Source organism: Nocardioides xinjiangensis, assembly GCF_017916385.1.
Classification (GTDB): Bacteria; Actinomycetota; Actinomycetes; order Propionibacteriales; family Nocardioidaceae; genus Nocardioides; species Nocardioides xinjiangensis.
In genome coordinates, this window is sequence record NZ_JAFMSW010000001.1 from 1,269,428 (window position 1) to 1,381,998 (window position 112,571).

Below are 112,571 nucleotides of genomic sequence, written 5' to 3' on the forward strand. Positions count from 1 at the left end.
ACCAGCTCGACGTGGTGAGGTCTGCGATCCACGACTCGGGATGCACGAGGATCCGGCTGGCCGGGCACTGCGACGACCCCTACGAGGTGCTGGCGGAGGCTTCGGTGCTCCTGATGACGTCATGGATGGAAGGTCTGCCGATGTCCATCCTCGAAGCGGCTGTCATGGGGGTCCCCGCGATCGCGTTCGACTGCTCTCCTGGCGTCCGTTCGCTCGTCGGTGAGGACCGTGGCTACCTCGTCCCGCCGGGCGATGAGGGGGAGTTCACGCGCGTGCTCCATTCCGCCCTGCAGTCGCCCGACGAGCTCGCACGACGAGGCGAGGCCGCGCGAGCGCGAGCCGGCGAGTTCCTTCCCGGGCCGGTGCTCGAAGCCTGGGGACGGGCCTTGACGTCGTGCTACGAGCTGCGCGATGAGCGGTGCGACTGAGCCGGGGCGAGGCGGTCGATCGCGCGACGAGCAGTCGCTCGCGACGCGACGCGGAGGCGGTTCCACGGGTCGGTCGCGGGAGCATGCGCTTGATAGTGGCTCAGCACGACACTCTCTCGGATCATCGACCCGGAACCGGGAGCGAGTATCTGGTCGAACGCCGCCTCCAAGCCGGCGCGTGACTGCGCGACGTTGTAGTGATCGGCGACGAAGCGCGCGGCTGCGCTCGTGCGCTCGTCGAACTGCGCTCGGTCGTCGCTGAACCACCGCATGGCCTCGAGGGTCCGTGCCGCGGCCTGGACACAGTCGGACTCGGGAACCGGAGACGAGTGCTCCTCGAGCATGTACTCCTTCGCGCCGTCCCCGGTGAACCCGACCACGTAGCATCCAGCTGCCATGGCCTCCGCACCGGGCAGCCCGAAACCCTCCCTCTCGCCGCCGAACAGGAAGATCGCAGCGGTCCCCAACGCACGCGCCACCTCGGCCTGTGACATCTTGTCGATCAGCACGATCTCCCAGCCGTCGAGGCGGCCCGAGCGCCGCAGCAGGTGCACCGTGGCCAGCAGGTCCTCCCGGCGGCGCCTCGGCATGAGGGCGATCTGCGGTCGCTTCTCGCGCGGGACGAAGTAGTCCTCGATCTCCAGCGGCACGTGGTGGATCGGGAAGTCGGCGGGACAGGCAGCCCTCAAGAAGGCGTCGATCGACGTCGACGTCGCGATCGCCGCGGTGGCATCGGGCCACCCCGGATAGTCACCGCGCTCGTCGACGAGGAAGTCCGACGAAGCGAAGATGAAGTCGACCCCCTGGCACAGGACGACGAACGGGTTGCCCTCGGCGAGGAAGTTCCAACGACCGACCTCAGACATCACCAGGACGTCACCGGGATCGAACCGCAGGCGCAGACCGGTGTCGACGGGAGCATCCGAGCGCCACGAGTCGAAGGAGAAGCCGGGAGCTCCGTGCCACACACGAGCGTCGTGACCCAACGCCCGGAGGTTCTCGACGAAGCGGTAGATCACCTTGATCCCACCGCTGGGGGCGGCCAGGTCGGGCGCCATGACACGAACAACCACACGCCGACCCTAGTAGGTGCGCGCGATCGGGGAACCGCGGTCCGGGCTGCACCTAGCATGTAGCCATGAGCGAGCCGGTACCCCCACACGCGGTCTACACCGACGAGGAGGTGGTGGCCTTCTACTCACGCTTCGAGGAGCAGCGGCCCGCGGAGCTGGCGTGGGTCCAGGAGAACCGGGAGCTCCTGGGCGAGTCCAGAGTCCTCGACCTGGGTGTGGGGGCCGGCCGTACGACGCCCCTGCTCATGCCGTTGAGCAGGACCTACGTGGGTGTCGACTACTCACCCCCGCTCGTCCACGCCGCTCGCGAACGCTTCCCGGATGCCGACCTGCGCGTCGGCGACGCGCGGTCCATGCCGTGGATCGAACCGGCGTCGATCGACGTGGTGGTCTTCTCCTTCAACGGCATCGACACCATGGGGAGCGACGACCGCGCCCTGGTCCTCGCGGAGGTCTTCCGCGTGCTGCGTCCGGGGGGATGGTTCCTGTTCTCGTCGCACAACCAGGACGCACACGGCTACCGGCGGCTCGCCCGCTTCGAGCGACCGCGCCTGAGCCGCGTGTGGTTGAAGCGCACGGCCCGCCGCCTCAGCGCCCTGGCCCGACACGCGCGCATGCGACGCGACGAGGTGTTTGGGGATGGCTGGTCGATCATCAACGACGAGGCGCACGACTACCGGCTGATGCACTTCTACGCCACCAAGGAGTACCAGGAGCAAGCCCTGGCCGGGGCCGGCTTCGAGCTGGCGCAGGTGTACCGCCAAGATGGTCGTCACTGGACCGGGCCCGACACGGAGTCCCTCGACCTGCACTACTGGTGCTGGAAGCGGGGCTGAGTCCGCTGAGCGACGGTGCTTCGCAGACCGTGTCGACCAGCGCGGGATCAGTCCACCTGGTGCGCCGAGCCCTCGCCCTCTTCGACGCAAGCACCACGCGTCGGTTCTTCCTCGCGATAGCCGGATCAGTGGTCGTCGCGCTGGGCGAGGTGCTTGCGCTCCTCCTGGTCCTGCCCCTCATGCAGCTCATCACCGGCGACACCGCCGCCGGGGCCCTGCCGCGCCTCCGGGAGCTCCTCGGCAGCCCCGACGACAGCCGCCTCGCGATCTACCTCTCCAGCGCCGTCATCGGGGGGTTCATCGCGAAGAGCCTGGTGGCTCTGGCGATCAGGTGGTGGACCAGCGGGTTCGTGCTGCGCCGAGGCGCTGTGGCCTCCAGCGCGTTGATGCGCTACTACCTCAACGCCCCGTACTCGCTGCATGTCCAGCGCGGCGCCGCCGACCTCCTGCGTCGCATGTCCGACGCCATGGCGCAGGTGTTCGACCGCGTCCTCAACCCGGCCATCTCCTTGGCGACCGAGCTGGTGACGATCGCCGCGATGGCGACAACCCTCCTCGTCGTGGCCCCCGTCCCCACGCTCGCCGTCACCATCTACTTCGGCCTGGCCGCCTACCTGCTGCAGCGCCTCGTCCGCGAACGCATGAGGCGCTCGGGGCAGGAGCTGATGACGGCCAACCTGGAGATCCTCCGCTACGCGCTGCAGGCCCTGTCCGGGATCAAGGAGATCCAGCTGCGCAACGACCAGGAGGTCTTCGTCCAGCGCTACGAGGGCGCCAGGCTCAGGGCCGCCATGGAGCATCGCACCATGGGCTTCATCAGTGAGCTGCCCAAGTACGCGATGGAGATCCTCTTCATCGGCGCCATCGGCATCATGACGGCGTTGTCCTTCGCGCTCGAGTCCCGCACCCAGGCCCTCGGCGTGCTGGCCCTGTTCGCGGTAGCCGGCTTCCGCGTCCTGCCCAGCTGCGTCCGCTCCATCGCCTCCCTCAGCCTGCTGCGTTCCGGCGAGGAGGCTCTCGACCTGGTGGAGGAGGACAGCAGAGCGGCTCACCGGACCTTGGTCGAGGTCACCGGCGCACACCCTGCGGCTCTGCCGTTGAACGACGCGCTCACGGTCCGCGACCTGACGTTCCAGTACCCGGATGCCGACGCACCCGTCCTCGTCGACGTCAACCTCACGATCCCTGCTGGCTCGTCCCTGGCCCTGGTCGGCAGGAGCGGATCGGGCAAGTCGACCCTGGTGGACCTCATCCTCGGCCTCCAGCGACCCACAGCCGGCGTCATCCTTGCCGACTCCGTCGACATCGGGGGTGCCTTGAAGGCCTGGCAGGCCGGCCTCTCGATGGTGCCGCAGGACGTCTACCTGCTCGAGGGGTCGATCAGGGACAACGTGTACTTCACCCCAGGGGTGGACGACCCCGGTGACGCGCGCCTGCACGCGGCGATCGAGCAGGCCTCGCTCGCCGACCTCATCAGCGAGCTCCCCGACGGCGTGGAGACCGAGGTCGGGGACCGCGGCACCAGGCTCTCCGGCGGCCAGAGGCAACGCGTCGGCCTGGCGCGCGCCCTCTTCCGGTCGCCCCACCTGCTCGTGCTGGACGAGGCCACCTCCGCTCTCGACAACGAGACCGAGCACGAGGTCAGCCGCACCATCCGCGAGCTGCACGGTCGCATCACCACCATCTTGGTGGCGCACCGGCTCTCCACGGTCAAGCACTGTGACCAGGTGGCGTTCCTGGAGGGTGGACGGGTCAGCGCCATCGGGACGTTCGACGAGCTGAAGGAGAAGAGCCCGGCCTTCGCTCGCCTCGTCGCGCTCGGGTCGCTCGACTCGGGCCTCGACGCGACGTCCCCGGGGACCGCCAGGTGACACGCGTCCTGCTCGTCGCGCCCGCCTTCCACGGCTACGGCGACTCGATCGCGAGCGCGCTGAGTCGGGCCGGGCACGAGGTGCGCGTCCACTCCTACGACCTCAACGCGTCCCTCGGCGCCAAGCTCCGGACGAAGCTCGTCCATGAGCTCCCCAGCCGCCTCGGATCGCCCGCCGGGGACCGCGCCCGGCGACGGCTGCTCACCGCGCGGGCGGTCGATGTCGTACGGGCCGAGCGGCCGGACGTCGTCGTCACGGTCAGGGGCGACGTCCTCGGCCCCGCCTACTGGGAAGCTGTCGACGCCTCGGGGGCCCGTCAGCTGCTCTGGCTCTACGACGAGCTCGCGCGCATGCGCTTCGACGACGAGGTCCTCTCCTCCCGCCCCTCCGTCGTCTCGTACTCGCCCGACGACGTGTCGCACCTCCGCTCCCGCGGCCTCCGGGCACATCACGTGCTCGACGCGTTCGACCACACCGTGCCGTTCACGCCGGCTCCCAGCGACGAGGTCGTCTTCATCGGCGCTCGCTACCCCGACCGCACCCACCTCCTCGAGGGCCTGCACGAGCGAGGCGTGCCCGTGCGGGCCTACGGCCGGGACTGGTCGCACCACCCGTTCGACCGGGTCCGCACCTGGCAGGTGCGGCGTCCCGGTGTCCCGTCGGCGCGCGAGGTGGACCGCGCGACGGCCTACGGGCTGACGGCCGGGGCTGTCGCGGCCCTGAACTCCCACACCGACCAGGACGGCTTCACGATGCGCACCTTCGAGCTGCCCGGCACGGGCTCGCTGCAGCTCATCGACCGCCCCGACGTCGACCGGCTCTACGAGCCCGGCACGGAGGTGCTGGTCTTCTCCGGGCTCGACGAGCTGGCCGACCAGTGCCGGCGTGCCGTGGTCGACCGCACGTGGGCCCGCACGATCGCCGAGCGCGGGAGGGCCCGCACGCTCGCCGAGCACACCTTCGACCACCGGGTGCCCGTGCTGGAGGCCGCATGGGGCTGAACCACCCCCGGGACCTCGCGGCCTGGCGGGACTGGCAGCAGTCCCGGCACCGCCTGCGCCGGCTGCGTCACGCCGTCCGCCCCGCCGGCGGACCGCAGGTCGAGCGATTCGTGCTGACGACGTACGACACCGAGCCGCGGCTGCTGGTCGCCGTCGACTCCGCGTCTCCCACGAACCACGCCGCCCTGGTCGAGCCGCTGCGCCACCTCGAGCTGCCGGTCGCCGTGCTGTCGCCGGGACCGCCGCCCGAGCTTCCCGGGCGGACACCCCTGTCGAGCGCGGAGGTGGGGACCGACGTGCCCGTCGCGCTCCGCGGCCTCACCGCCGTCCTGTCGCTCGGACACCACCTTCCCCGCGGAGAGGTCGCGCAGCACTGGGCGAGCGTCCTCGGCGTCACCTCGGTGGTGGTGCAGCACGGCGCCCTGACCCCTCACGCCCCGCCGCTGCCGCAGGGCGCGCGGCTGCTGGCCTGGAGCGACGTCGACGCCGACTTCTGGCGCTCGGGTCGCAGCGACGTCGAGCACGAGGCCGTCGGCAGCCAGCTGCTCTGGGGTGCCGCCGGCCGGCGGGCGGACGGAACCGGCCTCAGGCTCACCTACCTGGGGCAGATGCACGCCGCGGAGCTGTCGCGGGGCCGGCTCGTGACCGCAGCCGCCGCCCACTGCCGCTCGCACGACGCCGTCTACCGGCCGCACCCCTCGGAGACGGACCGCCTGTCGCGACTGGTCCACGGCGCCTACCGGCGCTCGGGCATCGAGGTCGACGGATCCACCCCGCTGGCCGGGCTCGACGGCCCCGTCGTCAGCGTCTTCTCCACCGGCGTCCTCGAGGCGGCCGCGCAGGGCCGCGACGCGTGGGTCGACTTCCCGCGTCCTCCGGCGTGGCTCGTGGAGTTCTGGGAACGTTACGGCATGCACCGCCTCGGGACCACCTCCACGCCCGCACCGAGCCGGCCGGCCACCGAGCCGGCGCGGCGGATCGCCGAGATCGTGACGGCGGCCGCGTCGTGAATCCTCTCGACACCCTCTGCGTCATCCCGGCCCGCGGCGGCTCGAAGGGCGTGCCGCGCAAGAACCTCCTCGACGTGGGCGGGAAGCCGCTGATCGTCTGGACGATCGAGCAGGCGCTCGCCGTTCCGGAGCTGGACGTTCTGGTCTCGACCGACGACGAGGAGATCGCGCACGTCGCCCGCGAAGCCGGCGCGCGCGTGCCGTGGCTGCGGCCCGCCCACCTCGGCCAGGACACCACCCCGACCGAGCCGGTCGTCCGGCACGCGATCGAGCAGGTCACCGCGGAGCGCGGTCGTCCCGACGCGGTGATGCTGCTCCAGGCGACGTCGCCGGTGCGGCACGACGACACGCTGGCCCGCGCCCTCGCCGAGTTCGCCGCCACCGGGGTGGACTCGATGGTCGGCGTCGTCGAGCAGCCGCCGTTCGTCTGGCAGGCCGGCGACCCCCCGCAGGCCGCGTACGACGTGGCGGCGCGCCCGCGCCGGCAGGACCTCACCGCCGAGAACCGGCGCTACCGGGAGACCGGCTCCCTCTACCTCACCCGCACCGAGGTCTACGAGCAGCACGACAACCGGCTGGGCGGGCGCATCGGCCTCTTCGTGATGGCCGAGGACGAGGGCGTGGACATCGACACCGATCTCGACGTCGCGCTCGCAGCGAGGTTGCTGGAGCGACGCGACCGATGATGAACACGTTGCGGCGCATCGCCTCGCTGCCCGGGCTTCGCCGGGTGCTGCTGCGACCGCGGGTGCGACGGGCCGTCGCCGCGCTGCTCGCCCTGCGGTTCCTCAGGGCAGCACTGCTGACCACGACCCCGATCCGCTTCGCGGTGGCCGACCTGCTGACCTCACGCGGTCGGGTCCGTTCGTGGACGCTGCGAGACGGTGGCACTGTCACGCTGATGCACCGACGTGACCTCGAGGCCTTCCACGAGCTCATGGCCGCCGGCGAGTACGAGCCCCCCGCCGCGCTCAGGTCACGCCTCGCGCGCCCCGGTCGCATCCTCGACATCGGCGGCAACATCGGGATGTTCGCCCACTGGGCGCACCGCCGCTGGCCCGACGCCCGCATCACCTCGATCGAGCCCGACCCGGACAACCTGGCGGTCTTCCGCGCCGGCCTGACCGACCAGCCGATCGTGCTCGTCGAGGCCGCCGCCATGACGCGGCCCGGCCACGCGGCCCTCTCGTCGGGCTCCGGCGCCGGCCGGCAGGTCGAGTCGAGACCGGACGCCCTCGCGGGATCGGTGCCGGCGGTCGACGTCTACGAGTTCCTCCGAGACGCCGACTTCGTGAAGATGGACATCGAGGGCGGGGAGTGGCCGATCCTGGCCGATCCCCGCCTCGCTGAGCTGGACGACCTCGTCTGGGTGATCGAGTTCCACCGGGCCGGGGCACCGACCCTTCCCGCCCGGGACGCGGCACAGCGGCTGTTCGAGGCGGCCGGCTTCCGGGTCGGTCACGAGAGGCTGAACCACTGGGGGCACGGCACCCTGTGGGCGTGGAAGGACTGATCGGTCCCCACGGGTGTCGCCATCGGGCTACCCGGGCTGCGGCGAGCGGTTAGCGTTGCGCCCGTGATCATCGAGCGTGACCTCACGCCGTACGTCGTCTACTCGGGCGACCCGGTCCTGCGCGCCCTGGAGAAGATCACCGCCAACAAGGCGCGCGTGATCTTCCTCGTCGACGCGCACGGGCACCTCGACGGCGTGCTCTCCGACGGCGACTTCCGCCGCTGGGTCAGCAACGCGGCCAGCCTCACCGTCGACGTCCCGGCCATCGAGGCCGCCAACACCACACCGCGGAGCCTGCCGGTCGGCAGCAGCCCTGCCGAGATCTCCCACGCCTTCGGCTCGGGCATCGACCACGTGGCGCTCGTCGACGAGCGCGGACACCTCGTCGCGATCGCGATCAACCGGGCCGACGAGCTGCGCATCGGCCGCCACGTCGTGGCTCCCGACGCCCCGGCCCTCATGGTCTCCGAGATCGGGATCAACCACCAGGGCGACGTCTCGCTCGCCAGGAAGCTCGTGGACCTGTCGGTCGAGGCCGGTGCGGACGTCGTGAAGTTCCAGCTGCGCGACATGGAGTCGCTCTACCGCCAGGGCAGCTCCGGCTCGGGTGGCGAGGACCTCGGGCCGCAGTACACCCTCGACCTGCTCGCGAAGTACGACCTCGGCGCCGACGGGCTGTTCGAGGTGTTCGACCACTGCCGCGACGTCGGCATCGACGTCATGTGCACGGCCTGGGACCCGGTCAGCGTGGACCGACTCGTCGACTACGGCGTCCCCTCGCTGAAGGTGGCCTCCGCCGACATGACCAACCACGCGCTGCTGCGCCACATGGCGGCGAGCGGCACCCCCATGGTGATCTCGACGGGCATGTCCACCGAGGGCGAGATCCGCGAGACCGTCGACCTCGTCCGCGGCACCGGCGTGGCGCACGCGTTCCTGCACTGCCAGTCGACCTACCCCGCGCCGTTCAAGGACGTCAACCTCGCCTACCTCACCCGGCTCGCGGAGCTCACGCAGGCGCCGGTCGGCTACTCCGGCCACGAGCGCGGCTTCCACGTCGTGCTCGCGGCCGTCGCGCTCGGCGCCCGGATCATCGAGAAGCACGTCACCGTCGACCGCGACCTCGAGGGCAACGACCACAAGGTCAGCCTGCTGCCGGGCGAGTTCGCCGAGATGGTGCAGCGGGTGCGGGAGGTCGAGGAGGCCCTCGGCACCGCGGCCCCGCGCGCGGTCTCCACCGGCGAGATGATGAACCGGGTCAACCTCGCCAAGTCGCTCGTCGCGGCGCGCCGCATCGAGGTCGGCGAGACCCTGACCGACGCCGACATCGACATCAAGAGCCCCGGCCGCGGTCTGCAGCCCAACGCCTACGACAAGCTCGTCGGCCGCACGACCACCCGCGCGCTCGACGCCGGCGACTTCTTCTACGCCACCGACCTCGGTGACGCCGTGCCCCGCGGCCGGGAATACGCGTTCCGGCGCCCGTGGGGGCTCGCCGTGCGATACCACGACATCGACGCGATGACGAAGGACACCACCCCGGACTTCCTGGAGTTCCACTTCTCCTACAAGGACCTCGACCTGCCGGTCGCCGACGTGTTCGCGAAGTACCCAGGCGGGCTGCCGACGGGGTTCACGACCCACTCCCCCGACCTGTTCGCCGGCGACTTCCTGCTCAACCTCGCCTCGCCCGACGACGACCACTGGGAGCGCTCGATCCGCGAGCTCCAGCGGGTCGTCGACACCACCCGCGAGATGCAGCAGCACTTCACCCGCGGTGCGGACGCGCGGGCCGACGCGGAGGGACCGGTGGTCGTGGCCAGCCTCGGCGGCTTCACCAGCGACGCGTTCGTGCGTCCGGAGCAGCGCGCTGCGATGTACGACCGGGTGGCCGCCGGGCTGGCCCGGGTCGACGACTCGGGGGTGCGGCTGTGCGCGCAGACGCTGCCGCCCTACCCCTGGTACATGGGCGGACAGCTCTACTGCAACCTCTTCGTCGACCCCCGCGACACTGCCGAGTTCGCCGAGCGCCACGGTCGTCGCCTGTGCTTCGACGTCTCGCACTCCAAGCTGTCGGCCAACTACCTCGGCATGTCGTTCGCCGAGGCCACCGACCTGCTCGCACCGCACACCGAGCACCTGCACCTCGTGGACGCGACGGGCGTGGACGGCGAGGGGGTGCAGGTCGGCGACGGCGAGATCGACTGGGCCGTGCTGGCCCAGCAGCTCGACGCCATGGCTCCGGGAGTGAGCTTCATCCCCGAGATCTGGCAGGGACACGTCAACGACGGCGAGGGCTTCTGGATCGCCCTCGAGCGGTTGGAGCAATGGTTCTGATCCCACCCACCGCGCTCTGGGTGGTGCCGGTCAGCGACCTGGCGGGAGTGGCGCGGCACGTCCTTGACGTCGCCCGCCACGGCATCCCCGGCTGGCGCCTCGTCGTGCTCACGCCCCCCGGCGCGTTGCCGGCGCGGCTGCGCGAGCTGGGTGCGGCGGTCGTCGAGGCGCCGTTCGGCCCGGACCACGGGACCCGCCCGTCGGTGTCCTCCCTGCACCACGCCGTCCGCACCCTGCGGCCGGCCGTCGTGCACAGCCACCTGTCGTACGCCGACGTGGTCGCCGCGCTGGCCGTCGGCGGCGCCGCCCGGCTGGTGACCACCGAGCACGGGATCGCCCGGGACGACGTCGTCTACCACCGCTCGGCCGCCAAGGCGCGCGTGATGGGAGCCGTCCACACGGCACGGCTGCGGCGCTTCGACGCCGTGATCGCGGTGAGCCAGGCGACGGCCGGCGTCATGCGCGAGAAGTGGCACGCCGGCCGTGCGGTCGAGGTCATCCCCAACGGCGTCGACGTGCCGGCCCGCGTGCCGAGGCGCGAGCCGGGGCTCCGCGTCCTCAGCCTCGCCCGGCTCGCGCCGGAGAAGCGGCTGCCGGCCCTGCTCGATGGCTTCGCCGAGCTGCGTCGGCGGCATCCCGACGCCCGGTTGACCTTGGCCGGCACGGGACCGGAGGAGGCGGCGCTCCGCGCCCGGGTCGAGCGCCTCGACCTGGTGGACGCCGTGTCGCTGCCCGGCTTCCTCGACCCCGAGGACGCGATGGCCGAGCACGACGTCCTGGCGATGCTGTCGGTGTGGGAGAACTGCTCCTACGCGCTGCTCGACGCGGCGGCGCGGCGTCTCGGCGTCGTCGCCAGCGACGTCGGCGGCAACCCGGAGATCCTGCCACCCGCCTCCCTCGTCGACGCCGCGGACGCGTCCGCCGTGGCCACCGCCCTCGCGACCCAGGGACTCGACCCCGCCGCCCGCCCGACGCTGCGCGACTGGCCGACGGTCGACGACATGTGCCAGCGGGTCGCCGCGACGTACGACGCCCTCGGGGTGCCCGCGTGAGGGGGCGGGTCGTCTCACCGTGGGACCTGCCCGACACGTCGGTGCAGCGCGCCGACGACGCGGACCGCCAGGTCCGCGCCACCGACTTCCTGCTCATGGCGATGGTGCCGCTGCGGGTGGTCGAGGTCGCCGGCCTCCCGCTCAACGAGCTGGCCATGGCGGCGCTCGTCGGCCTCTGCCTGCTCCGGCCGGCGCGCGGCGGAGCCCGGCTGCCCGGGACGGTGGTCGTGCCCCTCGGCGGCCTCCTCGCGCTGCTGACCTGGTCGGGCCTCGCCAACGACGTCGACTGGATCCGGCGGGTGGGACACGTCGCGGTCTGCTGCGGGCTCGTCTGGGCCTTCGGCACGGGGCGGATCTCGCTGCGCTCAGCCGGCGCGGGGCTGGCGGCGAGCCTGGTCGCGGTGATCGGGCTGGCCCTCGTCGGCATCGGCGGCGACTCCTACCCGGGTCGCCTCACCGGGTACCTCGGCGACCCCAACGCCGGCGCCTTCTTCATCGCCGTGCTGGGCGTGCTGGCGGTCTTCTTCTGCGACGACCGGTGGCAGGTCCGCCTCGCCGTCGCCGTGCCCGTGGTCGCGGGGCTCGTGCTGACCTACTCACGGACCGGTCTCCTCGCCGGCGCCTTCGCGGTCGTCTGGGTGCTGCTCGGCCGCCGGCTCGGGCCGGCAGGCGGAGCGATCATGGCGGCCGGGCTCGTCTGGATCGTGGACAACGTCCCCCGGAGCCTGACGACCTTCGGGCCGTTCTCGGACCGCTCCGGCAGCGACGCACTCCGCGAGCGGATCGTGGCCCAGGAGAAGGTCGAGCTGGCGGGTGCGCCCTGGTACGGCAACGGGCCCGGCACGGCGAAGGTCGACATCCGCGACCTCGAGTTCTTCTTCCACAACAGCTACCTCGCCGTCCGGCAGGAGGGCGGGTGGCTCGCGCTGCTGCTCGTCCTGGGCCTCATGGTCGTCGCGTTCCTGCGGCTGTCGCGGCGGTCGCGGGCCGGCGACCTGGCCGCGGCCGGGGCACAGGCGGCGATCATCGGCACCGCCGTCATGGCCATCACCCTCGGCGAGGTGCTGCTCGACACCCCGATGGCGATCGCGGTCGGCTCCGCGCTCGGGCACGCGCTCCGCTGCCCGCCGGAGGCGTCCTCCGATGGGTGAGCGGATCCACCTCGCGGCCAACAACCCGGACCTGGGCGGCGGCGAGCAGGTGCTGCTGCGCCACGCCGAGGCGCTGCTCGACCTCGGGCACGCGGTGACGGTCGTCTCGGCGGACCGGCCCACGGAAGTGCTCGACGCGGCCGCGGCGGCCGGCGCCGAGGTGGTGGCGATCCGCGCCGACGACCGGCGCGACTACCTCCGTCGGCTGCGGGCGTGGGACCGGGCGGAGCGCGACGGGGTGGTGTGGTGCCACGGGCTCGTGCCGGCGGTCGCGACCGCCGGCCACCGCAGGCGCATCGTGCACCTGCACCAGGATCCGCGCGGGCGCGGACAGGTCGCGGCCGCCGCGGTCGCACGTCGCGGCGCTCTGGTGACCCTCGTGCCGTCGACCGACATGGCCCGCCGTGTCCCGGGCAGCCGCGCACACGCCAACTGGACGGCCGACCTGCCGCTGCTCGACCGCTCCGCCGTCGGGTCGCGGGACGTCGGCTACCTCGGCCGCCTCTCGACCGACAAGGGTGTCGACGTGCTCGCCGACGCCGTCGGCCGGCTGTCGGGCGTCGGGGACCTCGTGGTCGCCGGCGACGCCCGGTACGTGCCGGAGCCGGACGTGCGGGTCGTCGAGCGGGCGCTGTCCGCCCTCGGGTCGCGCGTCGTACGGTTGGGCCACATCGCGCCGGGCGAGCTGTTCGCCCGTGCCACGGTCGTCGCCTTCCCCAGCGTCTGGGCCGAGCCCTTCGGCCTCGTTGTCGCCGAGGCGATGGCGGCCGGCGTCCCCTTCGTCGTCTCCGACGCCGGGGCGCTGCCCGAGGTGGCGGGGCCCGACCACCCGTGGGTGGCCCGGGCGGGCGACGCCGCGGACCTCGCGCGGGTCGTCGGCGACGCCCTGGCGGCCACCCCGTCCGAGGTGCGTGCCGTGACCGATCGCGCGCGCAGCCGTTGGGCGGAGCACTACTCCCCGCGCGCCGGCCGGCTCCGGGTGCAGCGGCTCCTCGACGACCTGGGGGTGGGATGAGCGCCGGCACGACGTCGCCGCCCGTCGCGATCGCCCACGACTACCTCACCCAGCGCGGCGGCGCCGAGCGGGTCGTGCTGACGATGCTGCGGGCCTTCCCCGGCGCTCCGCTGCACACCACCCTCTACGACCCGGAGGGCACCTACCCGGAGTTCGCCGCGGCCGACCTGCGGACCTCGCCCATCAACCGGGTCAGGGCGCTGCGTCGCGACCACCGGCTGGCGCTCCCGGTGCTCGCACCGGCCGCCTCGCGGATGCGGATCGACGCCGACGTCGTCGTCGCCTCCAGCAGCGGCTGGGCCCACGGCTTCGACACCGACGGTCGCACGGTCGTCTACTGCCACAACCCCGCCCGGTGGCTCTACCAGACCGACGAGTACCTCGGCGGTGCCCCGTGGCGCTCACCGATCGGGCCGCCCCTGATGGCGATGCGGCCGTTCCTCCGGCGGTGGGACCGCACCCGCGCCGACCGCGTCGACGTCTACCTCGCCAACAGCCTCGTCGTGCAGCAGCGGATCCGCGCGACGTACGGACGCGACGCCGAGCTGCTGCCGCCCCCGCACGGCATGGACGCCTCCGCACCCCGCGAGCCCGTGCCCGAGCTCACGGACTGGGACCCCGGCTACGCCCTCGTCGTCTCCCGGCTGCTGCCCTACAAGAACGTCGACGCCGTCATCGAGGCCGTGCGCGGCACCGGCCGCCGGCTGGTGGTCGTCGGTCGTGGACCGGAGGAGGGACGGCTGCGTGCGACGCTGCCCGACAACGTGCGCCTGCTCGGCGGGTTGAGCGACGCACAGCTGCGATCGGTGTACGCCGGCGCGGGAGTGCTCGTCGCTGCCAGCCACGAGGACTTCGGCCTCGCGCCGCTGGAGGCCGCCGCCTTCGGGGTGCCGGCCGTCGCCCTGCGCGGGGGCGGGTTCATCGAGACGGTGCTCGAGGGCGAGACCGGGGTGTTCTTCGACCAGCCGGACCCCGACCAGGTCGCCGCGGCCCTGGCGGTGTCGGATCGCCACGACTGGGACCCTGCAAGACTGCGAGCCCGGGCCGAGGAGTTCGGCGAGGCCCGCTTCATCGCTCGGATCCGACAGATCGCGTCAGAGGAAGGGAGGCGAGCCTGACGTGCGGCCCGAAGGCATCCGCCTCCTCCCGTGGCTCGTCGGCGCCGTCGACCTGCTGATGCTGGCCGTCGCGACCGTGCTCGCCATCCGGTTCCGGCTGACGCTCTCGATCTTCGACACCGCCACCGACCTCCTCGAGAACACCGCCCTCGCCAGCGTGTTCTTCGTCGCCACGTGGCTGGTGCTGCTGGGGTTCTTCGGCACCTACGAGCGCCACGTCTTCGGAGCCGGCACCGAGGAGTTCAAGCTCGTCGTCAACGCCTCGTTCTTCACCGCCGCCCTCGTGGCGACCATGGCCTACCTCATGCAGTACCCGCTCTCCCGCGGCTTCTTCCTCCTCTACTTCCCCATCGGGGTCCTGCTGCTCCTCGTCGGCCGCCTGGCCATGCGGCGCACCCTCCAGCGCCTCCGAAGCGCCGGACACTTCACCGAGCGGGTGCTGCTCGTCGGCACGCCGGGCTACATCGGCGAGATCCACACAGTGCTGGCCCGCGAGGCGTGGCTGGGCTACGAGGTGATGGGGTGCCTGGTGCCGCCCGAGTACGCCGGGCTCGAGGTGACCTCGGCCGGGGTGCCGGTGCTGGGCCTCACGGGCGAGGTGCGGCAGGTCGTCGACGACGTCTCCCCCGACATCGTCTTCTTCACCGCCGGCGCGGTCAGCTCGTCCACCGCCCTGCGCCGCCTCGCGTGGGACCTCGAGGACCACGCCGACGTGCAGATCATCGTCGCCCCCAACGTCACCGACGTGTCGAGCGAGCGGGTGCGCATCCGCCCGGTCGCCGGCCTGCCGCTGATGCACCTCGGCCGGTCGCGGTCGCAGCTGGCCACCAACGACGCCAAGCGCGCCTTCGACGTCGTCGGAGCGCTGCTCGTCCTCGCTGTGGTGTGGCCGCTGCTGCTGGCGCTCATGGTGTGGATCAGGGGGCACGACGGCGGGCCCGCGCTGTTCCGCCAGACGCGCGTGGGCCGCGAGGGAGCCCACTTCACCTGCCTGAAGCTGCGGTCGATGTCGGTCGACGCCGAGGAGCGCATCGCCGAGGTCGAGGCCCGCGACCACGTGCTGCTCAAGAGCACCCGGGACCCCCGCGTCACCCGGCCGGGGCGGTTCATCCGGCGCTACTCCCTCGACGAGCTGCCGCAGCTGTGGAACGTGCTCCGCGGCGAGATGAGCCTGGTCGGGCCGCGTCCCCCGCTGCCGTCGGAGGTCGAGCAGTACGAGGACGACATGCTCCGCCGCCTCAACGTGATGCCGGGCATGACCGGTCTCTGGCAGGTCTCGGGCCGGTCGGACCTGTCCTGGGAGGACACCGTGCGGCTCGACCTCTACTACGTCGACAACTGGTCGATGGTGCAGGACCTGCTGATCCTGGCCCGCACGGTCACCGCCGTGCTCGCCAGCCGCGGCGCGTACTGAACCGCCGCTCGGTCAGGACCGGGCGGCCTTCGCCTCCCTGCGACGGCGCCCCTTGCCCGCGGTGGAGTAGGCCTCGAGCGAGGCGTACTCGGCCTTGTAGCCGCCGTAGCCCCCGTAGCCGTCGTAGCCGCCGCCGTAGGCGATGGCGGAGGCGCCCTTGACCGGCGCCTTGTTGAGCACGACGCCGAGCAGCCGGCTGCCGACCTGGTCGAGGATGCGGCGGCAGTGCTGGCTCTGCTCGATGTGGGTCTTCCCCGCCGCCTGCACGAGCAGCGCGCCGTCGCAGAACGCCGACAGCAGGCCCGCGTCGGTCACCGGGAGCAGCGGCGGGGCGTCGAGGATCACGAGGTGGTCGTGCGAGAGGTCGTCGACGAACTGCTTCATCCGCAGCGAGCCGAGCAGCTCGCTGGGGTTGGGCGGGATGCGGCCGGCGGGCAGCAGGCTCAGGTTGGGCGTCCCGCTCTCGACGATGACGTCGCGGACGTCGACGTCGCCGGCGAGCGCCTGGGTGAGGCCGACGGCGCCGTCGACCTCGAAGGTCGTCGCGATGGTCGGGCGGCGCAGGTCGGCGTCGACGAGCAGCACGGGCGTGCCGGCCTGCGCCACGAGCCGGGCGATGTTGGCCGACACGGTCGACTTGCCCTCCCCGGCCAGCGCCGAGGTGACCACGATGCGCCGCGGCTCGTTGTCGACGTCGACGAAGCGCAGGTTCGTGCGCAGCTGCCGGAACGCCTCGGCCGCCCGGCCCAGGTCGCCGCGCACGCCGCGGTGGGCGCGGCCGAGCGCGTCCTCCTTGGGGATGATGCCCAGCACGGCGGCACCGGTGGCCTCCTCGACGTGCTTGGCCGAGCGGATGCGCCGGTCGACGAGTCGCCGCGCGATGAGGACGGCGTACGCCAGGACGAGCCCGCCGGCGGCGCCCTCCACCGCCGCGCGGCGGTAGTCGGGCGTGAACGGGGCGCCGGGCAGCTGTGCCGGCTGGAGCGGGACGATCCGGGTCAGGGGCTCTCCTCGGGGCGCCTCGCCGGTCTCGATCTCCTGCGCCACGACCACCACGGCGTCCACGACGGCGTTGGCCAGGTCGCGCGCCTCCTCCGGCGTGGTGCCCGTCGCGGTCACGGTGAGCGCGTTGACCGAGGCGTCGACGGACGCGGAGAACCGGCCGGCGATCGCCTCGGGCGGGACCTCGAGGCCGAGGTCGTCGACGACCTGCTCGGCCACGGGCGCCGTGGAGACCAGGAACGCGTAGAGCACGGCCTTGTCCTCGGCGAGCTGGTTGTTGCCCTGCTCCTCGCCCGCGGTCGTGGCCTGCCCGACCCGGACCAGGCCCGACGACGTCGCCGCGTAGAGCACCGGCTCGCGCGTCGTCTTGGCGACCATGAGGAGCGCGCCGAGGACGGTGCAGCCGATCAGCACCCAGACGTAGGCCCGGGTGAGGCGTACGAAGTCCCCGAACGTCATGCGCGCGAGTCTAGGGCGCGCGACCGGGCCGACCACCCGAAACGGCGAGACGCCGGCTGGCACCATGGGGGCATGAGCGATGAGGGCGAGGGCCGGTCGGCGCCCATCGCCGCGCGGGTCCACCTCGCTCACGCCGTCGTGCAGAAGCTCGCCGACGACCGCTCGATCGACCTGCTGCACCTCAAGGGCCCGGCGGTCCTGCCCGGGCTGCGCCCCGAGGGCCGGCAGTCCAGCGACGTCGACGTCCTGGTGCGGCCCAGCCACCTGCCGCGCCTGGTCGCGGCGCTCGAGTCCGTCGGCTTCGAGCAGCGCACCGACTTCTCGACCGGGTCGGTGTTCGCCCACGCCGCCAACTGGTGGCACGACGACTGGGGCTGGGTCGACGTGCACACGAGCTGGCCGGGCGTCATGCTGGACGCCGAGGCCGCCTTCGACGTGCTGGCTCGGACCAGCGTCCAGCGCCAGATCGCGCACTGGGACTGCCCGGTGCCCGATCGCACCGCCCAGCGGCTCATCCTCGTCCTGCACTCCGCCCGCTCCGAGGGCACGACGGACGTCGACCACGCATGGCTGGGCGCCGAGCCGGCCGAGCGGGACGACGTGCGCCGCCTCGCCGCCGAGCTGCGTGCCGAGGTCGCCCTCGCCGCCGGCATCGGCGAGCTCGACCGGCACCGCGGGGCACCGACGTACGCCCTCTGGCGTCACTTCACCGAGGGCGGCAGCCGGTTCGACGAGTGGCGTGCCCGGTTCGCGGCGGCACCGACCGTGCGCGCCAAGGTCGCCCTGCTGACGGCCGCGATGCGGGTCAACCGCGACCACCTCCGGATGGAGCTGGGACGTCCGCCCACGCGCGAGGACGTGCGGGCGCGCCAGCGGCTCCGCGTGAAGAAGGCGGTGGCGGAGCTCTCCGACCGGATCGGGCGGTCGTGACGCGCTACCGGATCGCCGACGACGTCGCGTGGGTGAGCGAGGAGGGCCTCGACGGGGGTGACGCGCCGACGGCGTACCTCACCCGCGTGCCGAAGGGGCCGCCGATCCTGCTGGAGGGGTCCGGGTGCGTGGTGTGGCTCGCCCTCGCGGAGGGAGGCACGATGGAGGACGTGGTCGCGGCGGCCGCCGCGATGGCGGGCGCCGGGGCCGAGGACATCCGCGACGACGTGGAGACCCTGGTCGACCAGCTGGTCGTCATCGGCGTCGTGCGCGAGGACTGACCAGCAGCGCCCCGAGCGCCGCGCCCAGCGTGTTGGCAGCCACGTCCTGCCACGTCCCCTCGCGCGCCAGCCACAGCCCCTGGACGAGCTCGATCGCGGTCGACCCGGCCGCGGCGGCCAGCGCCGCCTGCCACCACGGCCGCCGCGTGAGCAGCAGGAACAGCGCGCCCAACGGCACGAACAGCACCACGTTGAGCAGCACGCCGTAGTGCTCGGGGACCACCCACGCGGGGGCGATCGGCCAGTCGTGGCGGAACCGGACGTAGCACGCGACGGTGAGGCGGTTGAGCGCCCAACCCCACGGGCCCGCGACCAGCACCGCGAGACCGACGAGGTAGACCGCCGCGAGGCCGACCAGGAACCGACGTCCGCGCAGCCAGTCCACGCGGCCACCCTAGAGTGACCCGCGTGAGCCGAGAGGGGACGTCGCCCGAGGTGGTCGTCGAGGCCCTCGGCGTGCCGATCGGCATCCCGGTCACCGGCGCGGCCGCCGACCGGCTGCGGCGGCAGTGGAGCCGCGCCCTCACCGACCGGGATCCGGCCACCGTCGTGGACCTCGAGCACCTCGACGGGCACGACCCGGTCGCCCTCGACTACGCCCTCACCTCACGGGTGACCCTCGCCGCCCTCGACGCCACGGCCGGGTCGCGCGTGAACCTGCACGCCGGCGCCGTCGCCGACGACGAGGGCCGGGCGCTCGCGGTGGTCGGTGCGTCCGGCTCGGGGAAGACGACCGCGGTCCACCACCTCGCTCGCCGCCTGGGCTACCTCTCCGACGAGACCACGTCGGTCGACGAGGGCCTCCTCGTCCACCCGCACCCCAAGCCGCTGTCCGTCATCACCGACGCCGACGCCCCCCGGGTCAAGCAGTCGCTCTCACCCGACGACCTCGGCCTCCTGCGCGCGCCGGCGACGTCGTACCTCCACCGGATCGTGCTGCTGCACCGCGGGGAGGACGACTCCGGCCTGGTGCCCCTCGCGCCGGCCCGGGCGATCGCGGAGATCGTGTCGCAGACGTCGTCGCTGCCGCGGCTCGAGGACCCCGTCCGGCGCCTGGCCGACATGCTCGACGCGTGCGGCGGCGCCTGGGGGCTGCGCTACCGCGAGCTCGAGCACTGGGTCGACGACCTCGTCGGCCTCCTCGACGTCGAGGGGCAGCCGCCGCTCCCCCGACTGCACCACCCCGGGCGCCGGACCGACGACCCCGCCGGCGACGACCCCGCACCCCATGCCTGGGTGCGGGCCTCGTGGCGCGACGCCGTGGAGTACGACGACGAGCTGGTGGTGATGGTCGGCGACCGCGTGCACGTGCTCGCCGGCCTCGGCGTCGTGCTGTGGCTCGCCCTCGAGGTCCCGCGGACCACCGACGACCTCCTCGCCGAGGTGCGCGAGCTCTGGGGCGACCACCCGGACGCCGTCGGGCTCGTCACCGGCGCCCTCGAGCTGCTGGCGCAGGAGGGGCTGCTCCACGCGCCCGACGCGGCCGGCTGAACCGGCCCCCACCCGCGGCGGCGGAGCACGCTCGGGCCCGCGGGTAACGTGCGCGGCATGACCGCCCGCCGCCAGCTGCCCACCGACGAGGCCCGCGACCTGCTCGCCCTCACCCGCGAGATCGCGACCAAGGAGCTCGCCCCCCGCTCGGCCGAGGCGGAGGCCACCGAGACCTTCCCGCGCGACGTCTTCCGGATGCTCGGCCAGGCCGGGCTGCTGTCCCTGCCCTACCCCGAGGAGCACGGCGGGGGCGACCAGCCTTACGAGGTCTACCTCCAGGTGCTGGAGGAGATCGGTGCCGTGTGGTCGTCGGTCGGGGTAGGAGTGTCGGTGCACGCCCTGTCCTGCTTCGGGCTGGCCCACTTCGGCACGGACGAGCAGCGGGCCCAGTGGCTGCCCGACATGCTGGGCGGCGAGCTGCTCGGCGCGTACTGCCTCTCCGAGCCGCACGCCGGCTCCGACCCGGCCGCGATGCGCACCACCGCCCGCCGCGACGGCGACTCCTACGTCCTCAACGGCGCGAAGGCATGGACGACCCACGGCGGTCACGCCGACTTCTACAAGGTGATGGCGCGGACCTCCGACGACCGCAACGGCATCTCCTGCTTCCTCGTGCCCGCCTCCGCGGAGGGCCTGTCGGCCGACCCGCCCGAGCGCAAGATGGGCCTGACCGGCTCGGCCACCGCGACCATGCGCTTCGACGGCGTGCGCGTGCCCGTGGAGCGCAGGCTGGGCGCGGAGGGCGAGGGCCTGCGGATCGCGCTCGCCGGGCTGGACTCGGGCCGGCTCGGCATCGCCGCGGTGGCCGTCGGCCTCGCGCAGGGCGCCCTCGACGCCGCGGTGGCGTACGCCAAGGAGCGCGAGACCTTCGGCACGAGGATCATCGACCACCAGGGGCTGGCCTTCGTCCTGGCCGACATGGAGGCGGCGATCGTCTCGGCGCGCGCGACCATGCTGCACGCCGCCCGCCTGCGCGACGCGGGCCTGCCGTTCTCCCGCGAGGCCTCGATCGCCAAGCTCGTCGCGACCGACAACGCCATGAAGGTCACCACCGACGCCGTGCAGGTCCTCGGCGGCTACGGCTACACCCGCGACTTCCCCGTCGAGCGCTACATGCGCGAGGCGAAGGTCATGCAGATCTTCGAGGGCACGAACCAGATCCAGCGCATGGTGATCTCGCGCTCGCTGGCGAGGGACAACGCCGGCCTGATCGGCTGAGGGCGGGCCGCGGTCGGGCCGCGGTCGACCGCGGCAGGCATGGACCTCACACGTCGGTGACGCGCACCCCCGCGTGCGCCTTGTAGCGCCGGTTGATGGCGATCAGGTTGGCCGTCAGGGCCTCGACCTGGTGGGCGTTGCGGAGGCGACCGCCGTACATCCCTCGCATCCCCGGCACCACGTCGGCCAGCGCCTGGACGAGGTCGGTCGCCTCGCGGTCGTCACCGAGGACGAGGACGTCGGTCTCGACCCGCTCGACGTCGGGGTCCAGCAGCAGGACCGCGCTGACGTTGTGGAACGCGCCCACGACGCGCGACTCCGGGAGGATGGCGGCGGCCTGCTGGGTGGCCGAGCCCTCCTCGACCGGCAGGGCGTACGCACCCTGCTTGTCGAACCCGAGCGGGTTCACGCAGTCCACGACGACCTTGCCGGCCAGCTCGCTGGTGAGCGAGGAGAGCAGCTCGGCGTGGCCCTCCCACGGCACGACGACCAGCACGACGTCGCCCGCCGCAGCGGCCTCGTGGTTGTCCGCGCCGCGCACCCGGCCCACGTCGCCGAGCCCCGTGGCGGCCTCGCGCGCCCGGTCCGCGCTGCGCGAGCCCAGCACGACGTCGAGGCCCGCGGCCGCGAACCGGCGGGCCAGGCCCCGCCCCTGCGGCCCCGTGCCGCCGAGGACGGCGATGGTCAGCGAGGCGAGGTCGTGGTCGGTCATTGCGCCGACGCTAGCGAACGGCCCGACCCGTCCGGTGCCCGCCCGTCCCGTGGGTGCGCAGCGGCCCACCCCTCCGTGGGTTGTCCACCCTCCGGGCGCGAGCGAGCGTGGAGGCATGACCAAGCGCATCGCATTCCTGACCGCTCTCGAAGGTGTCGAGGAGGTCGAGCTCACCAAGCCGTGGCAGGCCGCCGTCGACGCCGGCCACACCGCCGAGCTGCTGTCGCTCGACGAGGGCGAGGTCCAGCTCTTCCAACACCTCGACAAGTCCTCCACCCAGCGCGTCGACCGACGCGTGAGCGACGTGGCCGTCGCCGACTACGACGCCCTCGTCCTGCCCGGTGGCGTCGCGAACCCCGACGCCCTGCGCATGGACGAGGAGGCCGTCGCGTTCGTGCGTGACTTCCTCGACTCCGGCAAGCCCGTCGCCGCGATCTGCCACGCCGCCTGGACCCTCGTCGAGGCCGACCGCGTGCGGGGCAAGCGGGTGGCGAGCTGGCCGAGCCTCCAGACCGACATCCGCAACGGCGGCGGCGACTGGGTCGACGAGGAGGTCGTCGTCGACGGCAACCTCATCACCAGCCGGAACCCCGACGACATCCCCGCCTTCTCGCGGGCGCTGCTCGACGCCCTGTCCTCGCGGTGAGGCCCGGCCGGGGCCGGTGAACGTCCGGCCTCGGCGTCGACTACCCCGGCTGGACCAGCCAGCGGCCCAGCAGCGTCCCGTCCTGCTCGAGCAGCAGGGCGGGACGCAGCCGCACGTCCACCTGCGCACCGGTCGCCATGCGCACGGCGTCCCCGCCGGTCAGGCGCGGCACCACGGTCCAGCACAGCTCGTCGACGACGCCGGCCGCCAGCAGGTCCGCGAACAGCGACGGCCCGCCCTCGCAGAGGATCTCGCTCCACCCCCGGTCGGCCAGCGCCGGCGCGAGGGCGGCGAGGTCGATGTCGTCCTCGCCGAGCACGAGCACGTGCTCGTCCCCGAGCCGCTCCCGGGCGGCGTCGAGGCCCTCCGACGAGGCCACGGTCGCCATCAGCACCCGGCCGCGCGGCGCCTCGCGCAGCGTCGGCGGCACGTCGGCCGACCGGCTCACGACGACCAGGGGCAGCGGTGGGACGTCGTACCCCTCCGCGCGCAGCGTCCCCGCGCCGACCACCAGGCAGTCCGCCCGGCTGCGCAGCATGTCGAAGACGCGCTTGTCGGCGGCGTCATTGATGCTCTTGCTCAGCCCGTCGCCACCCTGGGCGGCGCCGTCGACCGTGCTGACGAAGTTCACCCGCAGCCAGGGCCGACCGTCCGGGGCGTACGCCGCCGCCAGCTCCTCGTCGGACAGGTCGGCCAGTCGTCGCAGCTCGAGGGGGTCGCTCACCCCCCTACTGTTGCACCGTGATCTCGCTCGCCGACCTGGCCGCCCTCCAGAACGCCCACGGCGACGCCTGGGCCGCCCCGGTCGCGCCCGTCGTGCTCGACGGGCCGCGGGGGCCGGTCGTCATCGGCGACGGGCCCATCACGCTGATGGGCTGCATCAACCTCTCGCGCGACTCCACCTACCGCGAGAGCATCGCGACCGGCCCCGCCGACGCCGTGCGGATGGGACGCATCCAGGTGGCGCAGGGCGCCGCGATCGTCGACCTGGGCGCGGAGTCGAGCACCGCCGCGGCCGCCCGGGTCTCCGCCGACGACCAGGTCGCCACCCTGGTGCCGGCCGTCGAGGGGCTCGCCCCGGAGACCGTGGTCTCGGTGGAGACCTACGAGCCCGACGTCGTGCGCGCCTGCCTCGACGCCGGGGCGCGGGTCCTGAACATGACCGGCCGGCAGCACGAGGACGAGATGCTCGCGCTCGCCGCGGAGTACGACGCTGCGGTCGTGATGTGCTTCGGCACGACCACCAACGTCCGCGAGGTCGCCGACGTGCCTCCCGACGACGACCCGGTCCCGGCGCTGCTCGACCACTTCGCGCCGCGGCTCGCTCGCGCCCGCTCGCTCGGGGTGGACAAGGTGGTGATCGACCCGGGCATGGGCTTCTACTACGGCAACCTCGTCGAGCCGATGACCCGTGCCCGCCACCAGGCGCGGGTGCTGGCGCAGACGTTCCGCCTGCGGCCGCTGGGCGTGCCGGTCTGCAACGCGCTCCCGCACACGTACGACATCTTCGGCGACGAGTTCCGCAAGGCGGAGGGGTTCTACGGGACGATCGCCGCGCTCGGCGGTGCGCACCTCCTGCGCATCCACGAGGTGGCCCACCTGCGCGTGGTGCTCCGGGGGCTCATGGAGCTCGAGGTTCGCTGACCGTCACCGTGCAGGCAGCTCGCTCCGACGAGCCGGTGGCCCACGCTCAGGCGGCGAGGGCGTGACGCCCACCTGCCTGCACGGTGCGCCGGACGACGACGTCGGCGATCGCGGCCGCCACGTCGTGGGCCCGAACATCACGTCGGACCAGGAGAACCGGAGCACGACGAGCCCCAGCCGCGCCGCCGAGGTGTAGCGGTCGACGTCGCGCTGCAGGCCGGCCCTGGTCCAGTGGTGTCCTCGAACGACTCCGCCCCGCTGCCGGAGTCATCCACAGGCCGCGGTCGTGCACCAGGACGGCCGTCCGGGCACGCCGGCCGGAGGCGGGCGCGGCCTCAGCCGGCGTACCCCTGGGGGTTCTGCGACTGCCACCGCCACGCGTCGGCCGCCATCTCGTCGACGGTCTTCTTGGTGCTCCAGCCGAGCTCGCGGTTGGCCTTGGTCGGGTCGGCGTAGGACACCGCGACGTCACCGGGCCGGCGCGCGACGACCTCGTAGGGGAGCTCGCGGCCGACCGCCCGCTCGAACGCGTGCAGCAGCTCGAGCACGCTGGTGCCGTGCCCGGAGCCGAGGTTCCACACGTTGACGCCCTCGGCGGTGGTGGCGAGCGCCTCGAGTGCGGCGATGTGCCCGGCGGCGAGGTCCTCGACGTGGATGTAGTCGCGCACGCCGGTGCCGTCGGGGGTGTCGTAGTCGTCACCGAAGACCGACAGCTTGTCGCGCTTGCCCACCGCCACCTGGGCGAGGAAGGGCATGAGGTTGTTGGGTGTGCCGGACGGGTCCTCGCCGATCGTGCCGGACTCGTGCGCCCCGACGGGGTTGAAGTAGCGCAGCAGCGCGAAGCGCATCCGCGGCTCGGCCGCGGCCACGTCGCGGAGGATCTGCTCCTGCATGACCTTGGTCCAGCCGTAGGGGTTGGTGGCGAACGTGCGCCGGTCCTCGGTGGCTCCCGCCTGGTCGGTGCCGTAGACCGTGGCACTGGAGGAGAAGACGAGCTTGTCGACGTCGTGCTTCTGCATCGCGCGGACCAGCGAGAACGTGGAGACGAGGTTGTTCTCGTAGTAGTCGAGCGGCTTGGCGACGCTCTCCCCCACCGCCTTGTAGCCCGCGAAGTGGATGACGGCGTCGAAGTCCTCGGCGGCGAAGAGGTGCTCGGTCTTGTCGTAGTCGCACAGGTCGAAGGAGTGCGTGGGCAGGCTGGTGCCGGTCAGCGACTCCATCCGCGCCAGCACCGTCGGGTGCGCGTTGCTGAAGTTGTCGACGATGACCACGTCGTGTCCGGCGGCGACGAGCTGGATGACGGTGTGCGAGCCGATGTAGCCGGCACCCCCGCTGACGAGGATCTTCATGAGGCCCACCCTAACGAGCAGCGCCCTGACAGACTGTCGGCCATGCCCTCCGCACTCATCACGGGGATCACCGGCCAGGACGGCCTCTACCTCGCCGAGCTGCTGCTCGCCAAGGGGTACGACGTCCACGGGCTGATCCGCGGCCAGAACAACCCGCGCCGCGAGCTGGTCTCCAAGGTCGTCCCCGACGTGCAGCTGCACAACGGCGACCTGACCGACCTCTCCAGCCTCATGCGCGCCATGCGTGACTCCGAGCCCGACGAGGTCTACAACCTCGGCGCCATCTCGTTCGTGGCCTACTCGTGGGAGAACGCGTTCGTCACCAGCGACGTCACCGGCATGGGCGTGCTCAACATGCTCGAGGCCGTGCGCCTCCACGCCGGCGACGACCCGGCCGCGATCCGCTTCTACCAGGCCTCGAGCTCGGAGATGTTCGGCAAGGTGCAGGAGGTCCCGCAGTCGGAGACCACCCTGCTCTGGCCGCGCTCGCCCTACGGCGTGAGCAAGGTCTACGGCCACTACATGACGATCAACTACCGCGAGTCCTACGGCATGCACGCCTCGTCGGGCATCCTGTTCAACCACGAGTCGCCGCGCCGCGGACCCGAGTTCGTCACCCGCAAGATCAGCCAGGCGGTCGCCAGGATCCACCTCGACCAGCAGGACTCCGTGGCGCTGGGCAACCTCGACGCGCAGCGCGACTGGGGCTACGCCGGCGACTACGTCGAGGCGATGTGGCGGATGCTCCAGCAGGACGAGGGCGACGACTACGTCATCGCGACGGGCGAGACCCACTCGATCCGCGACTTCCTCGACCTCGCGTTCGCCCACGTCGGCATCGACGACTGGAGCAAGCACGTCACGCAGGACCCGCGGTTCATGCGGCCCGCCGAGGTCGAGCTGCTGATCGGCGACGCGTCCAAGGCGAGGGACAAGCTCGGCTGGACGCCGACGGTCTCCTTCGCCGAGCTCGTGGCGATGATGGTGGACAGCGACATCGCGGCGGTCAAGGCGGGCTGGTGACCGCTCGCGCGTTCATCACGGGCATCGGCGGGCAGGACGGCACGTACCTCGCCGAGCGCCTGGTCGGTGAGGGCATGGAGGTGCACGCGCTCGTGCTCTCGTCCGACGGGCACCCGGCGCACTGCCCCGACGAGGTCGTGCTCCACGACGGCGACCTCGGGGACGTGGCGGCCACCCGCAGGCTGGTGCTCGACATCGCGCCGCAGGAGGTCTACAACCTCGCCGCCATCAGCTCGGTCGCCCAGTCGTGGGCCGAGCCGGACCGCACCGCCCACGTCAACGGGCAGGCCGCGGTCGCGCTCATGGAGACCGCACGGCAGGCCGGCGGCGTACGCCTCGTGCAGGCCTCCAGCGCGGAGATCTTCGGCGAGGCCGCCGAGTCGCCGCAGGACGAGCAGACGCCGATCGCGCCGGTGAACCCGTACGGCGCGGCGAAGGCCTTCGCCCACCTCGCCGCCCGGGTCTTCCGGCAGCGCGACGTGCACGTGTCGAGCGTGGTCCTCTACAACCACGAGTCGCCGCGCCGCCACCCCCGCTTCGTGACGCGGAAGATCACCTCGACGGTCGCGGCCATCGCTCGCGGCCGCGCCGACGAGCTGGTGCTCGGCAACCTCGACGCCCGCCGCGACTGGGGCTGGGCGCCGGACTACGTCGACGCGATGGTCCGCGCCGCCCGCGCCGAGGCCCCGTCGGACTACGTCGTCGCCACCGGGACGGCCCACTCGGTGCGTGACTTCGTCGCCGCGGCGTTCGCCGCCGCCGGCATCGACGAGTGGGAGCACCTGGTGCGCCAGGACGAGGCGTTCCTCCGGCCGGCCGACCCGACCGAGCTGGTCGGCGACGCCGGACGGGCTCGCGAGGAGCTCGGGTGGGCCCCTACCGTCCACTTCACCGAGATCGTCCGGCGGATGGTCGCCGCGGACCTGGCCGCGGTTGGCTGACCACCCGCCGTCAGTCGAGCGGGATCTCCTCGGAGTTGTCGCGGTCGACGGGCTCGGTGTCCTTCGGTACCTCGACCTCGCCCTCCTGGTCCAGGCTCAGCACCAGCTCGCGCTCGCCGACCTTGGTCCAGCCGATGGTGGTGCGGAAGTCGTCGCGCTCGAGCTGCACCCACGGCTCGGTGGAGTCGAGACCCTCGGCCTTCCGCGTCCAGCCGGCCCCCTCGAGCGCGGTCGCGGCGCGGTCGACCTGCTCGCCCTCCGCGCCGTCGCCGAGCACGACCGCGGTGGCGCGGTAGTCCTCCGCGCGGTAGGTCGACATGCCCTCGCTCTCGACGCGGCCCGTCGCGCGCTCGACGGCGAGGCCCTCCCCGGTCAGCGCCGCCGCCATGTCGCGGAGCTCCGTGTTGACCGCGGACTTCATCGACGCGAGGTCGTCGGCCGCCTGCTCGGGGTCGGGGTCGCCGCACGAGCCGAGGCCCATCGCGAGGGCGAGGGCGAGGAGCAGTCGGAGCGGCAGCAGTCCTGTGCGCATCATGGCCTCATCATCACCGGCGGGCGGTCGTGTCGGAGCGGCCGGGCTGGTCCGCCGTCGGGTCGCGGTCCCACTCCGGGTCGACCGCCGGCCCGTACCACGGGTCGTAGCTCTGCGGGGCCTCGTTGATGTCGCCTCCGTGCCCGTCGACGATGCGCCCGATGTTGTAGAGCGACTCGGTGTCGTTGTCGAGGTAGGAGCTGTGCGCGTCACCGGTGTTGCGGTGCCAGGACCGGTCGACGTCCTCGGCCTCGAAGCGGTGGGCGTCGAAGTCCTCCGAGGAGGGATCCGTGCCCAGGCCGATGCCGAGCTTGCCGATCCAGCCCTCGTCGCCCAGGACCGCGACGAAGTCGCGGCTGTCGCGGCCGACGTAGACGTGGTCGGCTCCCGGCCCGAGGTCGTCGGCGTGGCCGGCCGGACCGGCGCCGGGGCTGCCGATGAGCACCACCTCGTCGACGTCGGAGGCGTCGCCGTGCGTGGCGTACGCCGTGGTGGTCGAGCCGTAGCTGTGGCCGATCGCGGTGAGGTGTGCGGGGTCGTCGGGCCGCGAGGCACGCAGGCCGTCGATCGCGTCGGCGAGGTTGCGTCCGCCCTCCTCGGCCCGCCCCTCGCTCAGCGTCGCCAGGTCCGTGGGGCCGTGCGGGGCGTCGTAGCCGAGCCAGAACATCGTCGCCACGCTCGAGCCGTCGCCGTTGTAGCGCGTCGACTCGTAGAGGTTCATCATCCGGTCGGTGTAGTAGGTGGTGTCGGTCATGTCGGTGTTGATGCCCGGGGTCATGACGGCCACGTCGCTCGCGTGGTCCAGGTCGCCGACCGCCACGGCCACCCGGCCGTCCCCGTCGTAGGCCGCCGGGTCGTAGAGCCAAAGCGTGCCGCCGGGACGGAGCGACGGGTCGAGGGGGTCGGTGTAGGCGTCGGCGTTGACCAGCGCGTCGCGGGCCTGCCCGGCGTTGGCGAGGATGCGGCGCTCCAGCTCGGAGAGGGTGCCGTCGTCGTCCTTGGCGCCCAGCCGGGCGAGGTCGTCGTCGAGCATCACGCGGTTGGCCTGGTCGCGCGCGTCCGCCGGCAGTCCGTCGCCCTGCCCGATCCGCTCGGGGTAGGCAGCGATCACCGCCTCGCGCTCTGCCTCGCTGAGGCCTTCCCACCAGCGCCGGACCTGCTCGGGGCTCGCGCCGCTGCCCGGCGCGCCCGGGCGGTTCATGGCGGACTCCGCGATCGGGGGTACGCCGCCGTCCTCCGACAGCGACTCCGACAGCGTGTCGGCCGCCTCGAAGACCTGCCGCAGGAGCGTCTCGTTCTCACGCACGCGGCGCCGCAGGTCGTCGTCGGCCCTCACCAGATCGCTGTAGCCGGCGCGCAGGTCGACCGACCGCTCCCGGAAGGCGGCGATCTCGTTGTCGGTGGCGTCGGTCGCGGCGTTGATGTCGGCGATGAGCTGGGCTCGCCGGTCGTCGAGGCCGCGCTTGCGCTCGACGAGGTCGTCGTGGTCGGAGACCAGGTCGCGCAGGGTGTCGGCGAAGGCCGTCACCCCGCGGGCGACGCGACGCACCGTGGTCGCCATCGCGGCGTGCTCACCGGAGGCCTTCGCGGAGGCCTCCTTGTAGCCCTGGTAGGCGACACCGGCCCAGCTGCCGAGCTCCTGCAGCTCGCGGGAGCGGTCGGCGAACTCCTCGTAGCGCCCGGCCGCGGTGTAGAGCGTGGTGGCGAGGGCGTCGGCGCCGCCGGCGTCACCCTCGGGCCGCTCGAGCCGGGCGGGGACGGACGCGGGGATCTCGATCGTGACGGTCATCGCCGCGGCCCCAGCCGTCCGTCGAGGTCGCTGAACTGCCGGTCGACGGCGTCGTCGGACGTCGAGTAGTCGTCGGCGGTCGCGTGGAGGGCGCCGACGAACCCCTGCGCGATGGCGGTGCTCTCGTCGGCGTACCCGGCCCAGCGCGACAGGAACGCCGTGGCGGCGCCCTGCACGCTCGGCGGCAGCGCCGACGCCGAGGCGTTGCGGAAGTCGCGTGCGGTGGCGTCCATGAGGGACTCCTGGTCCTCCCACCCGTCGGTGCCGGTCCGCAGGCTCTCGAGCTGCCAGATGAGGTGGCTGCCCATCAGGCACCGCCGTCCAGCGCCTCGCGGACGGCCCGGGGACCGACGACGACCAGGGCCGAGCGGACGCGGACCACGACGCGGGAGCCGCTCGGCACGAGCACCTGGACGTCCTCGCGGCCGAGCCGGGCGGGCCGCCCGGCCAGGACCCGCGGGATCCCGTCGGCCGGTGCCAGGACGTGCCAGCCGTCCTCCTCGACCAACAGGTCCCGTGCCCGCCGCAGGGCGCCGGAGGCGACGACCGGGTCGAGCTCGTCGAAGGTCGCGGTGCCCTGCCACCGCAGGGTGCCGGGCGCACTGCCCGCGAACCAGACGTCGTCGAGGTGGGTCGGCTCCGCGTCGACGCCGAGCGCCGCCCAGAGCGCCGCCATCCGGCCGCGCAGCTGCTCGCGGGCGGTCGCCGGGTCCGTCGTCGGCTCGTCGCCGGCGACCTCGGGCGCGGCGGCCGCCTCAGGAGGGAGTACCACGACGTCGACGTCGGGATGCCGGCGCACGACGGTGAACCAGAACGGGTCCTCGGCGACCTGCCGGGCGGCTGCCGCGCCCGTGACGAGGTCGAGGGTTGACGGGTCCGGCACGGCGCCCTCCTGCGGGTCAGGTCGGGACCGGGGTGGTCCCTGTCCCTGACCCTCCCCCGCCGGTGGCGGGTCGAAACGCGGTCAGCCGTGCTTGAGGAGAGCGACGAGGTACTCGCCGTAGCCGCTCTTGCGCAGCGGCTCGGCGCGCTCGAGCAGCTCGTCGTCGGTGAGGAACCCCATGCGCCAGGCGACCTCCTCCGGCGCGCCGACCTTGAAGCCCTGTCGGCCCTCGATCGTGCGCACGAAGTTGGAGGCGTCGTTGAGCGAGTCGAACGTGCCGGTGTCGAGCCACGCCGTGCCGCGGGGCAGGACCTCGACCTGCAGGCGGCCCTCCTCGAGGTAGCGGCGGTTGAGGTCGGTGATCTCCAGCTCGCCGCGCGCGGACGGGCGGAGGTCGGCGGCGTACTCCACGACGTCGTTGTCGTAGAAGTAGAGCCCCGGGACCGCGAAGTCGCTCTTGGGGTGCTCCGGCTTCTCCTCCAGCGAGAGCGCCCGGCCCTCGGCGTCGAACTCGACCACGCCGTAGGCCCGGGGGTCGGCGACGTGGTAGCCGAAGACCGCGGCGCCGTCGAGGTCCTTGAAGCGCAGGAGCGTCGTGCCGAGGCCCGAGCCGTAGAAGATGTTGTCACCGAGGACCAGGGCGGACGTGTCCCCGCCGATGTGGTCGGCCCCGATGATGAAGGCCTGGGCGAGCCCGTCGGGGCTGGGCTGCACGGCGAAGGTCAGGTTGATGCCGAACTGCGAGCCGTCGCCGAGCAGCCGGTGGAAGCCGTCGGCCTCGTGGGGCGTGGTGATGATGAGGATGTCGCGGATGCCGGCGAGCATCAGCGTGGACAGCGGGTAGTAGATCATCGGCTTGTCGTAGACCGGCACGAGCTGCTTGCTGATCCCCTGGGTGATCGGGTGAAGTCGGGAGCCGGTGCCACCGGCCAGGATGATTCCGCGCATGGGAGCACCCTAGGGCCCACAGTCCGCCCGACGACGCGCAGACGGTTTGGCACCATGTGCGCATGCCGTCCTCCCGTCCCACGTCGAAGCGGCGGCTGGTCCGACCCTCGACGGTCGTCGGCGGCCTCCTGCTGCTGCTGGTCGGCCTGGCCCTGCTCGCCGTCCCGTTCCTCAAGGCGCCCGGTCACGCGCAGGGCGCGAGGACCGACCTCGAGGCGGCGCGCAGCTCGCTGGCGGCGGGCGACGTCGCCTCGGCCGAGGCGAGCGTGCAGAGCGCGCGGCGCCACGCCGACGAGGTGCAGGGCGCGATGCAGGGCATCGGCGGCGACATCTGGAGCCTGGTGCCGGTGCTCGGCGAGCCGGTCGCGGACGTGCGCCACCTCGGCAACGCCCTCGACCACCTGACCTCGGCGGCCGAGGTGGCCGTCGGGACGTGGCCGGCCGTCAACGGCAGGCGGGCCACCCTGTTCGGCAACGGCTCGGTCGACATCCCGACGCTCGACCGGCTCGTGCGGGCAGTCGATGCGGTCAGCACCCACCTCGACACCGCCCAGCTCGAGCTCAGCGAGGTCGGCGACTCCTCCGTCGGTGTCGGCACGCGCCTCGCCGACGCCCGCGACGAAGCGACCCGCGTCGTCAACCCGCTGGCCGCCGCGGCACGCCGTGCCCGTCCGCTCACCGACGTCCTGCCCGAGCTCTTCGGCGCCCAGGGCGAGCGGACCTACCTGCTGGCCCTGCTCAACCCGAGCGAGCAGCGCTTCTCCGGCGGCGCTCCGCTCACGGTGGTGCCGATGAAGGTCTCCGACGGCAGGCTGGCGATGGGCGTGGCACGCGACACCTCCGACCCCGACCTCTTCCGCGTCGGCCGCTGGGACAAGGTCGAGGGCAACCCGTTCCACGACGGCAAGCTGCGCCTGTCGACCTCGACGTACGCGCCCGACTGGTCGGTCTCGGGCGAGGAGCTGCTGCGGGGATGGGAGCGGCGCACCGACTCCGAGGTCGACGGCCTCGTGGCGGTCGACGTCGTCGCACTGGCCGACATGCTGCGGATCACCGGGCCTGTCGAGGCCCCCGGCTACGGGACGCTCGACGCCGTTACGTTCACCGAGAAGCTCGTCGGTGACTACGACACCTTCCCCGACAACGAGGCCCGCAAGGAGCTCAACCGCGCGATCGTCCCCCTGTTCGCCGAACGGCTGCTCCAGCCCGGCGACGGCGTGGCGAAGATCGAGTCGCTCCGGGCGTCGGCCCGGGGCCGCCACTTCGCGCTGTGGATGCGTCACCCCGACCTCCAGGCGGCGGTCGCCGACGTCGGCCTCTCCGGGGAGCTCTCCGACACCCCTCACGACTACGTCGCCGTCTTCAACCAGAACACCAACCGGAGCAAGGCGGACTACTGGCAGCAGCGCGACGTGACCAGCGACGTCCGGCTCGCCGAGGACGGGTCGGCCCGCGTGCGGCTGACCGTCTCGGTCCACAACGACTCCCCGCCCTACGTCCAGCCGTTCCCGGACCCCCGCGCCGGGACCTACGTCACCAAGTGGAACGGCATGACGATCGGCGTGTTCCTCCCCGAGGGGGCCGAGGTCACCCGTGCCGTCGCCGGCGGCACGCCCCAGGGCACCCGCGTGTTCGACTACTACGGCCGCCCCTACAAGCTGCTGCGGCTCACGCTGCCGCCCGGCGCGACCCGGGAGGCGGTGCTGGAGTACGACGTGCCGGCGGCCGCGGTCGCACCCGGCGACGGCACCGTGACCTACCGGCTCGACGCGACTCCCCAGGGGCTGGTTCGTCCGCAGGCGCTGTCGGTGACGGTGCACTGGCCCGAGGGCTACGACGTCGACGAGCTGCCGGAGGGCTGGACGCGCACGGGCCGCGGGGTCGCGTCGTACTCCGACCCCGGCCTGGTGACCCAGCCGGGGTTCAGCGTCACCGGGTCGGTCGCTGCGGCCGCTGCGCCCTAGACTCCCCCGCATGGAACGCCTTCTCGTGACCGGAGGCGCGGGGTTCATCGGGTCGAACTTCGTGCACCACGTCGTGAACCACACAGATCTGCACGTCACGGTGCTCGACAAGCTGACCTACGCGGCCTCGCGCGAGTCGATCGCCGGGCTCCCCGAGGGCCGGGTCGAGCTCGTGGTCGGCGACATCGCCGACGACGACGCCGTGGACCCGCTCGTCGCGGCGCACGACGCCGTGGTCCACTTCGCGGCGGAGTCGCACAACGACAACTCGCTGCACGACCCGAGCCCCTTCATCCGCACGAACATCCTGGGCAGCTACACGATCCTCGAGGCGGTCCGCCGGCACGACAAGCGGCTGCACCACGTGTCGACCGACGAGGTCTACGGCGACCTCGAGCTCGACGACCCGAAGCGCTTCACCGAGGACACGCCCTACAACCCGTCCTCGCCCTACTCGGCGTCGAAGGCCGGCTCCGACCACCTGGTCCGCGCCTGGGTGCGCAGCTTCGGCGTCCGGGCGACGGTCTCGAACTGCTCGAACAACTACGGTCCGTGGCAGCACATCGAGAAGTTCATCCCGCGGCAGATCACCAACGTCATCGACGGCATCCGTCCCAAGCTCTACGGCTCCGGTGAGAACGTCCGCGACTGGATCCACGCCGACGACCACTCCTCGGCCGTCCTGGCGATCCTCGAGCGGGGCCGCATCGGCGAGACGTACCTCATCGGCGCCGACGGCGAGAAGAACAACCTCGAGGTGGTGCGCCTGATCCTCAGGCTGATGGGCCGGTCGGAGGACGACTTCGACCACGTCACCGACCGCGCCGGTCACGACCTGCGCTACGCCATCGAGTCCGGCAAGCTGCGCCAGGAGCTGGGCTGGCAGCCGAGGTTCCAGGACTTCGAGTCGGGCCTCGCCGACACGATCCGCTGGTACCAGGAGCACGAGGACTGGTGGCGCCCCCACAAGGACGCGACCGAGGCCAAGTACGCGGAGAAGGGCCAGTGAGCCTGCCGTCCCTCGAGACCACGCCGATCCCGGGCCTCGTCGTCGTACGCCTCGACCGGCGCGACGACGACCGGGGGTTCTTCAAGGAGAACTGGCAGCGCGAGAAGATGCTCGCGATCGGGCTACCGGACTTCGGTCCGGTGCAGAACAACGTCTCGTTCAACACCGACCGGGGCGTCACCCGGGGCATCCACACCGAGCCGTGGGACAAGTTCGTCTCCCTCGCGACCGGCCGCGTCTTCGCCGCCTGGGTCGACATGCGGGAGAAGGACACGTTCGGGACGACCTTCACCCTCGAGATGGACACCTCGGTCGCGGTCTTCGTGCCGCGCGGCGTCGGCAACAGCTACCAGACGCTGGAGGACGCGACGGCCTACACCTACCTCGTCAACGAGCACTGGCGCCCGGGCATCGCCTACCCGGCCCTCGCGCTCGACGACCCGACGGTCGCGATCGACTGGCCGATCCCGCTGTCGGAGGCCATCGTCAGCGAGAAGGACCGCGGCAACCCCGCACTCGACCCCGCCACCGCCATCGCCCCTAAGCGGACCCTCGTCCTCGGCGCCGGGGGCCAGCTCGGCCGCGCCCTCGCCGCGGCGTTCCCCGGAGCCGACACCCGCACCCGCGCGGAGCTCGACGTGAGCGACGCCGAGGCGGTGGCCGCGTTCCCCTGGCACGAGTACGCCGTCGTGCTCAACGCTGCGGCGTACACCGCCGTCGACGCCGCGGAGACGCCGGAGGGCCGCCGGGCGGCCTGGGCCGCCAACGCCTCGGCGCCGGCGACGCTCGCCGGGCTGTCCCGCCAGCACGCCTTCACGCTCGTGCACTACTCCACGGAGTACGTCTTCGACGGCACGGCGCCGCTCGCACCGGGGCACTCCGAGGACGAGCCGCTGTCCCCGCTCGGGGTCTACGCCCAGTCGAAGGCCGCCGGCGACCTGGCGGTGGGCCTCGCGCCGCGCCACTACGTGCTGCGCACCTCGTGGGTGATCGGCGAGGGCAGGAACTTCGTGCGCACCATGCAGGCGCTCGCGGAGAAGGGCGTCTCGCCCAGCGTGGTCGAGGACCAGGTCGGGCGGCTGACGTTCACCGAGGAGCTGGTCCGCGCCACGCGGCACCTGCTGGAGACCGGCGCCGCGTTCGGCACCTACCACGTCTCCAACGGCGGCCCCGCGATGTCGTGGCGCGAGGTCGCCCAGGCCGTCTTCGCCCGGTCCGGCCGGCGGGCCGAGGACGTCTCCGGCACCACCACGACGGCGTACGCCGAGGGGGTGTTCGCGCAGGGCAACCCGTTCGCGCCGCGCCCGCTCAACTCGGCGATGTCGCTGGACAAGCTCCGCGCCACCGGCTTCGAGCCGGAGGACGCGATGGCCGCCCTCGACCGCTACCTGGGCCGGCCCGGCACCTAGCGGGGCGAGGTCACCTCGCGGAGGGCGGGGCGGACGTCGGCGAGGTAGACGAGCGCCGCGATGGTGAACACCAGGCTGATGATGTTCAGCGGCGACCCCAGCAGGATCAGCTGCGCGGCGAAGCCGAGCCCGGTGATCGCGCACCACGCCTGCTTGGTCAGCTTGCCGGCCGCGTCGTAGGCCTCGGCCGACCACGTCAACGAGCTGACGAACGCGAAGCCCTTGATCGCGAGCAGCACCACGAGCACGACGAGGAAGAACGTGCCCTGGACCTCGTAGATGTTCACCGCACCAGAGTAGGGGAACGCAGGAAGGCCCCCGTCCGCGCGGACGGGGGCCTCCTGCTCCGGAACGACTGCGGGCTGCGCTCGCGACGGCCGGCTCGCGTCAGTCGCCGACCTTCTGGGCGGCGTCGGTGACGGCCTGCGCGGCGCTGGCAGCGGTCTTCCTCGCCGCGGCGGCGGTGTCCTTCGCGCTGCCCCCGGCGGCGCTCGTCTTGCGGGCGGCCGTCCTGCGTGCGGTGGTCGCTGCGGCCTTCTTGGCCGCGGCCTTCCGCGTGGCCTTCTTCGCGGTCGGCTTCGGGGCCGGCGCGACCTTGGTGGCAGCGGTCCTGTCAGCGGCGTCGGCATTCGCCTCGGCGGCCTCCCTGGCCTGCGCGGCGGTGGCCTTGGCTCCGGCGACGGTGGACCGCGCCGAGGAGACGGTGGCGGTGGTCGACTCCTGGCGGCGGATGCGACCCACCAGCGACTCGCCCCGCTTGACCAGGTCGGCGTAGGCGGCGTTGGCGGCCGCGACGTTCTCCCCGAGCAGGCTGGAGACCTGGGTGGTGATCTTGGCCGGGTACGTCCTGGCGCCGGCCCGGAGCTCGGCGACCCGGGCCTCGACGGCGGCGCGCTGCACCCGGGCGTCCAGCCTCTGCACGGCGGCGACCCGCTTCTGCACGTCGCCGACGGCCTCACGGACGGCCTCGACGGCGAGGTCGGTCGCCCCGACCCCGGCCAGGACGGGCTTGAGGGCCTCGGTGACGTCGAGCTTGATGTCGAACCTGCTGGGCATGTGGTGCTCCTTCTGCTGCGGGGCCCGGGCGGATCTCACTCGGGCGGGTCGGTGGGTCGTGCGGTGGTGGCCTCGGGAAGGTCGTTCAGCGCGAGGAACGACGCGTAGACGTCGAGGAGCGAGTTCTTCTGCCGCTCGGTCAGGCCGGTGTCGGCGAGGATCGCGAGCTCCACCGATCCGGCCTGTCCCGGATCGGGGTGGACGATCCCGGCGCGCACGTAGAGCTGCTCGGCCGAGACACGGAGCGCCCGCGCGAGCTGCTGGAGGACCTCGGCCGACGGCTTGCGCAGGCCACGCTCGATCTGGCTCAGGTAGGGGTTGCTCACGCCGACCTGGTCGGCGAGCTGCCGCAATGACAGTTGGGCGGCGAGGCGGTGCTCCTTGAGGTAGTCCCCGAGCGAGCCGATCGAGCCGGCGACGGCCTTGGTGGCCCGGTCGCCCGCCTTCGTGCTCCTGTCCTTGGCCATGCCTCCCAGTGTGCTAACAACGGTTAGCAGCCGCAACCCCGCAGAACGGTGAGCAGCCCCACAAAAGCCATCCCTATCGTGATGGAAGGCGCTAGCTAGAAGGCAGCACGGATCTCGCCGACGGGCTTGCCGCCGCCCATCAGCGGGAGTCGGCCGGTGGCGGCAACGGCGGCGGCGTCGACGCCGTCCTCCTCGAGGACGCCGGACCGGCGCAGCGCCTCGGCCATCAGCACGGGTCGCACCCGCGCCGCGCCGTCGTCTGTCTTGAGGGCCCACGCCCGCCCGTCGGGCACGGCGACGGCGTAGCAGGACTCGGCGCCGGCCTTCCCGATCAGGCCGGGCACCGCGCGGTGCAGCGCCAGCTCGTCGCGGGTGGTGCCGCTAACGAGCTCCGGGTGGCGCCTGATCGCCTCCGCGACCCGGTGTGCCGGGCCGTCGGTCGCCGTGGCGAGGTGGGCGAAGGCGCGGGCGAGCCCGGTGAGCGAGGTGGCCAGCAGCGGGGCGCCGCAGCCGTCGACGGCGACCGCGGCGACGGGCTCCCCGGTCACCCGGGCGAAGGTGTCGTGGATCGCGACCTGCAGCGGATGGGCGGGGTCGAGGTAGGTGGCGGTGTCCCAGCCCCGGGCGACGCAGGTCGCGAGCATCGCGGCGTGCTTGCCGGAGCAGTTCATCAGGATCGGCGCCCTGGCTCCGCCCGCGCGGACCACGGCTTCCCGGGCGGCGTCGTCGAGCGGGTAGTCCGCCGGCGTCTGCAGGGCGGACTCGTCGAGCCCTGCCGAGGCGAGCGTGCGGCGTACCCCCTCGACGTGGAACGGCTCGCCGGAGTGGGACGCGCACGCGAGCGCGAGCAGGTCGTCGGGCAGGTCCAGGCCGAGGTCGACCATCGCGAGCGCCTGGAGCGGCTTGTTGCACGACCGCGGCAGGACCGGTGCCGCGACCTCGCCGACCGACCACTCGACGGTGCCGTCCGCGGCCAGTGCCACCACGGACCCGTAGTGGTGTCCCTCCACGAACCCCGACCGGACGATCTCGGCGACGACGGGCAGACCAGCGGCGGCGGCAGACGACATGGGCGCAGGCTACTTCTCGCCCGGGTGAGAGGATGCGCGGGTGATCCAGCACTGCCCGACGCCGACCGAGCTCGACGACCTCGAGCTCCTCGCCTCCGGCGCCTACGCGCCGCTCCGCCGTTTCAACGAGCCGGGCAGCGTCGTCACCCTCCGGCTCCCCGAGGGCGTCGACGAGGCGGAGCTGGTGGACCCGGAGGGGCTGCCGCTGGCGCGGGTGTCGGCCGACGGGTCGCTGGAGCCGCTGACCCACGCGCAGTACGGCCCCTTCCGCCGGCTCCACCTCACGCCCGCCGAGGTCCGTGCGCAGCACGCCGGCGCCACCTTCGTCCCCGTCGCCGATGCGCTCACCGACGGCGACCTGGCGCAGCTGCGCGAGCTCGGCCGCGTGGTGCTGCTGGCCCTGACCGGCACCGGCACCGCCACCCTCTCCCCCGTCGCCCTGGTCCGGGCGAGCCTCGCGGCGGCCGAGCTGCTCGGCGACGCGACCGTCGTCGCGGTGCCGTTGCCGTCCCACGGCGACGCCGAGGCGGACCACGCCCTCGGCACGCAGGTGGTCGCGACCTACGCCGGGGGCGACCCCGTGCGTGCCCTGGCGGACCACGACGGGGACCTGCCGGCCCCGATCGCCGCCATCGTCGACGAGGACCGGCCCGCGGCTGACGAGCAGGGCCTCGTCCTCTTCTTCACCGGGCTCTCAGGGAGCGGCAAGTCCACCCTCGCCCGCGCCCTGATGGACCTGCTGCTCGAGCGCGGCGGCCGCACGGTCACCAGCCTCGACGGCGACGTCGTACGCCGCCACCTCTCGGCCGGGCTGACCTTCTCGCGGGCCGACCGCGAGACCAACATCCGCCGCATCGGCTGGGTCGCCGCCGAGATCGCCCGCCACGGCGGGGTGGCGGTGTGCTCGCCCATCGCGCCGTTCGCCGAGACGCGCCAGCAGGTGCGCGAGATGGTGGAGGCGGCCGGCGGGGCGTTCTTCCTCGTCCACGTCGCGACGCCGCTCGAGGAGTGCGAGCGTCGCGACCGCAAGGGCCTCTACGCCAAGGCCCGGGCGGGCGAGATCCCCGACTTCACCGGGATCTCCTCGCCCTACGAGGAGCCCGAGGACGCCGCCGTCCGCGTCGACACCACCGGCCGCTCCGTCGAGGACGCGCTCCACGACGTGCTGGTCGCGCTCGACGAGTCCGGCCACCTCCACCTCACGGGCGGCCATGCCTGAGCCGCTCCGGGTGCTCTTCGTGTGCACCGCCAACATCTGCCGCTCGCCCACGATGGAGCTCATCGCCCGCGACCTGGCCGGCGACGCCGACATCGTGTTCGGCAGCTGCGGCACGCACGCCCGCGACGGCCACCCCATGGACGCCGAGGTCGCCCCGACCCTCCCCCCGACCCTCGCGCCGGGGGCGGGCGACGGGTTCCGCAGCCGGCTGCTCACCGCGCAGCTGCTCGAGGAGTCCGACCTGGTCCTCACGGCCGAGTCCGTGCACCGCCAGCACATCCTCGACGACTTCCCGCAGCTGCACCGCAAGGTCTTCACCCTCGGCCAGTTCGAGGCGACCATCGCCGACCTGCCCGGCCTCAGCGGACGCGAGCTCGTCGAGGCCGCCGGCCAGCGGCGTGCCCCGACCTCGCCCGACCACGACGTCGCCGACCCCTACCGGCGGGGCAGGGCGGCCGCCACGACGGCGACCGGCAGAATCACTGCCATGCTGAGCGTCGTCGTACCCCGACTCCTCGGAGACCGTTGATGCTCGAGCTCCTCACCGTCACCTTCTTCTCGATCCTCGCGGCCGGCTTCTTCGTCGGCATCGTGGTGGGGCTCACCGGCATGGGCGGCGGCGCCCTGATGACGCCGGCGCTGATCTTCCTCGGCGTGGGCGAGGCGGCCACCGTGGTGACCGCCGACCTCACGGCCGCCGCCGTCTACAAGTCCGGCGGCGCGCTCGTGCACAAGCGCGAGGGCTCGCCCAACATGAAGCTCGCGATGTGGCTGATGATCGGCTCCATCCCGATGGCCCTGCTGGGTCCGCACCTCGTGTCGTGGGCGGTCGATCCCGAGGACATCGACGAGACGTTGCTGCTGTGCATCGGCTTCGCCCTGCTGCTGGCGGCGGCGACGTACGCCCTCCGGCTCTACCTCAACCTGCTCCGCGTGCGCGGCGGCGAGCACCCCGACGACAACCCCCGACTGCGCCCGGTGCCGACCCTCCTGGTCGGCGCGCTCGGCGGCCTCCTCGTCGGCATCACCAGCGTCGGCTCGGGCTCGGTGATCATGATCGCGCTGCTGATGCTCTACCCGGGGCTGTCCGCGGTGAAGCTCGTCGGCACCGACCTGGTCCAGGCCGTCCCGCTGGTGCTGGCGGCCGCGGTGTCCAACATCGTCCTGCACGGCATCGACTGGGGCATCCTCGTGCCGCTGCTGCTCGGCTCCGTCCCGGGCACGCTCATCGGCTCCGCGCTCGCGCCGCGCGTCCCGCAGTCCTTCATCCGGCGCGGCATCGTCGTCGTGCTGACGATGAGCGGCGTGGCGCTGCTCGACAAGGCCGGCTGGGCGCCGCTCGGCAAGGAGGAGACCCACCCCATGCTCATCGCCGGCGTCGGCATCGCGGTGCTCCTCGTGCTGCCGATCGTGTGGGGCTTCATCCGCAAGCAGCAGGGCCTGCCGATGTTCGGCTCGCCCACCATCGCCCAGCTCGAGGACCCGTCGTACCGTCCGGGGCTGGTCGGCATGAAGAAGGTCGACGGCTCGTAGGTGCCGGCGGGCGTGGCGCCGGCGGGCGCCGGCGGGCGTCATCGAAGCCGTTGCATGACGGTGGCGCCTGGCGCGCACGGACGTCATACGAGGCCGCACCTATAAGCGCCGGTTCGTATGACGCTGGGCCGCCCGCCGTCTGCCGCCCGCCGGCGCGCGGAAGTCAGGACAGCCCGAGCAGCTCCCGGCACTCCGCCGGCGTCATCGGGGTCCGCTGCGCGATCCGGCCCAGGTCGACGGCGCGCGAGACCAGCTGGGCGTTGGACTCCACGGGTACGCCGCGGCTGATGGTGAGCACGTCCTCCATGCCGACGCGGAGGTGGCCGCCCATCGACAGCGAGGCGAGGGCGACCGCGAGGGTGGAGCGACCGATGCCGGTGGCCGACCACGAGGTGACCTCCGTGGGGAGGGCCGCGACGCCGGCGACCAGGGCCGGCGCCGTGCCGGGCATGCCGCCCGGGACGCCCATGACGAAGTCGACGTGGACCTTGCCGCCGGCCGGGACGCCGTACTCCCGGACGAGCCGCCCGAGCGCATGGACCTGCCCGAGGTCGAAGAGCTCGAACTCGGGGGCGACGCCGCGCTCGAGGGCGAGCTGGTAGAGGTCCTTCACGAAGGGCCACGGGTTGAGGAAGACGTCGTCGCCGAAGTTCGTGGTGCCCATGGTGAGGCTGCACGAGTCGGGCTCGGCGTCGAGCACCCTCAGCCGCTCGTCGAGCGGGTCGTGCACCGAGCCGCCGGTGGAGAGCTGCACGACGAGCGAGGAGGACGAGCGCACCGCGGCCACCCACTCGCGCAGCAGACCCTGGTCGAGCGTGGGCTGGTGCGAGGTGTCGCGGACGTGGATGTGGATCATCGCCGCGCCGGCCTCCTCGCACTCGGCCGCGGTGCGCGCGATCTCCTCGGGGGTGGTGGGGAGCTGCGGGCAGTCGGCCTTGGCGGTCTCGGCCCCGGTGGGGGCCACCGTGATCAGCAGTGGGTCAGCCATGGCGGCATCCTTGCACCATGCGCGCCGTCATCCAGCGGGTCCTCTCCGCCACCGTCCGGGTCGACGGGGAGGTCGTGGGCGAGCTCCACCGACCCGGCCTGCTGGTCTACCTCGGGGTCACCCACGACGACGGCACCGCCGCGGTCGCGTGGACGGCCCGCAAGGTGTGGGAGCTGCGCCTGCTGCGCGACGAGCAGAGCGCGAGCGACGTGGGCGCACCCGTGCTCGTGGTCAGCCAGTTCACGCTCTACGGCGACGCGCGCAAGGGCCGCCGACCCACGTGGCAGGCAGCCGCACCGGGCCCGGTGAGCGAGCCGGTGTACGACGCGGTGTGCGCCGAGCTCGTCCGCCTCGGCGCGCACGTGCAGCGCGGCCGCTTCGGGGCCGACATGCGGGTCGAGAGCGTCAACGACGGTCCGATCACCCTCGTCCTCGACAGCCCCTGACCAACAGAAACACCCAAGGTTCCCTCAAGCCCCTGCGCCGCCTCCCGCCACCAGGAAGCATCGTCGCCGTGACCAACCTGCCGCGCCGGTGGTGGCGCAGGACCCGCTGTCGGCTCAAGCACGGGCAGGCCTGCCCGCACATCGCCCGCTACCACCGCTGACCGCCCGCTGGTCGAGCAGCGAGCGACCCCTCTGCTGGTCCAGCAGCGAGCGCAGCGAGCGTATCGAGACCCCTACTCCGGCCCGGTCTCCCACACCCGCGCCCAGTCGACCTTCATCGTCTCGGGCAGCTCGCCGTTGAAGCGGGGCAGCTCGTAGTCCGACGACAGGAGGCTGAGGATGAGGAACTCCTCGCGCCCCGACGTCGGCCCGTCGAGCCGGTGGGTGACCTGGCCGTCGATGCGGAAGACGTACTCCTCGGGCGTCCACTCGACCGAGAAGACGTGGAACTCCTCCGCCCAGTCCTCGCCGTACTCCTCGAGGTCCTCCACCCAGCCGCCGTCGGTCTGCTTCTCGCCGTCCTCGTCGAGGTAGTAGGTGAAGCTGGTGAGCCCGCCGAGCGGGTGGTCGTCGCCGAAGTACTCCATGACGTCGATCTCCGCGCCGCCCTCCTCCGGGCCGCCCGCGCTCTGGCCGCCGGCCGCCTGCAGCCAGAACGCCGAGTGCTGGCCGCGCGCCGCCTGCGTCTTGATGCGCGCCGCGGCGAAGCCGTAGGTGAAGCCGTACACGCCCTCGGTGCCGACGTGGCCGTTGAGGCGGTAGGGGAACTGCTTGCGCCGACCTGGCAGCCGGCACTGCCCAGACGCGTCCTCGTCCTCCAAGACGCTGAGGCGCAGCACGCCGTCGCCGACCTCGGCGGCCGAGGCGTCGGCCCGCGAGCACGTGCGTACGCCGATGTAGCCCTGGTCGCGCGTGAACCAGCTGCCGCCCTCGGCGTCGACGGTGTCGGAGTCGAAGTCGTCGGTGAAGGTGGCCTCGGGAGCGTCGTCGGTCGAGACCTCCGTGCCGATGGCGTCGGCGCCGTCGCCGACCACCACGTGCAGCTCGCCGGACGACCGGCTGGTCAGCGCGACGCGGCCCTCGTCGTCGGTCTCCTCCTCGTCGACCTCGGCCCACCCGTCGTCGGTCCTGGCGACCAGCGCGACGGCGGTGCCGTCCTCGGCGTCCGCGACCGTGACGTCCACGACCCACGCGGCGTCGTCGGCCGCCTCGACCTCCGCACCGGTCGCCGCCAGCTGCGGCAGCACCCGTGCGCGCACCGCGTCGCTCCGCTCGTACGACGGTGCGCCGCCGTCGCCGTCGCCCGACGAGGAGCAGGCTGACAGGAGAACTGCACCGGCGAGCCCGGCGATGAGTGCTGAGCTTGAGAAGCGCATCTCTTCAGTCTCCCCAACGGCCCCGGAGGGCACCAATCGGCCATGGCTGCAATCGGCCACATTCGTGACACAGGAGCCGTTCCGCTCCCCGGCCGCCGACATAGCCCTCCCGTCGGTGACCACCAACCTCATCGCCATGTCCATCGGCTCGGACGACAGCGTGTACGGCTCCAACGCGTTCGGCCTCCCGCTGCGACGCAACCTGGCGGGCTTCACGGGAGCCGATGAGGCCGGCCCGACCCTCGCCGCCGCTGGGCAGGGGATCACTTCGGCACCCGCTCCGCCGAGGGGTTCGTCGCGGTCACCGGCAACATCACGAACAACGTCGGCGAGCTCTGGTTCTCGACCTCGTGGTCGTCGAGCTGGGCGAAGGTCGAAGACATCCGCAACGTCGAAAACTTCACGATGTCCCGCCCGGTGGTCGACCCGATCAACGGCGGCACCGTGCTCGTCGTTGGTGAGTACGCCTCCGGTGGCACTCAGGCCCGCGACCTGTGGCTGTCCCGCGACAGCGGCCAGACGTGGACCGGCGTCAACCCGATGGCGGCCGTGGACACCGCGAGCAACACCCACTGGCACGCCGCCTGGTGCAAGGTCGTCGACGGCGCGTTCCTCATCTACGCCGCGCACGGCGACAAGGCCAACGCCTAATTCGGCTACACCGACGACGACGGAGTCAGCTGGACCGACCTCCCGCCCTCGGGCTGGAGTCGGCCTACGACTACGCACAGCCCCCGTCCTTGCCCCACTCTGGCACCGTGTCGCCAACTGCGGCGACGCGGGCGGGCGGGGCATGGACACCGGCGTGCTGATGACCGACCCGGGCTCCGAGGAAACGTGGCTGGCGCACCACGGCGCGGCAGGCGTGCCGGACTTCTACCAGTGGCGTCGCGGGCCTGGGCGGGCGACGGTGACCTGACCGCCAACATCACCTTCACGCAGGCGACCGGGTTCTACACCAGCGGCTATCACTACATCGCCGCTACTGGAGACGGCGGACGCTCCTGGCACACCGTGTGGACGCATGTGGCGGTCAGCCCCACCGACCGCGATACAACAACGGCATCGTCGGCGCCAGGGCCGCATCTTCATGGCGGTCAAGGAGGCCGCCCTCCGCAAGGTGCTCGTCTCCAACCGGAGTCGTGTGACGGCCCGCCCGCAGCGGGCCGTGCAGGCGGCCTCGACGGGCGGCCATCAAGGACGTGCTGGTCGCCCTCGACTTCCTTCCCGACGCGGGCGAGCCGACCGCTCGACCTGAACCGGGGCTTCATGCTCGCGGGTCCCGGGTCCGGTGTTGACGGCGCGGCAGGCACCGACCACGGCTTCACGCTCTACAGCGACGGCGAGGCCCGCTGGCACATCCGCGTCATGTCAGACGCCGAGGACGGCACCACCAACGTCGGATCATCGCTCGCCATCGCGCCCGTCCGCGACGACGGCACCGTGGACGACCACCTCCCGACCATCTATCGCAACGGCGACACGCGAGTGGGCATGATCGGCGGCGAGGTCGGCTTCTTCGGCGGCACCCCGCCACCGAGTCAGCAGCCGCGACCGCCGCGTTTAGCGCCACGGCCGGCGACACCTACACCACCGCGGAGCGCGACCTGCTCAACAACATGAAGACCCGGCAGGCGCGGATCATCAACCGCCTCCAGTTGCTGGGGCCTATGTGTTAGGCGAGAGCGGCGAGGCCTACCTGCTGAGCCGCTCCCCGCGGGCGACCGGGCGCTCATCATGCGCCCGGTCGGCACGCATCACCGAGCAGTAGGCCAGGCAGATTCCCAATAAGGCCCACAGCCCACGGAAGTTCTCGAGGTTGAGGGTGAACGCCATCGCCAACGCCGACACGATCCCGAGGATGAGCCACGTCGGGGTCGGGTCAGCGGTCCGCTTCGCCAAGCCGGAGAGCCGCACAAAAATCACGACTGGCAGCCCGATCACCAGCATCCAGCCGAGCAAGCCGGTCTCGGCCAGCAGGCTCAGGTGGGTGTTGTGCGGGATGTTTGACAGACCGCCCGGCACGTAGTCCGCCGACGTCGGGATGAACTGTCCGATCCCAATGCCGAGGATCGGGTGGTCGAGCCACATGTTGTACGCCGTCCGCCACAGCAGGAAGCGGATGTCGTTCTCGGCGTTCCCTGAGGCGTCCACGGCGCGGGAGAAGGCGTCCAAGCCGAGCAGGCTCGGGAACCGCCACGCGGCAACGCCGACACCGAGAGTCAACAGCAGCACCCACCGGAAGATCGTCTTGGCGACCAGGCGACCGCGACCGAGCGCGAGGGCCGAGAGCACTCCCAGCGCCAAGGCTGGGATGGCAGCGCGGGAGCCGCTCAGGGCTAGGGCCACGCTCTGAAGCGCGACTAGGCGCACCGGGTACCTGACCACGCCGCGCGCCCCGGCGGCGAAGGTCAGCGAGATGCTGACCAGCAGGTACGACGCGTAGAGGTTCGGATCATCGAACCCGCCCGTTGCGCGGAAGCTCAGCGTGAGCGTGGTCGGGACACCGGCGGCGTACAGTCCCACGCCGGCGATGCCCGCGAGCGCCGCAACACTGGCGACCCGGGCCCAGAGTGCAAGGAGCCGGTCGCCGCCACCCGCAAACAGGCCGCGTCCGTAGTAGGCGAAGACGGCGAGATAAGTCAGGCCGACCCAGATCTTCGCCACCGCCGCGACGCCGTAGCCGAAGCTGATGCCGAGCGGGTCCACGAGCAGGCGCACGGACAGCCCGCCGAGCAGCACGACCGACATCACGCAGATGTAGCTGACCCATTTCGCGAAACCCGCCGAAGTGACGGACGACGCCTTTCGTGAGCTTGCCTTGCTCACGATCGTCAACAGCGCAAACGGCAGGAAGATGTCGGCCGGCGAGATGTTGGCTTCCACCGCCGCTCCGCCGAGCACCCCAGCGACCGGCAACCCGATCACAATCATGTCGACGGCGCGCGGCCGCGTGGCCAGCGCGACGATCAGCAGAGCCGCCGCAGCCACGAGTCCGAGGGTGAGCTGCTCCACCGCGACACCCTAAGTCAGCCTGACGTTGACTGCCCCCTTCGCCTCGAACCGAGGCACCGATGAGGTCCAACAGTCCGACCACGCCCGGCAGTGCGAATTCTTCGTGGCGTGCGTCGTCGCTACGATGAACGCTGCTGTCCCACGAGAGGTCCTTGCCAAGCCATGACCAACACCCACGTCGACTACCAGCTGAGTCAGCTGGACCAGCTCGAGGCGGAGTCGATCCACATCTTCCGTGAGGTCGCCGCCGAGTTCGAGAAGCCGGTCCTGATGTTCTCGGGCGGCAAGGATTCCATCGTCATGCTCCGCCTGGCGGAGAAGGCGTTCTTTCCCGCCAAGCTGCCGTTTCCGCTGCTGCAGGTCGACACGGGCCTCGACTTCGACGAAGTGCTGTCCACCCGCGACTCGTGGGTCGAGCGCCTGGGTGCGCGGATGATCGTCGCCACGATCGACGAGGCGATCGCCGCGGGCCACGTGGTTGACGACGGCAAGACCAGCCGCAACCGCATGCAGATCGGCACGCTGCTCGGCGCGATCGAGGAGAACGGCTTTACCGCCGCCTTCGGTGGCGGTCGCCGCGACGAAGAGAAGGCCCGCGCCAAGGAGCGCGTCTACTCCCACCGCGACGACTTCGGCCAGTGGGACCCGAAGAACCAGCGGCCCGAGCTGTGGAACCTCTACAACGGCCGCATCCACGCCGGTGAGCACATGCGGATCTTCCCGCTGTCGAACTGGACCGAGCTCGACATCTGGAGCTACATCCACCGCGAGCAGATCGAGATCCCCTCGATCTACTTCGCCCACGAGCGCGAGGTCATCGAGCGCGACGGCATGCTGCTGTCGGTCGGACCCGAGATCCAGCCCAAGGCCGGCGAGACGCCGCTGACCAAGACGGTGCGGTTCCGCACCGTCGGCGACCGCACGCAGACCGGGTGCGTGGAGTCCGAGGCCGCCGACACCGCCGCCATCATCGACGAGATCGCCGTGGCGCGGGTCACCGAGCGCGGCGCCACCCGTGGCGACGACCGGTTCTCCGAGGCCGCCATGGAAGACCGCAAGAAGGAGGGCTACTTCTGATGGCCACCGAGGGCAACATCGAGAAGACCACCGCCGGCGAAAAGGCAGCCGCCGTTACCGAGAACGCCGACCTGCTGCGGTTCGCGACCGCGGGCTCGGTGGACGACGGCAAGTCGACCCTGATCGGGCGCCTGCTGCTCGACTCGAAGTCGATCTTCGAGGACCAGCTCGAGGCGGTGGAGTCGACCAGCCAGTCCAAGGGCTACGACTACACCGACCTGGCGCTGCTGACCGACGGCCTGCGCTCCGAGCGCGAGCAGGGCATCACCATCGACGTGGCCTATCGCTACTTCGCGACGCCGAGCCGCAAGTTCATCATCGCCGACACCCCGGGCCACATCCAGTACACCCGCAACATGGTCACCGGCGCCTCGACCGCCGACCTGGGCCTGGTGCTGGTCGACGCCCGCCAGGGCCTGACCGAGCAGTCGCGCCGCCACGCGGTGCTGCTGTCGCTGCTCCGCGTGCCCCACCTGGTGCTTGCGATCAACAAGATGGACCTCGTCGACTGGTCGCAGGAGATCTATGAGGAGATCCACCGCGAGTTCACGCAGTTCGCGACGAAGCTCAACATCCCCGACCTCGAGGTCATCCCGATCTCGGCGCTGCAGGGCGACAACGTCGTCAACCGATCTGAGAACACACCGTGGTATTTTGGGCCGACGCTCATGCACCACCTCGAGCATGTCCACGTCGCCTCCGACCGCGACCTCGTCGACACCCGTTTCCCGGTGCAGTACGTCATCCGCCCCAAGTCGGACGCCTACCACGACTTCCGCGGGTACGCCGGCCAGGTGGCCGGCGGTGTGCTGAAGAAGGGCGACGAGGTCGTCGTGCTGCCGAGCGGCATGACGTCGACCATCTCGAAGGTCGAGCTCTTCGACCAGGAGATCGCCGAGGCCTTCCCGCCCATGTCGGTCACCATCCACCTCGAGGACGACGTCGACGTCTCCCGCGGCGACATGATCGCCCGGCCCAAGAACGCGCCCAAGCCCAGCCAGGACATCGACGCGATGGTCTGCTGGATGACCAACGAGCCGCTCAAGCCGCGGCAGAAGCTGGCCATCAAGCACACCACCCGCACCGGCCGCGCCATGGTCAAGGACATCCAATACCGCCTGGACGTCAACAGCCTGCACCGCGACCAGGACACCAAGGAGCTCGGCCTCAACGAGATCGGCCGCGTGCAGCTCCGCACCACCGTCCCGCTGCTGTGCGACCCCTACGCCAAGAACCGCACCACGGGCTCGTTCATCCTCATCGACGAGGCGACCGGCGTCACGGTTGGTGCCGGGATGATCAACAGCGGCAGCTGACGCTCTTGCTCAAGAGTCGCGCATAGCCGATACGCCGCTTGTGTCGCAAGGCGCGCAGCGGGTGTTGGAAACCACGTCAGGGGCCCTGAGCGTCCGGTCGGGGCCTCTGACGTCTCCCTTCCTGCTGCGCGCGATCGAGATGTATCCGGGACGTTGATAGCAGCGAGCATGGTCGAACGAGCGCGAACTCCGAGTGGGATGTAGCTTGTCTAAGGGCCCACGCCTGAAGTGATCCGGTCCTCGAATCAGACCGCGGTCCGCTACGAACGTGGGTACCGGGTGAGCTGGTTCCACATGGACGTCAAGAAGCCGGGCCGGATCCCCGACGGCGTCGGCTGGCGGGCCCACGGACGCCAGATGGGCGGCACCGCGCAACGCGACGCCAGGCGCCGAGATCTTCGCGAACCGACGGGCCCTCGACCGGCCCGTCAAGGCGACGCCGATCGGCTACGACTACATCGAGCCCCCCTTAGACGACCACTCCAGGCTGGCCTACAGCGAGGTCCTGCCCGACGAGAAGAGACCCACCTGCGCGGGGTCCCTCGAACGCGCCATCGACTACTTCGCCACCCACGGAATCACCCGCATCGAGCCGCTGATGACCGACAACGCTTGGGCCTACCGCTATCGCTGCGCGAGGTTTGCGCGGCCCATTAGGTCCGGCAGGAGTTCATCGGACCCCAATGTCCATGGCAGAACGGCAAGGTCGCGATATAGCGAACGCTGAATTCACCTTGGTCAAGGTCCTAGCTTTTCGAGATCGCGACGACATGCCCCGATCTGCGGATTCCGTAGTGCCTCATAACCTGCGCTACCCACCAGCGCAGGGTGCGACCGATTGTGACTAGCCGTACCTCTCCTTGAGCTCGGCCGTAGCACCACCGCGCTCGCAGTACCTGCCGAGCGTAGCCACGAAAAGGGCTTGTATTACGACTATGCTGCCGATCATGGATCCGATACTTCACCAGCGGCTCAGATAGGATCGCCATCGGGCCATAACCCGACATCCTCAGGAATAACTCGTAGTCCTGCATCCGTAAACTTCGACAGTTATAGCCTCCCAAACGCCGAACGACCGTGCTACGATACATCACAGATGAATGTATGAACACATTTCGGTGGGCTAATAGTTCACGGACATCCTCACCTGAGTAATCCGGCGTCATGCCAACCCGATCGCCACTGGCATCGATGTACCACGCGCGCGATCCGACCATGACACATTGCGGGTTGGAGTTGAGATAGTCGCGCTGCCTCTTGAGACGATCGGGTTCCGCGACGTCATCGTCGTCCAGTCGGGCTATCAATTCTGCCTCGCAGGCCGCGAGCCCCGCATTGAGTGCTTTGGGCGTTCCCAGATGGGCGCGGTTCTCGACACACGTCACCGCAGCGTCCGCCTCCCATACCTGTTGCGGAGGACGTTGCTCACAATCCCACACGACTACGACTTGCACGCGCACGTCTCGTTGCTGCAATAGGGACGCCACCGCCTCATCGAGGTAGTGACTCGCTCTCAGCGCACATACGATGACTGATACGTCCGGCGTCAATGTGACCGATCCTCCCTCGGTAACCGACTTGCGTCCCACCCGTCTACCCGCCTGAGCAGAACGAAGATTGTGGCTAGATATCCTGCAAAGAGAATCACACTGGCCACGATAGTCATCCACATCAGCGACTGGGTAGTCCAGCCGACAAGAAAGGTCGTAGCGAACAGAAGAAGGGTCTTCGCCAATTCCAGATGCAACTGCAATTGCTCGCACCGAATCAACGGGAAGATGACCGTCTGCGGACTTACGGCCAATTGGGCGAACATCCCGAATGAGAGGATGGCAAGCACCATGGCGGCCTCATTCCATCCTGGCCCGAGGACTGCTTCTAGGCCGAACAAGCCAAGCATTAGCATAAGCAGTGATGCGATGAAGGCGATCGGTAAAAGTTCGGCCGTGTGACGGCGCATCTGAGCCTTCAGTTCCGGCACTTCGGATCTGATCGCAGAAGACGTCTTGAGTGCCACGCCTTGGGCGATTCCTTGGCCGACGAGAGTCAGAGGTGCCGACGCCGCCCGTTGAGCGATGGCGACTTGGCCTGCCGCGCCGGCTCCCAGCGTCGCCGCGGTTGCAAGCAGGAGGCCTTGGCTCGACAAGGAGGCAAGAACACCGGCACCCACGTTCCTCGCCGCCGCGGACCCTCCGTAAGGCGGACCTACACTCACGAGACCGGGTGCGGCCGGACTCGGTGTGGCCAAATGCGGGCGCCTTGTCGTTAGGACCGCCAACAGACGGCCCGCGACGACGCCGCCGACCAAGGACCATGCCGTGGGATAGATCGCGCCTACGGCGACTTGGATGACAGCTGCAGAAACTCCGAAACTGGCGTTCCGTCTTGACAGGGCACCTAAGTGCTGGCCCCTGATGAGTATTCCGGAATCGACCGTCTGTATTGCCAACACGGCGGACAGCACCACCACCATGACGGTGGCGCTGGCGATCGCCGTGCTCCAGATCGCAACGAGCAATCCGGATAGAAGTCCCAATGCGCCTAGGAGGACGATGCTCCTAGCCACTCGACGAAGGAGTATGGGTAGCTCCGCCTCTGTAACGGAAGGAACGATAGTGTCAATTCGCTGAGACGCGCACATGGAAACGCCGACCGCCAGGACCATCGCGATTTGGTAGATTCCGATATCTTCTGGCGCGTATTGCCGCGTTAGCACAGGCGTCACGGCGATGAGGGATGCCTGTCCGAGCAAATGACCAGCCACTAGTCGTCTCATCACATCCCAACTGGCCTGTCCGCTATTGCGTGCTTCAGGACACCTTGGACGACGTCCCGAGGACGGAAGTCGGTGACAGCTCTACGTCGCGCCTCCATGCCCAACGCTCGAACGCGGGCCCTATCGTCGGACAGTGAGCACAGCGCTTCCGCTAACGCCTTCGGATCCTGCACTGGGACGACAAGACCGGTTACTTGGTCAATCACGCTATCGATGCATCCGGTGGCGTCGCTGACCACGCTGGGGATGCCCATGGCCGCGGCCTCGAGGACTACATTGGGGAAGCCCTCTCGCAGCGATGGCAGCACCAATACATCCATATTTCTGAGTGCTGGACGGACATCGTCCATTGGCGGCCGAACGTGCACGACGAAGCTTTGCGAGCGCATCAGACCGAGAAAGGCTGCCGAGTCTGGCTCATCCTGTGGACCGACTACGTGCAACTCGAACTCGGCACCGCGCTCAGCCAACAGGACGCACGCCTCCAGCAGCGTGGGAATCCCCTTGTCCCGGGTAAGTCGTCCCACAAACCCAATTTGCAGCGGTCCATCAGTTCGCTGAGCCTGGGTAGCGGGGAAGAAGTACTCAGTGTCGACTCCATGGCTGGAGCCCTCCATGACGGTGCGCAATTTGGGTTCGACAGCGAGTCGTGATGCCCTGTAGGCCGCAGCGAGGGAGCGGGAGTTCGCCACGACGTCATTGGCCGCGACGCAGGTCACCTTTTCCATGAGCCAAAGCACGAGCCGCTGAGCACCTTCCGACCCTTCGAGGCGTAACCCCCCGGTTGCATACAGTCGGTATGGGGTCCGCGCTAGGAACGAGGCGACCATGACAAGCAGGCTCGCCTTTGGCGTCATTGCGATGGATGCGTACGGCCGGCGCATCCGAATCAGCCTCATCACACGCATCAGAGAACCGAAATCAGCAAGGACCGCAATCCCCCTGCGCATGGGCACCTCATGGAATGTGACGCCCGGGTATGTGACTCGTAGGCGGACTAGTTCAGGCCCCGGAGAGGTCAGCACGTCCACGCGGCAGCCCACCTCAAGCAACTGTGACAGGTACTCGCGGAAAAAGCGGTCGACCGTGAAGGGGATGGTCGCTGCTATGAGCACGCGACGAGGACACGGTGATGTCATTTCGCGGGCACACCTTTAACGACGGTCCCCGACGCCACGTTCTTAACGACACATGCGCTACCGCCGACGACCGCGCCAGCACCCAGTCTAAGTCGGTTCAGCACTACCGCACCGACACCTACGAGAGAGCCCGTTTCGATGACGCAGTCACCTGATACAGATGAGGCGGGGTTCATGCTGACGAAGTCTTCCAATGTGGTGTCGTGGCCGATCGTGGCGTTGGGATTGAGGTGCACGTGTCGACCAAGCTGGACGTTGGTCGTCACCCGAACGCCGGCACAAACCACGGATCCATCTCCGATGGTCACCTCGGAGCCCAGGGTCGCCTGCGGGTGGACGAGCGTCGCCGCCGGGAAACCCGCCGCGTCGAGGCGGCCGGCCACGCGGCGCCGCGCGGCAGGAGAACCGATGCCGACGACGTAGTGCGGGCGCTGGTCACCCGAGATGAGCTCGTCGGCCGATCCCAGGTGCCGCAGCCCTCGACGGACCAGACGTTCCTCGTTGTCCGCAGACAGCGCGTCGTCGACTAGCCCGAGCAGACGCCAGACCGGCTGGGCGGCGGCCGCATTGATCGCCTCGACAATGTCGGCGGTCTCCCTGCCGAACCCTCCTGCGCCGACGATCACCAGATCCTTAGGCACGAGCCGACCCCTTGAATTCCGGCATGGTGACGTCGCCATCCGCCGAGATGCCGTCACGGCGGACGACCTGCGCCAAGGTTCGCCAGATGATCGTGAGGTCGAGTGCCAGACCGCGGGTGTCGACGTACTCCACGTCCTTCGCGAACTTTTCGTCCCATGTGATCGCATTGCGTCCGCTCACTTGGGCCAGCCCGGTCACGCCGGGGCGCACCTCGTGGCGGCGGGCATGCTCGGATGTGTAGCGGTCGAGATAGTCCACGAGCAGCGGACGGGGTCCGACCAGGCTCATGTCGCCCTTCACCACGTTCCATAGCGACGGCAGCTCGTCGAGGCTGGTGGAGCGGAGGAACGATCCGAAGGCTGTCATCCGCTGCTCGTCTGTGACGAGCCCTCGGGACTCGTCGGGCTCCAGCATCGTGCGAAACTTGGCCAGCTCGAAGATCTCGCCGTCCTTGCCCGGACGCGGCTGGCGGAAGAGGACGGGCGAGCCCAGCTTCCGGCGCACGATCAGTGCCAGTACACCCTGCAGGGGGGCGGAGAGAATCAGTGCGACTGATCCAACCACGACGTCGATGCCGCGCTTGACAAGGTCGTAGGGCTTCACGCGACCGTCACCTCCAGGATCGCGTGTTCGATCCGCTCGAACTCGCTGTCCGTCAGCACGGAGCCGGCCGGGAGGGTCAGTCCATGAGCGAAGAGGCGCTCGGACGTTCCGTCGAGCGTTCCGCGAAGTCCCTCCGAAACCGGCTGTAGGTGCATCGGCTTCCAGACCGGCCGCGTCTCGACGTTCGCCCGGTCGAAAGCGGCACCGAGATCGGCGGCCGTCCACGCGGAGACGTCGGGATCGACGACGACCGCCGTGAGCCAGCAGTTGTCGCAGGCGTCATCCGCCCCGCCGAGGATCGACACGCCCGGCTGATCGGCGAAGAGGGCGCGGTAGCGCTCGCGCCACTCGCGGCGCCGCTTGAGCATGTCGTCGAGGCGCACGAGCTGGGCGCGGCCCAAGGCAGCGAGGATGTTGGAGAGTCGGTAGTTGTAGCCGATCTCGGTGTGCTCGTAGTGCGCCACCGGCTCGCGGGCCTGGGTCGACAGCTTGCGGACGTGCGCGGCCAGCTCGCGGTCGTCGGTCAGCAGCATTCCGCCGCCCGAGGTCGTCATGATCTTGTTGCCGTTGAAGGAGATCACCGAGGCGTCACCGAAGGAACCGGCGGGCTTGCCCCGGTAGGTGGCTCCGAAGGACTCGGCGGCGTCGCAGAGGAGTCGGGCACCTGCATCGACGGCGATCTCGCCGATGGTGGCGTAGTCGACGCACTTGCCGAGCATGTCGACCGGCACGATGACCGGGACGTCTCGCCCCTCGGCGCGCAGCTGGTCGACGGCCCGCTCGAGCAGCACCGGACTCATGTTGCCCGACTCGTCGCAGTCGACGAAGAAGGGCTCGGCGCCGACGTAGCGGATGGCGTTGACGGTTGCGGCGAAAGTGAAGGTCGAGACCGGCACCACGTCGCCCGGTCCAACGCCCCACGACACGAGTGCGAGGTGGAGGGCGGCCGTGCCCGACGCGAGGCCGACGGCGTGGGACACGCCGACACGCTCCGCGACCTCCGCCTCGAAGGCGTCGAGGTCGGGACCGGCGGGAGCCACCCAGCCGGAGCGCATGGCGCGCATGACGTACTCCTGCTCGAGCTCGCCCACGTCAGGCGGGGAGAGGAGGATCCGAGACTCACTCACAGACGAATCCTTCACGAGACTGCCACAGGCTCGTCAATTCGCGCATCGACGACGGGCGCGTCCACCCGTGACGGGTCGGGCAGGTGCACCCAGTCCTCGAAGGCCTGCAGCATGCCGAGGTGGGTGCCGCGGAGGTCGTGCGCGCGCACCACGTCGACACTGAGCGGCGCGACGTTGGCGCGCGACACCATCGGGTGACGGGACCGCTCGTCATCCTCAGCGCCGCCGAAGAGCTGCTCGTGCAGCTTCTCGCCCTCGCGCAGGCCGGTGAAGACGACCTCGATGTCCTTGCCGGACTGGGCGATCAGCTGGTGGGCGACGTCGAGGATCTTCACGGGCTCGCCCATGTCGAGGATCATCACCTCGCCGTCCTCGCCGATGGCGCCGGCCTGGATGACCAGCTGCACGGCCTCCTCGACGGTCATGAAGTAGCGGGTGACGTCGGGGTGCACCACCGTGACCGGACCGCCCGCAGCGATCTGGGCAGTGAAGGTGTGCAGCACCGAGCCCCGACTGCCGAGGACGTTGCCGAAGCGGACGCTGAGGTAGGAGCCCTCTGCCCTCTCGGCCATCGAGGCAGTCAGCCGCTCGGCGATGCGCTTGGAGTAGCCGAGCACGCTCTTGGGGTCGGCCGCCTTGTCGGTGGAGATGTTGACGAAGGTTTCCACGCCGACCTCGCACGACACTTCGAGGACGTTGGCCGTGCCGAGCACGTTGGTCTTCATCGCCTCGTAGGGGTACTGCTCCAGCATCGGCAGGTGCTTGAGCGCCGCGGCGTGGAACACCACCTCCGGCCGACGCTCCTGGAAGATGCGGCGCAGTGCCTCGATGTCCCGGATGTCGTTGAGCACGACCTCGTCACTGTCGAGCAGGGCCTGGCCGCGGATCGACAGCTGCACCGCGTGCAGCGCCGACTCGTCCCGGTCGAGCATCATCAACTCTGCGGGGCCGAAGTGGTCAAGCTGGCGGCACAGCTCCGAGCCGATCGAGCCGCCGGCGCCGGTGACCAGCACCCGCTTGCCGGTGACGTAACCGGCGATCGACGCGACGTCGGTCTCCAAAGCGGCACGACCGAGGATGTCGTGGAGGTTGACGTCGCGCACGTCGCGCACGTCCGCCTTCGAGGCGAAGCTCTCGGCGAAGCTCGGCAGCACCTTGAGCTCCACTCCAGCGAGCCGCGCCTGCTCGGCCAGTGGTCGCAGGAGGTCCTTGTCCGCCGACGGGATCGCGACCACGACGGTGTCGGCGTCGGTGCGGGCCACCACCTCGGGCAGCTGCTCCAGCGTGCCCAGCACCGAGATGCCGTAGTGGCTGCGACGTCGCTTCCACTGGTCGTCGTCGACGAAGGCGACCGGCCGGAAGCCGGTCTCCGGACGGCTCAGCATCGACCGCACCAGCCGGGTGCCGCTGTAGCCCGCTCCTACGACGACGGTGCGCTTGCCTTGGCTGGGAGTCAGCACGAAGACGTGGTCGGCACGGTAGCGCCACACCGCGCGAGCGACCAGCATGAGGAGCAGCGCCAGCGCCGTGCCGGTCAGCGGGACGCTGCGCGGCAGCCAGAACGGATCGGTGAGCATGTTGAGCACCGTGAAGGCGATGCCTATCGATCCCGTCACTCCCCCGAGCAGCAGGGTCTCCTCGATGGAGGCGACCGCCACCCGACCCCGGTAGAGGTAGGTGACGAGCCCCAGCACGAGCTGAAGCAGCAGGGCGACGACCGCCGTGGTGGCAGCGTGTCCGAGGTAGCCCTCGGGACCCGCGGTACGCACGAACACCGCAACGACGTATCCCGCTACCAGGGCGACGGCGTCGAACGTCATCAGCACAGCCGGGCGTCGGCCGCGCACGGCAGAGTGAATCGTGGTGCTCATCAGATCAACATGTCCCCACAGCATGCGAACGGCCGCCCCCACGACGGCCTCGAACCCCGCCGCAAACCCACCGGCAGGCAATACCCACCCTACGTCAGATCGCCCTTGACATCCGGAACTTGACGATTAAACGAGACGTTCTTTGCGGTGGGTGCGCTCACTGTTCATCGACCCGGCACGGTGCAGGCACGAACTGCTCGGCTCCTCCGTGGTGCACACCGGGCGTGCTGATGAACTCGACGCCGCCCGAGTGACCGGGCCCGGACGTCGCCCGCCAGGTCAAGGTGACCACGTCGCCGGGAGTGAGCAGGATCGGCACCGACACCACCGGGCGTCCCCGGAAGGTCCGGTTGGTCCCCCGCGACTTCACGCCGTTGACGGTCACGTCGGTGATCTCGCCGCCGGTGGGCGCCACCAAGTCGAAGACGTTGAGGTGGTCGCCTCGGGCCACGCCGTAGCTGCCCGGACCCGTGACCGTCGGCGGCAGCGACGCGGCATCCGCGGGAGCCCTGGACTGGATTCGGAGCGTGCCGTTGAAGCCGATCACGTCCGCGGCGCACGACACGCTGCTGATGCGGGCGTCGTAGTCGAGGAAGTAACCCATCTTCGAGCCGGTGGCGTCGTTGACGTAGGCCGCGGCCTGCGCGGGTCCCTCGCTGCCGTGCGGGAACTCGCCCGCGATGCGCGTGCCGGCGAATGCCTCCTGGTCGGCGGGGTCGGAGGAGCGCACGAGCAGCCGACCCTCCTCGGCACCTCGCGACAGAGCGCTGACCAGGGCGGACGGGTCGGTGCCGGCACCCAGGATGCGATCGAAGAGGGTGGTCAGCACGCCGGAGAAGAAGGCGTCCTCCGCGGCCGGGTCGTCCTGGTAGCGGAGGTAGGGCTGGTGCAGCATCTCATCGACGAAGTTGTCGCTCGTCAGCTCGCGGCCGTCGATCGCGATCGGCCCGGTCGCCTCGAGCAGGTAGGACATCGCCACCGGGTCGACGGACAGGACGCCGTCGACGGACGCCCCGGTCTCGAGCTCCCAGCGCGCGGCCATGAGCTGGGCGGCTCGCTCGAAGTCCGGGATGAAGACGGCGTCCTGAAACCACGTCCCGGGCTGGTCGTGCCAGATCCGCTGCTCCTCCTCGGTCAGGGGCAGAACCGGCTCGTCCAGCTCACCGAACGTGCTGGTCGCGACGGTGTCACCTAGCGTGACCGCGCCCATGTCCGCCCGCAGCGGCGCCATGAGTCCCGGCATGCCGCCCAGCGAGCGCGGCTCGGCGTTGTTCTGGAAGACCAGGAGGTAGTCCCGGGCGCTGTCGGCCCCGAGCATGGTCGGCAGCACCTCGGCCGCGCGGGTGGCGCCGTCGAGCGTCCGAACGCCGTCGTCCACCTGTTCGATGAGGGTCTCGAAGTCCGGGCGGAGCTCCCGCGCCAGTCGGTCCACCTCGATGGGCTCGAGCTCGGCGCGCGCCGCCTCGAAGCCCCGCCGGGCTGCGGCCAGCGGTTGCGCGGCGTCCGCGATCCTTCCGACGGGCAGCCGTCCGTTGCGCGGGGCGAAGGTCTTCGCGCTCAGGCCGCTGGCCACCAGCGGGTCGACGGCCTCGCGGGCCAGGACGTCGACGGCCCGAGCCGCGTGCGCGGCAGCCCCGAAGTCGTCACCGACCACCGGGACGGCGCTCAGCACGCGCCAGGTGGCGCCGGAAGTGCGCTTCTCCGCAGCGGAGGCGTGCTGCTGGAGGTCATCGGCCAGCCGGGCGGGCTCGCCGCCGCCCCGCGTGAGCGCCGCGGGCAGACCGACAGCGGCCGTACGTGCAGCGCTGATGTCGCGCTGCGCCTGCCAGACCGTCCAGCCTGCCCACGCCGCCGCGAGGCCCAGCACCACGGCGACGCCGAGCGCGGGCCAGCGCCAACGACGCCGGACGGCTCGTTCGTTACGCTCCCGAGAGGTCACGGACACACCAACACACTCCCTGAACGAGACTGCTGCCCACTGGCGACGCCAGTGGGCAGCAGGCCGACTTGATGCTGAAGGCCGCGATCAGAAGCGGTTGCGCACCTTGATCTTGGCGGTCGAGGCGGAGCAGTTGCGGAAGACCGAGGTGCTCTTCGCGGCGGTGTCGAACTCGACGTAGTAGTTGCCTTTGCGCTCGAACGAGAAGTTCTTCGTCTGGGCCTTGTTGGCCGCGCCGCTCCAGAAGGAACCGGTCTCGACCACGCCGGTGCGGACCCGCCTCACGACGTACTCCACACGACCCTTGGGCGTGATGTTGCCGTCGGCGGTCCACTTGAACTTGATCTTGACCGTGTCGCCGGGGCCGACCGTGGTGTCGGCGGCGACAGCAACGCACTCGGTGTCGATGGAGCGCGGGTAGGGGTCCGCCTGCGCCGCGGGCGCGACGACGAGCGAACCGAGAGCGGCAATGGTGGTGGTCGCAGCAGCGACGGCCATCTTCTTCATGCGGAAGACCCTTCCATAGGTCTGAGAGTGGAACCGCCCCCTGCGTGTTCGGCCCCAGACGACTGCGCCCGATCTCCTTGACGAGTCAACGAGGCACACCGTAACCGAGACGTCCACGGGACGGGCAATGACCGTCAACATTCGGCCAAGTTGCCCTGCGCGCCCGCCGTGGCTGAGACTGGCCGCTGCTCGTCGACCGCTGGGGGATGGAGAATCGTGGAGCTGGCCGACTACCTGCGCATCCTGCGGCGCCGTTGGCGCCTTGTGATGGCAACGGTCCTCCTGGTCGTCGTCGCGGCAGCGCTGGTCACTTGGCGGACCACCCCGCAGTATCAGTCCACCACCCAGCTCTTCATCTCGACGAGCGCCTCGTCGTCGGCCGAGGCCTACCAGGGCAACCTGTTCAGCAGCCAGCGACTGGCGTCGTACGCCGACCTGGCCACCGGCACCGAGCTTGCCACGCGCGTGGTGTCCGCGACCGGCAGCTCGCTGTCGCCCAAGGAGCTGGCCGCCAAGGTCACCGCTCAGGCCTCGCCGGACACCGTCCTGCTGAGCATCTCGGTCACCGACCCCGATCCGAAGGTCGCCCAGCAGCTCACCCAGACCTACGGGGAGGAGCTGGTCGCCCTCGTGGCCGAGCTGGAGACCCCTCCCGGTCAGAGCAGACCGGTCCTTAAGGGCACGATCGTCGACGCGGCCTCGCTGCCCGGTGGACCGATCTCCCCCAACCCCGTGCGCAACCTCGGCCTGGCGCTGGTGCTCGGACTTCTGCTCGGCGTCGGGCTAGCCGTGGTGCGCGAGCTGCTCGACACGAGCACGAAGTCGGCCGACGACCTCACCAACGCACTCGACGCGCCGATCCTCGGGACGATCGCCTTCGACCCCGAGGTGGCCAAGCGCCCGCTGGTCACGCAGCTCACTTCGCACGAGCCGCGCGCCGAGGCCTTCCGGGTGCTGCGGACCAACCTGTCGTTCGTCGACATCGACGCGACGTCCAAGGCGATCGTCTTCACCAGCGCCCTGCCCGGGGAGGGCAAGTCCACGACGGCGGTCAACATCGCCCTGGCCTTGCACCAGGCCGGCGAGCGCGTGCTTCTCGTCGACAGCGACCTGCGCCGGCCACAGGCCGCGGCCCTGCTGAACCTCGACGGCACGATAGGCCTCACGACGGCCCTGGTGGGCAAGGTGGCGGTCTCGGACGTCGTGCTGGCCCACAGCTCCGGGCTGCACGTCCTGCCCTCAGGAGCGGTACCACCCAACCCGGCCGAGCTGCTGCAGTCGCGGGCGATGGCCGTCGTGCTCGGGGAGCTGCGCGCGGCGTACGACGTCATCGTCATCGACGCGCCGCCCCTGCTCCCCGTCACCGACGCGGCGTTGATCGCGTCGCAGGTGGACGGAGCCGTCGTGGTGGTCCGGCACGGCAAGACCACCCGGGAGCAGCTCGCCGCCGCCCGCGAGCGCTTGACAGCCGTGGGCGCCCATACGCTCGGCGCGGTGTTCAACATGGTGCCGAAGAAGGGTCGCGGCGACTACGGCTCGGGATACGGGTACGGCTACGGGTACGGCTACGCACCCGAGGCGGCGCTCGAGGAGCGTCCCAGCGGCGAGTCCGCCGGGCGCCGACGCAAGTGAGTTGCTGCGGCTGACCAGTTGCGCGAGATCTTGCCCGAAATCGACACCGTCGTGGCAAGACGTGCACCACAATGTCCGGATGGACTCGCGTCACGCCGAGCTGCTGGAGCACACCGACCGGGAGGCACTGGGCCGTCGCCTGCGCGCGGCACGCCTCGCTCGCGGACTCACGCAGGGCGAGGTCGCCCGGACGATCATGTCGGTCGCCTACCTCTCCCGGATCGAGGCGGGGCACCGCGGGCCGACGTACCCGCTGCTGGTCGCGCTGGCCGAACGGCTCGACGTCACGGTCGAGTCGCTGCTCGGCGAGCCCGACCGCCACGCGGTCGACGAGATCCGGCTCGCGCTCAACTACGCCGAGCTGTCCCTGGAGTCCGGCCAGCCGGAGGACGCCGAGAGGCACCTCACGTCCGCCCTCGAGCAGCTGCAGACCTCGCGGGTCGAGGGCATGCGCGATCGCGCGCGGCTCCTGCACGCGCGCGCTCTCGAGGCGACCAACCGCGAGGACGACGCGATCGTCGAGCTCGAGTCGCTGGTCGACGACGGGGAGGCCGACGGGCTCACGCGGATCCGCGCCGGCATCGCCCTCAGCCGCATCTACCGCGAGACAGGCGACCTGGGCCGCGCGATCGAGTGCGGCCAGCGGGTGATGGCCTACGTCGAGGAGGCCGGGCTCGACGCGTGCGACGAGGCCGTGCAGCTCGCCGTCACCATGGCCGCGGCCCACTTCGAGCGCGGCGACACCGGCCACGCCGTCCGCATGTGCCGCAAGGCCATCACCCGCGCGGAGTCGCTCGGGTCGGCCCAGGCGCGCGCCTCGGCCTACTGGAACGCGAGCGCCATGCAGGCCAGGCGCGGCGACGTCACCGCCGCGGTCCCCCTCGCCGAGCGCGCGTTGGCGCTGCTGAGCGAGGGCCGCGACGCCCGCAACCTCGCCCGCCTGCGCACCGAGGTGGGCCGGCTGCAGCTCGAGCTCGACCCGCCCGCGCTCGACGAGGCGCGCACGAACCTCGAGCAGGCGGCCGCCGAGCTCGAGTGGAGCAGCGGCACGCCGGTGGACCGCGCGTGGACGCTGCTCGGCCTGGCCCGCGTGGCGTTCCTCGCCGGCAACCCGTCGACCTGTCGCGAGCTGATCGCGCAGGTGCACGCCACCGCCGACGGGCACGCGCCCCTGGCCGAGGCCGAGGCGCTGGTCCTCGAGGGCAGGACCCTGGCAGCGGAGGGCGAGGCAGACCTCGCCGCGCAGGCCTACCAGCGGGCGGTGCACCGGCTGTCGGCGATCGGCGCCGACCAGAGCGCCGCCCAGCTGTGGTTCGACCTCGCCGACCTGCTCTCGAGCGTCGGCATGGCCGAGGCCGCCATGGACGCCTACCGGCGCGCGGCGGTCTCCACCGGGCTGCGGGCGCGCGTGGCGTCCAGCACGCTCGCCCGCAGCTGAGTCGGCGTCAGCCGGACGCGAGGGCCGGCCGAGGGCTCAGAGGGTCAGCAGCACCACACGGTGCGGGTCGTCGTACGGACCTGCGCCGCCTCGGCGGGCGCGGCGAGGCCGGCCACGCTGACGAGGGCGACGGCGGCGACGAAGAGGCGGGTGGCGCGGTTCATGGTGTCTCCAGGGGTGAGTGCTGAGTGGGGTTGGCGGGCGTCCCGAGCCGGTCCAGCAGAAATCTTGTCAAACCAGATGCCGAGTGTCGCCGCCTTTGGCAAACTTGGGCAAGCCCCCTGGCAAATGGCCTCGGCGTCGGGTGGGCGACCTCGCAGGCTCCCCCCTTGCGAGACCTGCACCGGACCCCACCCGGTTGCCGCTCGGACCCCCCGCCCGCGGCGGGGGGTCCCAGCACGTCCGCGGGACGACGGGCAGCCCTCGGACCGGCGGGTCAGTCGTGGCCGCCGGGCAGGAGCACGCGGACGCAGGTGCCGGCCCCGGGGGCGCTCTCGAAGCGCACCTCGCCGCCATGGGCCTCGATGATCGTCCGCACGTTGTGCAGGCCCAGGCCCGCCCCGGGGACCCGGAGCCGGCGGGCGTTGCGGCCGCGGAAGAAGCGCTCGAAGACCTCGCCGACCTCGTCGTCGTCCATCCCCGGACCGTGGTCGGCGACCGTCACCACGGCGTGCGCCCCGTCCCGGACGAGGTCGACCGCCACGGTCCCGCCAGGCGGGCTGTAGGCGATCGCGTTGGCGAGCAGGTTGTCGAGGACCTGGCGCAGCCGCATGCCGTCCGCGACGAGGGCCAGCGACGCCGGGCGGCGGCAGGTGATGCGTACGCCCCGGTGCGCCGCGTCGAGCTGTGCTGCGTCGACGGCCTGGTCGAGCACCGACGCGAGGTCGACGGGGTAGCGGTCGACGAGCGCGGACCCGGCCGAGGCGCGCGTGCTGTAGAGCAGGTCCGCGACCAGGTGGGACAGCCGGAGCACGTTGCGGCGCACGGCGTTGACCTGCTGCTGGTCCTCCCGGCTGACGTCGCTGGACTCGTCGAGCAGCTCGAGGTAGGCCAGGGCGGACGTCAACGGCGTCCGCAGCTCGTGCGACACGGTGGCCACGAACTCGTCCTTGACGTTGAGTGCGCGGACGAGATCGGTGACGTCGTGGTAGGCCAGCACGGCACCCGAGGCCGTCCCGGCGCGGTCGACCACGGCCCGTGAGGAGACGGAGAGGGCGCGGCGCGCGGCCGGGTCCTTGCCGACCCACACGCGCAGGTCGTCGAACTCCTCGCCCCGGGCGGCGCGCGCCGAGGGCATGTCGCGCGGCGCCAGGACGTGCTGCTGGTCGGCGCTGTAGGTGAAGCCCGCCTGGCCGGCGAGGCCGCGGTGTCCCGACGGGAAGGCCAGGGCGAGGAAGTCTCGGAGCCGGTCGTTGCAGGCGAGGTAGCGACCGCGGGTGTCGACCTGCAGGAGCCCGACCGACACGCCCTCGAAGATGGCGTGCGCCTTGCGCCGCTCGGTCTCGACGGCGCTCTCAGCGGCGTCCAGCCGCTCCACGAAGGCCTGACGCTCGGTGAGGTCGGCGACCTGGGAGACGAAGTGGACCGGCGCACCGCCGGCGTCGCGGAGCAGGGCGACGGAGAGGTCGCCGACGACGATGCGCCCGTCGGAGCGGACGTAGCGCTTGGTGATCCGGTAGGAGCCGATCTCGCCCGCGAGCGTCCGGTCGACCAGCCGCAGGTCGTCGGCCAGGTCGTCGGGGTGGGTGATGTCGGACAGGGTGAGCGTCACCAGCTCGTCGGGCTCGTAGCCCAGCATGTCGCAGAGCGCGCCGTTGGCGGTGACGACGCCGCCGGCCAGGGAGACGATGGCCATTCCCACCGGCGAGTGCTCCATGGTGAGCCGCCAGAGGTCGTCGGCGAGGGAGACCCGACTGTCGGGCACGACCACCGCAGCCCCTTCCGACGAGATGCGAACCTCCACCGTAGGGGTGGGTCCATGCCGCCGTCGCGCCTGTGGCCGATCAGTGGTGAAAATGAGGAGATCACCCCGGACTCGGGCGTCCGGGGTGATCTCGGGTGTCCAGACCAGTGCTGCTCGGCCGGCGGCTAGGCGGTGACGAGCACCTGCACCTCGGCCACCGACCCGGTCGCGGCGACGACCCGGGTGTCGACCGGCTGCGCCTTGGGAGCGAGGGTCCGCAGGGTCCACTCCCCGTCGCCGGCGAAGAAGCGGAAGTGCCCCGTCGCCGAGGTCGGGACCTCGGCGGTGAATTCACCGCTGCGGTCGAGGAGCCGGACGTACGCGTTGGGGACGGGCTCGCCCCCGGCCGCGCCGCCGCGCAGGACCTGGCCCTGGATGACGGCCTCCTTGGCGACGTTCACCCCGTCGAGCGACAGGCCGCCCTCGGTCGCGCCGCACATCAGGCTTCACCCGGCTCGTCGCCGAGGGCGACCGGGACGCCGACCAGCGAGCCGTACTCGGTCCACGAGCCGTCGTAGTTCTTCACGTTCTCGTGACCGAGGAGCTCCTTGAGCACGAACCAGGTGTGCGAGGAGCGCTCGCCGATGCGGCACAGGGCGATGGTCTCCTTCGTGTCGTCGAGGCCGGCGTCGGCGTAGATCTGGCGCAGCTCCTCGTCGGACTTGAACGTCCCGTCGTCGTTGGCCGCCTTGCTCCACGGCACGTTGATCGAGGTCGGCACGTGGCCGGCGCGCTGCGCCTGCTCCTGCGGGAGGTGCGCCGGGGCCAGCAGCCGGCCGGCGTACTCGTCGGGGCTGCGGACGTCGACCAGGTTCTTCACGCCGATGGCGGCGACGGCCTCGTCGCGGAACGCGCGGATGGAGTGGTCCTGCTCGGTCGCGGTGTACGACGTCTTCTCGCGGGTCGGCACCTCGGCCGTCAGCTCGCGGGAGTCGAGCTCCCACTTCTTGCGGCCGCCGTCGAGGAGCTTGACGTCCTGGTGGCCGTAGAGCTTGAAGTACCAGTAGGCGTAGGCGGCGAACCAGTTGTTGTTGCCGCCGTAGAGGACGACCGTGTCGTCGTTGGAGACCCCGCGCTCGGACAGCAGCGCCTCGAACTGCTCCTTGTTGACGAAGTCGCGGCGGACCTGGTCCTGGAGGTCGGTGGTCCAGTCGAGCTTGATCGCTCCCCGGATGTGGCCCTTGTCGTAGGCGGTGGTGTCCTCGTCGACCTCGATGAGGACGACGCCGTCGGTGTCGAGGTTGTCCTCGACCCACTGGGCGGTGACGAGCGAGTTCTCGCGGCTCATGGTTGGTGTGCTCCTTGCTGGTGGTGAACAGTCGGGGTGCGGTGCGGTGGACGGTGCTGGGTCGGACGTGACGTGCTGTCAGGAGGCGATGCGTCGGGCCGTGGCCCGGCGGATCAGGAGGTAGGCCTCGCAGCCCAGGCAGAGCCCGAAGGCGGCGTTGAGCAGAGCGGCCACCAGCGCGAGGCCGACCGCGACCTGGCCGACCACGGTGGCACCGGCCAGGAGCGCGAGCAGGCCCACGAGGGCGAACCCGAGGCCGACCGCCTGCGCGAAGCGGGGCGGCTCCGGCGCCTCCCACTCGCTGGGCGAGGCCAGTCGCGGGCGGACGAGCGTGCGGAAGAGCCACGCGTGCGGCGTGGCCTGCACGCCGCGCACGGCGCCGGAGGCGAAGGCCGCTGCCTGCGCGGCGAGCAGCACCACGTCGTACGGCGACGGGAGCAGGAGCACGGCGAGCAGGACGACCGAGGTCAGGGCCGCGGCGAGCTGGGGTCCGCGGGGGTCGATGCCCGCGTCCGTGCGCGAGGCGCCCGCTGCGGAGCGCGGTGTGGCGGTGGTGGTCATGTCTCTCCTGGGATGTCGGCGCCGCACGAGGCCGGGCGCACAGGGGCGCAGGCCAGGGCGGGTCCCACCGACGAGCACGGTCCCGTGGCGGGAGGACGTCGGGCTCAGGCGAGCGGTGGGACCGCTACGACATTCGACACAGCGCCGAGCGCACGCGGCAGTGGTCCACTGCGCGGCGCCGGGTGAGCATGGTCGAGGACATGACCACGACAGTAGGCGGTCCTGCGAGCCGCTCGCGCCGTGGTCTCACGATGTGGTCGTCGCATCCGGATCTTGAGACGGCACGCGGGCTAGAGCTGTCAGGACCTGGTCGCGGGCGGGTGCGCCGGTCGCGCGGGTCACCTCGGCGCCCGACCCGTCGAGGACGAGGGTCGTCGGCGTGCGCAGGATGCCGAAGGCCCGCGTGGCGTCGAGGTGCTGCTCGGCGTCGACCTCGACGTGGGTGACCCCGGGGACGAGCCGCGAGACGTCCTCCAGCACGCGCCGGGTGGCGCGGCACGGCGCGCAGAAGGCGCTCGAGAACTGCAGCAGGGTGGCCCGCTCGCCCAGCTGCCGACCGACGACGGCGGCGATGTCCGCGCCGGGCGGCACGTCGGCGGGCGGAGGCGCCGCCACGTCATCCGGGTCCTTCCCGTGCTCCCCGTCCCGCAGGTGGGCCGGTGCCGGCGAGTCCCCCGCCCCGGGCGCGGCTGCAGCACCCACGGCGCGGCGCGCGCGGAAGCGGCCGTCCGTCGCGTTGCGCCACAGGCCGAGGCCGACCGCCAGCACGACGGCGGCGACGGCGATCCAGGCTCCTGTGGTCACACCCGACGAACGTCGTGGGTGCGGCAGTTGTTCCGCACGACTGCGTCCCGGTTCGGAGCAGGCTCCGGGACTCCCGACGCGGCGGCGCCTCCTGCCGCTCGGCGGGGACGCTCGCTCAGCCGCCCGCGAAGGGAGGCAGCAGCTCCACCACCGTCCCCGGCGGGACGACGACCGCACCTGGGTCGCGCGACCCCACCGGCTGTTCGCCGAGGAGCACCGAGCAGACGGCGACGGTGCGTGCCATGCGGTCGCCGGGGTGACGCTCGAGGACCAGGTCGACCACGTCGGCCAGGGTCAGCTCGGTCCCGGCGACGTCGAACACGTCCTCCGCGGTCCCGGCCGCAGCCCGGGCACCCGCCCAGTAGCGCACGGTGATCGCTGTCTCACGCCTCCGGTCGCGGTCCGTGGGGTCGCTCATGCGGACTATCCTTCACCATTCCCGGCTGGTCACCGGTCGGCCCGGCGAACGAGGAGGGTCCGCATGAGCGCACTGCTGCTGCTCACCAGCGCGCTCCAGCCCTCGGCCGAGGTGCTGCCGGGCCTCGCCCTGCTGGCCCACACCGTGAAGATCGTCCCGGCCCAGGGCAGCGCGCTGCTCGACGCCCCGGAGTCCGACCTCGTCCTCGTCGACGGTCGCCAGGACCTCGCTGCCGCGCGCGACCTCTGCCGCCTGATCCGCACCACCGGTGCGGACGCGCCGGTCCTCCTGGTGGTCACCGAGGGCGGCCTCGCCGTCGTGGCCCACGACTGGGGCATGGACGACGTGGTGCTGCACACGTGCGGTCCCGCCGAGCTCGACGCCCGGATCCGCCTCGCGATCGGCCGGGCGAGCGCCGCCGCGCCCGACGACCCGTCGGCCCACGTCATCCACCGCGGCGAGGTGGTCGTCGACGACGCGACCTACACGGCGCGGATCGGCGGCCGCGCGCTCGACCTCACCTACAAGGAGTTCGAGCTCCTCAAGTACCTCGCGCAGCACCCGGGCCGGGTCTTCAGCCGTGAGCAGCTGCTGCAGGAGGTGTGGGGATACGACTACTTCGGCGGCACCCGCACCGTCGACGTCCACGTGCGCCGCCTGCGCGCCAAGCTCGGCACCGAGCACGAGCACCACATCGGCACGGTCCGCAACGTCGGCTACCGCTTCGTCGTGCCCACGCGCGACTCCGCCGGCGCGGAGACCGAGTCGGCCTCGTCCTGAACCCGGGTCCGGTCCGCGTCCGGCTGGACCCGGCTCGGGCTCCGGCTCGCGTCGCACACCGGGCTCGCTAGGGTCGCGACATGGACGTCGTCGATCGGGTGCTGCAGATCGCCGGAGAGGCCGCGGCCGCCGACGGCGCCGACCCCCTCGACGAGGCGGCGCGCATCGCGCTGGCCGACGGCGTCGCCGAGGTCGGCCTCGAGGACGACGGGTTCACGCTGCTCCACGACGGCGACCTGGCGCTCGTGGTGCGCCCGTCGGCACGCCGCCGCGGGACGGGCGGCACCCTGCTCACCCGCGCCGAGGCGTCGTACGACGGCGCGCTGACCGCCTGGTCGCACGGCGACCACCCGGGCGCCGCCCGGCTCGCGGACCGGCACGGGTGGGACCGGGTGCGTGACCTCTGGGTGATGCGTCGAGCGGCGTCGTTGCCGCTCCCGCCGCTCGAGACGCCGTCGGGCGTGAGGATCCGGTCGTACCGGGACACCGACGCCGCCGACGTCGTCGCGGTCAACGCCGCGGCGTTCGCCCACCACCCCGAGCAGGGCGCGATGGACGAGGACAACCTCGCCCGCCGGATGGCCGAGCCGTGGTTCGACCCGGCGGGGCTGCTCGTGGCAGAGGACCACTCCGGGATGCTCGGCTTCCACTGGACCAAGCAGCACGACGCGCGCCACGGCGAGGTCTACGTCGTGGGGGTGGCGCCGGCGGCGCAGGGACGCGGGCTCGGAAAGGTGCTGACCCTCGCGGGGCTGCACCACCTCGCTGGGCTGGGGGTTGACGAGGTGCTGCTCTACGTCGAGTCCGACAACGCCCCCGCCGTCGCGGTCTACTCGGGGCTGGGGTTCGGCCACGCGGACGCCGACACGCACGTGCAGTACCGGCGCCGCTGACCGGTGCCGCTGGCGTCGCCGCTGTCGCTGCGTGTCGCTGAGTGTCGCTGACGGTCGCTGACGGTCGCTGTGTCATGCGAAGGCGTACGTATAGGTGCGGGTCCGTATGACGCCCGCACCGGCCCGGGGCCTGCGTCATGCGAAGGCGTACGTATAGGTGCGGGTTCGTATGACGCCCGCACCGGCCCGAGGCCCGCGTCATGCGAAGGCGTACGTATAGGTGCGGGTTCGTATGACGCCCGCACCGGCCCGGGGCCCGCGTCATGCGAAAGCGCACCTATAGGTGCCGGATCGCATGACGCCCGCGCGGCCCTAGCGGAGCGGGCGCACGTGCAGGCCGACCTCGGGGTCGACGACGACCTCCTGGGCGGCGGGCATCCCGTCGACGTCGAGGGGCGCGTCGACCGGGACGTTGCGCTTGACCAGCGCCAGCGCGATGGGACCGAGCTCGTGGTGGCGGGCGCTCGACCCGACGAATCCGAGGTCACGGCCGTCGTGGGAGACGGGCGAGCCCGCGACGGGCAGCCGGTTCTCCGAGCCGTCGAGGTGCAGCAGCACCAGCCGCCGTGGGGGCCGGCCGAGCGTGTGGACGCGCGCGACGGTCTCTTGGCCGCGGTAGCAGCCCTTGTCGAGGTGGACGGCCGCACCGATCCAGCCGACCTCGTTGGGGATCGTGCGGTGGTCGGTGTCGACGCCGAACCGCGGCTCGCCGCGCTCGATGCGCAGCGCCTCGTACGCCCACAGGCCGGCGGCGGGTCCGGCCGCCTCGGCGTACGCCTCCAGCCGCTCGCGCGGGACCAGGTCGTGGCGACCGCTGCCCTCCCCCGGGCGCCACATCACCGCGAGGTCCTCGACCAGCGAGACCTCGACGCGGGTCATGAACTTCATCCGCTCCAGCCACTGCACCAGGGCCGGCGCCGCACCGGGCTCGGTGTGCGCGGTGAACGCCTCGCCGTCGTCGACGCCGGTGAAGGCGTGCTCGACGTGGCCCTGCGGGCTCAGCACGAGGGCCTGCGTCCAGGTGCCGGGGGCGAGCCCGTCGAAGTACTGGGTCGTGAGGCTGTGCAGCCACGAGAGCCGGTCGGGCCCCGCCACGCGGAACACGTCGCGGTGCGAGAGGTCCACGAAGCCGTCGCCCCGGGCGAGGCTGCGCTGCTCGGTGTTGAACGAGCCGTAGTGCGCGGCCACCGGCGCGTCGATGCCGTCGCCGGCGACGGCTCCCGGGAGGGCGAGGAGGGGGCTGGCCATGCCCCGAGTCTAGGTCGGCCGTGGCTGCTCGTCCGCGGCGGAGCAGTCCGCGCAGGTGCCGAAGATCGCGAGGTGGCCCACGTCGACCACGAAGCCGTCGTCGGCCAGCGCCGCGACGAGCGGCTGCACGAGCCCGGGGTCGTAGGAGCGCACGGCGTGGCAGCGGCGGCACACGACGTGCACGTGCTCGTGCTCGTCGGTGGAGTGGTACGTCGGCGCGCGGTCGCTGAGGTGGGTGTGCCGGACCAGGCCGAGCTCCTCGAGCACCTCCAGGGTGCGGTAGACCGTGGAGGCGTTGACCGAGCTCACCTGGTCGCGGACGTGTGCGAGCACCTCGTCGGGCGTCGCGTGCCGCAGCTCCTCGACCGCCCGGAGGATCAGCTGGCGCTGCGGGGTGAGCCGCAACCCCTGCTCGCGCAGCCGCTGGGCGAGGTCGTCGCTCATGGGATGGTCCTCATGGCGTCAGGCCCGCTGGAGCCGGGCCCACGTGTGCGGCTGGAGCTCCTGGCCGGCGGCCGCGAGGTCGTTGGCGTACAGCAGGTCACCCTCGACGTTGCCGTACATGCGCGACCCGGCCGTGACCTCCTTCGCCGTCTCGGTGTAGGAGACACCCGCGGTGTGCAGCTCGATCCGGCCGCCGTCAGCCGCGCCGTACCAGATCTCCGAGATGCCGGTGTTGTGCGCGAGGAGGAGCTCGACCTTGCCGGGCTCGGGGCACCTCAGGAACCCCGTCTCCATCGCGCCCTCGCGGACGAACTCCCCCTGCTCGTCGACGACCCAGGCACGCGACATGTAGTGGAAGAACGGGCGGCCGTCGTGGGTGAAGATCAGCTCCTGGCCGAACTGGAACGACTCGATGGTCGGGTACGCCCCGTGGCCGTTGCCGCGCCACGTGCCGAGCAACCAGGCGACGGGGCCGCAGTTGGGATGCAGGTTGTCGGGCAGCTCGAAGGGCATGGGTCGACTCTAGTCCGCCCGCTTAGGCTGCCGGCATGGCTCGATCACTGGTCGTGAAGGTCACCTGCGGGGCCGAGGACGCCGAGCGCTGCAACCAGGGGTTCACGGTCGCCGCGGCGGCCGCGGCGTCCGGTGCGGAGGTCTCGCTCTGGCTCACCGGGCAGGCCGCCTGGTTCGGGGTGCCCGGCCGGGCCGAGGAGTTCGACCTCGACCTCGCCACGCCTCTCGACCAGCTGATGCAGGCCGTGCTGGCGTCGGGGTCGGTCACGGTCTGCTCGCAGTGCGCTGCGCGTCGCGGCATCGTCGCCGGCGACCTGCGCGACGGCGTCACGATCGCCGGTGCCGCGGTGTTCGCCGAGCAGGTGCTGGGTGAGGGCGTGCAGGCGCTCGTGTACTGAGGCGGACGTCACCCGGCGTTCACCAAGCGGTGCCACACTGGACGGCATGACCGACCCGGCCACCCTCACCAGCGCTGCCTCCCCGTCGGTCGAGGAAGGGCCGGTCGCCGAGCCGTTCGGGCACCCGAGCGACACCTTCGACGTCGAGCCGCACTACACGCCCGACGCCGCCGCGATCGAGGCGGTGCAGAAGTTCGAGGACCGCTTCATCGACCGCGAGACCTCGTGGGTGCGCTTCAACCAGCGCGTCCTCGAGCTCGCCGAGGACCCCACCCTGCCGCTGCTGGAGCGGGCCCGCTTCCTCGCGATCTTCGCCAGCAACCTCGACGAGTTCTTCATGGTCCGCGTCGCCGGACTCAAGCGCCGGATCGCCGCGGGCGTCGCCGTGCGCGCGGCGAGCGGGCTCATGCCGCGCCAGCAGCTGGTCCAGCTGTGGACGGGCAGCCGGGAGCTCATGGAGCGCCACGCCCAGGCGTTCGTCGACCTCCTGCCCGAGCTCAGCGAGCAGGGCATCGAGATCGTGCGCTGGGACGAGCTGGACCGGGAGGAGCAGAAGGTCTGCAAGAAGCTCTTCAAGGAGCGGATCTTCCCGGTCCTGACCCCCCTCGCGGTCGACCCGGCCCACCCGTTCCCCTACATCTCCGGCCTGTCGCTCAACCTCGCGGTCGTCGTACGCCACCCCAAGACCGGCACCGAGCACTTCGCGCGGGTCAAGGTGCCGCCGACCTTCGGCCGCTTCGTCGGCCTGGGCAACCAGCGCTTCGTGCCGATCGAGGACGTCATCGGCGAGCACCTCAAAAAGCTCTTCCCGGGGATGGAGGTCATCGGCTCGCACACGTTCCGCGTCACCCGCAACGAGGACCTCGAGGTCGAGGAGGACGACGCCGAGAACCTGCTGAAGGCGCTGGAGAAGGAGCTGCAGCGACGCCGCTTCGGTCCCCCCGTCCGGCTCGAGGTCGAGCAGTCGATGGACCCCAAGGTGCTCGACCTGCTGGTCTCCGAGCTCGGCGTCCGCCGCGACGAGGTCGTGTCGCTGCCCGGCCCGCTCGACCTCACCGGGCTGCACTCCATCGCCGACCTGCCGCGCGACGACCTCAAGTACGCCGCGTTCCTGCCGTCGACCCACCCCAGCCTGGCGGAGGTGGAGTCGTCCTCGCCGGTCGACGTCTTCGACTCGGTCGGGCGGCACGACGTGCTGCTGCACCACCCCTACGACTCCTTCGCCACGTCGGTGCAGCGCTTCCTCGAGCAGGCAGCCGCCGACCCGCACGTGCTGGCGATCAAGCAGACGCTGTACCGCACGTCCGGCGACAGCCCGATCATCGAGGCGCTCATCGACGCCGCCGAGGCGGGCAAGCAGGTCCTGGTGATCGTGGAGATCAAGGCGCGCTTCGACGAGCAGGCCAACATCCGCTGGGCACGCAAGCTCGAGCAGGCCGGCTGCCACGTCGTCTACGGGCTGGTCGGGCTCAAGACCCACTGCAAGCTGTCGATGGTGGTGCGCGACGAGCCCGAGGGGATCCGGCGCTACGTCCACCTCGGCACCGGCAACTACAACCCGAAGACCGCCCGCGTCTACGAGGACCTGGGCCTGCTGACCGCCAACCAGGAGATCGGCGAGGACGTCGCGCTGCTGTTCAACAACCTGTCCGGCATCAGCCGCAACCGCACCTACGACCACCTCCTCGTCGCGCCGCACAGCGTCCGCGAGGGCCTCATCGCGCAGATCCACCAGGAGATCGCCCACCACCAGGCGGGGCGACCCGCCGGCATCCGGATCAAGGCGAACTCGGCGGTCGACGAGGCGGTGATCGACGCGCTCTACCTCGCCTCGCAGGAGGGCGTGCGCGTCGAGATGCTGATCCGCGGCATCTGCGCCCTGCGCCCCGGCGTACCCGGGCTGTCGGAGACCATCCGCGTGCGCTCGATCCTGGGTCGCTTCCTCGAGCACAGCCGCATCTTCTGGTTCGACAACGGCGGCGACCCCGCGGCCTGGATCGGGTCGGCGGACATGATGCACCGCAACCTCGACCGCCGCGTCGAGGTGCTCGTACGCCTGCGCGACCCGCACGTCGTCGAGGAGGTCGACGCGCTGCTGGACCTCGCGCTCGACGAGCGGACGACCGCGTGGGAGCTGGGACCCGACGGCGAGTGGCAGCTGCGGCACGGCGAGCGTCACCTCCACGACGAGCTCATCGTCCGCCAGCGCAGCCGGCGGCGCTGAGCGCTCCGTCACACGAGCGTGCGCGGAGGCACCCGAACTTGCGTCGTTGGGCCGTCGACCCCCTAGCATGAGGCACGGTTCATCCGCCCCCCGTTCGGAGTTCGCCGTGCGTTTGAAGTTCCGCCCTGTCGACAGCTCGTTCTACGACCTCTTCAGTGAGGCCGCCAACCACCTCGTCGTCGGCGCCCAGCTGCTCAGCGAGATGCTGTCGGCCGGCAACTCGAAGGCCGAGATCGCGCAGCGCATGCGTGAGGCCGAGCACGCTGCCGACGAGACCACCCACTCGATCGTGCGCCGGGTCAACAGCACCTTCGTCACCCCGTTCGACCGGGAGGACATCTACTCCCTCGCGTCGGCGCTCGACGACGTCATGGACATGATGGACGAGGCCGTCGACCTGGTGCTGCTCTACGAGGTCACCTCGCTGCCCGCGGAGACGACCCAGCAGGTGGAGGTGCTGCAGCGCTGCGCCGAGCTCACCGCTGCCGCCATGCCGTCGCTGGAGTCGATGAGCTCGCTCGACGAGTACTGGATCGAGATCAACCGGCTCGAGAACACCGGTGACAAGGCGTTCCGCCGGATCCTGGCCAACCTCTTCAGCGGCGAGTACGAGGCGCTGGAGGTCCTGAAGCTGAAGGACGTCGTGGAGTCCCTCGAGGGGGCGATCGACGCCTTCGAGAAGGTCGCCAACATCGTGGAGCAGATCGCCGTCAAGGAGTCCTGACCCTGATGGAGATCGGGATCATTCTCGCGGTGGTCGTCGTCGCCCTGGTGTTCGACTACACCAACGGCTTCCACGACGCCGCCAACGCGATCGCGACGTCCGTCTCGACGGGCGCCCTCAAGCCGCGGGTCGCCCTGGCGATGGCCGCGGTCATGAACTTCGTCGGCGCCTTCCTCGGGCAGGAGGTCGCCACCACGGTGTCCGACACCATCGACCCGGGGACGGGCAGCCACGGGCTGGTGATCGTCATGTGCGGCCTCCTCGGCGCCATCACGTGGAACCTCATCACCTGGTACTACGGCCTGCCGTCGTCCTCCTCGCACGCGCTCATCGGCGGCCTGGTCGGCTCGGCCGTCGCGGCCGGCGCGACCGCCAACTGGGACGTCGTGCTCGAGAAGGTCGTCATCCCGATGTTCCTCTCGCCGCTCGTCGCCTTCAGCCTCGGCTTCGCCCTGATGGTCCTGATCATGTGGGCGTTCCGCAACGCCAACCCCGGCCGCGCCAACCGCGGGTTCAAGGTGGCGCAGACCATCTCGGCCGCCGCCATGGCGCTGGGTCACGGCCTCCAGGACGCGCAGAAGACGATGGGCGTCATCTTCCTGGCGCTGCTCGCCGGGGGCTACGTCGCGGAGTCCGACCCGCTGCCGCTCTGGGTCATCTTCGCCGCCGCGGCCGCCATCTCCGCCGGCACCTACTCCGGCGGCTGGCGCATCATGCGCACGCTCGGCCGGCGCATCATCCACCTCGACCCGCCGCGCGGTTTCGCCGCCGAGGCGGTCGCGGCCTCGGTGCTCTACACGACGGCGTACGCCTTCCACGCCCCGATCTCGACCACGCACACCATCACCTCGGCGGTCATGGGCGTCGGCGCGACCAAGCGGCTCTCGGCGGTCCGCTGGGGCGTGGCGAAGTCGATCCTGACGGCGTGGGTGCTGACCTTCCCGGCCGCTGCCTTCGCCGCGGCGGTCTGCTACTGGGTCGCGCGGATCTTCCTCCCCTGACCTCGCGTCCGGAGTCCTCGGGCGTCGGAGGGTCGTCGGAGGGTCTTCGCGGCGTCGTTCCGGCGGCGCCGGCGAGCGTCATACGAACGCGCCGCTATAGGTGCGGGTCCGTATGACGCGCGGGGCGGCGTCGGGCTTGGGGCGCCGGGCTCGGAGCGCCGGCGAGCGTCATGCGAAGCCGTTGCTATAGGTGCGGGTCCGTATGACGCTCGGGGCGCGGGCAACGCAGCGTCATACGAAGCCGTTGCTATAGGTGCGGGTCCGTATGACGCTCGGGGCGCCAACGACGCAGCGTCATACGAAGTCGTCCCTATAGGTGCAGGTCCGTATGACGTCCGGGGCGTCAACTTGGCGCCGGCGGCCTCTCGCCGGCTGCAGCTCGAGGGCGTACGCCGTCCGGTCAGGCCGCGGGACCAAGGCCGGACCATCCGGCGTCCACGAGGGCGCGCTCGATCTGCGCGAAGAACTCGTCCGCCGCCACACGGAGTCCGAGGACGGGCAGCCGGAGGACGGTGAGGTTGACCAGGGTGACGTCGTTGTGCCGGAGCGCGTCGGCGACGACGTGGTCGGCGAGGACGTGCTGGATGCCGTCGACCTCGACGACGACGCCCCACTCCTCCCAGAGGACGTCGAGGTAGTAGCGGCCGTCCGGCCCTCGCCGTACTGCCTGGCGGGACGGTTCGGGCAGCCCTCGGTCGCGGCACGCGCGGGCGAAGTCGAGCTCGGCGAGGCTGCGGACGCCGCCGAGCAGGTCGGTCACGATGTCGGTGACGAGCGCCAGTCGACGATCCCTCTTCACCCGCAGCAGCGCGCGGGCCACGAGCTCGGCCGACGCGACGCCCTGCTGCACCGTCATCGTCAGCAGCAGCGCGGCCTGGCGGTCGCTCCTCGCCCACAGCGCGGCTCGTACTGCTGCTACCTCGGTCCGCGTGCGGGCCGGGCCGGGGCCGGGCGCGAGGTCGTCGTCGCGCCACCTCCGGGTCTGGCGTACGTCGACGACCTCGTCACGGAACACCCTCGCTCCTCTCGGGACCGACACCCGGTGGCGCTCGACGGTGAAGCCCGTCAGGCCGCTCGCGACCAGTGACGACGCCCCGTCGAGCCGCGCGCGCGGTCCTCCCGAGAGCTGGGCGGCCCACAGCACCGTCTCTTCGGCCAGCGGACCGTTGTGCACGACGACGACGTGCCGTCCCACCCGCTGCCAGCGTCGCGCCCTCACGTTGGCCCTCACCTCCGCGCGCGTGAACCCGGCGGCGTAGAGCTGGCTCCGGGAGAGCGCGCCTCCCTGTCGGCTGGCGGCGCGCTCGGCGCGGCGCCGCCGGGCGTGCCGCAGCGAGGCGGAGGCGGAGCGGGGCTCGGGCTCGGGCATGCCCCCACGGTCCTCCTGGCGCGTGTCCGCCGCACGCGGGCGATCGCCGCCCTGGTGATCGTCCCGCGGAACGGTGCCCTGTGGAGGTTTTGCGCGCCGACCCGTCGGAGGCGAGCCGCCAGCGTCATACGAAGCCGAACCCACAGGCGCCGGTCCGCATGACGCAAGCCCCGGCCCGGGAAACGAACCGCCCCAGGACCGCCAGCGTCATACGAAGCCGAACCCATAGGCGCCAGCCCGCATGACGCAAGCCCCGGCCCGGGGGACGGACCGCCCCAGGACCGCCAGCGTCATACGAGACCGAACCCATAGGCGCCGGTCCGCATGACGGAAGCCCCGGCCCAGGGGGACGGACCGCGACCCCCGGCCCGGGGGACGAACCGCGAGCCCCGGCCGCACCGGGGCTGTCGGCTCAGCCGAAGCGGCCGGAGATGTAGGCCTCGGTCGCCTCGTTGTCGGGGTTGGCGAACATCTTCTGCGTGGAGTTGAACTCCACGAGGTGCCCGGGCTGACCCGCCGCCTTGAGGTTGAAGAAGCCGGTCTCGTCGGAGACCCGGGCGGCCTGCTGCATGTTGTGGGTGACGATGACGATCGTGTAGTCGGACTTCAGCTCGTGGATGAGGTCCTCGATCGCCGAGGTCGAGATCGGGTCGAGGGCCGAGCACGGCTCGTCCATCAGCAGCACCTGCGGCTCCACGGCGATCGCACGGGCGATGCAGAGGCGCTGCTGCTGCCCGCCCGACAGCCCCATCCCGGGCTTGTCGAGGCGGTCCTTGACCTCGTTCCAGAGGTTCGCGCCCTTGAGCGAGCGCTCGACGACGTCGTCGGCCTCGGACTTCTTCATCTTCTTGGAGTTGAGGCGGTTGCCGGCGAGCACGTTGTCGTAGATCGACATCGTCGGGAACGGGTTCGGGCGCTGGAAGACCATGCCGATCTGGCGGCGTACGGCGACCGGGTCGACGGCGGCGTCGTAGAGCGACTGCCCGTCGACGGTCACCTTCCCCTCGACGCGGGCGCCCGGGATGACCTCGTGCATGCGGTTGAGCGAGCGCAGCACGGTGGACTTCCCGCAGCCCGAGGGGCCGATGAATGCGGTCACGGAGCGCGCCTTGATGTGCAGGTTGACTCCCTGCACGGCGAGGAAGTCTCCGTAGTAGATGTCGAGGTCGGAGACGTCGATGCTCTTGGCCATGGTGGGGGTGACTCCTTGAGGGGGCTCGGTCGAGCGGGCGCTCAGCGGCCGGTCTTGGGGGCGAACGCCTTGCCGACGATCCTCGCGACGAGGTTGAGCGACATGACGATGATGATGAGGAAGAGGGCGGCGCCCCAGACCCGGTCGGTCCAGATCTCGCCGTACTTGAAGTGGGTGGTCTGCCCGAGGGACTGGAAGATGTAGACGGGCAGGGTCTGCACGGGGCCCTCGAACGGGTTCCAGTTCGCGACCCGAGCCGTGCCGAGGATGAGCAGCAGCGGTGCGGTCTCGCCGGCGACGCGCGCGATCGCCAGGGTGACGCCGGTGACGATGCCCGCGACCGCGGTCGGGAGGACCACCTTCACGATGGTGCGCCACCGCGGCACGCCGAGGGCGTACGACGCCTCGCGCAGGTCGTCGGGCACCAGCTTGAGCATCTCCTCCACCGACCGGATCACCGTCGGCAGCATGAGCAGGGACAGCGCGATGGCGCCGCCGATGCCGACCCGGGGCAGCGGGTCGCCGGTGATGACGATGAAGAGGGCGATGGCGAACAGTCCGGCGACGATCGACGGGATGCCGGTCATCACGTCGACGAGGAAGGTGATGACCTTGGCGAGGCGGTTGTTCTTGCCGTACTCGACGAGGTAGATCGCGGTGAAGAGGCCGATCGGCACCGCGATGACGGCCGCGATCAGCGTGATCATGATCGTGCCCATGATCGCGTGGTAGATGCCGCCGCCGACCCCGAGCAAAGCCCGCCCGCTCATGTCGTCGTTGAGGAACTGCGGGGTCAGCACGGGTGCGCCGCGGGCGACCACGGTCCACACCAGGCTCACCAGCGGCACCATCGCCACGGCGAACGCGGTCCACATGAGGGTCTTCACCAGCGTGTCGGTGGACTGTCGGGAGCCCTCGACGGCGCGGGTCCAGCCGGTGATGCCGACCAGGTACGCCAGCCAGGCGACGACCACCGCGCCGCCGACGCCGAGCCCGAGGAGCCAGGCCAGCACACCCAGCGCCACCGAGCACACGCCGACGAGGACCGGGGCGATGCGCGGCAGCGTGCCGCCGGTGAGGGGCTCGAGCCGGTCGACCGGCTGGGTGTCGGTGTCGATGACGGTGCTCATGACTTCACCTGCCCGCGGGTCGCGATGTAGCGACCCAGGAAGTTGACCACGAATGTGAGGACGAAGAGGGCCAGGCCGGCGAAGATCAGCACGTTGATCTTGAGGCCGGCCGCGTTGGCGTAGTTGTTGGCGATGCTGGCGGCGATGGTGTTCGAGTTCGCCGACGAGATCACGTCGAAGCTGACGATGGCGCCGGTGGCTGAGAGCACCATCGCGACCGCCATGGTCTCACCGAGGGCGCGGCCCAGGCCGAGCAGCAGCGCGGCGACGATGCCGGAGCGCGCGTAGGGCAGCACGGCCATCCGGATCATCTCCCAGCGGGTCGCGCCGAGGGCGAGGGCGGCCTCCTCGTGCATCGTCGGCGTCTGGGCGAAGATCTCGCGCAGGATCGCGGTCACGATCGGCAGCGCCATCAGCGCCAGCACGACCGACGCGGTCAGCAGCGTGCGCCCCGAGCTCGACACCGGCCCCCCGAAGAGCGGGATCCACCCGAACCAATTGTTCAGCCACTCGTAGACCGGCACCAGCCGCGGCGCCAGGACAGCGATGCCCCACAGGCCGAACACGACGGACGGCACGGCCGCCAGCAGGTCGACGAGGTACCCCACGGGCTTGGCGACCCGGCGGGGGGCGTAGTGCGAAATTACGAGGGCCAGGCCGATCGCGAGCGGCGTCACGATGACCATGGCCAGCACCGAGGACAGCACGGTGCCGAAGAGGAGCGGCCCGACGAGGGACCACACACTGGGCTTGCCGTACGCCTGCTCGCCCGAGGCTTCCAGGGCAGGCAGGCCCTGCGCCACCAGGAAGACGGCGACTCCGGCGAGCATGCCGACGACGAGCAGCGCGGCACCGAGCGCGGTGCGGCTGAAGACCGCGTCCCCCACGCGGGTGGTCCGGGCCCGTTCCTGTGGTTCCTGGAGGGGCCCCTGGATCGCGGTGGTCACTCTTCTCCTCCTGTGGCGGCTGCCGGGTGACGACGTGTCGGCAGGGGCCGGGCCTGATCGGCCCGACCCCCGCCGCTGTGCTGGTCGGTGCTCAGCCGGCCGAGATGGTCTCGACGATGGACTGGGCCTCGCTGATGACCGTGTCGGTCAGCGGGGCGGAGCCCGCCTCGGACGAGCCGATCTCCTGGCCCTCGTCGCTGAGGATGTAGGAGAGGTAGCCCTTGACGTTCGCGGCGGTCGCCTCGTCGTCGTAGGTCTGGCAGGCGATCATGTAGGACGTGAGGACGATCGGGTAGACCCCCGCCTCCTCGGTCGTGTAGTCGAGGTCGTAGGCCATGTTGACCTCCGAGCCCTCGTCCACGCGGGGGGAGACCTCGAAGATCTTCGCGGCCGCCTCCGGGCTCGGCGCCACGAACTCCTCGCCCACGCCGATGTTGGCCTGGCCGAGGCCGCCCGCCTGGCTGGCGTCGGCGTAGCCGATGGTGTTGGGGGCGTCGGTGACGACCTGCACGACGCCGGAGGTGCTCTTGCCGCCCTCGCCGCCGGCCTCGTTGGGCCACTGCTCGACCTCGCCGTAGGTCCAGGTGTCGCCGGCGACGGTCGAGAGGTAGTTGGTGAAGTTGCCGGTGGTGCCCGACTCGTCGGAGCGGTGGACCGGGGTGATGTCCTCGTCCGGCAGCTCGGCGTTCGGGTTGTCGGCGACGATGGCCTCGTCGTTCCAGCTGGTGATCTCACCGGCGAAGATGCCGGCGAGCGTCTCGGGCGAGAGGTTCAGCTCGTCGACGCCCTCGAGGTTGTAGATCACCGCGATCGGCGAGACGTAGTTGGGGATGGTGATGGGCTCGGAGCCGCACGTCTCGGTCGCCGCGGTGAGCTCGCCCTCCTCGTCGTCGAGGTAGGAGTCGGTGCCGGCCGTCGGGAAGCCGCCGGAGATGAAGTTCTCGCGACCGCCGCCGGAGCCCACCGGGTCGTAGGAGACCGTCACGCCGGGCGCCACCTCGCCGAAGCCGACCATCCAGGCGTTCTGCGCGGACTCCTGCGAGGAGGCGCCGCCGATGGCGAGCTCGCCGGACAGGTCGGCGTAGTCGCCGCTCGACTCCGAGGAGCCCGTGTCCCCGGTGTCGGCCGCGGCCTCATCGGCCGAGTTGCCGCCACCGCAGGCGGTCAGGGAGATCGAGAGGGCAAGCACGGCCACGCTGGGGGCCAGCAGCTTGCGGTAGGAAGTGCGCTTCACTTCGGGTGCTCCTGATGAGTCTCGTGAGTCTGATGAGTGCTGACGCCGGTGACGGTAGGCAGGCCAGGAGAACGACCACCGCGCCGTCGGTGAACGGCCGATGAACTCGATCAGGCCGGTTGGCGTCGCGCATCCGTGCGTGAGACGGCGATCACATGAACTCGCCCGTCAAGCCTTGACGGGCGCGGCGCCACGCAATAGGCGCCGAGCCTCAGGGACGGTGCACCTCGGTGGCCACGACCCGGCCCTTGCGGTGGTGCACCACCAGCATCGCGGCCGGCTCGAGCTTGACGTCGGGCACCTGCAGCGCGTCGAGGACGGTCGGCAGCACGGGCCGGTGGGTGCACAGCACGGTTCCCTCGCCGCTGTCGAGCAGGCCGTCCACGAGGTCGACGACGGCGTCGACCGAGGCGTCCTGCTCGCTCAGCTCGTCGTGGAGTTTGACCGGCCACCCGGTGGCGTCGGCGTACGGCGTCACCGTCTGCACGCAGCGCGTGCTCGAGGACGTGTGGGCGACGGTCACGTCGAAGGCCGCGAGCAGTGGCACCAGCCGCTGCGCCTGCGCCTCGCCGATGGGCAGCAGGGGGCGGAACCGGTCGTCTCGCGTCCACGACCCGCGCGAGCGTGCCTTGGCGTGGCGGAGCACCACCAGGGCACGGGTCCTCCGGCGCAGGGGTCGGGCCTCGGCGAGGGTCGCCCGGTCGTGGGCGTACGTCAGCCGGCTGACCGCGGCCTTCCGGTCCACCCACTCGACCGCGTCGATCTCGTCGTTGGGCTGGTAGCCCCCCACGTCGTCGCTGCCGACCACGCGCGCGGTCCAGTAGTCGACCGTCTTCCACCTGCCGGTGGCCAGCCGGTAGCGCTGCTGCGACAGCGCCGGGCCGAGGCGCACGTGGAGCCCGGTCTCCTCGGCCACCTCGCGCACCGCGGCGGCGAGCACGTGCTCGCCGGCGTCGACCTTGCCCTTGGGGAAGGACCAGTCGTCGTACTTGGGCCGGTGGACGAGCAGGACGTCGTCACCGCGCGTCACCACGGCACCGGCAGCGCGCACGTCGCGGGGCTCCATGGAAGTAGTGTCACACCGACCCCCGGACCACGAGGAGCGCCGTGCCACATCGTGTCGTGCCCCGCGCCACCCTTGTCATCGCAACCGTCGTGGCGGTCGTCGCGGCGGCCGTCGGGGCCCTCGCCGCCTGGCGCCTCGTGAGCCCGGAGACGCCGCTGGCCCGTGCCATGTCGCTCGTGCCGGCGGACGCCACGCGCTTCTCCTGGACGGACTGGGCGGGGGTGCGCGCCGAGCTCGGCGCCGACCTCGACGCCCGCTCCTCGGCCGAGGAGGTGGAGGCCTTTCTCGCGGAGGCCTTCGAGCAGGACCTGTCCTCGATGTCCGCCCTCGCCACGTCGGCCGGGGTGATGCAGGACGAGCTCGGCTTCTCCCCCGCCACGATCTCCTGGGAGCTCCTGGCGCAGTCCGGGTCAGGTGCGGTGGCGGTGATGGGCGTCGGCGACGACGTCGACCTCGAGCACGTGGCGGACCTGCTGGCCTCCCACGGCTGGTCGCAGCCCGACGACCCGGCCGGCGTGTGGGAGGGCGGACCCGACGTGCTGTCGGGCGTGGGCCCGATGCTCACGCCCGAGCTGCAGCACCTCGCGCTGCTGGCCGACGAGGGCGTTGTGCTGGCGTCGGACCAGGTGCCCCACCTCGAGCAGGTGCTGCGGGTGGTCGCCGGTGAGGCGGACGGCGCCGACGGGCTCGCGGAGGTCGTGGCGCGGCTGGAGGAGCCGCTGGCCGCGGCGGCGTACGACGGGGCGTACGCCTGCGAGCACCTGGCCATGGCGCAGGCCGACGACGCGGCGCGCGCCGAGGCCGACCGGCTGCTCGCGGCGGCGGGCGAGGTCCACCCGCTCACGGGGTTCGCGATGGGCGTGCTGCCCCACGGCGACGTGCGGGCGGTGCTGCAGGTGGAGGACGCCGACGACGCCCCGGGCGACGCGGAGGCGCGTGCGGCCCTGGCGTCGGGACCGGCTCCCGGACAGGGCGGCGACTTCACCGACCGCTTCTCGGTGGAGGCGGCGGGGGCTGAGGGGCGTGAGGTCGTGCTCGACCTCAGGCCGGTCGCGGGCAGCTACGTCCTCTCGGACCTCACCAGCGGTCCGGTGCTCTTCGCGACCTGCTGAGCCGCGACGCGGTCAGTCCTGCGGCTTGCGCGGGGTGACCCCGAGCAGCCGGTCGATCTCCTCCTGGGAGAGGTGGTCCTCGGACTCGCTGGCCGCGATGATCAGGGTGGTGGTGAGCTCGACCTCGCCGAGGAGGTCGCCGTCCTCGAGGGTCACGTCGAACTGGTCGTGCACGTCACCCTCCCTTCACTCCCACCTTCGACTGTAGGTGCTCGGATCAAGTCTGACGGACGCCCCGGCCGGACGGAATGACCCGAACGAGTCACCTGCCCCGAAAACGAACCTGGCCCCACCCCGTTACGGGGAGGGGCCAGGTTGCGGTCAGACCTTGAACAGGTCCTTCGTCAGCCGATCAGAGCGGACGGACGTTCTCCGCCTGCGGGCCCTTGGGACCCTGCGTGACGTCGAACTCGACCTTCTGGTTCTCGTCCAGCGACTTGTAGCCGTTGGTCTGGATGGCCGAGTAGTGCACGAAGACGTCGTCGCCGCCGTCCTCCTGTGCGATGAAGCCGAAACCCTTCTCGGCGTTGAACCACTTGACGGTGCCCTGAGCCATGATGCTCGTTACTCCTTTGTCGGGGCGGGAGTCGCCACCTCGGCGACCCGCACCAGATGCGGTGACACGCCGCTTGCGACTCACGAGCTGGCAGGGCCCGAAGAACAAACGCCGTTGGATCACAAACTCCGCGGGCGTCGACCTGCTGGAACTTGCACCTGTTGCAGGACAGACACTACCAACAAATCGGCTCACGTCACCGCTCGCGAGCCACGTCGTGGTGAACTCTCACCCAACGGGGCTGCCGACGGACCTCCCGGAGCTGCCTGACACCATCCGAAACGTGACCACCGACGCCCGCCGTCCGGCCCCTCCACGCGTCGCCGTGTGCGGCATCAGCCTGGAGGCGTCGACGTTCTCGCCGGCCCTCACCACGGCCGCGATGCTCGCGCCCCGCCGGGGGCGGGAGGTCCTCGACGCCTGGGACTTCTGGGGCGAGGGCGGCGCGCTCACCGACCGGGCGGAGTGGATCGGCATCCTCCAGGCGCGCAGCATCGCCGGGGGCGCCATCCCCGCCGACGACTACGCGACGCTCAAGGCCGAGATCCTCGCCGGCCTGGTCGCCACTGTGGCCGAGGCGCCGCTCGACGGCCTCGTCCTCGACGTCCACGGCGCCGCGAGCGTGGTCGGGCTCGACGACATGGAGGGCCATCTCGCCGTGGCCGTCCGCGCGGTCGTCGGGGCCGACTGCCTCATCAGCACGGGCATGGACCTGCACGGCAACGTGTCCCGCACGCTCGCGGAGACCGTGGACCTGCTGACGACGTACCGGACAGCCCCGCACGTCGACTGGCAGGAGACCAAGGAGCGTGCGGCCCGCAACCTGCTCGAGCGGCTCGCGCTGCCGCCCGGCGCCCGGCGACCCGCCAAGGCGTGGGTGCCGCTGCCGATCCTGCTGCCCGGGGAGATGACCAGCACGCGCCAGGAGCCGGCGAGCAGCCTGTACGCCCGGGTGCCGCGCATCGAGTCGCTCGACGGCGTCCTCGACGCGGGCATCTGGATCGGCTACCCGTGGGCCGACGAGCCCCGCAACGGCGCGGTCGTGATGGTCGTCGGCGACGACGCGGAGCGCGCGATGGCCGAGGCCACCGGGCTCGCGGGCGAGCTGTGGGAGCGGCGCGAGGAGTTCGACTTCGTCGCGCCCACCGGCACGCTGCCGCAGGTGCTGCGCGCGGCGCTCGCCGCCCCGACGGGGCCGTACTTCATCTCCGACTCGGGCGACAACCCCACCGCCGGCGGTGCCGGCGACGTGACGTGGACGCTCGCCGAGCTCCTCGCCAGCGAAGAGCTGGCCGCGAGCGGCAAGCGGGCGATCTACGCCTCGATCCCCGACGCCGCCGGCGCGCTCGCCGCGGCGGAGGCCGGCATCGGGGCCGACGTCCGCCTCACCGTCGGCGCCCGGGTCGACGCGCGACCGGCTCCACCGCTGGAGGTGTCGGGCCAGGTCGTCGCCGTGGTCCCCACCGACGACAACCTCGAGGTCGTGGTCCGCACGCCGGCGGTCGACGTCGTCGTGACGCGCAGGCGCCGTCCCTACCACCTCGAGTCCGACTTCACGCGGCTCGGCCTCGACCCCCGCCGCGCCGACATCGTGGTGGTCAAGATCGGCTACCTCGAGCCGGAGCTCTTCGACATGGCGGCCGACTGGATGCTCGCCCTCACCCCCGGCGGCGTCGACCAGGACCTCGCGCGGCTCGGGCACCGCCGCATCCGCCGGCCGATGTTCCCGCTCGACGACGTGTCCGACGTGGACCCGCTCGCCGACGCCGTCCTGTTCCCCGGCGACACGGCCGGCTGAGCGGGGCCCAGTGGGCGACCCGGTGGGCGACCTGGTGGGCGACCTGGTCAGCGGCCCAGCGCCGCCATGACGTCCGCCAGCACTGCCGCGCTGGTCACGCTGCGCCGGCCGTCGTCGTAGCCGGCGGACACCCCTGCGGCGGTGACGGTCCCGGGTGCGCGCAGGTGGACCTCGCGGGCACCCGTGGCGCCGACGATGCGCGCCACGTTGGCCGGACGTACGCCGCCGCCGACCGCGATGCGCACGTCGTCGCCGCCGCGCCGCACGAGGTCCGCCAGCTCCGGGAGGTGCTCGAGCGCGGGGCCCGGGCCACCCGAGGTCAGCACCCGCGAGACGCCCAGGTCTGCGAGCAGCGCCAGCCCCGATGCCTTGTCGGGCACGGAGTCGAAGGCCTTGTGGAAGGTCACCGGGGCGTCCCCGCACGCGGCGACGAGTCGGCGTACGGCGTCCACCGCGACGGCGCCGTCCGGCTCGAGCGTGCCGACCACGAAGCCGAGGGCGGCCGCGTCGCCGATCGCGGCCCGGGTGGCCTCGATGTCGGCGACCATCACGTCGACCTCCTGCGGGGAGTGCACGAAGTCGCCGGGCCGCGCGCGGACGAGCACGCGGATCGCGAGTCCGCGAGCAGCATCGGCGCAGTGGCGGACGAACCCGAGCGTCGGGGTCGTGCCGCCGTCCGCGAGGCCGGCGCACACCTCCAGCCCGTCCGCGCCCGCAACCGCGGCGAGGGCCGCTCCCCCGACGTCCTCCAGGCAGATCTCCACGAGCGTCGTCATGGGACCACGCTAGGGCCCCAGGCGGCGCCCGTGCGCACGGCGCGGCCTGTGGGTCCACGGGCGGGAGCCACCGAGCGCCGCGAGCGCCGCGGTGCTTCGCAGCGCGGGCCCAGAGAAGTGCGGCGAAAGGGGCGATCGCACCAACAAGTGCACAGCCAGCCCCGTGGCGGCGGCTTGACCGAGGAAGAGCGCAAGGAACAGCGTCCGCGGTGCGGCCAGCGCCATGGATGGCGCGGCCAGGGCGAACAGTGCGGCCAGCAACCTCGCCGCCGCCATCGTGGCTCCTTGCACGGTGGCACGAGTGAGGGTGGGGACGGTCTCGTGGACCCAGACCTTGTAGATCGCCTCCCCGGAGGTGGAGGCGCCGGCGGCGAAGCACACGACGAGCACGACGAAGCCGATGGGGGTCGGTGACACCGACACGGCGAGCCAGCCGAGTGCGCTGAGCATGGACCCGAGCAGAACCCACCGGGGTCGCGTCGCGCCGTCCACCTTCCGTGCGAACGCGATGCCACCGATGATGGCGATCGGTAGCGCAAGCAGCATGAGGGCGGCTGCTCCGCGCTCGGAACCACCCATGACCTGGATCCACAGGTAGGGGCGGAACTGTCCGAGGGTGCTGGCCCCGAGATTCCACAGCGCGTAGTACGCGGTGATGGCCGCGATCGCTGGAACGGCAGCGCCTGCTGCCGGCGGGTCAGTGCGGTTGCGTGTGACGTGCCATCGTGTGATCGGCGCACTCGCCTGGGTGGAGGCTGGTTCGTGCGTGGTCGCTCCCAGGTCACGGGTGTCACGCGCTCGGGTCCACTCGTCCGACTCGCGCAAGTTCAACCTCAGGAGCAGAACCGCCACGCTGATGAGCAGCAGGTGCACGAAGAGGAGACGGCCGGCGAGCTCCCCCAACGGCGCCAGGACGAGTCCGAGGACCCCGGTCACGCCGAGGCCGCTCACCCAGAGGAGCTGGCTGATGACGATGCCCCGAGCTCTGCGGACGGCGGAGCCTTCGGCGATGAGGGCTAGCGAGCTGGGCAGGTCTGCGCCTATGGCGAGCCCCGAGAGGGCGACGCCTGCAGCCAGGGTTGCTGGGTGGTGTGCCGCGGCGAGCACGGCAACTCCGACGGTGTAGCAAGCCAGCGAGGCGAGCAGCACTCGCCGGCGGCCGGTGCGGTCACTCAGCCGGCCGCCGACCACCGCCCCGAACGCGAACGCAAGGGTCTGCAGGCCGAGCAGAGAGCCCACGTGGAGGGGCCGAGATTCATCGGGTCGACGTAGAAGCCGCCGATCGCGAGGCCGGACGCGACGAGGGCTCCGCTGTCCAAGTAGGACGCCATTGCGGCGGTCAGGGTGAGACGCGTGGAGTACCTGCGCGTCGGGGGCGGTGCCGGAACAGCCAACGGTCAACCGGTCGTCTCGCCGGGAGCGCCGAGGTCCACCTGGTCGAGGAACCTCCCAACGACGTCACGCAGCCAGGCGTGGCCGAGGTCGCCGTCCTTCTTCGGGTCCCACCAGAACGTCAGCTGCAGAGGCTGGACGGGCCACGGGCACTCGAGGACTCGCACGTTCGCAACGGCTGCGAGGCGTCTGGCGAGGGACTCCTGGACCAAGCCGATGCGGCAGGTGCCACCGATGAGGAACGGGACGCTCGCGAAGGCCTCGGTGCTCACCTCGACGACCGGTTCGACGCCGTGCGGAGCCAGGCCGTCGAGATGCAGCCGCAACGTCTTGCCGCGCACCGCGGGCACGACCCACGGGTGTGCGGCGGCGTCACGAAGGGTGAGGTCCCCTCCGATGGTCGGGTGGTCCTGGTCGACCACGCAGACCCATCGGTCCGCTGCGCCGCCGGTGTGCTCGTGCCCCGGCATCACCTCTCGTGGTGCGAGCCAGCCGTCGGTGTTCTCGACCAGCTCCTCGTCGCTGTTGAACTGGTCGCTGAACGGAGCGAGGAATGCCACTCGCGCTCGGGGGGCAAGGGGTGTGATGTCGGCGAGCAGTCCGGGCCCGAGCACCATCTGGACGTAGTCACTCGCCGCGATGCGAAACAGTCGGGTGCTGGTGGCGGGATCGAACTCGGTCGACGCGGCCGACACGGCGGACATCGCCTCCATGGCCCCGCGGGTGGCCAGTGCGAGGTGCTCGGCAAGCGGAGTGAGCTCGTACCCGCCTGCCCGGCGTACCAGGAGCTCGTCGCCGAACTGTCGGCGAAGCCGGGCCAGGGCGTTGCTGACGGCCGGTTGGCTCATCCCGAGGCGCCGCGCGGCTCGGCTGACGTTCCGCTCGACGAGCAGCGCCTCCAGGATGGGGATGAGGTTCCAGTCCACCGTCCGTCCTCCTCGTTGGCTGCGCTCCGGATGGGGCAGGGGGCAGTCGCCAGACGTAGGTCCCTCGCCCTGTGCTCATCATGACGCTGGAACCGCAGTGGTCGAGCGGTCCCGGCGCGCGTGTGGTGTCTGACGTGGGCGTGGGCCCGGGAGCTGTTCCCCGGGCCCACGCCTGTCTGTCCATCGACTCAGCGGCCCGTCACCTTCCTTGCCGCTGAGGTCGCCTTGCCGTCGGCGTAGCCGGTCAGCGTGGCGGTCACCGTGACGGTGATCTTCTTTCGACGGTCCTTCGCCTCGAGCTTGTAGGTCTTGCCCGTGGCGCCCTTGATGACCTTGCCGTTCGCCTTCCACGTGTAGGCGTAGGAAGCCGCCTGCGGCGTCCACTGGCCGTGGCGTGCCTTCAGCCTGCTGCCGACCCGTGCCTTGCCGACGAGCCTGGGCTTGCTGGTGGCCGTCAGGGCGTCGCCCTTGGCGACCTCCACCGGAGCGGACGTGGCCGTGGTGTCGCCACCGGGGCCGGTGGCGGTCACGGTGCAGGTCACGGCCTTGCCCACCGTCGTGGCGTCGAGTGCCAGGGTCTGGCGGCCGGCACCTGCGATGGCTGTGCCGTTGGCGGTCCAGCTGTAGGCGAACGAGGTGGCGTTGGTCCACGTGCCGGATTCACAGCGGACCGTCGAGCCGACCTTCGCGGCGCCGGAGATCGACGGGGCTGCGATGCTCGCCGGTGCACCGGGCCCGGTGCCCGGTGCTGTGGCCTCGGCCTGGCCTGCCGGGGTGAGTGTGACGGGTCCGACGATGCCGTACTCCTGCGTGACACCGCGGGTGGCCACGGCAGGGAGGACGCTGGCGAGCTGGTTGTTCAGCGTGGTGGCGACGCGCACCTCGACGGTGTTGGAGCCCGGCTTGAGGTGCTCGCCGATGTCGGCCTTCGCCGACAGCGTGTTGATCGGGACGGTCGATCCGTTCACCGTCAGCGCCATCGTGTCGACGACCTGACCGAGCGACAGGACGGCGGAGCCGCCCTGCTGCCACGACGCGGGCATCTCGACGTCGACCCTGTACGTGCCGACACCGGAGGCACCGACCAGCTCGGGGACGTCGGGCCATGCCTTCAGCCCATCGAGGGTCACGTCGACGACGTTCTTGGCGATCGCCGCGCCGGCGGCGCCGGTGGTGCCGATCGGGTTGGCGTTGGTCCACTTCTCCGCCGAGAGCTTCCACGTGTCGTCGGTGAGGTCGGCGACCGGGGCGACGGCGCCGATGGTGGCGCTCACGGTGCTGCCGTCGGAGAGCGTGGCGCTGTAGGTGCCGGGCTCGGTGTCGCGAAGGATGACCTTGCCGGCGGTGACGACGGCCTCATCGGCGGTGGTGCTGACCACGTGCCGCTCGAGCGCCTCGACGCCGAACCTGGTGGGATCGTTCGTCAGGGCGACGATGGTGGACTCGTCGCGTCCGAGCGCCACGTCGACCGTGACGGTGCCGTCGCCGACCGTGTACTCGCTGATCGGCGTGATCTCACCGGAGTCGGCATCCAGCAGGTACGGCGCGCCCTCGCCCGTGAGGGTCACGTCGAGGTGGACGGCCTCGCCCTTCTGGCGGCACGGCGTCGAGGTGCCGGTGTAGCGGCAGGCCTCGGGCTCCTCGTAGACCATGTCGCGAGAGGCCCAGTCGAGGCGCTCCTCGCCCTGGTTGTAGAGGAAGTAGTAGTCGGTGCCCGCGGTGCGGTCCTTGAGGTGCCGGCTGAACAGGGTGGACCGCTCGGACGGCTTCATGTCGGGCTGGACACCCCAGCCGGCCAGCTTGGCCGGGACACCGGCCTCCGAGGCCACACGACGCACGGTGGGCTGCTCGAGCAGGTCCGCGAAGACGGCGCGCAGCTCGGCGTCGTCACCGTTGTCGCCGGGGGTCGTGCTGGGCGCATCGCCCACGAGGAGGATCTTCATCCCGTCCTCGGCGAGCTCGAGCATGCGCTTGGCGGTTGCGACCGGCATGGCGGACTTCAGCGGGTGCCACGGGGTCTGCAGGCCGGTGTTGACGACGAGAACCTTGTAGGACGGTCCGGCGGCGTTGAGGACTCCGCCGGTGACCTTGGCGTCCTTGGAGGCGAGCAGGGTCGGGTTCACGTAGTCCCAGCTGTACCCGGCGCGCTGCATGGCCTGGTCTTCCCAGAACCGGTTGCGGAACGGGGTGCCGTCGGTGTTGACGAGCGCACCGGCCGGCCACTCGAACGAGTGGAGGTACACGGCGACGTCGATGTCGGAGCGGCCCTGGGTGAGGACTTGCTGGTTGCGTGCCATCCAGGTGTTGACCTCGGCGCCGTCGGTGGCCCAGTTCGGGTTCCGCGGACCCCACGAGCCGCTGAAGCTGGTGGGACCGAAGTTGGCGTAGCCGGGGTAGGTGCTCGTGGGCGAGTAGCCGGTCGGGTACACGTGGTAGACGTTCTTGGTGATGCCGGCGGCGAACGCCTTGTTCATGCGGGCCTGGATGTCCTGCATCGTCTCGACGTAGTTCTGGCCGCCGACTGCGCAGCACTCCTTGGAGTACCACGGGTTGCCGGTCCAGCTGTTGGCCGAGGCGATGGGGCGCCAGATGTCGATCTGGTCACCGACCAGCGACTCGTGCTCGACGCGCTGGAGGTTGTAGCTGACGTCGATCTGGTCCTGGAACGGAACGTCGGCGCCGCCGATGTTGGGGTCCTCGGGCTGCAGGCGCAGGGTCATGCCGTGGGTGTTCGCCCACGCGGTGAACGGCTTGATGCGGTTCTCGATGAACAGGTCGTTGCGGACCTGGTAGAAGTCGCTGCGGACTCGCTGGTCGCGGCCGTTGCTGTAGCGGAAGTCGTTGTAGAACAGCGCCGCGAGGTCGGGCACGAGGTTGTAGCCAGCACGCGACTGGAAGTCGGTGGCCATGGTGCTGCTCCACAGCTCGGTGGCGTTGCCCCACGGGTCGGTGGGGTGGGAGTCGACGAAGATGTCGGAGCGGTTGGCCTCGAGCTTGGCCTTCAGCTCCGGTGTCCACAGCGCCTCGTACCCGTCGATCATCGCCTGGGTGCCCTGCTTGGTGAGCGTCTCGGGGGCGTTCTGGAACGCAGAGGTGCGGAACGTCACCAGCTGCCACTGGGCGCCGGCCGGGCTGGCGGGGGCGGTCCAGCTCAGGTTTCCGGCGGTGGTGCCGTCGAAGAACCCGTCGGTGTTCTTGTCGGTGATGCTCGCGGTCAGGTTGATGGCGGACCCGCGCTCGACCACACGGGGGCCGGTCGTCTCGCAGGTGGCGCTGGCGCAGCGATACGCGATGACCGCGACGATGGTGCCGGAGCCGGGCAGCGCGCCGGTGAAGGTCTCACCCGCGTTGACCAGGGTGCGGCTGTTGGTCAGCGTCTTGCGCGTGTAGTCGTGGGTGTTGACCCACGTTCCGGTGGTGGGCGCACCGCCGGAGTACTTGATGCCGACGGTGATGTCGAGCTCGTTGGCCTTGTCGAGGATGAGGGAGAGCTGCTCGTTCGTCGGGTTGCCGCCCTGACCGATCTCCACGCCCGCGATGTTGGCCTCGGCCATGTCCTGGAGGTCGGCGAGCAGCTGCTCGTCGGTCGTCGTGGCGGGCGGCCAGTTCCACCGCACCCACGCCTTGTCGTTGGCCGGTGGGTTGGCGAAGGTGGAGCCCGTGAGCTCGGTGACGGGGTTGACGCCGTTCCAGTAGCTGACCTCGGCCTGCTCGGCTGCTGCGGCAGCCGGCGCCGCGGTCGCTGTGATGGCCGGGACCACCACGGGCCCGGCCGTGGCTGTGACGGCGAGGGTGGCGAGCGCGCTCACCATCAGGCGGTTGCGGCGCTGGCGCGACACAACACGTGGACGCTGGGACATTCGTACTCCTTGTTCGGCGCCCGGCATGCGGGCGTGACGTGCCACCGGAGCCCCCGCGGGGCGGTGGGTCAGCTGGGAAGCGCTACGGGGAGCCCCAGGGAAGTGCCACCGTCCCCTGTGACCCCGACGCGTTCATGCCTGTGGTGGCGTCCTGTCGTCGGGTCGCGATGTCAGGCAGCAGGCGTGAAACGATTCAGGTCTTAGCGGGAATCTTCGGCTGGACGGTGTGACGACCGCAACACCGCGGCGGGAGTTGGCCATTCAGCGTTCGTATGCTCGCTATCACCGTCGTTGTGACCCGTCGGTCATCGCGCGGACGTGCGTCCATGGTGCGGCACCGCAGCGCTACCGTCGGCCGTCCTGCCACGCGGATCACCTCGAACGCCGCGACCGCGCGTCAGCCACCGACGTCGCGGGTTGTCACCACCCCGGCATGCCCCGTGATCCCTCACCGTCTGAGAGGATCCGCAGGAGCGCGGCGGTCGTCCGGTGGTCCACCTGGTCGACGTCCCCGCGCCGCGGGCCTCTAGCTCAATGGGTAGAGCAGCGGACTTTTAATCCGTTGGTTCAGGGTTCGAGCCCCTGGAGGCCTACGCCCCAGCCCACGCCCAGCACCACGCCCAGCACCAGGCCCGGAGTCCCATGCCGCCCACGCCCGCCGCCCCTTCCCTCGACGCACCCGCACGGTGGCAGGGACGGAGCTCGTGGGGCTTCCTGGTCGCCAACGCGGCCCTGATCGGCGCGGTCACCTTCATCGCCAGCGCAGCCCTCGACCGCCCGGTGGCGGACCCCGAGGGCAGCTTCCTCGGTCCGTCGTGGGTGCGGCTCCCGGTCCTGTGCGTCGCTGCCATCGTCATCGACCTGCTCCCCCGCGCCCTGTGGCAGGGGCGCCTGCACCCCGGCCGGACGGTGGCGGCGGTCCGCCAGCGGCTCACCACGCACTGGACCCGGGCCCGGCTGCAGCTGGTCGTGGTCGGGATCTCGGGCTTCTACGTCGTCTACGTGGCCTACCGGAACCTGAAGTCGCTCCTGCCGCTGGTGCGGGAGGTCAAGTACGACAGCGAGCTGCGGGTGCTGGACCGCCTGCTCCTCCTCGGGCACGACCCGGCGACGGTGCTGCAGGACCTCCTCGGGACGACCGTCGCCGCCCACCTGCTGTCGGCCGTCTACCTGGCCTACATCCCCCTCGTGGCCGTCCTGGTCACCGTGTGGCTGGTCTGGTCGCGGAACATCGGGCACGGCTGGTGGTTCGTCACCGCCCAGGGCGTCGCGTGGACCCTCGGGACGGTGTCCTACTACCTGCTCCCGACCCTGGGGCCCGGGCTCGCCTACCCGTGGCTGACCAGCGACCTCGCCCCCAACGGGACCTCGGACCTCATGGACTCGCTGGTCTACTCACGGCAGGGGTTCCTCTGGGGCGAGGGTGACTACCAGGGCGTCGCCGGCTTCGCGAGCCTGCACACCGCCATCGCGCTGCTGTGGGCGCTCATGGCGCGGCACACGGTCCGCAGCCGCACCGTCCGTGTCGTGCTGTGGGTCAACTTCGCCGCCACGGTCGTGGCGACGCTGTACTTCGGCTGGCACTACATCGCCGACGACGTCGCCGGGGTCGTCATCGCCGTCGTCGCGTTCCGCGTCGGCGCCCGCGTGACCGGCCACGACCTCTCGCCGGCGGCCCGACAGGAAACCGGCTCGCCGCCGGACGCCGCGCGGGTCTAGCGTCCGCGGGATGGACCGCGACCTCGCCGACCGGATCACCGCGCAGCTGCGGCAGCGCTACGTCGTCCCGGAGGTGGGGGCCCGCACCGCCGACGCGCTCGCGGCGGCGCTGGGCGGCGGCGGGCTCGAGGGCCTGGCCGGCGCCGAGCTCGCCGACGCCGTCACCCGGGTGCTGCGCGAGGCGTCGGCGGACCGCCACCTCTCCCTCCGGTGGAGCGCCGCGGCGAAGGACCCGGCCTCGGGCGACGAGTGGTCCGACCCCGCCTACCTCGCGGCCTACTGGGCCGAGCAGGACCACCACAACCAGGGCGTCCCCACGGTCGAACGGCTCCCCGGGAACGTCGGCCTGCTGGTGGTCGAGTCCCTCGACGAGCCGGAGGGCACGGGCCCGGTGCTGGACGCGGCGCTGTCGTTCCTGGGCCGGTGCGCCGCCCTGCTGCTGGACGTCCGGCTCAGCAGCGGCGGCGCGCCGACCGGCGTGGCCTACCTGGTGAGTCACTTCGTCGCGCCGCCGACGCGCAAGCTGCTCGACGTCGTGGACCGCGACGGGACGGTCGTCCTGCAGACCTGGACGCAGACGCACCTGTCCGCACCGCGCTTCGTGACGCAGCCGGTCTACGTGCTGGTGAGCGCCCGGACGCCGTCCGGCACCGAGGAGCTGGCCTACGACCTGCAGGCGATGGGCCGGGCGACGGTGGTCGGGGAGACGACCGTCGGTGCCGCCAACCCGGTCGAGTCGGTGGTGGTCGACGCCCACTTCGTGCTGCGCCTGCCGACCCAGCGCGTCGTCGTCGCCGACACCGGCAGCAACTGGGAGGGCACCGGCGTCGTGCCGGACGTGGCCTGCGACGCCGAGGACGCCCTCGCCGTCGCGCACCGCCTTGCAGCCGAGCGGCTGCTGGCCTCCGACGGGTCCGTGCCCGACGCCGTCAGGCGCGAGCTCGCGCAGGTGGTCGCACCGCCGGCCTGAGCCGACGTACGCCGCTCAGGCGCCGCCGACCCGATCGGCCGGGACGCCGCGGATGCCGGAGTCGGTGAGCTCGGCCTCGCGCGCGGCCGCCTGCTCGAGCTCCTGGCGACGCGTCTCCTCCATCATGGCCCGCGTCGCGTCGTAGATGCCGGGGTCGGACACCAGGTCGGCCGCGCCGCGCCGCAGCCGCGCGAGCGCCGCCCGGGCGAAGATCTGCTGCTCGGTGGTGGTGCGCTCGGAGCGGTCGTTGCTGATGAACGTCACCGCCCAGCGCATCAGCGCGGAGACACGGTTCTTGAAGCCGGTCAGGTACACCAGGTGGACCGCCAGCCACATCAGCCAGGCGATGACGCCGGTGAGGCGGAGCTTGCCCACCATCGCGACGGCGCGGAAGCGGCTGATGATGGCCATCGAGCCCTTGTCGAAGTACTTGAACGGGCCCTGCGGCGGCTTGCCCTCGACGCGGTTGCGGATCTCCTTGGCGGCGTACTTCGCGCCCTGGATGGCGACCTGGGCGACGCCGGGGAGGTTGTCGAGGGCGATCATGTCGCCGACGACGAAGACCTCGGGGTGGCCGGGGAGCGTCAGGTCGGGGTTGACGGAGATGCGGCCCGCGCGGTCGAGGGGGGCGCCGGTCTGCTCGGCGAGCGTCTTGCCCAGCGGGTTGGCCTGCACGCCGGCGGCCCAGATCTTGGCGACGGAGTTGATCCGCTCGACGCGCCCGTCCTTGAACTTGACCTCGAGGCCGCGCTCGTCGACGTCGGTCACCATCGCGCCGAGCATGACCTCGACGCCCAGCTTCTCCAGCTCGGACTTCGCCTTCGCGCCGAGCTTGCTGCCGAACGGCGGGAGCACCTGACCGGCGGCGTCGATGAGCACGATGCGCGCGTTGCGGGTGTTGATCGCGCGGAAGTCCTTGCGCAGCGTGCGGTGGGCGAGCTCGGCGATCTGGCCGGCCATCTCCACCCCGGTGGGTCCCGCGCCGACGACGACGAACGTCAGCAGGTGGTCGACGTCGTCGCCGCGGTTGGCGCCGAGCTCGGCCATCTCGAAGGCACCGAAGATGCGTCCGCGCAGCTCGAGGGCGTCGTCGATGCTCTTCATGCCGGGAGCGAACTCGGCGAAGTGGTCGTTGCCGAAGTAGGACTGCCCCGAGCCGGCGGCGACCAGCAGCGAGTCGTACGACGTCACGGTGTCGCGGCCCAGCACCTGCGAGGTGACCGTCCGGGCCTCGAGGTCGATGGCGGTGACCTCGCCGAGGATGACCTGGGCGTTGTCCTGGCCGGCGAGGATCTCGCGGGTCGGGGGCGCGATCTCGCCCTCGGAGAGGATGCCGGTCGCGACCTGGTAGAGCAGCGGCTGGAAGAGGTGGTGCGTCGTCTTCGCGACCACGGTCACGTCGACGTCGGCACGGCGGAGGGCCTTGGTGCCGAAGAGGCCGCCGAAGCCGGAGCCGATCACGACGACCCTGTGACGAGGTGCCTGCGTGGAGGTCATGGAATCTCCTGGTGTCTGGGGGCCGTCGTGCTGTCCGCTCACGTCCATTGTCCTCCGCGACCGCTGAGGCGCGAAACGCCGGGCGCGTCTGCTTGCTCACACCCACTACCCAGACGTCGGAGAAACTATGGTTGGTCAGGTTTGAACCACTCGCACCCGGGTAGAGGTGCGCCCACTGGACTGTCCGCCCCCCGCTCGCTGAAAAGAGTCCCAGTGCCGCTGAGCTCTGAGTTGACGCTGGCCTCGTCGCCGCGCGCCGCGGCCGACGCGCGGCGGTGGGTCAGCACCATCTGCGAGCGGCTCGAGCGGGCGGACCTCGTGGAGTGCGCGGAGCTCGGGGTCTCCGAGCTGGTGGCCAACGCGCTGCTCCACGCGTCCGCGCCCTACAAGGTGCGGGTGCGCGGCACGGCGACGCACCCCCGCATTGAGGTGGTCGACGGGTCGACGCGACCGCCGGTGCCGCCGGTCGTGGCCGAGGACGACGACTTCGACCTGCTGCTCACCTTCGGACGCGGCCTGTCGATGGTCGCGCAGTGCGCCACCGCCTGGGGTGCGACGATCGAGGGCGACGGCAAGATCGTCTGGTTCGAGCCGGCCCCCGAGATGACCGACGCCGGCGCCGCCGAGTGGGTGATCGACCACCACGACCGCTCGCACCCGGAGCCGACCAGCGAGGAAGCCGTCGACGTCAGCCTCATCGGGCTCGACATCCCGCTCTACGCCAGCCTGCGCCGGCAGTACCACGAGCTGCGCCGCGAGCTGCGCCTGCTGTCGCTGTCGCACCAGTCCGACTACCCCCTCGCCGGCGACCTCACCTCGATGTTCGCCAACTTCGAGCGGCAGTTCCCCGACTCGTTCGGCGAGCAGGTGCGCGACGCGGAGGCTCGCGGGCTGCCGCGGGTCGACGTCACCTTCCCGATGGTCCGCGAGGCCGGACCGATCTTCGTCACGATGACCGAGATGTTCGACGTCGCCGACGCGTTCTGCCGCGCCGAGCGGCTGCTGTCGATGGCGCGGACCCCGCTCGAGCGCGCCTTCCACAACTGGCTGCTCAGCGAGCTGGTTCACCAGCTCGACGGCGCGGCCGCGCAGCCGTGGAGGGGCAGCCCGCCTCCTGACGCACGCTCGGCCAGCCGGGTCGGGTGACCACCGCGCCCCTGCGAGCCACCGACCTCGCGCTGGTGGCGGTGGGCGGGGCCGCGGGCGCGCTGCTGCGACACCTGGTCGACTCGGCGGCTCCCGCGACGCTCCTGCCGTGGCACACGACGGCCGTCAACGTGGTCGGCGCCCTCGCGCTGGGCGCGCTGCCCGCCCTGGCGGCCGTACGCCGTTCGCACCGCGTCGCGACGCTCCTCGGCCCCGGCGTCCTGGGCGGCTTCACCACGGTCTCCACCTGGGCCGGCCAGGTGCGCGAGCTCGCCGCATCGGGCCACGAGGCCGCGGCCGGCGCCCACGTGGCACTCACGCTCGCGGCCGGGCTGGCGGCCGCCACCCTCGGCCGGTGGCTGGCCCGCCGTCGCGAGGCCGACGAGGCGCTGCGGTGACGGCGCTGCTCGTCGCGCTGGGCGCGGCCGCGGGGGCGCCGCTGCGCTACCTGCTCGCGCGGCTCGACGGGGTGTTCCCGCGCGGCATGCTGCTGGTCAACACGCTCGGGTCGGTCGCCTTCGGCCTCTTCGCCGCGCTGTCGCTCGGGGAGGCGGCGTGGGCACTGCTCGGCACGGGGCTCTGCGGGGGGTTCACGTCGTTCTCGTCCTTCGCCGTGCAGGCGGTCGAGGCGCCGCGCCGCGTGCGGACGGCGTACGTGCTGGCCACGACCGTCCTGGCGATCGGCGGCTGCGCGGCCGGCTGGGCCCTGGGCGCGGCGCTGGTCTAGCCCGCGGCGCCGGTGGTCGAGCCGCCGCCCATCGACACGCCTGCCGGGACGCCTGCCTGGACGCCTGCCGGGACGCCCGGCGTCACCCCCAGCCCAGCTCGTGGAGCCGGTCGTCGTCGAGCCCGAAGTGGTGTGCCACCTCGTGCACGACCGTGATGCGCACCTCCTCCTCGAGGTCCTCGACCGTCTCGGCCATGTCGAGCAGCGGGCCGCGGAAGAGCAGGATCCGGTCGGGCAGCATCCCGGCGTGGTTGGCCGGCCGCTCGGTCAGCGCGAGCCCGTCGTAGAGGCCCAGCAGGTCGGGGTCGTCGGCCGGCGCCTCGGGCTCGACGAGCACCACGACGTTGTCGACCAGGCGCGCCAGCTCGTCGGGGAGCCCGTCGAGGGCGCGACCCACCATCTCGTCGAAGGCGTCGTCGGACAGCTCGATCGGCATGCGCACAGCGTAGGAGCCGCAGGAAGTCCGGCGCGGGCCCGGGAATGCCGAACAGGGTGAGCCTGGTGGCTCACCCTGTTCGGTCGTGCGTTGGCGACCCCGACGGGACTCGAACCCGCGGCCTCCGCCGTGACAGGGCGGCGCGCTAACCAACTGCGCTACGGGGCCAGGTGCTCCTGGTGAAGCGGGTGGAACTCTAACCCATGGCCTTCGGTGCCACACAATCGGCGGCGCCACCGGGGCCTGGTCGCACCCCCAACCGGATTCGAACCGGCGCTACCGCCGTGAAAGGGCGGGGTCCTGGGCCGCTAGACGATGGGGGCCAGCCCGTCCGGGACGGACCCGGTCGAACGACGCCCAGCATAGGGCCAGCACGCGCCCGCCTCCCAACCACGGGCGCGGCGTGCCCGTGGGGTCGCGGGGCCGTCACATGCGGCGATCGGACACGGAGCAAACTGCGAGACTCCCAGCGCGTTGCCATCGCCTTTGACTAACCTTGACTCGTGAGCAGTGACGGGCGGCACCTGCGGTTCCTTGTGGTGGACGACAACGAGGACATCCGCGACGTCTTCTGCCGCCTCATCGAGCGCGCCGGCCACGACGCTTCGACCGCCGTGGACGGCGAGGACGCGGTCGAGACGCTGCAGGCCGAGTCCTTCGACGTCATGCTGCTCGACCTGACCATGCCGCGCATGACGGGCGTGGACGTGGTGCGGTGGCTGCAGTCGCACCCCGACGTCGCACCGGACCTGCGCATCGTCGTGATCAGCGCCTGGGCGGGCGAGCACAGGGCGGTGCTCCAGGAGCTCGGGATCGAACGAGTCATGCAGAAGCCGCTGCGGATCCAGCAATTGACTGATCTTATTGCCGAGACACTACGCGACATGGAGTCCTGAACCCGTCCCTGAAGCGCAACACCGGGTCCGGGGCTCCGAGTGGTGTCCCTGCACGTCGACCGGCGTGCAGGCCAACCCCACCCCTGGAGGATCACCATGATGAACCGCATCCGCACCCGCATCGAGGCCAAGCGCGCCGCCACCCAGCTGCAGTCGATGTACATGTGGCGCCCGGGCCCCGGCCGTCGCTGACGGGTCGGTGACTCACCACTCGTGAGGCACCAGCCTTGAGGCACGTCGGCAGCGCCGAGTCGGCCGGTGGCCGGCTCGGCGCTGTCCTTGCGGCACCGCGCTCCGGCGTGGTGCCCCTCGGGCCCAGCGGTCCGTGGCTGGCGGCGACGCCCGCCGCGGCGAGGCGCGTGCTGACCGATCCTGCGGTCTTCGACTTCCCGGGGGACGTCACTCGCAGCGGCGACCTGTCGGGCAGCCGGGGCGACACCCGCTCGGGCCACGTCACCTTCCCCCCGCTCACCCCCGACCAGGTCGCCGCCGGCGTGGAGACCTTCGCCCGCGAGTGGGAGGCAGCCGTCGCCGCGCACGTCCGCGAGCTCCCGGGCGAGCCGTACGACGCCATGGTGCTGCTGCGCCGGCCGGTGGCCCGCTCCACGACCGCCGCCGTCCTCCCCTCGGTCGACGCACGCTCGCGCGACGAGGTGGCCGACCTGGTGCTGGCCTGGATCGACGCCCTGGCCCCCGTCATCGCCGCCCGTCGCCCGCCGCGCCGCTGGAGCCGTGCCCGCCGCGCCGAGCACCGGGCGCGGCTGGCCCTGGAGGACGTCCTCGCCGCCGCGCCGGGACCCGGGCACCCCCCGGAGCTGACCGCCACCCTGCTCGCCGCCGGCGTGCAGGTCCCGATCGCCGCCGGCGCCTGGCTGCTGGCCTGGCTGGGCGGCGACCCCTGCCGGACCGTGGATCCCGTGCACGCCGTGTGGGAGACGCTGCGGCTCACCCCGCCCACCTGGATCACCGCCCGCGTCACCACGACGGCCGTCGACCTCGACGGCGTGGCGATCCCGTCCGGGGCGGTCGTCATGGTCAGCCCGCTCCTGCTCGGCCGCCTCGAGACCCTCGTGCCGGGCGACCCCGCGGGGCTGGCCGGCTTCGATCCGGACCGCTGGCGGACCGCGGACCAGCGCCCGGGCGCCTGGCTGCCGTTCGGCGCCGGACCGCACGCCTGCCCCGGTCGTACGCTCGGACTGGCACAGCTGGTGCGGCTGGCGCAGTGGGCCGGCACGCACGTCATTACGTTGAGCGAGCACGTCGGGATCGACCAGAGCCGCGGCATCCGTCCGTCGCCCTGCCGGTTCACCGTCGCCCCGAGAGAAGGTGGACCGTGAGCACGCACCCCGCGCTGCAGGACGCGTCGGGCGGCGCCGTCTCGGGGGCGGCCGGCGAGCTCGCGACCGCGATCCTGCAGGGTGAGATCAGCCCGGACGACGCCATCGTCCGCACCGCGGCCCACTTCATGTCCGAGCCGCGGGTCGAGGTGGTCGCGGTCGCGCTGACCAGCTTCACCCCGGAGGCGACCGGGGACTGGGCCCGGCTCGGCGGCCGCGCGTGGGTGCGTCAGTGGGTGCGCCCCGGCTTGCCCTGCACGATCCTGCCGTCCCCGGACGCGGGCCCGGAGGCGGCGCTGAGCATGCCCTGGCTCTCGAAGATCGCCCGCCACGAGCTGGTCGTCCTCACCGACCGCGACCTGCTGCCGCCCGAGGCCGAGCAGGACCGCTCCGAGCTCGCCCGGGTCGGCGTCCGGAGCCTCATCGCGTCGACCTTCGCAGGCAGGGGCACGATGTTCGGCAGCCTCTCCGTGGGGGGCCGGCGGCCCGGCCCCTGGGACGAGCGCCTCGTGCAGGACTTCCGGCTGCTCAACGCCGCGATCCTCTCGCGGCTCACCCTCGAGCAGTCGCGTCGCGCGCTGGCCGAGGCGATCGCGGCCGGCGCGGAGGCGCAGGAGGCCTACCAGCAGTTCTTCGGCGCCGTCGGCCACGAGCTGCGCACGCCGCTGTCCGCGATCCTCGGCTACACCGAGGTGCTGATCGACGAGGCGGACCAGACGCCGGCCGACCCGGTGTCGGGGGCGATGCTGCGCGACGGCCCGGTCATCGTGAGGGCGTGCGAGCAGCTCCTCGGCGTGGTCGACAGCCTCCTCGGCGCCGGACGGACGCTGGCCGGCGACGAGGAGCGACAGGACGTCCTGGTCGCCGACGCCGTGGCCGACGTGGTGCACTGGCACCGGGTGCCGGCGGGGACCGCGAGGGTGGCCCTCGTCGTCGACGTGGACCCGGACGCGACGGTGCGCGCGCACCCCTCGGGAGTGCGGCAGGCGCTGAGCAACCTGGTGGGCAACGCCATCACGCACCACCGCCCGGCGGGCGGCGAGGTCCACCTCACCACCGAGCGGCTGCTCGGGGAGAGCGGCCAGGAGATGGTCCGCATCATCGTCCGCGACGACGGCCCCGGCCTGACGCCCGGGCGGCTCGAGCACGTCTTCGACCCCTTCGTCCGCTACGCCGAGCCGACCGTCCAGGGCAGCGGCCTCGGGCTGCCGATGGCGCGCACCATCGCCGAGCGCGACGGCGGCGCCGTCCGCGGCGAGTCCACCGCGGGCGTCGGGTCGTCCTTCTGGCTCGAGCTGCCCGTGCGCGACCCCGCGGCCTGAGCCGATTGCCACCGCGGGTGTGGGCTCATGTATCCTCGACCACGCTTGGGCAGGTAGCTCAGTTGGTACGAGCGATCGCCTGAAAAGTGATAGGTCGGCGGTTCGACCCCGCCCCTGCCCACAAGCACAGCAGGGCCCCGATCACGTCCCGATCGGGGCCCTGCTGCGTGTCCGGGAGGTGGTCCCCGTGCGGCGTCCGGCGCGTCGGCGAGGATGGACCGGTGCTCCCCCGCCTCGAGATCGTCCGCCGGACGCGGCCCGTCGACCTGGTCTCCCCCGGCTCGGTGCGCCTCGACCGGGCCTCCGGCGGCACCGTGCCGCTGCCCTCGGTGGCGCCGTACGTCGCTGCGACCACGCCCGACGTCGCCGGACCGGTCACGCTGCACCTCGGCGGCAGCCGCCTCGCGGCCGTCGCCGACGGCGGCTCGGTGTCCCTCGACGTCGACGGCACCGACCACCGCAGCCGGCGCTTCCACCGCACGGAGTCGCCCAGCGGGCTCGCGGTGACGCTCACCGGGACCCACGCCACCGCGTGGAGCCTCGAGCCCGCTGGCTGGGTGGCGCGGGCCCGGCACGACCTCCGCGAGGTGCTCGACACCCGCGAGGAGGCCGCGCTGGCCGGTCTCCAGGTCGAGCTCCCACCCGCCGGCGGCCTCGCGGGCGGCTTCGGCCAGCTGGGCCTGCGCGACGTCCGCTTCGTCACCGAGGAGGACGGCGCGCCGCTGCGCGACGGCGGCGCGCTCTGGCTGACCGCGACGTCCGCCGGGCCGGGCTTCTTCGACACCGCCCACACGAGCGTGTGGCGCCTGGACCCCGACACCCTCGACCTGGCGCACAGCGCCGACCTGTTCTTCCGGCGACCCGACCGCCCGGGGGTCTTCGGCGACCACGCCACGCACGTCGTGCGCGCCGCCGGCCGCTGGCTGGTCGCGACGAGCACGTGGGGCGACTTCGAGGCGCCGACGACGCGCGCCGGACGTCGTACCCCGGCCGGCCTGCGGGTCACCCTCGCCGAGCCGCCCACCGGCACCGACGTGCTGCGGGGCACGCACGTCCTCGACACCCGGGAGCTGCCGCTGCCGACCGACGGGCTGGAATCCATCGCCACGTGGGACCCGCACCTCGTGCACCGCGACGGTGGGTGGCTCGTGGGGTTCGTGAGCGCACGGCGCTTCTTCGACTTCCACCCGGCCCTTGCCGGCGGGGCCAGCCTGGAGGACCTGCGGCTGCTCGGCGCCGCCACCGACCGGCGCTCGACCGAGGGCACCACCCTCGTCGAGGTCGACGGCCGGATGGTCGTGCTCGCGAGCGACGGTCGCGACTCGAGACGTGGGCAACGCGCGCGGTTCGCGGCGTTCGACCTCGCGATGCGCGACCTCGGGACGCTGGACGCGCCGTACCCGACGAACCTCCCCTGGCCGACCGTCGCGCGCACCGACGAAGGGTGGCTGATGGTGACCTTCAACGGCCGGGCGGCCGGCGGGAGCCTGCTCGGCTACGGCACCCACGGCGACGTGGTGGTGATGCGGTCGCGGTGACGGCCCGGGTCTACCCTGAGCGTGACGGCGGTCACCACCCCTCGACCGCACGACCAGGTCCGCACACCCCGCGGCCGCACCCACAGAAAAGGACCCACGAGCATGTCTGGAGCACCCACCGGCGTCGACGTCTTCGAGCTCGGCACCGAGCACGAGCAGGTCGTCTTCTGCAACGACAGCGCCACCGGCCTCAGGGCCATCGTCGCCATCCACTCCACGGCCCTCGGCCCGGCCCTCGGCGGGACCCGGTTCTACCCCTACGCCAGCACCGACGACGCGATCGTCGACGTCCTGAACCTCTCGCGGGGGATGTCCTACAAGAACGCGCTCGCCGGCCTCGACCTCGGCGGCGGCAAGGCCGTCATCATCGGCGACCCGGCGGAGCTGAAGACCGAGGCCCTGCTGCGCGCCTACGGCCGCTTCGTCCAGTCGTTGGGCGGGCGCTACTTCACCGCCTGCGACGTGGGCACGTTCAGCGAGGACATGGACCACGTCGCCCGCGAGTGCGACTTCGTCACCGGCCGCACCGTCGCCCACGGCGGCGCTGGCGACAGCTCGGTGCTGACGGCGTTCGGCACCTTCCAGGGCATGCGGGCCGCCGCCGAGCAGGCGTGGGGCGAGCCCACGCTCGCGGGCCGCACCGTCGGCATCGCCGGCGTCGGCAAGGTCGGTCGCCACCTCGTGCGGCACCTCATCGAGGACGGCGCCCGGGTGGTCGTCACCGACGTGCACGCCCCGTCGGTCGAGGCGATCCGCTCCCAGTTCCCGCAGGTCGAGGCCGTCGCGTCCACCGAGGAGCTGGTGGCGAGCGAGATCGACGTCTACGCCCCGTGCGCCATGGGCGGCGCGATCAGCGACGAGGTGCTCGACGTGCTGCGCGCCACGATCATCTGCGGCGCGGCCAACAACCAGCTCGCGCACCCGGGCATCGAGAAGCAGATCGAGGAGCGCGGCATCCTCTACGCACCCGACTTCTGCGTGAACTCCGGTGGGGTGATCCAGGTCGCCGACGAGCTCGAGGGCTTCTCCTTCGACCGCGCCAAGCAGCGCGCCACGGGCATCTTCGACACCACTCGGCGGGTGTTCGAGCTCGCCAAGGCCGACGGCGTCACCAGCGCGGAGGCCGCCGACCGCCTGGCGGAGCGCCGCATGCGCGAGGTCGGCCGCCTGCGCGGCATCCACCTGCGCTGACCCCGCTCGCCGGCGACGGGTCGGCGCGTCCTCACCGTGAGGTCAGGACGCGCCGGCTCGTCGTCCCGGCGCAGCACACCCGTGCACGCTCCGCGCCGGGGCGCGGTCGTACGCCCACCCACCCGGTCCCCCCGGGTGAGGTGATCAGGTGCGATCAGTCAGTCTGCGCGACGACGGGGGTCGGCATAGTCCGACCACTCGTCCTCGTCGGGCTCGACCTCACTCGTGGAGTGAGTCGCCTCTCCGTGCAGCTCCTTCGCCAGCGCGCCGAAGTCCGTCTCGTGAGTCCGGTACTTCAGGTCGCGGGCAACCTTGGTCTGCTTCGCCTTCGCTCGGCCGCGCCCCATAGGGTCGACCCCCTCGCACACTTGGCCGGGGCTGTCGAGGAGCTCCCCGACGCACCCGGTCTGAACGGTTACATATCGTGGGGACAACGCTACCTGAGGGGTGGCTGTTCCCGCACACCGTGGTCCGGCATTTCGCGGGTGAAAGTTGCCCGCGTCTCACCAGCCGGGGTGCTGGCCCTCCAGCAGGACCCGCCCGCCGTCGTCGGCGTCGATGCGCGCCTCGCCCGCGACCCAGGCCCGGATGCCGTGACCGGCGAGCACCGAGATGGCCGTGTCGACGGCGTCCGGCGGTGTCAGCGACACCATCCCGACGCCGCAGTTGAGGGTGGCCTCGAGGTCGGCCTGCGGCACGTCCCCGACGCGGCGTACGACGTCGAAGACCGGCTGCGGCGTCCACGTGGAGCGGTCGATCCGCACCGACAGCTCCGCGGGCAGCACGCGCTCGAGGTTCGCCGCCAGGCCGCCGCCGGTGACGTGCGACATCGCGTGCGTCTCGGTGCGCTCGGCGAGGTCGAGGCAGGCCTTGGCGTAGATGCGGGTCGGCTCGAGCAGCTCCTCGCCGAGGGTGCGGCCGAAGTCGTCGACCTGCCGGTCGACCGTCCACCCGGCCTGCTGCAGCAGCACGTGGCGCACCAGCGAGTAGCCGTTGGAGTGCAGGCCGCTGGCCTCCATCGCGATCACCACGTCACCGGGCCGGACGCGGCCGGGACCGAGCAGCTTGCTCGCCTCGACGACCCCGGTCGTGGCGCCCGCGACGTCGTAGTCGTCTGGGCCGAGCAGGCCGGGGTGCTCCGCGGTCTCGCCGCCGATGAGCGCGCAGCCGGCGACCACGCACGCCTCGGCGATGCCCTTGACGATCGCGGCGATGCGCTCGGGCACGACGCGGCCGCACGCGATGTAGTCGGTCATGAACAGCGGCTCCGCGCCGCACACCACGAGGTCGTCGACGACCATGCCCACGAGGTCGAAGCCGATCGTGTCGTGGACGTCCATCAGCTGGGCGATGGCGACCTTGGTGCCGACCCCGTCGGTCGACGTGGCGAGCAGCGGCGCCTGGTAGCCGGTGAGCGCCGAGGCGTCGAAGAGGCCGGCGAACCCGCCGAGCCCGCCGATCATCTCGGGCCGGCGCGCCTTCTCGACCCAGCCCTTCATGAGGTCGATGGCGCGGTCGGCCGCCTCGATGGAGACCCCGGCAGCGGCGTAGGCGCCCTCGGTCTGGGCACTGTCGTGCTGCTCGGTCACGGCTCTCCTCGGTGTGGGGGGCGGGTGGCGGCGTGCGGGTCAGGGGTTGTTGAGGACCGGCAGCGCCCGGCCCATCGTGGGCGACTGCAGGGTCGCCTCGAGCAGGTGCTTGCCGAGCAGGCTCTCGTCGGGCAGCTCGATGGGGTACTCACCGGTGAAGCAGGCCTGGCACAGGCGCTCGGCCGGCTGGCCGGTGGCCTCGACCATGCCCTCGAGCGAGATGTAGCCGAGGCTGTCGGCCCCGACGCTCGCGGCGATCTCGTCGACGTCGAGGCCGTTGGCGATGAGCTCGGCGCGCGTGGCGAAGTCGATGCCGTAGAAGCACGGCCACTTCACCGGCGGGCTGGAGATCCGCACGTGCACCTCGAGGGCACCGGCCTCGCGGAGCATCCGCACCTGGGCGCGCTGGGTGTTGCCGCGCACGATCGAGTCGTCGACGACGACGACGCGCTTGCCGCGGATCATGTGCTCGAGCGCGTTGAGCTTGAGCCGGATGCCGAGCTGGCGCAGCGTCTGGCTCGGCTGGATGAACGTGCGTCCGACGTAGGCGTTCTTGACGAAGCCCTGTCCGAAGGGGATGCCGGACTCGGCGGCGTACCCGGACGCGGCGGGGGTGCCGGACTCGGGCACCGGCATGACGAGGTCGGCCTCGACCGGGAACTCGCGCGCCAGCCGGCGGCCCATCTCGACGCGCGCCTCGTGGACGTTGCGGCCGCTGATCGTGGCGTCGGGGCGGGCGAGGTAGACGTACTCGAACACGCACCCCTTGCGCGCGGGCTCGGCGAAGGTGTGGGAGCGCAGGCCGTTCTCGTCGATGACGATCATCTCGCCGGGCTCGACCTCGCGGACCACGCTGGCGCCGATGGTGGCGAGCGCGGCGTCCTCGCTGGCGACGACCCAGCCGCGGTCGAGGCGCCCCAGCACCAGCGGCCGGATGCCCTGCGGGTCGCGGGCGGCGTACAGCGTGTGCTCGTTCATCCAGACGAAGCAGAAGGCACCCCGCAGCTGGGGCAGCACCTCGAGGGCGCGCTGCTCGAGGCTGGTGTCCGGGTGGTGCGCGAGGAGCGCGGTGACCAGGCTGGTGTCGTTGGTCGCCTCGACGCCCTTGATGTCGAGCTCGCCGGCCGCTCCGGGCAGCTCCGCGACCTTCTCGCGCAGCTCGTGGGTGTTGATGAGGTTGCCGTTGTGGCCGAGCGCGATCGACCCCTCGACGGTGGGCCGGAAGGTCGGCTGGGCGTTGTGCCACGTCGAGGCGCCGGTCGTGGAGTAGCGCGAGTGGCCGATCGCGAGGTGGCCCTTCAGCGAGTCGAGGGTCGACTCGTCGAAGACCTGCGAGACCAGGCCCATGTCCTTGTAGACGAGGATCTGGCGCCCGTTGCTGACCGCGATGCCCGCGGACTCCTGGCCGCGGTGCTGGAGGGCGTACAGCCCGAAGTAGGTCAGCTTGGCGACGTCCTCACCGGGGGCCCAGACGCCGAAGACGCCGCACGCGTCCTGCGGGCCCTGGTCGTGGGGGTCGATCGCCGTGGTCAGGCGGCCGTCGCCGCCCTTCCGCTTGCTCGTCGGCTGGGGCACCACCCCAGTCTACGGCCGATCGCGCCGCAGCCCCCAGTCGCCGCCGGGCCCCCGCGTCGTCAGGTGTCGGGCAGCAGGCCGCGCAGGCGGTGCAGGGCCAGCCGGGCCGCGGCCCGCCCCGAGGCGGGGAGCGGCACGACGTCGAGCAGGGCGTTGCCGCGCGCCCACGCGGGATCGGACGGCAGCCCGCCCTCGGGGCCGGCGTACATCGGCGTGAGCGCACGCCGTACGGCCTCGTCGAGCCCGAGCAGCGGTCCGCCGGTGCGCGGCTGCCAGGTGTGGGCGGGCCGGCAGACCATGTCGTGGTGCAGGGACTCGACGAGGGCGGTCACGGTGTGGAACGGCGCCGTGGTGACCAGCGCGGTCGCGAGCCCGACGAGCCCGGTCGGCGCGACCGGCGCCGGGAGTCGCAGCCGCGCGAGACGTGCCTCCTGGCCGCAGAGGGCCAGCAGGTCGGGATACTCGACGACGTCCGGCCCGCCGAGGTCGACCGCGCCGCGTGGGCCGTCGTCGCCCAGCGCCTCGCGGATCGCGCGCAGCACGTCGGAGACCGCCACCGGCTGCACCCGGCTGCGCATCCATGCCGGGACCGGCTGCACGAGGAACAGCGTCGCGACCTGCCGCACGATCTCGAACGACGTGGAGCCGGCGCCGATGACGACCCCGGCCCGGAGCGCCACCGCACCGTCGGTCGAGGCCAGCAGGATCCGCTCGACCTCGAGCCGGGACGCGATGTGCGCCGACAGCTCGGGCTCGGGCACGTCGGGCACGAGACCGGAGAGGTAGACCAAGCGGCTCACGTCGCTGTCGGCGACGGCATCGGCGACCGTCCGGGCGCCGACGCGGTCGCGGTCGGGGAAGTTGGGGCGATCGAGGGAGTGGACGAGGTAGACGACGGCGTCCACGTCGCGGACCACCTCCGTCACGGGCACGGGGTCGGTGACGTCGCACTGGACGGCCCGGACGCGGTCGTCCCAGCCGAAGCGGTCCGGTCGGGGCGGGGAGGAGGAGGCCGCGACGACGTCGTGCCCACGCTCGACGAGGTGCGGCACGAGCCGCGAGCCGACGTACCCCGTGGCGCCGAGCACCAGGATCCTCATGCCTCCCCCAGGTGCCGGAGCAGGTTGCGGGAGAAGACCGCGCCCATGTGCTTGACCACGCCCGCCATCACCCGCTCGACGGCCGGACGTACCAGCGCCGGGAGCGGGAGGGTGCAGGCGATCTGCAGGTCGATGCTGACCTCGGTGCCCCCGCCGGGGTGGTCGGCGAGGACGTACGTCCCCATCACCGACGTCATCTCGTCGGGCTTGTCGGGGTCGTGGGTGAACACGATCCGCTCCTGCGGGTGCAGGTCCATCACCTCGGTGAACGTCGGCGCGACCGAGACGCCGAGCACGGGGATCGTGCCCATCCGCCAGGTCCAGCGGTCGCCGTCGACCTCGATGCCGGTGACGTAGGGCGTCATCCGCGCAATCAGGGCCGGGTCCGTCAGGGCCGCCCAGACCTCGCTCCGAGCGGAGCGCAGCACCGCCGAGGAGCGGTCGCGGGCACGGAACGTCGCCATGGCGCCACGCTACCGACGGGTTCCAGCGCTCCGCGGTCTGGCGTCGCCGGGGGCGCGGTGCGTGAGGCAGGTTTTGAGGCGCCAGAACGTGCGTGACGCACCGCTCGGGCAGGGGCCGCCCGGGGAGCGGTGCGTGAGGCAGGTTTTGAGGCGCCAGAACGTGCGTGACGCACCGCTCGGGCAGGGGTCGTGCGCGCAGCGGTGCGTGAGGCAGGTTCCGAGGCGGCAGAACCTGCGTGACGCACCGCTCGGGCAGGGGTCGGCCGGGGAGCGGTGCGTGAGGCAGGTTTTGAGGCGCCAGAACGTGCGTGACGCACCGCTCGGGCAGGCGTCAGCCGCGCGGCAGCTCGCCGAGGTTGCGCAGCAGCAGGGCCTCGGCCTTGACGACCTTCTCGAACTCGGCGAGGTGCAGGCCCTCGTTGGCGCCGTGGGCGCGGGTGTCGGGGTCCTCGACGCCGGTCACCAGGACGCTGGCCTCGGGGAACGCCTCGAGGAACTCCGCGATGAACGGGATCGAGCCGCCGACGCCCATGTCGACCGGGGCGGTGCCGTCCCAGGCCTCGGCGAACGCGGCCCGCGCGGCGTCGTACGCCGGACCGCTGGCGTCGATCTGCGTGGCCTCGCCGGTGTCGACGACGGTCGTGGTGAGGGTCGCGCCCCAGGGTGTGTGCTCCTCGAGGTGCGCCTGCAGGCGCGCCACCGCGTTGGCGGTGGTGTCCCCGGGTGCGATGCGCATGCTGATGCGGCAGCGGGCGGCGGGGACGAGGGTGTTCGAGGCTCCCTCGACCTTGGGCGCGTCGAAGCCGGTGATGGTGATCGACGGCTTGGTCCAGAGGCGCTCGACGATCGGGCCGGAGCCGATCCACTCGACGCCGTCGGCGGCGCCGGACTCCGCACGCAGGCGGGCCTCGGGGTACTCCACGTCGGCCGCGGGGCCGGAGTGCAGGCCCTCGACGGCGACGTTGCCGGCGTCGTCGACCAGGGTCGCGACGACGCGGCTGAGGGTGAGGATGGAGTCGGGCACCAGGCCGCCCCACATGCCGCTGTGCACGGCGTGGGTGAGGGTGCGCACCTCCACGTCCATGCGCACCAGGCCGCGCAGGCTGGTCGTGAGGGCCGGCTCACCGATGTCCCAGTTGCCGGAGTCGGCGATGACGATGA

Annotated in this window: 109 protein-coding genes, 4 tRNA genes and 2 pseudogenes (2 of these 115 running past the window's edge); 57 read left to right on the top strand and 58 right to left on the bottom strand. The window is 71.7% G+C overall.

Annotation, left to right across the window (positions count from 1 at the left end; genetic code table 11):
* On the top strand, window positions 1-428 hold the 3' end of the coding sequence (locus J3P32_RS05995) for a glycosyltransferase (protein WP_210438905.1). It extends 769 nt beyond the left edge of the window; the window shows 428 of its 1,197 coding nt (coding positions 770-1,197); its start codon lies off the left edge, out of view; its stop codon occupies window positions 426-428.
* Here J3P32_RS05995 and J3P32_RS06000 read toward each other — a convergent pair.
* The gene (locus J3P32_RS06000; RefSeq protein WP_210438906.1) at window positions 398-1,501 is read right to left on the bottom strand and encodes a glycosyltransferase; all 1,104 of its coding nucleotides are present in this window, start codon (window positions 1,499-1,501) and stop codon (window positions 398-400) included. The genes J3P32_RS05995 and J3P32_RS06000 overlap by 31 nt on opposite strands.
* Window positions 1,502-1,566: 65 nt before the next feature.
* Between J3P32_RS06000 and J3P32_RS06005 the strand changes: the two genes are divergently transcribed.
* The 12 genes from J3P32_RS06005 (at window position 1,567) to J3P32_RS06060 (ending at window position 15,819) form a co-directional block, all read left to right on the top strand.
* Window positions 1,567-2,337, top strand: coding sequence for a class I SAM-dependent methyltransferase (locus tag J3P32_RS06005; RefSeq protein WP_210438907.1), 771 nt, complete (start codon window positions 1,567-1,569; stop codon window positions 2,335-2,337).
* A gap of 29 nt (window positions 2,338-2,366) precedes the next feature.
* The gene (locus J3P32_RS06010) at window positions 2,367-4,208 is read left to right on the top strand and encodes an ABC transporter ATP-binding protein (protein ID WP_210438908.1); all 1,842 of its coding nucleotides are present in this window, start codon (window positions 2,367-2,369) and stop codon (window positions 4,206-4,208) included.
* Complete coding sequence (locus J3P32_RS18405) at window positions 4,205-5,209, top strand: CgeB family protein (protein ID WP_210438909.1); 1,005 nt, start codon at window positions 4,205-4,207, stop codon at window positions 5,207-5,209. Before J3P32_RS06010 ends, J3P32_RS18405 begins: the two co-directional genes overlap by 4 nt.
* On the top strand, window positions 5,200-6,219 hold the full coding sequence (locus tag J3P32_RS06020; RefSeq protein ID WP_210438910.1) for a hypothetical protein: 1,020 nt from the start codon (window positions 5,200-5,202) through the stop codon (window positions 6,217-6,219). Before J3P32_RS18405 ends, J3P32_RS06020 begins: the two co-directional genes overlap by 10 nt.
* Complete coding sequence (locus tag J3P32_RS06025) at window positions 6,216-6,905, top strand: acylneuraminate cytidylyltransferase family protein (RefSeq protein ID WP_210438911.1); 690 nt, start codon at window positions 6,216-6,218, stop codon at window positions 6,903-6,905. The genes J3P32_RS06020 and J3P32_RS06025 overlap by 4 nt, the downstream gene beginning before the upstream one ends.
* Window positions 6,902-7,732 (top strand): FkbM family methyltransferase, encoded by an 831-nt coding sequence (locus tag J3P32_RS06030; RefSeq protein ID WP_210438912.1) that lies wholly within the window; start codon window positions 6,902-6,904, stop codon window positions 7,730-7,732. The genes J3P32_RS06025 and J3P32_RS06030 overlap by 4 nt, the downstream gene beginning before the upstream one ends.
* Before the next feature lie 63 nt (window positions 7,733-7,795).
* Window positions 7,796-10,069 (top strand): N-acetylneuraminate synthase family protein, encoded by a 2,274-nt coding sequence (locus J3P32_RS06035; RefSeq protein WP_210438913.1) that lies wholly within the window; start codon window positions 7,796-7,798, stop codon window positions 10,067-10,069.
* Window positions 10,060-11,121, top strand: a complete 1,062-nt coding sequence (locus J3P32_RS06040; RefSeq protein ID WP_210502965.1) for a glycosyltransferase family 4 protein — start codon at window positions 10,060-10,062, stop codon at window positions 11,119-11,121. Before J3P32_RS06035 ends, J3P32_RS06040 begins: the two co-directional genes overlap by 10 nt.
* On the top strand, window positions 11,118-12,272 hold the full coding sequence (locus J3P32_RS06045) for a hypothetical protein (protein WP_210438914.1): 1,155 nt from the start codon (window positions 11,118-11,120) through the stop codon (window positions 12,270-12,272). The genes J3P32_RS06040 and J3P32_RS06045 overlap by 4 nt, the downstream gene beginning before the upstream one ends.
* Window positions 12,265-13,287 (top strand): glycosyltransferase family 4 protein, encoded by a 1,023-nt coding sequence (locus J3P32_RS06050; protein WP_210438915.1) that lies wholly within the window; start codon window positions 12,265-12,267, stop codon window positions 13,285-13,287. The genes J3P32_RS06045 and J3P32_RS06050 overlap by 8 nt, the downstream gene beginning before the upstream one ends.
* Complete coding sequence (locus tag J3P32_RS06055) at window positions 13,284-14,405, top strand: glycosyltransferase (protein WP_210438916.1); 1,122 nt, start codon at window positions 13,284-13,286, stop codon at window positions 14,403-14,405. The genes J3P32_RS06050 and J3P32_RS06055 overlap by 4 nt, the downstream gene beginning before the upstream one ends.
* Window position 14,406: 1 nt before the next feature.
* The gene (locus J3P32_RS06060; RefSeq protein WP_210438917.1) at window positions 14,407-15,819 is read left to right on the top strand and encodes a sugar transferase; all 1,413 of its coding nucleotides are present in this window, start codon (window positions 14,407-14,409) and stop codon (window positions 15,817-15,819) included.
* A 12-nt stretch (window positions 15,820-15,831) separates the two neighbouring features.
* On the opposite strand, the gene J3P32_RS06065 is transcribed toward J3P32_RS06060, so the two are convergent.
* Window positions 15,832-17,280, bottom strand: a complete 1,449-nt coding sequence (locus tag J3P32_RS06065; RefSeq protein ID WP_210438918.1) for a polysaccharide biosynthesis tyrosine autokinase — start codon at window positions 17,278-17,280, stop codon at window positions 15,832-15,834.
* 72 nt (window positions 17,281-17,352) lie between these two features.
* Here J3P32_RS06065 and J3P32_RS06070 point away from each other — a divergent pair, with 72 nt between their 5' ends.
* Both J3P32_RS06070 and J3P32_RS06075 read left to right on the top strand, forming a co-directional pair.
* Window positions 17,353-18,210, top strand: coding sequence for a nucleotidyltransferase family protein (locus J3P32_RS06070; protein WP_210438919.1), 858 nt, complete (start codon window positions 17,353-17,355; stop codon window positions 18,208-18,210).
* On the top strand, window positions 18,207-18,491 hold the full coding sequence (locus tag J3P32_RS06075; protein ID WP_210438920.1) for a PqqD family peptide modification chaperone: 285 nt from the start codon (window positions 18,207-18,209) through the stop codon (window positions 18,489-18,491). Before J3P32_RS06070 ends, J3P32_RS06075 begins: the two co-directional genes overlap by 4 nt.
* On the opposite strand, the gene J3P32_RS06080 is transcribed toward J3P32_RS06075, so the two are convergent.
* Entirely contained in the window at window positions 18,466-18,876 is a 411-nt protein-coding gene (locus J3P32_RS06080) for a VanZ family protein (protein WP_210438921.1), read from the bottom strand. The two genes, J3P32_RS06075 and J3P32_RS06080, sit on opposite strands and share 26 nt — an antisense overlap.
* A 23-nt stretch (window positions 18,877-18,899) precedes the next feature.
* On the opposite strand from J3P32_RS06080, the gene J3P32_RS06085 reads away from it, so the two are divergent.
* Together J3P32_RS06085 and J3P32_RS06090 are read left to right on the top strand one after the other, a co-directional pair.
* Complete coding sequence (locus J3P32_RS06085; RefSeq protein WP_210438922.1) at window positions 18,900-19,982, top strand: hypothetical protein; 1,083 nt, start codon at window positions 18,900-18,902, stop codon at window positions 19,980-19,982.
* A gap of 57 nt (window positions 19,983-20,039) precedes the next feature.
* Window positions 20,040-21,200: an acyl-CoA dehydrogenase family protein gene (locus J3P32_RS06090; protein WP_210438923.1), complete on the top strand. Its 1,161-nt coding sequence runs from the start codon at window positions 20,040-20,042 to the stop codon at window positions 21,198-21,200.
* A 46-nt stretch (window positions 21,201-21,246) separates the two neighbouring features.
* Here the strand turns inward: J3P32_RS06090 and npdG are convergent, their stop codons facing one another.
* Entirely contained in the window at window positions 21,247-21,912 is a 666-nt protein-coding gene (npdG, locus tag J3P32_RS06095; RefSeq protein ID WP_210438924.1) for an NADPH-dependent F420 reductase, read from the bottom strand.
* Between the two features lie 115 nt (window positions 21,913-22,027).
* Between npdG and J3P32_RS06100 the strand changes: the two genes are divergently transcribed.
* Complete coding sequence (locus J3P32_RS06100; RefSeq protein WP_210438925.1) at window positions 22,028-22,558, top strand: type 1 glutamine amidotransferase domain-containing protein; 531 nt, start codon at window positions 22,028-22,030, stop codon at window positions 22,556-22,558.
* 40 nt (window positions 22,559-22,598) lie between these two features.
* Here the strand turns inward: J3P32_RS06100 and J3P32_RS06105 are convergent, their stop codons facing one another.
* The gene (locus tag J3P32_RS06105; protein WP_210438926.1) at window positions 22,599-23,282 is read right to left on the bottom strand and encodes a dihydrofolate reductase family protein; all 684 of its coding nucleotides are present in this window, start codon (window positions 23,280-23,282) and stop codon (window positions 22,599-22,601) included.
* A 17-nt stretch (window positions 23,283-23,299) separates the two neighbouring features.
* Between J3P32_RS06105 and J3P32_RS06110 the strand changes: the two genes are divergently transcribed.
* Both J3P32_RS06110 and J3P32_RS18130 read left to right on the top strand, forming a co-directional pair.
* Entirely contained in the window at window positions 23,300-24,202 is a 903-nt protein-coding gene (locus J3P32_RS06110; protein ID WP_210438927.1) for a dihydropteroate synthase, read from the top strand.
* Window positions 24,203-24,263: 61 nt separating this feature from the next.
* The gene (locus tag J3P32_RS18130) at window positions 24,264-24,398 is read left to right on the top strand and encodes a hypothetical protein (protein ID WP_282593966.1); all 135 of its coding nucleotides are present in this window, start codon (window positions 24,264-24,266) and stop codon (window positions 24,396-24,398) included.
* A 139-nt stretch (window positions 24,399-24,537) separates the two neighbouring features.
* Here the strand turns inward: J3P32_RS18130 and galE are convergent, their stop codons facing one another.
* A complete protein-coding gene (gene galE / locus J3P32_RS06115) occupies window positions 24,538-25,551 on the bottom strand; it encodes a UDP-glucose 4-epimerase GalE (RefSeq protein ID WP_210438928.1) in 1,014 nt (337 codons plus the stop codon).
* 42 nt (window positions 25,552-25,593) lie between these two features.
* On the opposite strand from galE, the gene gmd reads away from it, so the two are divergent.
* Both gmd and J3P32_RS06125 read left to right on the top strand, forming a co-directional pair.
* On the top strand, window positions 25,594-26,574 hold the full coding sequence (gene gmd, locus J3P32_RS06120) for a GDP-mannose 4,6-dehydratase (protein WP_210438929.1): 981 nt from the start codon (window positions 25,594-25,596) through the stop codon (window positions 26,572-26,574).
* Window positions 26,571-27,515, top strand: a complete 945-nt coding sequence (locus J3P32_RS06125) for a GDP-mannose 4,6-dehydratase (protein WP_307861599.1) — start codon at window positions 26,571-26,573, stop codon at window positions 27,513-27,515. The genes gmd and J3P32_RS06125 overlap by 4 nt, the downstream gene beginning before the upstream one ends.
* A gap of 10 nt (window positions 27,516-27,525) precedes the next feature.
* Here the strand turns inward: J3P32_RS06125 and J3P32_RS06130 are convergent, their stop codons facing one another.
* The 5 genes from J3P32_RS06130 to rfbA all read right to left on the bottom strand — a co-directional run bounded on the left by J3P32_RS06130 (window position 27,526) and on the right by rfbA (window position 31,667).
* Window positions 27,526-28,050 (bottom strand): hypothetical protein, encoded by a 525-nt coding sequence (locus J3P32_RS06130; protein ID WP_210438930.1) that lies wholly within the window; start codon window positions 28,048-28,050, stop codon window positions 27,526-27,528.
* Window positions 28,051-28,060: 10 nt separating this feature from the next.
* Window positions 28,061-29,836 carry an alpha/beta hydrolase gene (locus J3P32_RS06135; RefSeq protein WP_210438931.1) on the bottom strand — a complete coding sequence of 592 codons (1,776 nt, stop codon included), beginning with the start codon at window positions 29,834-29,836 and terminating at the stop codon, window positions 28,061-28,063.
* Window positions 29,833-30,144: a hypothetical protein gene (locus tag J3P32_RS06140; RefSeq protein ID WP_210438932.1), complete on the bottom strand. Its 312-nt coding sequence runs from the start codon at window positions 30,142-30,144 to the stop codon at window positions 29,833-29,835. The genes J3P32_RS06135 and J3P32_RS06140 overlap by 4 nt, the downstream gene beginning before the upstream one ends.
* Complete coding sequence (locus tag J3P32_RS06145) at window positions 30,144-30,719, bottom strand: hypothetical protein (RefSeq protein ID WP_210438933.1); 576 nt, start codon at window positions 30,717-30,719, stop codon at window positions 30,144-30,146. Before J3P32_RS06145 ends, J3P32_RS06140 begins: the two co-directional genes overlap by 1 nt.
* 81 nt (window positions 30,720-30,800) lie before the next feature.
* Entirely contained in the window at window positions 30,801-31,667 is an 867-nt protein-coding gene (gene rfbA / locus J3P32_RS06150) for a glucose-1-phosphate thymidylyltransferase RfbA (RefSeq protein ID WP_210438934.1), read from the bottom strand.
* A gap of 62 nt (window positions 31,668-31,729) precedes the next feature.
* On the opposite strand from rfbA, the gene J3P32_RS06155 reads away from it, so the two are divergent.
* From J3P32_RS06155 to J3P32_RS06165, 3 genes are read left to right on the top strand one after another with little or no spacing between them, the layout of a single operon-like run.
* On the top strand, window positions 31,730-33,631 hold the full coding sequence (locus J3P32_RS06155; RefSeq protein WP_210438935.1) for a DUF4012 domain-containing protein: 1,902 nt from the start codon (window positions 31,730-31,732) through the stop codon (window positions 33,629-33,631).
* A gap of 10 nt (window positions 33,632-33,641) precedes the next feature.
* Window positions 33,642-34,640 carry a dTDP-glucose 4,6-dehydratase gene (gene rfbB / locus J3P32_RS06160; protein WP_210438936.1) on the top strand — a complete coding sequence of 333 codons (999 nt, stop codon included), beginning with the start codon at window positions 33,642-33,644 and terminating at the stop codon, window positions 34,638-34,640.
* Window positions 34,637-36,049, top strand: coding sequence for a sugar nucleotide-binding protein (locus J3P32_RS06165; RefSeq protein ID WP_210438937.1), 1,413 nt, complete (start codon window positions 34,637-34,639; stop codon window positions 36,047-36,049). Before rfbB ends, J3P32_RS06165 begins: the two co-directional genes overlap by 4 nt.
* Here the strand turns inward: J3P32_RS06165 and J3P32_RS06170 are convergent.
* From J3P32_RS06170 to J3P32_RS06185, 4 genes are all read right to left on the bottom strand, one after another.
* Window positions 36,046-36,336 carry a DUF2516 family protein gene (locus J3P32_RS06170; protein ID WP_210438938.1) on the bottom strand — a complete coding sequence of 97 codons (291 nt, stop codon included), beginning with the start codon at window positions 36,334-36,336 and terminating at the stop codon, window positions 36,046-36,048. The two genes, J3P32_RS06165 and J3P32_RS06170, sit on opposite strands and share 4 nt — an antisense overlap.
* A 100-nt stretch (window positions 36,337-36,436) precedes the next feature.
* Complete coding sequence (locus J3P32_RS06175; RefSeq protein WP_210438939.1) at window positions 36,437-37,105, bottom strand: hypothetical protein; 669 nt, start codon at window positions 37,103-37,105, stop codon at window positions 36,437-36,439.
* A gap of 35 nt (window positions 37,106-37,140) precedes the next feature.
* A complete protein-coding gene (locus J3P32_RS06180; RefSeq protein WP_210438940.1) occupies window positions 37,141-37,572 on the bottom strand; it encodes a helix-turn-helix domain-containing protein in 432 nt (143 codons plus the stop codon).
* A 95-nt stretch (window positions 37,573-37,667) separates the two neighbouring features.
* Entirely contained in the window at window positions 37,668-38,642 is a 975-nt protein-coding gene (locus tag J3P32_RS06185; RefSeq protein WP_210438941.1) for an asparaginase, read from the bottom strand.
* 40 nt (window positions 38,643-38,682) lie between these two features.
* On the opposite strand from J3P32_RS06185, the gene cysC reads away from it, so the two are divergent.
* The 3 genes from cysC to J3P32_RS06195 are packed head-to-tail and all read left to right on the top strand — an operon-like array spanning window position 38,683 to window position 41,394.
* On the top strand, window positions 38,683-39,861 hold the full coding sequence (gene cysC / locus J3P32_RS18410) for an adenylyl-sulfate kinase (RefSeq protein WP_307807745.1): 1,179 nt from the start codon (window positions 38,683-38,685) through the stop codon (window positions 39,859-39,861).
* Window positions 39,854-40,390 carry an arsenate reductase/protein-tyrosine-phosphatase family protein gene (locus J3P32_RS17725; protein ID WP_246849932.1) on the top strand — a complete coding sequence of 179 codons (537 nt, stop codon included), beginning with the start codon at window positions 39,854-39,856 and terminating at the stop codon, window positions 40,388-40,390. The genes cysC and J3P32_RS17725 overlap by 8 nt, the downstream gene beginning before the upstream one ends.
* On the top strand, window positions 40,390-41,394 hold the full coding sequence (locus J3P32_RS06195; protein ID WP_210438942.1) for a sulfite exporter TauE/SafE family protein: 1,005 nt from the start codon (window positions 40,390-40,392) through the stop codon (window positions 41,392-41,394). The genes J3P32_RS17725 and J3P32_RS06195 overlap by 1 nt, the downstream gene beginning before the upstream one ends.
* Before the next feature lie 163 nt (window positions 41,395-41,557).
* Here J3P32_RS06195 and J3P32_RS06200 read toward each other — a convergent pair whose 3' ends face one another.
* Complete coding sequence (locus tag J3P32_RS06200) at window positions 41,558-42,382, bottom strand: BKACE family enzyme (RefSeq protein WP_210438943.1); 825 nt, start codon at window positions 42,380-42,382, stop codon at window positions 41,558-41,560.
* A gap of 17 nt (window positions 42,383-42,399) precedes the next feature.
* On the opposite strand from J3P32_RS06200, the gene dtd reads away from it, so the two are divergent.
* Window positions 42,400-42,828 carry a D-aminoacyl-tRNA deacylase gene (gene dtd, locus J3P32_RS06205; RefSeq protein ID WP_210438944.1) on the top strand — a complete coding sequence of 143 codons (429 nt, stop codon included), beginning with the start codon at window positions 42,400-42,402 and terminating at the stop codon, window positions 42,826-42,828.
* A 233-nt stretch (window positions 42,829-43,061) separates the two neighbouring features.
* On the opposite strand, the gene J3P32_RS06210 is transcribed toward dtd, so the two are convergent.
* On the bottom strand, window positions 43,062-44,204 hold the full coding sequence (locus tag J3P32_RS06210; RefSeq protein WP_210438945.1) for a glycoside hydrolase family 16 protein: 1,143 nt from the start codon (window positions 44,202-44,204) through the stop codon (window positions 43,062-43,064).
* Window positions 44,205-44,609: 405 nt separating this feature from the next.
* Between J3P32_RS06210 and J3P32_RS06215 the strand changes: the two genes are divergently transcribed.
* A complete protein-coding gene (locus tag J3P32_RS06215; protein ID WP_210438946.1) occupies window positions 44,610-44,855 on the top strand; it encodes a hypothetical protein in 246 nt (81 codons plus the stop codon).
* A gap of 618 nt (window positions 44,856-45,473) precedes the next feature.
* Window positions 45,474-45,827, top strand: a complete 354-nt coding sequence (locus J3P32_RS06220) for a hypothetical protein (RefSeq protein ID WP_210438947.1) — start codon at window positions 45,474-45,476, stop codon at window positions 45,825-45,827.
* Between the two features lie 72 nt (window positions 45,828-45,899).
* Here J3P32_RS06220 and J3P32_RS06225 read toward each other — a convergent pair whose 3' ends face one another.
* The gene (locus J3P32_RS06225) at window positions 45,900-47,219 is read right to left on the bottom strand and encodes an O-antigen ligase family protein (RefSeq protein WP_210438948.1); all 1,320 of its coding nucleotides are present in this window, start codon (window positions 47,217-47,219) and stop codon (window positions 45,900-45,902) included.
* Window positions 47,220-47,381: 162 nt separating this feature from the next.
* On the opposite strand from J3P32_RS06225, the gene cysD reads away from it, so the two are divergent.
* The 4 genes and pseudogenes from cysD to J3P32_RS18630 form a co-directional block, all read left to right on the top strand.
* Window positions 47,382-48,296 (top strand): sulfate adenylyltransferase subunit CysD, encoded by a 915-nt coding sequence (cysD, locus tag J3P32_RS06230; protein ID WP_210438949.1) that lies wholly within the window; start codon window positions 47,382-47,384, stop codon window positions 48,294-48,296.
* Window positions 48,296-49,612 carry a sulfate adenylyltransferase subunit CysN gene (gene cysN / locus J3P32_RS06235; protein ID WP_246849940.1) on the top strand — a complete coding sequence of 439 codons (1,317 nt, stop codon included), beginning with the start codon at window positions 48,296-48,298 and terminating at the stop codon, window positions 49,610-49,612. Before cysD ends, cysN begins: the two co-directional genes overlap by 1 nt.
* A 219-nt stretch (window positions 49,613-49,831) precedes the next feature.
* A pseudogene (locus J3P32_RS18625) lies at window positions 49,832-49,966 on the top strand (IS481 family transposase); the annotation flags it as partial.
* 91 nt (window positions 49,967-50,057) lie between these two features.
* Window positions 50,058-50,266 (top strand): annotated as a pseudogene (locus J3P32_RS18630) (IS481 family transposase); the annotation flags it as partial.
* 92 nt (window positions 50,267-50,358) lie between these two features.
* Here J3P32_RS18630 and J3P32_RS18635 read toward each other — a convergent pair.
* The 9 genes from J3P32_RS18635 to J3P32_RS06285 all read right to left on the bottom strand — a co-directional run bounded on the left by J3P32_RS18635 (window position 50,359) and on the right by J3P32_RS06285 (window position 60,216).
* Window positions 50,359-51,201, bottom strand: a complete 843-nt coding sequence (locus J3P32_RS18635) for a glycosyltransferase family 2 protein (protein ID WP_374222511.1) — start codon at window positions 51,199-51,201, stop codon at window positions 50,359-50,361.
* A complete protein-coding gene (locus J3P32_RS06250; RefSeq protein ID WP_210438951.1) occupies window positions 51,159-51,629 on the bottom strand; it encodes a hypothetical protein in 471 nt (156 codons plus the stop codon). The genes J3P32_RS18635 and J3P32_RS06250 overlap by 43 nt, the downstream gene beginning before the upstream one ends.
* Before the next feature lie 758 nt (window positions 51,630-52,387).
* Window positions 52,388-53,503 (bottom strand): glycosyltransferase family 4 protein, encoded by a 1,116-nt coding sequence (locus tag J3P32_RS06255; protein ID WP_210438952.1) that lies wholly within the window; start codon window positions 53,501-53,503, stop codon window positions 52,388-52,390.
* Between the two features lie 20 nt (window positions 53,504-53,523).
* Complete coding sequence (locus tag J3P32_RS06260) at window positions 53,524-54,168, bottom strand: acetyltransferase (RefSeq protein ID WP_210438953.1); 645 nt, start codon at window positions 54,166-54,168, stop codon at window positions 53,524-53,526.
* Window positions 54,161-54,772 (bottom strand): sugar transferase, encoded by a 612-nt coding sequence (locus J3P32_RS06265; RefSeq protein ID WP_210438954.1) that lies wholly within the window; start codon window positions 54,770-54,772, stop codon window positions 54,161-54,163. Before J3P32_RS06265 ends, J3P32_RS06260 begins: the two co-directional genes overlap by 8 nt.
* The gene (locus tag J3P32_RS06270; RefSeq protein WP_210438955.1) at window positions 54,769-55,899 is read right to left on the bottom strand and encodes a DegT/DnrJ/EryC1/StrS family aminotransferase; all 1,131 of its coding nucleotides are present in this window, start codon (window positions 55,897-55,899) and stop codon (window positions 54,769-54,771) included. Before J3P32_RS06270 ends, J3P32_RS06265 begins: the two co-directional genes overlap by 4 nt.
* 11 nt (window positions 55,900-55,910) lie before the next feature.
* A complete protein-coding gene (locus J3P32_RS06275; RefSeq protein ID WP_210438956.1) occupies window positions 55,911-57,770 on the bottom strand; it encodes a polysaccharide biosynthesis protein in 1,860 nt (619 codons plus the stop codon).
* Between the two features lie 157 nt (window positions 57,771-57,927).
* Complete coding sequence (locus J3P32_RS17735) at window positions 57,928-59,709, bottom strand: DUF4012 domain-containing protein (RefSeq protein ID WP_210438957.1); 1,782 nt, start codon at window positions 59,707-59,709, stop codon at window positions 57,928-57,930.
* Window positions 59,710-59,796: 87 nt separating this feature from the next.
* Window positions 59,797-60,216 (bottom strand): hypothetical protein, encoded by a 420-nt coding sequence (locus tag J3P32_RS06285; RefSeq protein WP_210438958.1) that lies wholly within the window; start codon window positions 60,214-60,216, stop codon window positions 59,797-59,799.
* Window positions 60,217-60,432: 216 nt separating this feature from the next.
* On the opposite strand from J3P32_RS06285, the gene J3P32_RS06290 reads away from it, so the two are divergent.
* Window positions 60,433-61,848 (top strand): polysaccharide biosynthesis tyrosine autokinase, encoded by a 1,416-nt coding sequence (locus J3P32_RS06290; RefSeq protein ID WP_210438959.1) that lies wholly within the window; start codon window positions 60,433-60,435, stop codon window positions 61,846-61,848.
* Window positions 61,849-61,927: 79 nt separating this feature from the next.
* Window positions 61,928-63,286, top strand: coding sequence for a helix-turn-helix domain-containing protein (locus J3P32_RS06295; RefSeq protein ID WP_210438960.1), 1,359 nt, complete (start codon window positions 61,928-61,930; stop codon window positions 63,284-63,286).
* 436 nt (window positions 63,287-63,722) lie between these two features.
* On the opposite strand, the gene J3P32_RS06300 is transcribed toward J3P32_RS06295, so the two are convergent.
* The 6 genes from J3P32_RS06300 to J3P32_RS06325 all read right to left on the bottom strand — a co-directional run bounded on the left by J3P32_RS06300 (window position 63,723) and on the right by J3P32_RS06325 (window position 68,320).
* Window positions 63,723-65,210 (bottom strand): sensor histidine kinase, encoded by a 1,488-nt coding sequence (locus J3P32_RS06300; RefSeq protein ID WP_210438961.1) that lies wholly within the window; start codon window positions 65,208-65,210, stop codon window positions 63,723-63,725.
* Between the two features lie 164 nt (window positions 65,211-65,374).
* Window positions 65,375-65,689 (bottom strand): DUF1416 domain-containing protein, encoded by a 315-nt coding sequence (locus J3P32_RS06305; protein WP_210438962.1) that lies wholly within the window; start codon window positions 65,687-65,689, stop codon window positions 65,375-65,377.
* Entirely contained in the window at window positions 65,689-66,537 is an 849-nt protein-coding gene (locus tag J3P32_RS06310; protein ID WP_210438963.1) for a sulfurtransferase, read from the bottom strand. The genes J3P32_RS06305 and J3P32_RS06310 overlap by 1 nt, the downstream gene beginning before the upstream one ends.
* Before the next feature lie 78 nt (window positions 66,538-66,615).
* Entirely contained in the window at window positions 66,616-67,098 is a 483-nt protein-coding gene (locus tag J3P32_RS06315; RefSeq protein WP_210438964.1) for a DUF4395 domain-containing protein, read from the bottom strand.
* Between the two features lie 246 nt (window positions 67,099-67,344).
* Window positions 67,345-67,902, bottom strand: coding sequence for a thioredoxin family protein (locus tag J3P32_RS06320; RefSeq protein WP_210438965.1), 558 nt, complete (start codon window positions 67,900-67,902; stop codon window positions 67,345-67,347).
* Window positions 67,903-68,017: 115 nt separating this feature from the next.
* On the bottom strand, window positions 68,018-68,320 hold the full coding sequence (locus J3P32_RS06325; protein ID WP_210438966.1) for a ubiquitin family protein: 303 nt from the start codon (window positions 68,318-68,320) through the stop codon (window positions 68,018-68,020).
* Between the two features lie 63 nt (window positions 68,321-68,383).
* On the opposite strand from J3P32_RS06325, the gene J3P32_RS06330 reads away from it, so the two are divergent.
* Both J3P32_RS06330 and mshD read left to right on the top strand, forming a co-directional pair.
* Entirely contained in the window at window positions 68,384-69,100 is a 717-nt protein-coding gene (locus J3P32_RS06330) for a winged helix-turn-helix transcriptional regulator (RefSeq protein ID WP_210438967.1), read from the top strand.
* Between the two features lie 80 nt (window positions 69,101-69,180).
* Window positions 69,181-69,993: a mycothiol synthase gene (gene mshD / locus J3P32_RS06335; protein WP_210438968.1), complete on the top strand. Its 813-nt coding sequence runs from the start codon at window positions 69,181-69,183 to the stop codon at window positions 69,991-69,993.
* 312 nt (window positions 69,994-70,305) lie between these two features.
* Here the strand turns inward: mshD and ygfZ are convergent, their stop codons facing one another.
* From ygfZ to J3P32_RS06350, 3 genes are read right to left on the bottom strand one after another with little or no spacing between them, the layout of a single operon-like run.
* Window positions 70,306-71,241 carry a CAF17-like 4Fe-4S cluster assembly/insertion protein YgfZ gene (gene ygfZ / locus J3P32_RS06340; RefSeq protein ID WP_210438969.1) on the bottom strand — a complete coding sequence of 312 codons (936 nt, stop codon included), beginning with the start codon at window positions 71,239-71,241 and terminating at the stop codon, window positions 70,306-70,308.
* Window positions 71,242-71,250: 9 nt separating this feature from the next.
* The gene (locus tag J3P32_RS06345) at window positions 71,251-71,685 is read right to left on the bottom strand and encodes a Fur family transcriptional regulator (protein ID WP_210438970.1); all 435 of its coding nucleotides are present in this window, start codon (window positions 71,683-71,685) and stop codon (window positions 71,251-71,253) included.
* An 18-nt stretch (window positions 71,686-71,703) separates the two neighbouring features.
* On the bottom strand, window positions 71,704-72,198 hold the full coding sequence (locus tag J3P32_RS06350) for an FABP family protein (RefSeq protein WP_210438971.1): 495 nt from the start codon (window positions 72,196-72,198) through the stop codon (window positions 71,704-71,706).
* Between the two features lie 35 nt (window positions 72,199-72,233).
* On the opposite strand from J3P32_RS06350, the gene J3P32_RS06355 reads away from it, so the two are divergent.
* From J3P32_RS06355 to J3P32_RS06370, 4 genes are all read left to right on the top strand, one after another.
* On the top strand, window positions 72,234-72,596 hold the full coding sequence (locus J3P32_RS06355) for a DsrE family protein (protein ID WP_210438972.1): 363 nt from the start codon (window positions 72,234-72,236) through the stop codon (window positions 72,594-72,596).
* Between the two features lie 46 nt (window positions 72,597-72,642).
* Window positions 72,643-74,820, top strand: coding sequence for an RNA degradosome polyphosphate kinase (locus tag J3P32_RS06360; protein WP_210438973.1), 2,178 nt, complete (start codon window positions 72,643-72,645; stop codon window positions 74,818-74,820).
* A gap of 106 nt (window positions 74,821-74,926) precedes the next feature.
* A complete protein-coding gene (locus tag J3P32_RS06365; protein ID WP_210438974.1) occupies window positions 74,927-75,544 on the top strand; it encodes a DUF47 domain-containing protein in 618 nt (205 codons plus the stop codon).
* A gap of 5 nt (window positions 75,545-75,549) precedes the next feature.
* Window positions 75,550-76,545: an inorganic phosphate transporter gene (locus tag J3P32_RS06370; RefSeq protein WP_210438975.1), complete on the top strand. Its 996-nt coding sequence runs from the start codon at window positions 75,550-75,552 to the stop codon at window positions 76,543-76,545.
* A 400-nt stretch (window positions 76,546-76,945) separates the two neighbouring features.
* On the opposite strand, the gene J3P32_RS06375 is transcribed toward J3P32_RS06370, so the two are convergent.
* From J3P32_RS06375 to J3P32_RS06400, 6 genes are all read right to left on the bottom strand, one after another.
* Window positions 76,946-77,914, bottom strand: coding sequence for a PDDEXK family nuclease (locus J3P32_RS06375; RefSeq protein ID WP_210438976.1), 969 nt, complete (start codon window positions 77,912-77,914; stop codon window positions 76,946-76,948).
* Window positions 77,915-78,326: 412 nt separating this feature from the next.
* Window positions 78,327-79,106, bottom strand: a complete 780-nt coding sequence (gene pstB, locus J3P32_RS06380; protein ID WP_210438977.1) for a phosphate ABC transporter ATP-binding protein PstB — start codon at window positions 79,104-79,106, stop codon at window positions 78,327-78,329.
* A gap of 41 nt (window positions 79,107-79,147) precedes the next feature.
* Window positions 79,148-80,236, bottom strand: a complete 1,089-nt coding sequence (pstA, locus tag J3P32_RS06385) for a phosphate ABC transporter permease PstA (RefSeq protein WP_210438978.1) — start codon at window positions 80,234-80,236, stop codon at window positions 79,148-79,150.
* The gene (gene pstC, locus J3P32_RS06390) at window positions 80,233-81,183 is read right to left on the bottom strand and encodes a phosphate ABC transporter permease subunit PstC (protein ID WP_307861600.1); all 951 of its coding nucleotides are present in this window, start codon (window positions 81,181-81,183) and stop codon (window positions 80,233-80,235) included. Before pstC ends, pstA begins: the two co-directional genes overlap by 4 nt.
* Window positions 81,184-81,274: 91 nt before the next feature.
* Window positions 81,275-82,417, bottom strand: coding sequence for a phosphate ABC transporter substrate-binding protein PstS (locus J3P32_RS06395; protein WP_210438979.1), 1,143 nt, complete (start codon window positions 82,415-82,417; stop codon window positions 81,275-81,277).
* A gap of 211 nt (window positions 82,418-82,628) precedes the next feature.
* Complete coding sequence (locus J3P32_RS06400; protein ID WP_210438980.1) at window positions 82,629-83,483, bottom strand: NUDIX hydrolase; 855 nt, start codon at window positions 83,481-83,483, stop codon at window positions 82,629-82,631.
* A gap of 41 nt (window positions 83,484-83,524) precedes the next feature.
* On the opposite strand from J3P32_RS06400, the gene J3P32_RS06405 reads away from it, so the two are divergent.
* On the top strand, window positions 83,525-84,595 hold the full coding sequence (locus J3P32_RS06405) for a hypothetical protein (protein ID WP_210438981.1): 1,071 nt from the start codon (window positions 83,525-83,527) through the stop codon (window positions 84,593-84,595).
* Between the two features lie 12 nt (window positions 84,596-84,607).
* On the opposite strand, the gene J3P32_RS06410 is transcribed toward J3P32_RS06405, so the two are convergent.
* Window positions 84,608-84,769 (bottom strand): hypothetical protein, encoded by a 162-nt coding sequence (locus J3P32_RS06410; RefSeq protein WP_165356104.1) that lies wholly within the window; start codon window positions 84,767-84,769, stop codon window positions 84,608-84,610.
* A 178-nt stretch (window positions 84,770-84,947) separates the two neighbouring features.
* Window positions 84,948-85,151 carry a cold-shock protein gene (locus J3P32_RS06415; protein WP_045548871.1) on the bottom strand — a complete coding sequence of 68 codons (204 nt, stop codon included), beginning with the start codon at window positions 85,149-85,151 and terminating at the stop codon, window positions 84,948-84,950.
* A 283-nt stretch (window positions 85,152-85,434) separates the two neighbouring features.
* Here J3P32_RS06415 and J3P32_RS06420 point away from each other — a divergent pair, with 283 nt between their 5' ends.
* Window positions 85,435-86,949, top strand: coding sequence for a M81 family metallopeptidase (locus J3P32_RS06420; RefSeq protein ID WP_307861601.1), 1,515 nt, complete (start codon window positions 85,435-85,437; stop codon window positions 86,947-86,949).
* A gap of 47 nt (window positions 86,950-86,996) precedes the next feature.
* Here J3P32_RS06420 and J3P32_RS06425 read toward each other — a convergent pair whose 3' ends face one another.
* From J3P32_RS06425 to J3P32_RS06440, 4 genes are all read right to left on the bottom strand, one after another.
* Window positions 86,997-87,725, bottom strand: a complete 729-nt coding sequence (locus J3P32_RS06425) for a copper homeostasis protein CutC (RefSeq protein ID WP_210438982.1) — start codon at window positions 87,723-87,725, stop codon at window positions 86,997-86,999.
* Between the two features lie 9 nt (window positions 87,726-87,734).
* Window positions 87,735-88,964 (bottom strand): MFS transporter, encoded by a 1,230-nt coding sequence (locus J3P32_RS06430; RefSeq protein ID WP_210438983.1) that lies wholly within the window; start codon window positions 88,962-88,964, stop codon window positions 87,735-87,737.
* 158 nt (window positions 88,965-89,122) lie between these two features.
* Window positions 89,123-90,043, bottom strand: coding sequence for a LysR family transcriptional regulator (locus J3P32_RS06435; protein ID WP_210438984.1), 921 nt, complete (start codon window positions 90,041-90,043; stop codon window positions 89,123-89,125).
* Between the two features lie 188 nt (window positions 90,044-90,231).
* Window positions 90,232-93,903, bottom strand: coding sequence for a glycosyl hydrolase (locus J3P32_RS06440; protein ID WP_210438985.1), 3,672 nt, complete (start codon window positions 93,901-93,903; stop codon window positions 90,232-90,234).
* Between the two features lie 520 nt (window positions 93,904-94,423).
* Here J3P32_RS06440 and J3P32_RS06445 point away from each other — a divergent pair.
* The 3 genes from J3P32_RS06445 to J3P32_RS06455 all read left to right on the top strand — a co-directional run bounded on the left by J3P32_RS06445 (window position 94,424) and on the right by J3P32_RS06455 (window position 96,592).
* Window positions 94,424-94,496, top strand: a tRNA-Lys gene (locus J3P32_RS06445).
* Window positions 94,497-94,545: 49 nt separating this feature from the next.
* Window positions 94,546-95,622, top strand: coding sequence for a phosphatase PAP2 family protein (locus tag J3P32_RS06450; protein WP_210438986.1), 1,077 nt, complete (start codon window positions 94,546-94,548; stop codon window positions 95,620-95,622).
* A gap of 10 nt (window positions 95,623-95,632) precedes the next feature.
* Window positions 95,633-96,592, top strand: a complete 960-nt coding sequence (locus J3P32_RS06455) for a S41 family peptidase (RefSeq protein WP_210438987.1) — start codon at window positions 95,633-95,635, stop codon at window positions 96,590-96,592.
* A gap of 15 nt (window positions 96,593-96,607) precedes the next feature.
* On the opposite strand, the gene J3P32_RS06460 is transcribed toward J3P32_RS06455, so the two are convergent.
* On the bottom strand, window positions 96,608-98,089 hold the full coding sequence (locus J3P32_RS06460) for an NAD(P)/FAD-dependent oxidoreductase (RefSeq protein WP_210438988.1): 1,482 nt from the start codon (window positions 98,087-98,089) through the stop codon (window positions 96,608-96,610).
* Between the two features lie 213 nt (window positions 98,090-98,302).
* Between J3P32_RS06460 and J3P32_RS06465 the strand changes: the two genes are divergently transcribed.
* From J3P32_RS06465 to J3P32_RS06475, 3 genes are read left to right on the top strand one after another with little or no spacing between them, the layout of a single operon-like run.
* Window positions 98,303-99,235, top strand: coding sequence for an ATP-binding protein (locus tag J3P32_RS06465; RefSeq protein WP_210438989.1), 933 nt, complete (start codon window positions 98,303-98,305; stop codon window positions 99,233-99,235).
* Entirely contained in the window at window positions 99,232-99,633 is a 402-nt protein-coding gene (locus J3P32_RS06470) for a fluoride efflux transporter FluC (RefSeq protein WP_210438990.1), read from the top strand. The genes J3P32_RS06465 and J3P32_RS06470 overlap by 4 nt, the downstream gene beginning before the upstream one ends.
* The gene (locus J3P32_RS06475) at window positions 99,630-99,962 is read left to right on the top strand and encodes a fluoride efflux transporter FluC (RefSeq protein WP_210438991.1); all 333 of its coding nucleotides are present in this window, start codon (window positions 99,630-99,632) and stop codon (window positions 99,960-99,962) included. The genes J3P32_RS06470 and J3P32_RS06475 overlap by 4 nt, the downstream gene beginning before the upstream one ends.
* An 82-nt stretch (window positions 99,963-100,044) precedes the next feature.
* On the opposite strand, the gene J3P32_RS06480 is transcribed toward J3P32_RS06475, so the two are convergent.
* From J3P32_RS06480 to J3P32_RS06490, 3 genes are all read right to left on the bottom strand, one after another.
* Entirely contained in the window at window positions 100,045-100,398 is a 354-nt protein-coding gene (locus J3P32_RS06480; RefSeq protein ID WP_210438992.1) for a metallopeptidase family protein, read from the bottom strand.
* Between the two features lie 91 nt (window positions 100,399-100,489).
* Window positions 100,490-100,566: transfer RNA gene (locus tag J3P32_RS06485), tRNA-Asp, on the bottom strand.
* Window positions 100,567-100,648: 82 nt separating this feature from the next.
* Window positions 100,649-100,721: transfer RNA gene (locus tag J3P32_RS06490), tRNA-Glu, on the bottom strand.
* Window positions 100,722-100,901: 180 nt separating this feature from the next.
* Here J3P32_RS06490 and J3P32_RS06495 point away from each other — a divergent pair.
* The 6 genes from J3P32_RS06495 to J3P32_RS06520 all read left to right on the top strand — a co-directional run bounded on the left by J3P32_RS06495 (window position 100,902) and on the right by J3P32_RS06520 (window position 106,682).
* Entirely contained in the window at window positions 100,902-101,294 is a 393-nt protein-coding gene (locus J3P32_RS06495) for a response regulator (RefSeq protein WP_210438993.1), read from the top strand.
* 227 nt (window positions 101,295-101,521) lie between these two features.
* Window positions 101,522-102,631 carry a cytochrome P450 gene (locus tag J3P32_RS06500; RefSeq protein WP_210438994.1) on the top strand — a complete coding sequence of 370 codons (1,110 nt, stop codon included), beginning with the start codon at window positions 101,522-101,524 and terminating at the stop codon, window positions 102,629-102,631.
* Window positions 102,628-103,953, top strand: a complete 1,326-nt coding sequence (locus J3P32_RS06505) for a sensor histidine kinase (protein ID WP_210438995.1) — start codon at window positions 102,628-102,630, stop codon at window positions 103,951-103,953. Before J3P32_RS06500 ends, J3P32_RS06505 begins: the two co-directional genes overlap by 4 nt.
* Window positions 103,954-104,000: 47 nt before the next feature.
* Window positions 104,001-104,074: transfer RNA gene (locus J3P32_RS06510), tRNA-Phe, on the top strand.
* A gap of 100 nt (window positions 104,075-104,174) precedes the next feature.
* The gene (locus J3P32_RS06515) at window positions 104,175-105,491 is read left to right on the top strand and encodes a hypothetical protein (protein WP_210438996.1); all 1,317 of its coding nucleotides are present in this window, start codon (window positions 104,175-104,177) and stop codon (window positions 105,489-105,491) included.
* A 102-nt stretch (window positions 105,492-105,593) separates the two neighbouring features.
* A complete protein-coding gene (locus tag J3P32_RS06520) occupies window positions 105,594-106,682 on the top strand; it encodes a Glu/Leu/Phe/Val family dehydrogenase (RefSeq protein WP_210438997.1) in 1,089 nt (362 codons plus the stop codon).
* A 158-nt stretch (window positions 106,683-106,840) separates the two neighbouring features.
* On the opposite strand, the gene J3P32_RS06525 is transcribed toward J3P32_RS06520, so the two are convergent.
* From J3P32_RS06525 to J3P32_RS06550, 6 genes are all read right to left on the bottom strand, one after another.
* Window positions 106,841-107,029: a DUF3073 domain-containing protein gene (locus tag J3P32_RS06525; protein ID WP_210438998.1), complete on the bottom strand. Its 189-nt coding sequence runs from the start codon at window positions 107,027-107,029 to the stop codon at window positions 106,841-106,843.
* A gap of 156 nt (window positions 107,030-107,185) precedes the next feature.
* Window positions 107,186-108,271: a phosphoribosylformylglycinamidine cyclo-ligase gene (gene purM, locus J3P32_RS06530; RefSeq protein ID WP_210438999.1), complete on the bottom strand. Its 1,086-nt coding sequence runs from the start codon at window positions 108,269-108,271 to the stop codon at window positions 107,186-107,188.
* A 39-nt stretch (window positions 108,272-108,310) separates the two neighbouring features.
* Window positions 108,311-109,846 (bottom strand): amidophosphoribosyltransferase, encoded by a 1,536-nt coding sequence (gene purF / locus J3P32_RS06535; protein WP_210439000.1) that lies wholly within the window; start codon window positions 109,844-109,846, stop codon window positions 108,311-108,313.
* Between the two features lie 59 nt (window positions 109,847-109,905).
* Window positions 109,906-110,946 carry an NAD(P)H-binding protein gene (locus J3P32_RS06540; RefSeq protein WP_210439001.1) on the bottom strand — a complete coding sequence of 347 codons (1,041 nt, stop codon included), beginning with the start codon at window positions 110,944-110,946 and terminating at the stop codon, window positions 109,906-109,908.
* Window positions 110,943-111,410: an SRPBCC family protein gene (locus J3P32_RS06545; protein ID WP_210439002.1), complete on the bottom strand. Its 468-nt coding sequence runs from the start codon at window positions 111,408-111,410 to the stop codon at window positions 110,943-110,945. Before J3P32_RS06545 ends, J3P32_RS06540 begins: the two co-directional genes overlap by 4 nt.
* A 331-nt stretch (window positions 111,411-111,741) precedes the next feature.
* Window positions 111,742-112,571 carry the 3' portion of a dipeptidase gene (locus tag J3P32_RS06550; protein ID WP_210439003.1) on the bottom strand. Its footprint extends 535 nt past the window's final position, so only the last 830 of its 1,365 coding nucleotides appear in the window; its start codon lies beyond the right edge, outside the window — the gene reads right to left on this strand; its stop codon occupies window positions 111,742-111,744.

Bases quoted from the DNA above. Each gene is read 5' to 3' on its own strand.
- J3P32_RS06005 (WP_210438907.1), top strand. From the start codon at position 1,567: ATGAGCGAGCCGGTACCCCCACACGCGGTCTACACCGACGAGGAGGTG.
- J3P32_RS06020 (WP_210438910.1), top strand. From the start codon at position 5,200: ATGGGGCTGAACCACCCCCGGGACCTCGCGGCCTGGCGGGACTGGCAG.
- J3P32_RS06030 (WP_210438912.1), top strand. From the start codon at position 6,902: ATGATGAACACGTTGCGGCGCATCGCCTCGCTGCCCGGGCTTCGCCGG.
- J3P32_RS06040 (WP_210502965.1), top strand. From the start codon at position 10,060: ATGGTTCTGATCCCACCCACCGCGCTCTGGGTGGTGCCGGTCAGCGAC.
- J3P32_RS06050 (WP_210438915.1), top strand. From the start codon at position 12,265: ATGGGTGAGCGGATCCACCTCGCGGCCAACAACCCGGACCTGGGCGGC.
- J3P32_RS06055 (WP_210438916.1), top strand. From the start codon at position 13,284: ATGAGCGCCGGCACGACGTCGCCGCCCGTCGCGATCGCCCACGACTAC.
- J3P32_RS06065 (WP_210438918.1), bottom strand. From the start codon at position 17,280: ATGACGTTCGGGGACTTCGTACGCCTCACCCGGGCCTACGTCTGGGTG.
- J3P32_RS06070 (WP_210438919.1), top strand. From the start codon at position 17,353: ATGAGCGATGAGGGCGAGGGCCGGTCGGCGCCCATCGCCGCGCGGGTC.
- J3P32_RS06090 (WP_210438923.1), top strand. From the start codon at position 20,040: ATGACCGCCCGCCGCCAGCTGCCCACCGACGAGGCCCGCGACCTGCTC.
- npdG (WP_210438924.1), bottom strand. From the start codon at position 21,912: ATGACCGACCACGACCTCGCCTCGCTGACCATCGCCGTCCTCGGCGGC.
- J3P32_RS06100 (WP_210438925.1), top strand. From the start codon at position 22,028: ATGACCAAGCGCATCGCATTCCTGACCGCTCTCGAAGGTGTCGAGGAG.
- galE (WP_210438928.1), bottom strand. From the start codon at position 25,551: ATGAAGATCCTCGTCAGCGGGGGTGCCGGCTACATCGGCTCGCACACC.
- gmd (WP_210438929.1), top strand. From the start codon at position 25,594: ATGCCCTCCGCACTCATCACGGGGATCACCGGCCAGGACGGCCTCTAC.
- J3P32_RS06130 (WP_210438930.1), bottom strand. From the start codon at position 28,050: ATGATGCGCACAGGACTGCTGCCGCTCCGACTGCTCCTCGCCCTCGCC.
- J3P32_RS06135 (WP_210438931.1), bottom strand. From the start codon at position 29,836: ATGACCGTCACGATCGAGATCCCCGCGTCCGTCCCCGCCCGGCTCGAG.
- J3P32_RS06140 (WP_210438932.1), bottom strand. From the start codon at position 30,144: ATGGGCAGCCACCTCATCTGGCAGCTCGAGAGCCTGCGGACCGGCACC.
- rfbA (WP_210438934.1), bottom strand. From the start codon at position 31,667: ATGCGCGGAATCATCCTGGCCGGTGGCACCGGCTCCCGACTTCACCCG.
- J3P32_RS06155 (WP_210438935.1), top strand. From the start codon at position 31,730: ATGCCGTCCTCCCGTCCCACGTCGAAGCGGCGGCTGGTCCGACCCTCG.
- rfbB (WP_210438936.1), top strand. From the start codon at position 33,642: ATGGAACGCCTTCTCGTGACCGGAGGCGCGGGGTTCATCGGGTCGAAC.
- J3P32_RS06175 (WP_210438939.1), bottom strand. From the start codon at position 37,105: ATGCCCAGCAGGTTCGACATCAAGCTCGACGTCACCGAGGCCCTCAAG.
- J3P32_RS06180 (WP_210438940.1), bottom strand. From the start codon at position 37,572: ATGGCCAAGGACAGGAGCACGAAGGCGGGCGACCGGGCCACCAAGGCC.
- J3P32_RS06185 (WP_210438941.1), bottom strand. From the start codon at position 38,642: ATGTCGTCTGCCGCCGCCGCTGGTCTGCCCGTCGTCGCCGAGATCGTC.
- J3P32_RS17725 (WP_246849932.1), top strand. From the start codon at position 39,854: ATGCCTGAGCCGCTCCGGGTGCTCTTCGTGTGCACCGCCAACATCTGC.
- J3P32_RS06195 (WP_210438942.1), top strand. From the start codon at position 40,390: ATGCTCGAGCTCCTCACCGTCACCTTCTTCTCGATCCTCGCGGCCGGC.
- J3P32_RS06200 (WP_210438943.1), bottom strand. From the start codon at position 42,382: ATGGCTGACCCACTGCTGATCACGGTGGCCCCCACCGGGGCCGAGACC.
- dtd (WP_210438944.1), top strand. From the start codon at position 42,400: ATGCGCGCCGTCATCCAGCGGGTCCTCTCCGCCACCGTCCGGGTCGAC.
- J3P32_RS06210 (WP_210438945.1), bottom strand. From the start codon at position 44,204: ATGCGCTTCTCAAGCTCAGCACTCATCGCCGGGCTCGCCGGTGCAGTT.
- J3P32_RS06215 (WP_210438946.1), top strand. From the start codon at position 44,610: ATGTCCCGCCCGGTGGTCGACCCGATCAACGGCGGCACCGTGCTCGTC.
- J3P32_RS06220 (WP_210438947.1), top strand. From the start codon at position 45,474: ATGCTCGCGGGTCCCGGGTCCGGTGTTGACGGCGCGGCAGGCACCGAC.
- cysD (WP_210438949.1), top strand. From the start codon at position 47,382: ATGACCAACACCCACGTCGACTACCAGCTGAGTCAGCTGGACCAGCTC.
- cysN (WP_246849940.1), top strand. From the start codon at position 48,296: ATGGCCACCGAGGGCAACATCGAGAAGACCACCGCCGGCGAAAAGGCA.
- J3P32_RS06275 (WP_210438956.1), bottom strand. From the start codon at position 57,770: ATGAGCACCACGATTCACTCTGCCGTGCGCGGCCGACGCCCGGCTGTG.
- J3P32_RS06285 (WP_210438958.1), bottom strand. From the start codon at position 60,216: ATGAAGAAGATGGCCGTCGCTGCTGCGACCACCACCATTGCCGCTCTC.
- J3P32_RS06295 (WP_210438960.1), top strand. From the start codon at position 61,928: ATGGACTCGCGTCACGCCGAGCTGCTGGAGCACACCGACCGGGAGGCA.
- J3P32_RS06305 (WP_210438962.1), bottom strand. From the start codon at position 65,689: ATGTGCGGCGCGACCGAGGGCGGCCTGTCGCTCGACGGGGTGAACGTC.
- J3P32_RS06310 (WP_210438963.1), bottom strand. From the start codon at position 66,537: ATGAGCCGCGAGAACTCGCTCGTCACCGCCCAGTGGGTCGAGGACAAC.
- J3P32_RS06315 (WP_210438964.1), bottom strand. From the start codon at position 67,098: ATGACCACCACCGCCACACCGCGCTCCGCAGCGGGCGCCTCGCGCACG.
- J3P32_RS06325 (WP_210438966.1), bottom strand. From the start codon at position 68,320: ATGAGCGACCCCACGGACCGCGACCGGAGGCGTGAGACAGCGATCACC.
- J3P32_RS06330 (WP_210438967.1), top strand. From the start codon at position 68,384: ATGAGCGCACTGCTGCTGCTCACCAGCGCGCTCCAGCCCTCGGCCGAG.
- mshD (WP_210438968.1), top strand. From the start codon at position 69,181: ATGGACGTCGTCGATCGGGTGCTGCAGATCGCCGGAGAGGCCGCGGCC.
- ygfZ (WP_210438969.1), bottom strand. From the start codon at position 71,241: ATGGCCAGCCCCCTCCTCGCCCTCCCGGGAGCCGTCGCCGGCGACGGC.
- J3P32_RS06345 (WP_210438970.1), bottom strand. From the start codon at position 71,685: ATGAGCGACGACCTCGCCCAGCGGCTGCGCGAGCAGGGGTTGCGGCTC.
- J3P32_RS06350 (WP_210438971.1), bottom strand. From the start codon at position 72,198: ATGCCCTTCGAGCTGCCCGACAACCTGCATCCCAACTGCGGCCCCGTC.
- J3P32_RS06355 (WP_210438972.1), top strand. From the start codon at position 72,234: ATGGCTCGATCACTGGTCGTGAAGGTCACCTGCGGGGCCGAGGACGCC.
- J3P32_RS06360 (WP_210438973.1), top strand. From the start codon at position 72,643: ATGACCGACCCGGCCACCCTCACCAGCGCTGCCTCCCCGTCGGTCGAG.
- J3P32_RS06370 (WP_210438975.1), top strand. From the start codon at position 75,550: ATGGAGATCGGGATCATTCTCGCGGTGGTCGTCGTCGCCCTGGTGTTC.
- J3P32_RS06375 (WP_210438976.1), bottom strand. From the start codon at position 77,914: ATGCCCGAGCCCGAGCCCCGCTCCGCCTCCGCCTCGCTGCGGCACGCC.
- pstB (WP_210438977.1), bottom strand. From the start codon at position 79,106: ATGGCCAAGAGCATCGACGTCTCCGACCTCGACATCTACTACGGAGAC.
- pstA (WP_210438978.1), bottom strand. From the start codon at position 80,236: ATGAGCACCGTCATCGACACCGACACCCAGCCGGTCGACCGGCTCGAG.
- J3P32_RS06400 (WP_210438980.1), bottom strand. From the start codon at position 83,483: ATGGAGCCCCGCGACGTGCGCGCTGCCGGTGCCGTGGTGACGCGCGGT.
- J3P32_RS06415 (WP_045548871.1), bottom strand. From the start codon at position 85,151: ATGGCTCAGGGCACCGTCAAGTGGTTCAACGCCGAGAAGGGTTTCGGC.
- J3P32_RS06425 (WP_210438982.1), bottom strand. From the start codon at position 87,725: ATGACGACGCTCGTGGAGATCTGCCTGGAGGACGTCGGGGGAGCGGCC.
- J3P32_RS06440 (WP_210438985.1), bottom strand. From the start codon at position 93,903: ATGTCCCAGCGTCCACGTGTTGTGTCGCGCCAGCGCCGCAACCGCCTG.
- J3P32_RS06450 (WP_210438986.1), top strand. From the start codon at position 94,546: ATGCCGCCCACGCCCGCCGCCCCTTCCCTCGACGCACCCGCACGGTGG.
- J3P32_RS06455 (WP_210438987.1), top strand. From the start codon at position 95,633: ATGGACCGCGACCTCGCCGACCGGATCACCGCGCAGCTGCGGCAGCGC.
- J3P32_RS06460 (WP_210438988.1), bottom strand. From the start codon at position 98,089: ATGACCTCCACGCAGGCACCTCGTCACAGGGTCGTCGTGATCGGCTCC.
- J3P32_RS06480 (WP_210438992.1), bottom strand. From the start codon at position 100,398: ATGCCGATCGAGCTGTCCGACGACGCCTTCGACGAGATGGTGGGTCGC.
- J3P32_RS06520 (WP_210438997.1), top strand. From the start codon at position 105,594: ATGTCTGGAGCACCCACCGGCGTCGACGTCTTCGAGCTCGGCACCGAG.
- J3P32_RS06525 (WP_210438998.1), bottom strand. From the start codon at position 107,029: ATGGGGCGCGGCCGAGCGAAGGCGAAGCAGACCAAGGTTGCCCGCGAC.
- J3P32_RS06540 (WP_210439001.1), bottom strand. From the start codon at position 110,946: ATGAGGATCCTGGTGCTCGGCGCCACGGGGTACGTCGGCTCGCGGCTC.
- J3P32_RS06545 (WP_210439002.1), bottom strand. From the start codon at position 111,410: ATGGCGACGTTCCGTGCCCGCGACCGCTCCTCGGCGGTGCTGCGCTCC.